This is a genomic window from Nocardiopsis sp. FIRDI 009 (genome assembly GCF_003386285.1).
In the GTDB taxonomy this organism is placed as follows: Bacteria; Actinomycetota; Actinomycetes; order Streptosporangiales; family Streptosporangiaceae; genus Nocardiopsis.
This window is the reverse complement of record NZ_QPNC01000024.1, coordinates 112,424-213,745: the sequence shown is the minus strand read 5'-3', so window position 1 is coordinate 213,745 and position 101,322 is coordinate 112,424. Positions and strand designations below refer to the sequence as shown.

The 101,322-nt window shown below is 71.7% G+C and carries 89 protein-coding genes, 1 tRNA gene and 2 pseudogenes; 41 read left to right on the top strand and 51 right to left on the bottom strand.

The features are described 5' to 3' along the window. The first annotated feature begins 646 nt into the window (after positions 1-646). From DVR05_RS21115 to DVR05_RS21105, 3 genes are all read left to right on the top strand, one after another. Complete coding sequence (locus DVR05_RS21115; RefSeq protein ID WP_116247625.1) at positions 647-1,306, top strand: DUF6230 family protein; 660 nt, start codon at positions 647-649, stop codon at positions 1,304-1,306. Further along, the gene (locus tag DVR05_RS27130; protein WP_198659275.1) at positions 1,303-1,710 is read left to right on the top strand and encodes a DUF6114 domain-containing protein; all 408 of its coding nucleotides are present in this window, start codon (positions 1,303-1,305) and stop codon (positions 1,708-1,710) included. Before DVR05_RS21115 ends, DVR05_RS27130 begins: the two co-directional genes overlap by 4 nt. Before the next feature lie 166 nt (positions 1,711-1,876). Continuing rightward, positions 1,877-2,560: a hypothetical protein gene (locus tag DVR05_RS21105; protein WP_116247624.1), complete on the top strand. Its 684-nt coding sequence runs from the start codon at positions 1,877-1,879 to the stop codon at positions 2,558-2,560. 83 nt (positions 2,561-2,643) lie between these two features. Here DVR05_RS21105 and DVR05_RS26730 read toward each other — a convergent pair whose 3' ends face one another. Together DVR05_RS26730 and DVR05_RS21100 are read right to left on the bottom strand one after the other, a co-directional pair. Further along, a complete protein-coding gene (locus DVR05_RS26730; protein ID WP_157982494.1) occupies positions 2,644-2,922 on the bottom strand; it encodes a hypothetical protein in 279 nt (92 codons plus the stop codon). 98 nt (positions 2,923-3,020) lie between these two features. After that, entirely contained in the window at positions 3,021-4,628 is a 1,608-nt protein-coding gene (locus tag DVR05_RS21100) for a molybdopterin-dependent oxidoreductase (RefSeq protein WP_116247623.1), read from the bottom strand. Positions 4,629-4,755: 127 nt separating this feature from the next. Here DVR05_RS21100 and sigK point away from each other — a divergent pair, with 127 nt between their 5' ends. The 3 genes from sigK (at position 4,756) to DVR05_RS21085 (ending at position 8,037) form a co-directional block, all read left to right on the top strand. Then, complete coding sequence (gene sigK, locus DVR05_RS21095; protein ID WP_116247622.1) at positions 4,756-5,379, top strand: ECF RNA polymerase sigma factor SigK; 624 nt, start codon at positions 4,756-4,758, stop codon at positions 5,377-5,379. Beyond that, a complete protein-coding gene (locus DVR05_RS21090) occupies positions 5,376-6,173 on the top strand; it encodes an anti-sigma factor domain-containing protein (protein ID WP_116247621.1) in 798 nt (265 codons plus the stop codon). The genes sigK and DVR05_RS21090 overlap by 4 nt, the downstream gene beginning before the upstream one ends. A gap of 223 nt (positions 6,174-6,396) precedes the next feature. Beyond that, on the top strand, positions 6,397-8,037 hold the full coding sequence (locus DVR05_RS21085) for an AMP-binding protein (protein WP_116247620.1): 1,641 nt from the start codon (positions 6,397-6,399) through the stop codon (positions 8,035-8,037). Between the two features lie 160 nt (positions 8,038-8,197). Here DVR05_RS21085 and DVR05_RS21080 read toward each other — a convergent pair whose 3' ends face one another. Continuing rightward, positions 8,198-9,046: an SDR family NAD(P)-dependent oxidoreductase gene (locus DVR05_RS21080; RefSeq protein WP_116247619.1), complete on the bottom strand. Its 849-nt coding sequence runs from the start codon at positions 9,044-9,046 to the stop codon at positions 8,198-8,200. Between the two features lie 98 nt (positions 9,047-9,144). On the opposite strand from DVR05_RS21080, the gene DVR05_RS21075 reads away from it, so the two are divergent. The 3 genes from DVR05_RS21075 to DVR05_RS21065 all read left to right on the top strand — a co-directional run bounded on the left by DVR05_RS21075 (position 9,145) and on the right by DVR05_RS21065 (position 10,767). After that, entirely contained in the window at positions 9,145-9,729 is a 585-nt protein-coding gene (locus tag DVR05_RS21075; RefSeq protein WP_116247618.1) for an ABATE domain-containing protein, read from the top strand. Positions 9,730-9,833: 104 nt separating this feature from the next. Continuing rightward, the gene (locus tag DVR05_RS21070; protein ID WP_116247617.1) at positions 9,834-10,331 is read left to right on the top strand and encodes a MarR family winged helix-turn-helix transcriptional regulator; all 498 of its coding nucleotides are present in this window, start codon (positions 9,834-9,836) and stop codon (positions 10,329-10,331) included. Between the two features lie 202 nt (positions 10,332-10,533). Continuing rightward, positions 10,534-10,767 carry a hypothetical protein gene (locus DVR05_RS21065; protein WP_017601590.1) on the top strand — a complete coding sequence of 78 codons (234 nt, stop codon included), beginning with the start codon at positions 10,534-10,536 and terminating at the stop codon, positions 10,765-10,767. 6 nt (positions 10,768-10,773) lie between these two features. Here the strand turns inward: DVR05_RS21065 and DVR05_RS21060 are convergent, their stop codons facing one another. After that, positions 10,774-11,781: a PHB depolymerase family esterase gene (locus tag DVR05_RS21060; RefSeq protein WP_198659268.1), complete on the bottom strand. Its 1,008-nt coding sequence runs from the start codon at positions 11,779-11,781 to the stop codon at positions 10,774-10,776. A gap of 230 nt (positions 11,782-12,011) precedes the next feature. Here DVR05_RS21060 and DVR05_RS21055 point away from each other — a divergent pair, with 230 nt between their 5' ends. Both DVR05_RS21055 and DVR05_RS21050 read left to right on the top strand, forming a co-directional pair. Beyond that, positions 12,012-12,839, top strand: coding sequence for a 3-hydroxybutyrate dehydrogenase (locus DVR05_RS21055; protein ID WP_116247616.1), 828 nt, complete (start codon positions 12,012-12,014; stop codon positions 12,837-12,839). Beyond that, complete coding sequence (locus DVR05_RS21050) at positions 12,824-14,890, top strand: GAF domain-containing protein (RefSeq protein WP_116247615.1); 2,067 nt, start codon at positions 12,824-12,826, stop codon at positions 14,888-14,890. Before DVR05_RS21055 ends, DVR05_RS21050 begins: the two co-directional genes overlap by 16 nt. Here DVR05_RS21050 and DVR05_RS21045 read toward each other — a convergent pair. The 7 genes from DVR05_RS21045 to DVR05_RS21015 all read right to left on the bottom strand — a co-directional run bounded on the left by DVR05_RS21045 (position 14,816) and on the right by DVR05_RS21015 (position 22,434). Continuing rightward, positions 14,816-15,739, bottom strand: a complete 924-nt coding sequence (locus DVR05_RS21045; RefSeq protein ID WP_116247614.1) for an alpha/beta fold hydrolase — start codon at positions 15,737-15,739, stop codon at positions 14,816-14,818. The genes DVR05_RS21050 and DVR05_RS21045 overlap by 75 nt on opposite strands. Next, the gene (locus tag DVR05_RS21040) at positions 15,736-16,884 is read right to left on the bottom strand and encodes a branched-chain amino acid ABC transporter permease (protein ID WP_116247613.1); all 1,149 of its coding nucleotides are present in this window, start codon (positions 16,882-16,884) and stop codon (positions 15,736-15,738) included. The genes DVR05_RS21045 and DVR05_RS21040 overlap by 4 nt, the downstream gene beginning before the upstream one ends. Then, positions 16,884-17,783: a branched-chain amino acid ABC transporter permease gene (locus tag DVR05_RS21035; protein WP_116247612.1), complete on the bottom strand. Its 900-nt coding sequence runs from the start codon at positions 17,781-17,783 to the stop codon at positions 16,884-16,886. The genes DVR05_RS21040 and DVR05_RS21035 overlap by 1 nt, the downstream gene beginning before the upstream one ends. Beyond that, on the bottom strand, positions 17,780-18,523 hold the full coding sequence (locus tag DVR05_RS21030; RefSeq protein WP_116247611.1) for an ABC transporter ATP-binding protein: 744 nt from the start codon (positions 18,521-18,523) through the stop codon (positions 17,780-17,782). The genes DVR05_RS21035 and DVR05_RS21030 overlap by 4 nt, the downstream gene beginning before the upstream one ends. Then, a complete protein-coding gene (locus DVR05_RS21025) occupies positions 18,520-19,353 on the bottom strand; it encodes an ABC transporter ATP-binding protein (protein WP_116247610.1) in 834 nt (277 codons plus the stop codon). The genes DVR05_RS21030 and DVR05_RS21025 overlap by 4 nt, the downstream gene beginning before the upstream one ends. Positions 19,354-19,611: 258 nt before the next feature. Then, positions 19,612-20,784: a substrate-binding domain-containing protein gene (locus DVR05_RS21020; protein ID WP_116247609.1), complete on the bottom strand. Its 1,173-nt coding sequence runs from the start codon at positions 20,782-20,784 to the stop codon at positions 19,612-19,614. Positions 20,785-20,961: 177 nt separating this feature from the next. Next, positions 20,962-22,434, bottom strand: coding sequence for a PASTA domain-containing protein (locus DVR05_RS21015; RefSeq protein WP_116247608.1), 1,473 nt, complete (start codon positions 22,432-22,434; stop codon positions 20,962-20,964). 117 nt (positions 22,435-22,551) lie between these two features. Between DVR05_RS21015 and DVR05_RS21010 the strand changes: the two genes are divergently transcribed. The 3 genes from DVR05_RS21010 to paaZ all read left to right on the top strand — a co-directional run bounded on the left by DVR05_RS21010 (position 22,552) and on the right by paaZ (position 26,354). Beyond that, entirely contained in the window at positions 22,552-23,517 is a 966-nt protein-coding gene (locus DVR05_RS21010; RefSeq protein WP_116247607.1) for an ADP-ribosylglycohydrolase family protein, read from the top strand. 62 nt (positions 23,518-23,579) lie between these two features. Further along, the gene (locus DVR05_RS21005; protein WP_116247606.1) at positions 23,580-24,101 is read left to right on the top strand and encodes a YbaK/EbsC family protein; all 522 of its coding nucleotides are present in this window, start codon (positions 23,580-23,582) and stop codon (positions 24,099-24,101) included. A 219-nt stretch (positions 24,102-24,320) separates the two neighbouring features. Beyond that, positions 24,321-26,354: a phenylacetic acid degradation bifunctional protein PaaZ gene (gene paaZ / locus DVR05_RS21000; protein ID WP_116247605.1), complete on the top strand. Its 2,034-nt coding sequence runs from the start codon at positions 24,321-24,323 to the stop codon at positions 26,352-26,354. A 399-nt stretch (positions 26,355-26,753) separates the two neighbouring features. Here the strand turns inward: paaZ and DVR05_RS20990 are convergent, their stop codons facing one another. Genes DVR05_RS20990 through pdhA form a run of 3 tightly spaced genes read right to left on the bottom strand, consistent with a single transcriptional unit; the run spans position 26,754 to position 30,215 of the window. Beyond that, on the bottom strand, positions 26,754-28,139 hold the full coding sequence (locus tag DVR05_RS20990) for a dihydrolipoamide acetyltransferase family protein (protein WP_116247604.1): 1,386 nt from the start codon (positions 28,137-28,139) through the stop codon (positions 26,754-26,756). Continuing rightward, complete coding sequence (locus DVR05_RS20985; RefSeq protein WP_116247603.1) at positions 28,136-29,128, bottom strand: alpha-ketoacid dehydrogenase subunit beta; 993 nt, start codon at positions 29,126-29,128, stop codon at positions 28,136-28,138. The genes DVR05_RS20990 and DVR05_RS20985 overlap by 4 nt, the downstream gene beginning before the upstream one ends. A gap of 1 nt (position 29,129) precedes the next feature. After that, positions 29,130-30,215 (bottom strand): pyruvate dehydrogenase (acetyl-transferring) E1 component subunit alpha, encoded by a 1,086-nt coding sequence (gene pdhA, locus DVR05_RS20980; protein WP_116247602.1) that lies wholly within the window; start codon positions 30,213-30,215, stop codon positions 29,130-29,132. Between the two features lie 288 nt (positions 30,216-30,503). On the opposite strand from pdhA, the gene DVR05_RS20975 reads away from it, so the two are divergent. Then, positions 30,504-31,001 (top strand): phosphoribosyltransferase, encoded by a 498-nt coding sequence (locus DVR05_RS20975; RefSeq protein WP_116247601.1) that lies wholly within the window; start codon positions 30,504-30,506, stop codon positions 30,999-31,001. Positions 31,002-31,024: 23 nt separating this feature from the next. Here the strand turns inward: DVR05_RS20975 and DVR05_RS20970 are convergent, their stop codons facing one another. The 4 genes and pseudogenes from DVR05_RS20970 to DVR05_RS27545 all read right to left on the bottom strand — a co-directional run bounded on the left by DVR05_RS20970 (position 31,025) and on the right by DVR05_RS27545 (position 37,320). Continuing rightward, positions 31,025-31,927 carry a hypothetical protein gene (locus DVR05_RS20970; RefSeq protein WP_116247600.1) on the bottom strand — a complete coding sequence of 301 codons (903 nt, stop codon included), beginning with the start codon at positions 31,925-31,927 and terminating at the stop codon, positions 31,025-31,027. A 159-nt stretch (positions 31,928-32,086) separates the two neighbouring features. Further along, positions 32,087-33,718 carry a hypothetical protein gene (locus DVR05_RS20965; RefSeq protein WP_116247599.1) on the bottom strand — a complete coding sequence of 544 codons (1,632 nt, stop codon included), beginning with the start codon at positions 33,716-33,718 and terminating at the stop codon, positions 32,087-32,089. A gap of 205 nt (positions 33,719-33,923) precedes the next feature. After that, entirely contained in the window at positions 33,924-35,282 is a 1,359-nt protein-coding gene (locus tag DVR05_RS20960) for an MFS transporter (RefSeq protein ID WP_116247598.1), read from the bottom strand. A gap of 269 nt (positions 35,283-35,551) precedes the next feature. Continuing rightward, positions 35,552-37,320 (bottom strand): annotated as a pseudogene (locus tag DVR05_RS27545) (VTC domain-containing protein). Positions 37,321-37,739: 419 nt separating this feature from the next. On the opposite strand from DVR05_RS27545, the gene DVR05_RS20940 reads away from it, so the two are divergent. From DVR05_RS20940 to DVR05_RS20930, 3 genes are all read left to right on the top strand, one after another. After that, a complete protein-coding gene (locus tag DVR05_RS20940; protein WP_116247597.1) occupies positions 37,740-38,180 on the top strand; it encodes a MarR family winged helix-turn-helix transcriptional regulator in 441 nt (146 codons plus the stop codon). A gap of 111 nt (positions 38,181-38,291) precedes the next feature. Further along, the gene (locus tag DVR05_RS20935; RefSeq protein ID WP_116247596.1) at positions 38,292-38,777 is read left to right on the top strand and encodes a hypothetical protein; all 486 of its coding nucleotides are present in this window, start codon (positions 38,292-38,294) and stop codon (positions 38,775-38,777) included. A gap of 37 nt (positions 38,778-38,814) precedes the next feature. Beyond that, the gene (locus DVR05_RS20930) at positions 38,815-39,510 is read left to right on the top strand and encodes an HD domain-containing protein (protein ID WP_116247643.1); all 696 of its coding nucleotides are present in this window, start codon (positions 38,815-38,817) and stop codon (positions 39,508-39,510) included. 61 nt (positions 39,511-39,571) lie between these two features. Here the strand turns inward: DVR05_RS20930 and DVR05_RS20925 are convergent, their stop codons facing one another. Then, on the bottom strand, positions 39,572-40,288 hold the full coding sequence (locus DVR05_RS20925) for a polysaccharide deacetylase family protein (RefSeq protein WP_232832244.1): 717 nt from the start codon (positions 40,286-40,288) through the stop codon (positions 39,572-39,574). A gap of 627 nt (positions 40,289-40,915) precedes the next feature. Here DVR05_RS20925 and DVR05_RS20915 point away from each other — a divergent pair. Beyond that, positions 40,916-41,734 carry an AfsR/SARP family transcriptional regulator gene (locus tag DVR05_RS20915; RefSeq protein WP_232832248.1) on the top strand — a complete coding sequence of 273 codons (819 nt, stop codon included), beginning with the start codon at positions 40,916-40,918 and terminating at the stop codon, positions 41,732-41,734. Between the two features lie 25 nt (positions 41,735-41,759). On the opposite strand, the gene DVR05_RS20910 is transcribed toward DVR05_RS20915, so the two are convergent. After that, complete coding sequence (locus DVR05_RS20910) at positions 41,760-42,767, bottom strand: LuxR family transcriptional regulator (protein ID WP_116247592.1); 1,008 nt, start codon at positions 42,765-42,767, stop codon at positions 41,760-41,762. A gap of 304 nt (positions 42,768-43,071) precedes the next feature. On the opposite strand from DVR05_RS20910, the gene DVR05_RS20905 reads away from it, so the two are divergent. From DVR05_RS20905 to DVR05_RS20895, 3 genes are all read left to right on the top strand, one after another. Further along, positions 43,072-43,374: a hypothetical protein gene (locus DVR05_RS20905; protein WP_198659267.1), complete on the top strand. Its 303-nt coding sequence runs from the start codon at positions 43,072-43,074 to the stop codon at positions 43,372-43,374. Between the two features lie 189 nt (positions 43,375-43,563). After that, complete coding sequence (locus DVR05_RS20900; protein WP_116247642.1) at positions 43,564-44,001, top strand: DUF2000 domain-containing protein; 438 nt, start codon at positions 43,564-43,566, stop codon at positions 43,999-44,001. After that, the gene (locus DVR05_RS20895) at positions 43,998-44,954 is read left to right on the top strand and encodes a DMT family transporter (RefSeq protein ID WP_116247590.1); all 957 of its coding nucleotides are present in this window, start codon (positions 43,998-44,000) and stop codon (positions 44,952-44,954) included. Before DVR05_RS20900 ends, DVR05_RS20895 begins: the two co-directional genes overlap by 4 nt. On the opposite strand, the gene DVR05_RS20890 is transcribed toward DVR05_RS20895, so the two are convergent. The 8 genes from DVR05_RS20890 to DVR05_RS20855 are packed head-to-tail and all read right to left on the bottom strand — an operon-like array spanning position 44,869 to position 54,776. Continuing rightward, positions 44,869-45,888, bottom strand: a complete 1,020-nt coding sequence (locus DVR05_RS20890; protein WP_116247589.1) for a hypothetical protein — start codon at positions 45,886-45,888, stop codon at positions 44,869-44,871. The genes DVR05_RS20895 and DVR05_RS20890 overlap by 86 nt on opposite strands. Further along, positions 45,885-47,120, bottom strand: coding sequence for an ATP-grasp domain-containing protein (locus tag DVR05_RS20885; protein ID WP_116247588.1), 1,236 nt, complete (start codon positions 47,118-47,120; stop codon positions 45,885-45,887). The genes DVR05_RS20890 and DVR05_RS20885 overlap by 4 nt, the downstream gene beginning before the upstream one ends. Next, positions 47,050-48,576, bottom strand: coding sequence for an FAD/NAD(P)-binding protein (locus tag DVR05_RS20880; RefSeq protein WP_198659266.1), 1,527 nt, complete (start codon positions 48,574-48,576; stop codon positions 47,050-47,052). The genes DVR05_RS20885 and DVR05_RS20880 overlap by 71 nt, the downstream gene beginning before the upstream one ends. 14 nt (positions 48,577-48,590) lie before the next feature. Then, positions 48,591-49,304 (bottom strand): thioesterase II family protein, encoded by a 714-nt coding sequence (locus DVR05_RS20875; RefSeq protein ID WP_157982492.1) that lies wholly within the window; start codon positions 49,302-49,304, stop codon positions 48,591-48,593. A 45-nt stretch (positions 49,305-49,349) separates the two neighbouring features. Continuing rightward, on the bottom strand, positions 49,350-51,125 hold the full coding sequence (gene asnB / locus DVR05_RS20870; protein ID WP_116247641.1) for an asparagine synthase (glutamine-hydrolyzing): 1,776 nt from the start codon (positions 51,123-51,125) through the stop codon (positions 49,350-49,352). Between the two features lie 5 nt (positions 51,126-51,130). Further along, complete coding sequence (locus DVR05_RS20865) at positions 51,131-52,831, bottom strand: non-ribosomal peptide synthetase (protein WP_116247585.1); 1,701 nt, start codon at positions 52,829-52,831, stop codon at positions 51,131-51,133. Between the two features lie 42 nt (positions 52,832-52,873). Next, the gene (locus DVR05_RS20860; protein WP_116247584.1) at positions 52,874-53,710 is read right to left on the bottom strand and encodes a fumarylacetoacetate hydrolase family protein; all 837 of its coding nucleotides are present in this window, start codon (positions 53,708-53,710) and stop codon (positions 52,874-52,876) included. Between the two features lie 25 nt (positions 53,711-53,735). Beyond that, positions 53,736-54,776 (bottom strand): hypothetical protein, encoded by a 1,041-nt coding sequence (locus tag DVR05_RS20855; protein WP_116247583.1) that lies wholly within the window; start codon positions 54,774-54,776, stop codon positions 53,736-53,738. Positions 54,777-55,218: 442 nt separating this feature from the next. Here DVR05_RS20855 and DVR05_RS20850 point away from each other — a divergent pair, with 442 nt between their 5' ends. Further along, positions 55,219-56,700 (top strand): PqqD family protein, encoded by a 1,482-nt coding sequence (locus DVR05_RS20850; RefSeq protein ID WP_157982491.1) that lies wholly within the window; start codon positions 55,219-55,221, stop codon positions 56,698-56,700. A 205-nt stretch (positions 56,701-56,905) separates the two neighbouring features. On the opposite strand, the gene DVR05_RS20845 is transcribed toward DVR05_RS20850, so the two are convergent. Together DVR05_RS20845 and DVR05_RS27990 are read right to left on the bottom strand one after the other, a co-directional pair. Further along, positions 56,906-57,088 carry a hypothetical protein gene (locus DVR05_RS20845; RefSeq protein WP_116247581.1) on the bottom strand — a complete coding sequence of 61 codons (183 nt, stop codon included), beginning with the start codon at positions 57,086-57,088 and terminating at the stop codon, positions 56,906-56,908. A gap of 53 nt (positions 57,089-57,141) precedes the next feature. Then, positions 57,142-57,459: pseudogene (locus DVR05_RS27990) on the bottom strand (ATP-binding cassette domain-containing protein); the annotation flags it as partial. A gap of 204 nt (positions 57,460-57,663) precedes the next feature. Here DVR05_RS27990 and DVR05_RS20840 point away from each other — a divergent pair. Further along, positions 57,664-58,446 carry an SGNH/GDSL hydrolase family protein gene (locus DVR05_RS20840; protein WP_116247580.1) on the top strand — a complete coding sequence of 261 codons (783 nt, stop codon included), beginning with the start codon at positions 57,664-57,666 and terminating at the stop codon, positions 58,444-58,446. A 99-nt stretch (positions 58,447-58,545) separates the two neighbouring features. Here the strand turns inward: DVR05_RS20840 and DVR05_RS26725 are convergent, their stop codons facing one another. The 5 genes from DVR05_RS26725 to DVR05_RS20820 all read right to left on the bottom strand — a co-directional run bounded on the left by DVR05_RS26725 (position 58,546) and on the right by DVR05_RS20820 (position 61,258). Continuing rightward, entirely contained in the window at positions 58,546-58,689 is a 144-nt protein-coding gene (locus DVR05_RS26725; RefSeq protein WP_157982490.1) for a hypothetical protein, read from the bottom strand. Between the two features lie 52 nt (positions 58,690-58,741). Continuing rightward, positions 58,742-59,206, bottom strand: coding sequence for a helix-turn-helix transcriptional regulator (locus DVR05_RS20835; RefSeq protein WP_116247579.1), 465 nt, complete (start codon positions 59,204-59,206; stop codon positions 58,742-58,744). 79 nt (positions 59,207-59,285) lie between these two features. Continuing rightward, entirely contained in the window at positions 59,286-59,696 is a 411-nt protein-coding gene (locus DVR05_RS20830) for a VOC family protein (protein WP_116247578.1), read from the bottom strand. Positions 59,697-59,756: 60 nt separating this feature from the next. After that, positions 59,757-60,314: a dihydrofolate reductase family protein gene (locus DVR05_RS20825; protein WP_116247577.1), complete on the bottom strand. Its 558-nt coding sequence runs from the start codon at positions 60,312-60,314 to the stop codon at positions 59,757-59,759. Further along, the gene (locus DVR05_RS20820) at positions 60,311-61,258 is read right to left on the bottom strand and encodes a helix-turn-helix domain-containing protein (protein ID WP_116247576.1); all 948 of its coding nucleotides are present in this window, start codon (positions 61,256-61,258) and stop codon (positions 60,311-60,313) included. Before DVR05_RS20820 ends, DVR05_RS20825 begins: the two co-directional genes overlap by 4 nt. Positions 61,259-61,702: 444 nt before the next feature. On the opposite strand from DVR05_RS20820, the gene chrA reads away from it, so the two are divergent. Continuing rightward, the gene (chrA, locus tag DVR05_RS20815; protein ID WP_116247575.1) at positions 61,703-62,923 is read left to right on the top strand and encodes a chromate efflux transporter; all 1,221 of its coding nucleotides are present in this window, start codon (positions 61,703-61,705) and stop codon (positions 62,921-62,923) included. Between the two features lie 62 nt (positions 62,924-62,985). On the opposite strand, the gene DVR05_RS20810 is transcribed toward chrA, so the two are convergent. Next, positions 62,986-63,294 (bottom strand): PadR family transcriptional regulator, encoded by a 309-nt coding sequence (locus DVR05_RS20810; RefSeq protein WP_116247574.1) that lies wholly within the window; start codon positions 63,292-63,294, stop codon positions 62,986-62,988. A 124-nt stretch (positions 63,295-63,418) separates the two neighbouring features. Continuing rightward, positions 63,419-63,838: an arsenate reductase ArsC gene (locus DVR05_RS20805; protein ID WP_116247573.1), complete on the bottom strand. Its 420-nt coding sequence runs from the start codon at positions 63,836-63,838 to the stop codon at positions 63,419-63,421. A 93-nt stretch (positions 63,839-63,931) separates the two neighbouring features. On the opposite strand from DVR05_RS20805, the gene DVR05_RS20800 reads away from it, so the two are divergent. The 3 genes from DVR05_RS20800 (at position 63,932) to DVR05_RS20790 (ending at position 66,515) form a co-directional block, all read left to right on the top strand. Beyond that, complete coding sequence (locus DVR05_RS20800) at positions 63,932-64,246, top strand: metalloregulator ArsR/SmtB family transcription factor (RefSeq protein ID WP_116247572.1); 315 nt, start codon at positions 63,932-63,934, stop codon at positions 64,244-64,246. After that, positions 64,243-65,319, top strand: coding sequence for an ACR3 family arsenite efflux transporter (gene arsB, locus DVR05_RS20795; protein WP_116247640.1), 1,077 nt, complete (start codon positions 64,243-64,245; stop codon positions 65,317-65,319). The genes DVR05_RS20800 and arsB overlap by 4 nt, the downstream gene beginning before the upstream one ends. 122 nt (positions 65,320-65,441) lie before the next feature. Then, positions 65,442-66,515, top strand: a complete 1,074-nt coding sequence (locus DVR05_RS20790; protein WP_116247571.1) for an ArsO family NAD(P)H-dependent flavin-containing monooxygenase — start codon at positions 65,442-65,444, stop codon at positions 66,513-66,515. Here DVR05_RS20790 and DVR05_RS20785 read toward each other — a convergent pair. After that, on the bottom strand, positions 66,503-67,735 hold the full coding sequence (locus DVR05_RS20785) for an MFS transporter (RefSeq protein ID WP_116247639.1): 1,233 nt from the start codon (positions 67,733-67,735) through the stop codon (positions 66,503-66,505). The two genes, DVR05_RS20790 and DVR05_RS20785, sit on opposite strands and share 13 nt — an antisense overlap. Before the next feature lie 5 nt (positions 67,736-67,740). Next, entirely contained in the window at positions 67,741-69,102 is a 1,362-nt protein-coding gene (locus DVR05_RS20780) for an NAD(P)-binding domain-containing protein (protein ID WP_116247570.1), read from the bottom strand. Positions 69,103-69,180: 78 nt separating this feature from the next. On the opposite strand from DVR05_RS20780, the gene DVR05_RS20775 reads away from it, so the two are divergent. After that, positions 69,181-70,080 (top strand): metalloregulator ArsR/SmtB family transcription factor, encoded by a 900-nt coding sequence (locus DVR05_RS20775; RefSeq protein ID WP_116247569.1) that lies wholly within the window; start codon positions 69,181-69,183, stop codon positions 70,078-70,080. 79 nt (positions 70,081-70,159) lie between these two features. Here DVR05_RS20775 and DVR05_RS20770 read toward each other — a convergent pair whose 3' ends face one another. Next, on the bottom strand, positions 70,160-70,723 hold the full coding sequence (locus DVR05_RS20770) for a hypothetical protein (RefSeq protein WP_116247638.1): 564 nt from the start codon (positions 70,721-70,723) through the stop codon (positions 70,160-70,162). Between the two features lie 1,322 nt (positions 70,724-72,045). Here DVR05_RS20770 and DVR05_RS20765 point away from each other — a divergent pair. The 10 genes from DVR05_RS20765 to DVR05_RS20725 all read left to right on the top strand — a co-directional run bounded on the left by DVR05_RS20765 (position 72,046) and on the right by DVR05_RS20725 (position 83,106). Continuing rightward, on the top strand, positions 72,046-72,819 hold the full coding sequence (locus DVR05_RS20765; RefSeq protein WP_116247568.1) for an SDR family oxidoreductase: 774 nt from the start codon (positions 72,046-72,048) through the stop codon (positions 72,817-72,819). Between the two features lie 55 nt (positions 72,820-72,874). Continuing rightward, positions 72,875-74,194, top strand: coding sequence for a 3-phosphoshikimate 1-carboxyvinyltransferase (gene aroA, locus DVR05_RS20760; protein ID WP_198659263.1), 1,320 nt, complete (start codon positions 72,875-72,877; stop codon positions 74,192-74,194). Beyond that, positions 74,191-75,792 carry a 2,3-bisphosphoglycerate-independent phosphoglycerate mutase gene (gene gpmI, locus DVR05_RS20755; protein ID WP_116247566.1) on the top strand — a complete coding sequence of 534 codons (1,602 nt, stop codon included), beginning with the start codon at positions 74,191-74,193 and terminating at the stop codon, positions 75,790-75,792. Before aroA ends, gpmI begins: the two co-directional genes overlap by 4 nt. After that, positions 75,789-76,931 (top strand): phosphonopyruvate decarboxylase, encoded by a 1,143-nt coding sequence (gene aepY, locus DVR05_RS20750; protein WP_116247565.1) that lies wholly within the window; start codon positions 75,789-75,791, stop codon positions 76,929-76,931. Before gpmI ends, aepY begins: the two co-directional genes overlap by 4 nt. Positions 76,932-76,987: 56 nt before the next feature. Continuing rightward, positions 76,988-77,896 carry a phosphate/phosphite/phosphonate ABC transporter substrate-binding protein gene (locus tag DVR05_RS20745; protein WP_116247564.1) on the top strand — a complete coding sequence of 303 codons (909 nt, stop codon included), beginning with the start codon at positions 76,988-76,990 and terminating at the stop codon, positions 77,894-77,896. 53 nt (positions 77,897-77,949) lie between these two features. After that, entirely contained in the window at positions 77,950-78,765 is an 816-nt protein-coding gene (gene phnC / locus DVR05_RS20740) for a phosphonate ABC transporter ATP-binding protein (protein ID WP_116247563.1), read from the top strand. After that, positions 78,762-80,492, top strand: a complete 1,731-nt coding sequence (phnE, locus tag DVR05_RS20735; protein ID WP_232832242.1) for a phosphonate ABC transporter, permease protein PhnE — start codon at positions 78,762-78,764, stop codon at positions 80,490-80,492. Before phnC ends, phnE begins: the two co-directional genes overlap by 4 nt. A gap of 273 nt (positions 80,493-80,765) precedes the next feature. Further along, positions 80,766-80,927, top strand: a complete 162-nt coding sequence (locus DVR05_RS26720; protein WP_157982489.1) for a hypothetical protein — start codon at positions 80,766-80,768, stop codon at positions 80,925-80,927. A 522-nt stretch (positions 80,928-81,449) separates the two neighbouring features. Then, positions 81,450-82,325 (top strand): hypothetical protein, encoded by an 876-nt coding sequence (locus DVR05_RS20730; protein WP_157982488.1) that lies wholly within the window; start codon positions 81,450-81,452, stop codon positions 82,323-82,325. Positions 82,326-82,509: 184 nt separating this feature from the next. Beyond that, entirely contained in the window at positions 82,510-83,106 is a 597-nt protein-coding gene (locus DVR05_RS20725; protein ID WP_116247561.1) for a cupin domain-containing protein, read from the top strand. A 125-nt stretch (positions 83,107-83,231) separates the two neighbouring features. On the opposite strand, the gene DVR05_RS20720 is transcribed toward DVR05_RS20725, so the two are convergent. Continuing rightward, the gene (locus DVR05_RS20720; RefSeq protein WP_116247560.1) at positions 83,232-84,122 is read right to left on the bottom strand and encodes a permease; all 891 of its coding nucleotides are present in this window, start codon (positions 84,120-84,122) and stop codon (positions 83,232-83,234) included. Next, positions 84,115-84,522: a helix-turn-helix transcriptional regulator gene (locus DVR05_RS20715; protein ID WP_017602267.1), complete on the bottom strand. Its 408-nt coding sequence runs from the start codon at positions 84,520-84,522 to the stop codon at positions 84,115-84,117. Before DVR05_RS20715 ends, DVR05_RS20720 begins: the two co-directional genes overlap by 8 nt. Positions 84,523-85,249: 727 nt before the next feature. On the opposite strand from DVR05_RS20715, the gene DVR05_RS20710 reads away from it, so the two are divergent. Both DVR05_RS20710 and DVR05_RS20705 read left to right on the top strand, forming a co-directional pair. Beyond that, a complete protein-coding gene (locus DVR05_RS20710) occupies positions 85,250-86,275 on the top strand; it encodes a ParB/RepB/Spo0J family partition protein (protein ID WP_232832241.1) in 1,026 nt (341 codons plus the stop codon). A gap of 677 nt (positions 86,276-86,952) precedes the next feature. Further along, complete coding sequence (locus DVR05_RS20705) at positions 86,953-87,669, top strand: helix-turn-helix domain-containing protein (RefSeq protein ID WP_232832240.1); 717 nt, start codon at positions 86,953-86,955, stop codon at positions 87,667-87,669. Between the two features lie 233 nt (positions 87,670-87,902). Here the strand turns inward: DVR05_RS20705 and DVR05_RS20700 are convergent. From DVR05_RS20700 to dnaA, 9 genes are all read right to left on the bottom strand, one after another. After that, a tRNA-Ile gene (locus DVR05_RS20700) sits at positions 87,903-87,976 on the bottom strand. Between the two features lie 193 nt (positions 87,977-88,169). Continuing rightward, positions 88,170-88,931, bottom strand: a complete 762-nt coding sequence (locus DVR05_RS20695; protein WP_116247558.1) for a DUF3566 domain-containing protein — start codon at positions 88,929-88,931, stop codon at positions 88,170-88,172. Positions 88,932-89,041: 110 nt separating this feature from the next. Continuing rightward, complete coding sequence (gyrA, locus tag DVR05_RS20690; protein WP_232832239.1) at positions 89,042-91,624, bottom strand: DNA gyrase subunit A; 2,583 nt, start codon at positions 91,622-91,624, stop codon at positions 89,042-89,044. A gap of 87 nt (positions 91,625-91,711) precedes the next feature. Continuing rightward, entirely contained in the window at positions 91,712-93,652 is a 1,941-nt protein-coding gene (gyrB, locus tag DVR05_RS20685) for a DNA topoisomerase (ATP-hydrolyzing) subunit B (protein ID WP_116247556.1), read from the bottom strand. Between the two features lie 472 nt (positions 93,653-94,124). Beyond that, the gene (locus DVR05_RS27535) at positions 94,125-94,634 is read right to left on the bottom strand and encodes a DUF721 domain-containing protein (RefSeq protein WP_369974564.1); all 510 of its coding nucleotides are present in this window, start codon (positions 94,632-94,634) and stop codon (positions 94,125-94,127) included. Between the two features lie 16 nt (positions 94,635-94,650). Further along, positions 94,651-95,784 carry a DNA replication/repair protein RecF gene (gene recF / locus DVR05_RS20675; RefSeq protein ID WP_116247555.1) on the bottom strand — a complete coding sequence of 378 codons (1,134 nt, stop codon included), beginning with the start codon at positions 95,782-95,784 and terminating at the stop codon, positions 94,651-94,653. Between the two features lie 116 nt (positions 95,785-95,900). Then, positions 95,901-96,806, bottom strand: coding sequence for a phosphogluconate dehydrogenase (NAD(+)-dependent, decarboxylating) (gene gnd, locus DVR05_RS20670; protein WP_116247554.1), 906 nt, complete (start codon positions 96,804-96,806; stop codon positions 95,901-95,903). 105 nt (positions 96,807-96,911) lie between these two features. Further along, complete coding sequence (gene dnaN / locus DVR05_RS20665) at positions 96,912-98,051, bottom strand: DNA polymerase III subunit beta (RefSeq protein ID WP_116247553.1); 1,140 nt, start codon at positions 98,049-98,051, stop codon at positions 96,912-96,914. A 1,051-nt stretch (positions 98,052-99,102) separates the two neighbouring features. Then, positions 99,103-101,151 (bottom strand): chromosomal replication initiator protein DnaA, encoded by a 2,049-nt coding sequence (gene dnaA / locus DVR05_RS20660; protein ID WP_116247552.1) that lies wholly within the window; start codon positions 101,149-101,151, stop codon positions 99,103-99,105. Between the last annotated feature and the right edge of the window lie 171 nt (positions 101,152-101,322).

Below are 101,322 nucleotides of genomic sequence, written 5' to 3'. Positions count from 1 at the left end.
CTTTATCAGGTGTTCCGTGTCCCGCCAAACCGGCGGTTTCGGATCAACCGAACGGGGTAAAGCGCCCGCTTGCGTCACTTTATCCTACCTCGCACGCCATTCCCGATTCGCAATTGATCGGTCCTGGAGCGCCCACCGATCCTACCCGCTCCGAGCGCACGCTCGAACCAGTCGGTTCGGTGAGAGGAGTTCAGATCGCGGCCCGGTTCCGAGTCGGCCCTGAGGGCCGCTCGCCGTCCCGCGGCGACTCGGAGAACATTACCCCCCGACCAGACCTCAGGCAAACCGAACAGGCTGTGTCAGCGGTCACCCCGAACCGGCCCGGCCGCCCTCCGGAGAGACTCCCCGAACCCCACGCGCGCCACAGCACCACACCGTGCTCCCACCACCCCCTCCAGCCCCACCAACGCCGCCTGAAACCCGCTCCCCGCCACTTCTCCGGAGAGGCCGAACGAGACTCGGAAACTTGCCGGAGCACCCTTGAAATAAGGGGATCCGCGTCCCATGATGTGCAGCATCCGCTGGACGCGACAGCCTCCAGAGGGACACCGCCCCGCTCCACGGGGAGGATCCAGACCAGACCGCGTGCCGGATATTCGGGGGGACGGCAGGCGCAGCGCGGTCCCGTACCCAAGGAACTACGCGCATGGACATCGCATCCTCCGAACCCGTCGACGAGCCCCTGACGCCGCCCGCCGACTCCACCGGCCCCGAGAGCCACACCAGTTGGAGGCGCTTCGGCCTGTTCGCCCTACCCGCCACGGCGGCGGTCGGCGGCATCGTCATAGCCATGGCCGAGGGCGCGCTCGCCGCGTCGTTCACCGTCTCCGGGCAGGACTTCAAGATCTCCGCCGACGAGCTGCACGGTGAGGGCTTCGTGCAGTACGGCTGGCTGAACGAGACCGCGCGCGGAGAGGCCGTGCCCGCCGCGGTGGCCGGAATCCGTGAGGCGGAGATCCACGGCCTCTGTCAGTCGGTGCTCACCGAGTTCCCCATCATCGGCACCATCTCCCTCACCCTCACCGCAGGAGACCAGGGGGCACCGGTCGAGGCCAGCAACCTGATGATCGACATGTCCCAGATGGACGGCAACGCCGAGTTCGAGAACATCGAGATCGGCCGCGACGCCTCCACCCTCGACAAGGGACCGGAGGGCGCGCGGGGCTTCCAGGACACCTTCGGCATGCAGTCGGACACCATCCATGTCGAGGGCCTGGAGCAGACCGCCCGCGCGGCCAGCGCCGGAACCTTCCGGCTCTCCGGCCTGAGTCTGAGTCTGCGGCTCGGGGACGACGAGTGCTTCTGAGGGGAACGCGCCGAGGAGCCCGCCGCACCGGCGAGAGCGCACGCGGCCCGCGTTCCTGGCGTGACTGGCGCAAACGCCGACCCTTCACGGGCGGCCTGCTGATCATCGCCTCCGGCGTCGTGCTGGCCTCGTTCGTCATCATGCCGCTGGAGCTGATGGTCCAGACGGGCGTCGGCGGGGTCTCGTCCCTGCTGTTCGGCGGGATGCTCGTCCTGCTCGGCCTGGTCACCTGGTTCACCCCGAACCAGCACGTCATCACCGGATCGCTGGCGGGGTTCCTCGGCCTGGGCGCACTCATCCTGTCGAACCTCGGCGGCCTGCTGGTCGGCACCCTACTGGCCCTCGTCGGCGGCGGCCTGGCCTTCGCCTGGCGGCCCGTCGCGCGTCCGACCCGTCGACGCTGACCCCCGTTACCCCGACAACCACGCGAGATCCCGGGGGCGCACGGGCCCCGACCCGTGTGTTCCCGGCCCTGTCCGGCAAGTTCCGTCCACCTATATCGGCGCGATTCCCCCAGTACCGCTGGGCGTCGCTCGTGTGTGGCGCCCAGCCACCACACAAGGAGTCATCATGTCGGTTGCCCGACCGAGATCCCGCACCCGCTCCTGCCTCGCCGCCTCCGCGGCGGCCTCCGCCGGAATCCTCTGCCTCTCCTGGGGCGGCACCGCCCTGGCCGCTCAGGCCGCCTCCACCACCGTCGAGCCCGCCGGGGCCGCCTTCGAGGCGTCGCTCTCCGGCAGCGCGGTCTTCACCGCCGGGAACGTCGTGATCACCTGCGACACCTCGTCGACCTCCCCCGGAGGGGGCAACAACCTGGTGCCCGACGCCCCGGACAACCACAACCCGGCAGGTGCGGTCTCCGGGCCGATCAACTCGCCGGACTTCACGGACTGTTCCACCAACATCACCTGGGTCAGCGCCACCGTCGACGTGATCGACCCGGTGTGGCAGATGTCGATGCAGCACGGCTCGCCGTCCGTGGGCACCATGGTGATCCCGGCCGGGGGGATCGTGGTGACCACGAGCGGGCTGGCGTCGTGCACCGCCACGGTGAGCCCCAACGCCGACGTCGGCGTCTCGGGCACGTGGACCAACGGCGACCCGGTCTCGACCCTGGAGTTCGACACCACCGTGCCGACCGTCGTCGAGGGCGGCTTCGGCTGCCCGACGGAGGTGACCGAGTCCGGCTTCACCGCCACCTACGAGGTCACCAACGCCGACGACCCGACGGCACCGATCACCGTGACCGGCTGACCCCGGAGGGTTGACGGGGACACGGGATCGGCCCGTGTCCCCACGGAGCCCGGCCCGTGCGGGCCGGGCTCACCGGGGCGGGGTCAGTTCTCGTCCTCCATGTCGTCCATGGAGTCGGTGGAGTCGTCCATGCCCTCCTCCGTCATGTCGTCCTCCATGGAGCCGTCCTCCATGGAGTCGTCCATGCCCTCCTCATCCATGGAGTCCTCCTCCATGTCCTCCTCGGTCCCCTCCTCCATCTCCTCGCTCTCCACGGTGGGCTCGTCGTTGGCCGTGTCGTTGCACGCGGCCAGGGAGAGGGCGGCGGTGGCGCTGATGGCTCCGGCCACGAGGAGACGGCGCAGGGTGTTGCGTGCGGTCATGGTTGGCTCTTTCCTGTTCTGCTGTCGATCCGTCGTCCGTCCCGGGACCCCGTCCACGGGTTCCCGGGGGGCTTGTGTCCACGCCCGAGGGCGGGCCGTCAGGTGACGGTCACCTCGATCGTGTGGTGTCCGGTCGCTCCGTCGGGGGCCACGGCGGCCCGCTCCGACGTCTGTGTCTCGCCGTCCCTGTCGGTGGCGCGCACGGAGATCCGGTGCTCACCCGGTTCGGCGTCCCACTCGTGCATCCACTGGCGCCAGGTGTCGGCGGTGTCCTCCTCGGCCAAGGTGGCCGTACGCCACTCGCCTCCGTCCACTCGCACCTCCACCCGGTCGATCCCGGTGTGCTGTGCCCAGGCCACACCCGCGAGCATGACCGTTCCGGCGGACACCGTCGCGCGTTCGCGCGGCGTGTCGATCCGCGACTGCGTCTTGATCGGCCCCCGGGCCGACCAGCCCCTCGGGACCCAGTAGGCGTCGAAGGCGTCGAACGTGGTCAGTTCGATGTCGACGATCCACTTGCAGGCCGACACGTATCCGTACAGACCGGGCACCACCATGCGCGCGGGAAACCCGTGGTCGTAGGGGAGGGGCCGCCCGTTCATCCCGACGGCGATGAGGGCGTCGCGCCCGTCCATCACGTCGGCCACGGGGGTGCCGATGGTCATGCCGTCCTCGGAGCGCGACACCAGCTGGTCCGCCGGTCCTCCGTCCGCGGGCGGGCGCACACCCGCCTCCTCCAGGAGGGTGGCGAGCGGCACGCCGATCCAGCGCGCGTTGCCCACGTACTCTCCGCCGATCGGGTTGGAGACGCAGGTCAGGGTGATGTCGCGTTCGGTGAGGTCGTCCCGGGCGAGCAGATCGGCGAAGGTGTACACCCGCTCCCGCGCGCCCAGGCCGTGGATCCGGAGCGACCAGGTGGAGGCGTCCACACGCGGCACGGACAGGGCGGTGTCGATCCGGTAGAAGTCGTCGTTCGGGGTGAGGAAGGGGGCCAGACCGTCGATCTCCAGGTCCGCGCCGTCGGGGACGGGGGAGGCCGGGAAGGCGGGCCGGGGGAGGGTGACGTCCTCCCGCGCGAGCCCGGCGCCCGTGTTCGACGAGACCAGCATCCTGGCGGCCGTCCCCGCGCCCGCCGAGGCGACGGCGGCGGCGCCCGCGAGCAGGGTGAACCTCCTGCGGTCGAACCCCCGGGGTCCCTCCGGCCCGGGCCGGGTCCCGTCCGTGTCCGGCCGGGGCTCGTCCGGTTCGGGCGGCACCGGTCGCGACGCCGCCCCGAGGAGCCAGACGAGGACCCCGCCGCAGGCGAGCGCCCCGGTGAGGGTCGGAAGCGTGTCGAGCGCCCCGCTCCCCGTCCGGGTGAGGGCGGCGGCCAGGCCGACAGCGCCGAACACCGCGATCCCCGCGAAGCCGATCCACCGCCGCCGGGCCGCAGCCGCCCCCAGCAGCGCCGCCGCGGCCGCCAGGATCACGCCCATGCCGACGAACAGGGCGATCTTGTCGGCCGTCCCGAAGGTGTCCACCGCGAACTGCTTCACCGGCTGCGGGGTGAGGTCGACGACGGCGTCGCCCACCGCCAGGAGCGGTGTCGACGCGGGTCTGCCCGTCAGGGCGCCGACGACCTCTGCCGTCGCGAGTGCGGCACCGGTCGCGACCAGGCCGACGATCGCTCCCGGCAGGCGTCCGGTGGTGCGGGTGGTGTCGAACATGCCCTGGGTTCGGAACCGCTCCGGTGAGGGAGACGTGGAATATGATCACGAAAAGGTAAACATGTCCCGGCTGGGGCGTCGCCCCGCCGCGTTCCACACCGAATACCGGGAAACGGCAGGTGGGAGGATGGTGACCGTGGAACGGGTGAGGGATATCAGGGTGGATGGCGCCGGGGGGCCCGGCGGGGGATCGGCGCCCTCGAACGACGAGCTGGCCGACCTGGTCCGTCAGACGGCGGTGGGTGACCTCGCCGCGTTCGAGCGTGTCTACCGGGAACTGTGCGGGCCGGTGTTCGGTGTGGTGCGCCGGGTCCTCCTGGACGAGGCCCAGTCCGAGGAGGTGGCACAGGAGGTGTTCCTGGAGGTGTGGCGGCACTGTTCCCGCTTCGACCCCGTACGCGGGAGCGCCCGTTCCTGGGTGCTCATGATCGCGCACCGCAGGGCGGTCGACCGGGTGCGGTCGGAGGAGGCCGCGACGGAGCGCACGGCCGCGGCGGGCCGCCTGGAGCCGGGGGCGACGCCCGCCGACGGCGTGGAGCAACACGTCGAGACCAGCCTCGAACGGGAGAAGGTGCGGCGCTGTCTGCGCCGGCTCACCGAACTGCAACGCGACGCCGTCCGACTCACCTACTACACGGGCTACACGCAACGGGAGGCGGCCGACCTCCTGAAGGTCCCGTTGACCACGTTGAAGGGACGCCTGCGCGACGGCCTGATCCGACTCCGTGACTGCCTGGGGGTGGCCGCATGAACGACGTGGACATCCACGGCCTGATCGCCGGATACGCGGTGGACGGTCTGGAACCGGAGGAACGCGCCGCCGTGGAGCGGCACCTGCCCGAGTGCGACGACTGCCGACGCGACCTGGCGGAGTTCCGGGAGACGCTGGTCAGACTGGCCTACGCGGAGGCCGTCCAACCATCGGAGGACTTGTGGGCGCGGATCAGCGACCGGGCGCGGCGGACGCGCCAGGCGCCGCTCCCGCCCCGCCCGGCGCCGGAGGGGACGGCGCAGGACGGCGGGGACGCCGACGGTGACGGGGACCGCGGCGGGGACGGGAACACCGCCGCGGTGGTGCGCGGCCCCGCCCGTTGGTGGCGTGATCGGCTCCCGTGGCTCGTGGCGGCCGCGTGCGCGCTGGTCGCGGTCGTCCTCGGGGTCTCGCTGCTGTCCGTGGACCGCAGTATGGAGGAGAGCCAGCGGCACCACGCCGAGGTCGAGGCCCTGCTCGCCGCGCCGGACACGCACATGCACGAGGGGCCGTTGGGGGACGACGCCCGGGCGACGGCCTTCACCTCCTACGAGATGGACGCGCTCATGCTCGTCGTGGAGGGGTTGCCGGACGCGCCGCCGGGGATGGCGTACCAGATGTGGTACGTCGACGAGGACGGCATGCGGTCGGCCGGAATGCTCTCGCGGTCGTCGGACGGGCGCTACTCCGGGATGGCGCACGACATGGGTTCCCCCGTCCAGGTGGGGGTCTCCCTGGAACCGGAGGGCGGCATGCCCGAGCCAAGCGAGCGACCCATGAAGCTCGACCTCTGAGGCGACCTCCGGGGCCCGTGCCCGGACCCGCCGGGGAGGACCCGCCGATCCGCACCGGGATCTGTCCCGGGGTGACAAACCGGCCCGCCCGGACACTCACTCCGGGACAAAGAAAAACCGGCGGTCCGTCACCTACCGTCGCAGTACTCCGGGGAGTCGGGCGGCGAAGGCTCTCCGGTGAGGCGCGGACCGCTTCGCCCGTCCCTGACCCTTCGGAGACATCATGGCGTCCACCGCCGCAAGCCCGTCCGACACCTCACCCCTGAAACGGACCCTGAGCACGGTACGGGTCCTCGTCCGCTCCGGGGTGATCAGCCCCGGGCGCCCCGACCGGATCGTCCGGCAACTCCGTGCCCTGCGCACCTGGGGGGCGACGGTGGCCGGGGCCTACGCCGCCGCCGACGAGCGCGTCCCGGACCACGTGGCCATCGTCGACGAACGGGGTTCGGCCACGTTCCGGGAGATGAACCTGCGCGGGCGGGCCCTCGCCCGCGTGCTGCACCGCCTGGGCGTGGGCGAGGGGACGCGGGTGGGTGTGCTGTGCCGCAACCACAGCGCGTTCGTGCAGGCGATGATCGCCTGCGGCCGGCTGGGCGCCGACTCCGTCCTGCTGAACACGGGGCTGTCCCGGGGGCAGTTGGCCGCCGCCTCGGTGACCAACGCGGTGTCGGTGCTGGTCGTCGACGACGAGTTCGAGGACCAGTGCGCGGAGGTGCCCGCCGACGTTCCGCGCGTGCGGGCCTGGGGGGAGGCCCCGGCCGAGGGCCTCCAGGTTCCGTGGCGGGCGAAGGAGGGCGGCGAGGCCGATCCGTCGCCGCCGAAGCGCCCGGGCAGGCTGATCGTCCTGACCTCCGGGACGACGGGCACGCCGAAGGGCGCGCGCCGCCCGACGCCGAGGGGACCGCGGGACGCGGCGGCCGTGCTGTCCCGGATCCCGCTGAAGTCGTCGGACCGCATCCTGGCCTCGGCTCCGTTCTTCCACACGTGGGGGTTGGCGGGTGTCCAGCTGGGGATGTCCCTGCGGGCGACGCTGGTCACGCGCCGCCGGTTCGATCCGGAGGACGCGTTGCGGGCCGTGGCCGAGGAGCACTGTACGGCGCTGTTCGCGGCCCCGGTGATGCTGCGGAGGATCATGGACCTGCCCGCGGAGGTGCGGGCGAGGTACGACACCTCGTCGCTGCGGGTCGTGGCGTGCAGCGGTTCGGCGTTGAGCCCGCGCCTGATCACGGAGTTCATGGACGAGTTCGGGGACGTCCTCTACAACCTGTACGGGTCGACCGAGGTGTCGTGGGCGACCATCGCGACCCCCGAGGACATGCGGCGTTCGCCGAGCACGGCGGGGCGGCCCCCGCTGGGCACGCGGGTGGCGGTCCTCGACGCGGACGGCGAGGAGGTGCCGCCGGGAACGGAGGGGTCGATCTTCGTCGGCAACGAGATGCTGTTCGACGGGTACACCAACGGGGCGAACAGGCGCAGCGCGCACGGGCTCATGGAGACCGGCGACCGGGGGTACGTCGACGCCGACGGGCTGCTGCACGTCGCCGGGCGGGACGACGACATGATCATCTCGGGTGGCGAGAACGTCTTCCCCCGGCCCGTGGAGGAGGCGATCCTGACGCTGCCCTCGGTGCGTGAGGTCGCGGTGACGGGTGTGCCGGACGATGAGTTCGGGCACCGCTTCGCCGCGTTCGTGGTACCGCGTGAGGGCGCGGAGGTGGACCCGAACGAGGTCCGACTCACGGTGCGGCGGGAGCTCGGCCGGTTCTCCGTGCCGCGTGACGTGGTCCTGCTGGACGAGTTGCCGCGCAACCCCGCGGGCAAGGTGATGAAGCGGTACCTGCCGACGGACCTCTCCCAGCGGTGACGGCGTCCGCCGGTCCCGTCCCGGTCCCGGCGGCACGTGGGTCGCCGGGAGCGGTTCCCCGCCACTGGCGCGCGTCCGGCCGCGGTGGCTGACCGGTCGGGTGACCGTGCTGGTCACAGCCATCGACGGACGACTGTGACCAGGACGGTCGCGACAGACCCTAGGAGTCGACGCCTCGGGTGGTCTCGGCCCACCGGTCCAGGTCCTTCAACCGGTCCGTCAGCGCGGCGCGCAGGTCGATCTCCGCCTGCCTGCCCAGGGCGAGGCGGCGCGGAGGGTTTCCGGAGTCGACCGCGTTCAGGATGGCCTGCGCGGCCCTGACCGGGTCGCAGAACGCCTCGGGGGGAAGCCCGCCCAGCGACTCCTGCACCGTGCGTACGGTCTGGTCGTAGTCCTCGATGGTCTCGGCGAAATCGAGGTTGGACAGGAACGGCGTCGCGGTGAGGGCGGGTTCGACGAGGGTGACGGTGATTCCCAGGGGCGCCAGTTCGGCCGCCAGCGCGTCGGACATGCCTTCGACGGCGTGCTTGGTCGCGGCCAGCAGTCCCACGCCGGGGGGTGCGAGCTGGCCGTAGATGGAGGAGCCCTGCAGGATGTGGCCGGACCTCTGCCCGCGCAGTACCGGCAGGGTGGCGCGCAGCACGTTGAGTACGCCGAAGACGTTCGTGTCGAACACGGCCCGGGCCTGGGCGTCGGTGGACTCCTCGACGGCGCCGAACAGGCCGTAGCCGGCGTTGTTGGCGACGACGTCGATGCGCCCGAACCGATCGGTGGTCTCGTCCACCGCACCGCGGACCGCGTCCTGGTCGCGGACGTCGGCGGCCAGGGCGAGCAGTCTCCCGGGGAAGCGCTCATCGAGGTCGGCGAGGGCGTCCACACGTCGGGCGACGGCTGCGACACGGTCCCCGCGTGTGAGAGCGGCGAGCACCAGTTCGCGCCCGATGCCGGAGGAGCCACCGGTGACGAACCAGCCGCGAGAAGTGCCCGAAGGGGGTGTGTTGTCTGTCATGGTTGGGAGCTTAACCACTTAGCAAGCAACAAACAAGCAGTTTTGAGCATAAGAGTTGTGCACGTAAGTGTTTTGGCTCGTGTCATACGGTGTCTGACATGGGTGCAACCGATGGCAGGAACTCGCGCAGCCCGCTCCAGCCCACGAAGACCGCGGAGCTTCTTCTCGACTTCGTCAACACGCGTCCGATCGACGGACGGCCGGAGCGGCTCGCCGACGCCGGCACGACGGCCGAGTGGTTGGTCACGTGCGGTCTGGCCCCCGAAGGCACGCTGACCACGGAGGCGGACGCCGCGAGTGCGCGTGAACTCAGGGACGCCTTGGCGACCGTGATGCTCGCGCACGCGGGCGGCGTCGACGGCACGGACTCGTCGTTGGCCGAGGCCGAACGGCTGCTCCGGCGCGCTGGAACGCTCTATCCGCTGGCCCCGGTGGTCACCGCCGACGGAAGCAGCCTCGTCTCCCCCCAGACCGGGGTCGCGGGCGCGCTGGGCACCCTCCTCGCCGCCGCCGCCGACCTCGCCCGACAGGACGGCTGGGCCAGGCTCAAAGCGTGCCGGAACCCCCCCTGCCACCTGGGCTTCTACGACCGCACGAGGAACTCCTCCGCCGCCTACTGCGGCTCCGGCTGCGGCTCGCAGGTGTCCATGCGCGCCTATCGCAGCCGCCTCAAGGCGACCTGATCCCCAACCCGGCCGCGCGGGCCTGGAACACACGGGTTCCGTCCCTCGATCACCTCGTGCGCGAGGACATCGAAAACTTTGACATCGCCCCCGTGGTAACTACCATGTGTGCGGTGTCGGACCGAACCCCCGCCCCTGAGGGCGGGTCTTCCCTGCCCCCCGTCGACGAGCAGATGTGCTTCGCGCTGTACACCGCAGCGCGGGCCGTCACCAACCTCTACCGGCCCTTCCTCGACCCGTTGGGGCTGACCTACCCCCAGTACCTGGTGATGATGCTGCTGTGGGAGCGCGGGGACTGCTCCGTCAAGGAGATCGGTTCCGTCCTGCAACTCGACTACGGCACCCTCACCCCGATGCTCAAGCGTCTGGAGGCGCGGGGCCTCCTCCGCCGCGGCCGTGATCCCGAGGACGAGCGGACCGTCCGCGTCACCGCCACCGACAAGGGACTGCGGCTGCGCGACCGGGCCGAGGGCATCCCGGAGGCGATCGGCCGGGCCATCGCGCTCCCCGAGGGCGAGTTCGAGGCCACGCGCCTCTCCTTGGGACGCCTGAGGAGCAACGTGCTCGACCACGGCACGCCCCCCGCCGAGCGACACCCCTGAAATCCCCGTCACCGTGTCCACGATCGGGGGATGACGACGGACACCGGTGACGGCGAGGGCGGGCACCACGGGGGTCGTGCCCGCCTCCTCCGTGTGTGGGCGGGCCGTCGTGCCCGCCCACACACGTGTCCTCACCCCCGTCGGGGCACGGGATCGACCGGAACCCCGTAACGGAACGGGGTGACTGCGTTACCTTGGTGCCATGTCGATCTGGGCGTCGGACAACCGCAGCGGACAGGTCCGCGAGGCCCTGACCATGCTCCTCTCCCAGGGGGTGATCGACGACTTCCGCATCCGCCCCGAGGACGAGTTCCCCTTCCGGGTGCAGATCTCCGCCGGTGTCGTGCCGATGACCGAGCACCAGGCGGCGCACTTCGCGCTGGGCGCCACGGTCGCCCACTTCGGCCGCCTGGCCAGGGGCGAGAGCCCGCTCTGAGGGGGGTCAGTCCACCGGTTCGCCGATTCCCCAGAACGCGACCGTGTGGCCGGTCGAGCAGACGGTGTCGAGGAAGTACGCGCCCGCGCTGCCGCACCCGGTGGAGGGCTCCACGGGAACGCCGTGCCCCATCCCGGACACCGTGTACCGGGCGACGGCCGCCGTCGTCGGTCCGCCTCCGTGGTAGGCCGCCGTGGTGGAACCTCCGATCGTCTCGGTGCTGTCGGGCTGTTCGGGCACACCCGCGACGTTCGTCCACTGCGCGACGCTCGCGTCCGCGTTGGCGGGGACGACCGTGTAGTCGGCGGTGCCGTGCCAGACGGCGACGCGCGGCCACGGCCCCGTCCAGTCGGGGTACTTGGCGCGCACCTGGTCGCCCCACTGCTCGGGGCTCCGGGTCACACCCGGGTTCATGCAGGTGAACGCGGCGATCATGCTGTCGGCGCAGCCCACGGGGACACCGGCGACGACCGATCCTCCGGCGAAGACGTCGGGGTAGGCGGCGAGCAGCTCACCCGCCATCGCGCCGCCCGCGGAGAGGCCGGACACGTACACCCGGCCGGTGTCGAGCCCGTACTCGGCCACGGCGTACCCGATCATGGAACGCACGGAGGCGGCCTCACCGGACCCCCTGGCCACGTCACCGGGGGAGAACCAGTTGAAGCAGCGGCTGAAGTTGTTGAGGTAGCTCTGCTCCGCGTAGACGAGGGCGAAGCCGAAGGCGTCGGCGTGCTCGGCCCAGCCGGAGTGGGCGTGGTAGGCGGCCGCGTCCTGGCCGCAGCCGTGCAGGAGGACGACCAGGGGTGCGTCGTCGGGGAGGCCGTCGGGCACGTACGCGTACATGCCGAGGTTTCCGGGGTCGGAGCCGAAGAAGGGCACCGGGGTCAGCGTGGCGGCCTCGGCGCGCGGCGCGGTGGCGAGGAGGACGGTCGCGGCGGTGGTGAACAGGGTCAGCAGCACCGCGACGGACGTTCGGAGCGTCGGGGCCGTCCGAACGGCCCTGGGGAAGTTCATGGGAGCCTCCGGGTTCGACGGTGGGGGGAGGGTTCGGCCGAACCGTTGCGCGGAGCCTAACCCGAGGTGTGACCCAGTCGACATGTTGACGAGACCCCGATCACATCCACTCGTGGGGTGGGGATCCCACAAGGCCCCTCAGGGACATGTCGGTCCGACACACATCATCGGTGCTGTGTGTGTCGTCAGGCTCCATCCCGTGATCGGCACGCCCGACCTACGTTGCTGACATGACGACGCATGACTCCCCGTCGGGCCCGGTCGGACAGGCGCCCGGCACCCCCGTCCCGACCACCGCCGCCCACACCGTCCGGGTCGACCTGACCGGCAGGACCGCTCTGGTGACCGGCGCCGCCAGCGGCATCGGCCGCGCCTGCGCGCTCCGGCTCTCCGCCGCGGGCGCCACCGTCCGGATGGCGGACCTGGACGGCCGGGCCCTCGCGGAACTGGCCGACCAGGGGGTCGGCGAACCCGTCGAGATCGACCTCACCGACCTGGACGCCGCCGAGGAGGCCGGACGCGGCGCCGACATCGTCGTGAACAACGCCGGGGTCCAGACGGTCGCCCCCGTCCAGGACTTCCCACCGGAGCGTTTCTCGTTCATCCTTCGACTCATGGTCGAGTCGCCGTTCCGCGTCGTACGCGGCGCGCTCCCGCACATGTACGAGCGGGGGTGGGGCCGCGTCGTGAACATCTCCTCGGTGCACGGGCTGCGCGCCTCGGCCTACAAGGCGGCCTACGTGACCGCCAAGCACGGGTTGGAGGGGTTCTCCAAGGTGGTGGCCCTGGAGGGCGCCGCACACGGGGTGACCTCCAACTGCGTGAACCCCGGCTACGTGCGCACCCCCCTGGTGGAGCGGCAGATCGCCGAACAGGCGGCGGCGCACGGCATCCCGGAGGAGCGGGTGGCCGCGGAGGTCCTGTTGGCCCGGAGTCCGGTGAAGCGGCTGATCGAACCGGCCGAGGTCGCCGAACTCGTCGTCTACCTGTGCGGTGACGACGCGTCGTTCGTCAACGGCGCGTCGCTGACCGTCGACGGAGCATGGAGCGCGAGCTGAACACCATCCCCACACCCGAGGACGACGTGCCCCCGGACGGATTCCCGGACGGGCGCCCCGACCACGTGCCCGCCGACGCTCCGGCGGGCACGGTGGACCAGGCGCCCTTCCTCGACCTCCTCCTGCGGGACGCCCCCACCGTCGAGTACGAGCGGCCGGTGCTGCGCGCCCGCGCGGAGGGCGCCGACCCCGCCGTCGTGGCCGCCCTGGAGAGCGCGAAGCTGACGGCGCTGCGGGTGCGGTCGGTCATGCGGGACCGGCAGCGCCGCGAGTCCGAGCTGAGCGCCCTGTTCGAGACGGCCAACGACCTCGCGGGGATGCGCAGCCTGGACCAGGTCCTCCAGGCGATCGTGGAGCGGGCCCGGCACCTGCTCGGTACGGACGTGGCGTACCTGACGCTGAGCGACCCGGAGGCGGGCGGCACGTACATGCGGGTGACGTCGGGGTCGGTGTCGGCCGCCTTCCAGCAGTTGCGGCTCGGCGCGGGCAAGGGGTTGGGCGGCCTGGTGGCCACGACGGCGCTGCCCTACGTCACGGCGAACTACTTCGCCGACCCGCGGTTCACCCACGCGGAGAACATCGACCACGCGGTACGCGAGGAGGGCCTGGTGGCCATCCTGGGCGTGCCGCTGAAGATGAACGGCCGCGACGTGGGGGTGCTGTTCGCGGCCAACCGGCGCGAGCGGCCGTTCGCGCACTCGGAGGTGGCGCTGCTGGCGTCGCTGGCCACGCACGCGGCGATCGCGATCGACAGCGCGAACCTCATCGACGACACCCGCCGCGCCCTCGACGAGCTGCACACCGTGAACGAGCGGCTCCAACGGCACACCGCCTCCGTGGAGCGGTCGGCCGCCGCGCACGACCGGCTGACCGACCTCGTGCTGCGCGGCGGCGGGGTGCGCGAGGTGGCGGCGGCGATCGCGGAGGTGCTGGGCGGTTCGGTGCTCATCCACGACACGACCTCGGACGCGTCGGTGACCGCCACCCCCGAGGGCGTGGTCGGCGAGGCCGAGCCGGGCGGTGACCCGTCGCACGACGCCGACCTCGCCGAGGCGGTGCGTTCGTCGCTGAGCAGCGGTCGCGCGGTGCTCGTGGACGGTCCGGGCGCGGGCGGCGAGGACGGCCGGACGTGGGTGGCCGCGGCCGCGGCCGGGAGCGAGCCGCTGGGCACGCTGGTGCTGCGCGGCGCCGTCCTGGACGACACCGACCAGCGGATCCTGGAGCGGGCGGCCATGGTGACCGCCCTGCTCCTGCTCATCCGCCGGTCGGTGAGCGAGACCGAGCACCGGGTCCGCGGCGACCTGCTCAACGAACTGCTGGAGGTGCCCCCGCGCGAGCCGGGGTCGCTGCGCCAGCGCGCCGCACTGCTCCGCACCGACCTGGACGCGCCGCACGTGCTGGTGGTGGCGGAGGCGCCCGGCGCCGATCCGGGCCGGGTGCGGTCGGCGGCGACCCACGTCGCGGAGACCACCGGAGGGCTGACCGGTCAGCGGTCCGGGCGGATGGTGCTGGCGCTGCCCGGGACCGATGCCGCGGAGGTGGGCCGCCGGGTGGTCGCGGAGCTGTCGGCGGCGGCGAACGGCCCGGTGACGGCGGGGCTGGCCGGGCCGACGGAGGGGCCGGAAACGTTCCGGGGCGCGTTCACCGAGGCGACGCGCTGCCTGCAGACCCTGCGGGCGCTGGGCCGCGAGGGGGACGCGGCCACCGCGGACGACCTGGGGTTCTCCGGTCTGCTGTTGAGCCAGGACCGGGATGTGCCGGGGTTCGTCACCGCGGCGCTCGGCCCCCTGCTGGAGTACGACGCCCGACGCGGCACGCTGCTCGTGGACACGCTGCGCGCCTACTTCGCGGCCGGGGGCAACCTGTCCCGCGCCAAGGACGACCTGCACATCCACGTGAACACCGTGGCGCAGCGCCTGGAGCGGATCGGGCAGCTGATCGGGGCGGACTGGCAGCGCCCCGACCGCGCGCTGGAGCTACAGCTCGCCCTGCACCTGCACGGTCTGCTCGACCAGGGAGTGGATCTCCTGGGCGAGCAGACCGGCGGTTGAGGAGAACATCGGGCTGTAGTGGTTGTCGTCGGGCAGCTCCAGGAGGGCGAGGTCGTCGGGGAGCCCGGCCAGGCGCTCGGGCGTGTACAGGCCGGGGCTCTCGTCGAGCAGGCCGCGTGCCGCCCAGGCCAGACGGGCGGGCCGGGACAGGCGGTGGATCGCGCCCAGCACCTCGGGGTCGGTGAGGACCTGCGCACCGTCGACCCGCGCGGCCTCCTCCGAGCAGGCCGAACGCAGGTCGGGCTCGGTCCCGGTGAGGTCGCGCGTGACGTAGTGGTCCACCCAGGTGTTCCACCGTCCGGAGATGGCGGGGTGGTTCCGCCAGAAGTCCCGGTAGGCGTCGGCGTTCGCGAACGACATGCGCAGTCGCGTCATGGCGGGGCCGAGCACGTCCTCGATGTCGGCCCCGGGCGGCACCGGGAGTCCGTGGCCGCCGTCGACCAGGAGCAGGCCGGTGACCCGGTCGGGGTGGCGGACGGCGGCCAGGCACGCCACGAAGGCGCCCATCGAGTGGCCGACGAGGACGGTGCGGTCCACACCGTGGGCGTCGAGGACCGCGATGACGTCGTCGACGTGGGCGCCCAGCCCGAAGGGGCCGGGCAGGTGCCCGCTGCGGCCGCGGCCGCGCAGGTCGGGGGCGATCAGCGGCGGGCCGCCCAACCGGTCCAGCTCGACGGCCGGGCGGGCGAGGGCGTACCCGTTGGCGGTGATGCCGTGGATGCCCAGGACCGGGGTCCCGGGCCCCGTGCCCCAGCGGGTGACGGCGAGGTCGCCGCCCGGCACGGCGACCGTCGACTCCTCCCCGTCGGTCCAGACGCCCCCCGGCGGGTCGTGTTCCGTCTCGGTCATGGTGACTCCTTCGTGCGGGCGGGACCCCGGCGGCCTCGCCATACCGACCTGATCCTGCCCGGGAGCGCGACGACACCACCGGGGAAGAAGAAGACCATCAGGACGAACAGCGCGCCGAGGACGAACAGGGGCTGCGAGAGCGGGGCGGCGATCCAGGCGGGCAGGGCGGCGAAGGCGTCGGAGCCGCCGAGCTGGAGGAGCCGGTGGTCGGCGTAGGTGTACAAGGCCGCCCCCAGCAGCGGTCCCCAGCGCGTGCCCGCGCCGCCCAGGGCCACCATCACCAGCAGGGTGAGGGTGAACTCGGCGGTGGTGACGACGGGGGTGACGCCCCCGGCGACCAGCAGGTAGACGACACCGCCCAGGGAGGCCAGGCCGCCGCTGACGGTGAACGCCGCCAGCTTGTAGGGGTAGGGGTTGACGCCCAGCACCGCGACGCGCTGCTCGTTGGCCCGGATCCCCCGCCAGACCCGGCCGACCGGGGAGGCGTCCAGCCACCACACCAGGGCGAGGGTGACGGCGACGTAGGCGACGGCGGCCCAGTACAGGTTGACCGTGTCGACCACGCCCACGAACGCGTCGGGAACGTGCGCGGTGTCCAGGGAGAGCCCCTCCTCGCCGCCGGTGACCCGGCCCGGGTCACGGGCGACGAGGATCGATCCGGCCTGGGCGAAGGCGAGCGTCACCATCGCCAGGGCGATCCCGTTGACCCGGAGCGAGACCGCGCCCAGGACGAGGGCCAGGAGGGTGCCGCCGAGCACCGAGAGGACGGCCGCCCACCCCAGCGGCAGGTCCAGCACCGACATGAGCAGCGCGGCGGCGTAGGCGCCGCAGGCGAAGTAGAGGGCGTGCCCGAAGGAGAGCAGTCCCACGCGTCCGTAGAGCAGGTCGTAGCTGGTGGCCAGACCGCCGAAGACCAGGCAGGTGGCGAGCAGGTGCAGGGTCGGGGGTCCGTTCAGCGCGCCCTCGAACACCCCCGGCAGGGTCAGGGTCGAGAACGGCAGGCTCAGCGCCACCGCGAGCACGGCGGCCGGAGCGGCCCAGGCGGGCGGGCGCCGCCGTGCGCGGGCGGCGGGGTTCGGGGACCCGGCGGCGGGGGAGGGGCCGGGGCGGTCCGGGGTCTTCGCCGTCACGTCGGTCTCGGTCATCACGCCACCCTCTCCGCGGACTTCCTGGCGGCCAGTCCGCCCTGCCTGGTGAGCAGCACCAGGGCGAGGACGACGACCACGGCGATGTCGCCCAGACCGGCGACGGTGTAGTAGTTGGCGAACTGCTGGACGAGGCCGACGGCCAGGGAGGCCACCGCGCATCCGGTGAGCGAGGTGGTCCCGCCGATCACGACGACGATGAACGCGAAGATCAGCAGGGACAGGCCCTGGGTCGGGGTGACCACGCCGAAGTAGAGGCCGCCGAGTGCCCCCGCCAGCGCGGCGGCGGCCCCGCCGATCGCGAACACCAGGGTGAACGCCCTGCGCACGTCGATGCCCAGAGCGGTGACCATCGCCCGGTCCTGGACGCCCGCGCGGACGATGAGGCCGTAGCGGGTGCGGGCGTTGAACAGCCAGAGCGCGGTGAACACGGCGACGGCGGCGAGGATCAGCAGGAAGCGGTCCCGGGGGACGTTCACGCCGAGCACGCCGACGGTGCCGGACACCAGGTCGGGGCGCGGGAAGGGGAGCGGGTCGGCGCCCCAGACCGCCTGGAGCAGCGCGGGCACGGCCAGGCTGAGGCCGACCGTGGCGAGGATCTGCTCGCGGTGCCGTCCGTACAGCGGGCGGATGACGCAGAGTTCGACGAGGGTGGCGGCGAGGGTGCCCGCGGCGACCCCGAAGGCCACGGCGAGCAGGAAGCCGACCCCGTCCGCCCCCGCGCCCGGCAGGTACTCGCTCGCCCACCAGGTGCCGTAGGCGCCGACGGCGAGGAACGCGCCGTGCGCGAAGTTGAGCACGTCCATCAGGCCGAAGATCAGGGACAGGCCCGAGGCGATGAGGAAGTACAGGGCGCCCAGGCCCAGACCCGTGAGGGTGAGCAGGACGATGGTGCTCACGTGTGCCTCCCCGCGGTGTCGCCGGCCGGGGCGGAGCGCCCCACCCCGAGCAGCGAACGGACGCGCTCGGGGTCGTCGAGGAGTTCGGCGGCCGGTCCGGTGTGGATGACGCGGCCCGCGTCCAGGACGACCGCCCGGTCGGCGACGCGGCGGACGAGTGCCAGGTTCTGCTCGACGAGCAGGACCGGTACCCGTTCGGCCGCCCGGGCGACCGCGTCGGCGACCTCGGCGACGATCCTGGGCGCCAGGCCCTTGGTGGGCTCGTCCACGACGAGCAGGGCGTTGTCGTTGAGCAGGGCGCGTCCGATGGCGAGCATCTGCTGCTGGCCGCCGGACAGGGTGCCCGCCGGTTGGGCGGCGCGTCGGCGCAGCTCGGGGAAGAGTTCGTGGACGAGGTCGTACCGGGGGCGCGCGGGGCGGCGCTCGGCCAGCCGCAGGTTCTCCGCGACGGTGAGCGCGGAGAAGACGCCGCGGTCCTCGGGGACGTAGCCGATCCCGCGCGCGACGATCGCGTGCGTGGGCAGCGCGGTGGTGTCGGCGCCGTCGAACCGCACCCGCCCGCCGCGCGGGACCAGGCCGAGCAGGGCCTTGACCGTGGTGGTCTTGCCGACGCCGTTGCGGCCGAGGAGCGCGGTGACGCCCCGGCGCGGCACCGTGAAGGACACCCCCTGGAGGATGTGCGATCCCTCGATCCACACGTGCAGGTCGGCCGCCTCCAGGAGCGGCTCGGCGGCGGTCACGCCGCGTCCCCGAGGTAGGCGGCCTGGACGCGGGGGTCGGACATGGCCGAGTCGGGGTCGGTGTGGGCGAGCAGGGCGCCGTGGTGCAGGACGGCCAGTCGGTCGGCCATGTCGAGAAGGACCTCCATGTGGTGTTCGACCATGAGGACCGAGCGGCCCCCTTCGCGGTGCACGTCCCGGATGACGGCGGTGAGCTCGCCGACCTCACCCGCGCTGACCCCGGCCATGGGCTCGTCCAGGAGGATGAGCCGGGGGCCGCGCGCGAGCAGGAGGGCGAGTTCGAGCTTGCGCTTGTCGCCGTGGGAGAGTTCTCCGGCCGGGGCCTCCACCCGGTGGGAGAGGCGGACCAGGTCCAGGACGTCGCGGGTCTCGGGACCGCCCTCGGGTGCGGCGCGCCGCCAGAAGCGGTGGGACCCCCCGTCGCGGGCCTGGACGGCGAGGCCGACGTTGGCGCCGACGGTGAGGTCGGCGAAGACGCTGGAGGTCTGGAAGGTGCGTCCCATGCCCAGGCGGGCGCGCCGGTGCGGCGCGTGGCGGGTGATGTCGGTGCCGGAGAGGCGGATGGTGCCTCCGGTGGGCTTGGTGAGGCCGGAGACCAGGTTGAACAGTGAGGTCTTACCGGCTCCGTTGGGTCCGATCAGCGCGACGAACTCGCCCTCGCGGACGTCCATGGTGACGTGGTCGACGATGACGGCGCCGCCGACCGACCAGCTGACGTCCTCCAGGGAGAGGACGGGGGAGGGGGTGGAGGGGACGGCGGGTGCGTCCGGTGCCGTCCCCGGCTCGGCGGGGTGGGTGGACCCGGTGGGGTCGGTGGGTTCGGAAGTCATGGGTGGGGCACCGTTTCTCGGAGCGGTCGTCCAGGGGGTCTGGCGTTCGGGCACCGCCGGGGGCTTGTGGATGGGGCTGCGCCGCGGGCGTCCGTTGAGGGCGGTGGAGGGCGACGAAGCGGGGGGAACCGCGCCGCAGGCGTCCGTTGAGGGCGGTGGAGGGCGACGAAGCGGGGGGAACCGCGCCGCAGGCGTCCGTTGAGGGTGGTGGAGGGCGACGGGCGGGCCGAGGCGAAGCAGGCCCCGAACGAACACCGCCTATCCCGCCATCGCGGGCTCGACGTCGGCGGCGGGGATCTCCGCGATGAGCTCGGGGCGCGCGTCCTCGCCCTCGCCGACCATCCGGACCTGGTACATGGGCTGGATGAGGGCGTGGTCGTCGGCGCGCACGTGGAGCTCGCCCTTGACTCCGTCGAAGGTCCACCCCTCCAGGGCGTCGATCCGCTCCTGGGTGTCGTCGCCGGAGGAGACGGCGTGCACGACCATCTGCGCCGCGGTGAAGCCGTCCGGGGTGAACAGGTCGACCTCGCCGCCCGCCGCCTCGACGGTGCCGCGCATGATCTCGGCGACCTCGGTCTCCGCGGCCCCGTCGAAGTAGTAGGCGAGGAAGGAGATGCGGTCGCCCGCCTCGCCGAAGACGGGGTAGGACGGCTTGATGTCGAGCCCGGTGACGACCTCGGTGGTGTCGAGGACGCCCTGCTGGTCGAGGGCCTGCCACATGGCGGAGGCGGTCTCGCCCGCCCAGGCGACGAAGACCAGGTCCGGTTCGGCCTGGTTGACCTGCTCGGCGAAGGGGGTCAGGTCGGTGCTGTCCGGTGGCGCGAGGACGCTGTCGACGGTGGCTCCCTCGGCCTCCAGGACCTCGGTGACGGTGGCGACGTTGGCCTGGCCGAAGGCGTTCTGCTGGGCCAGCACGACCACGTTCGCGCCGTCGGGGTCGTCGATGAAGGTGCTCGCGGTGAGGATGTCCTGGTAGGTCTGGCGGCCCGAGCGGAACGTGTGGTCGTTGATCCCGGTGATGGCGTCGGTCGCGGCCGGCCCGGAGACGAAGAGGACGTCGTTCTGTTCGGCGAGCGGGGCGATCTGGACGGCGATGCCGGAGGAGACGGACCCGGCGATGACGTCGTGTCCGGTGCCGATGAGCTCCCGTGCGGCGGAGACGCCCGTGGCGGGGTCCCCGGCGTCGTCCATGAACTCGACCTCCACGGCGCGCCCGCCGATCTCCATCGTGCCGTTGGTGGCGTGGTCGAGGCCGGCCTCGAAGCCCTGCCGGTACTGCTCTCCGTAGCTGGCGAGGGGGCCGGTGGACGAGTAGACGATCCCGATGCGGACGGGACCGTCCTCCCCGGCTCCGGCGGTCTCGCCCGGGGTGCCGCAGGCGGTCGCGGCCAGCAGCACGGCGGTCGCGGCGATCACGGGACTCTTGCGCATGGGACTCCTCCAGTCGGCACCCGCCTGCCCGACGTACCCGCCCGACCTGGGGGGATGGGGTGCCACCCCGAAGGTAGAACCGCGGTGATCCGATTCACATGTGGCGGTGGCACACATTTCCCGCGGAACCGGTGTCGTGGTGCGCCAGGGCTGTGGCCCGGAGGAGACGGAGGCTGGCTAGGGGTTGCCGTTGCCGAGTCCGTTGCCGTTCCCGTTGCCGCGGCCGGGGTTGTCCCGGTCGGGGCCGGGGCCGTCCTCGGTGCCGGCGTCCGGTCCGGGGAGGGGACCGGGGTCGGAGTCGGGGTCAGTACCCGCCGTGTCGTCCGCATCGGCCCCGGCGTCCGGGGACTCGTCCTCGGCGGGACCGCTCGACACGGTGAGCGTCACGACACCGTCCTCGGGGGCGGGTTCACCCGAGGGGACGTCCTGGTCGACGACGGTTCCGGCGGGCGCCGCGTCACTGGGCCGCTCGACGATCCGCGCCTCCAGGCCGAGACTCTCCAGGAGCGCGACGGCCTCCGCCCGGTCCAGGCCGATGGTGTGGGGGGTGAGCACGGCGTCGTCTGCGGACGTGGACGGATCCGGGTCGCTCTCCTCCGAGGGGGACGCCGTTGACCGGGCGGGGGAGGGCCGCGCGGAACCCGCAGTTCCCGGGTCGTCGCCGGTGTCCGGAAGGAGTGCCCAGACCACGGCCCCGACCAGCAGCGCCGCCAGCGCCCCCGCGCCGAGGAGGACGGGGAGGCGGCGTCGGGAGTCCTCCCGGGCGGGTTCCGCGACGACCGGATCCGACTCCCGGGTGTCGGGGCGCGCGGCCTGCGCCCCCGGGGCCCCGGCGTCGAGGACGGCGGTCACGGCGGCGGTGTCCGGGCCGGTGGGGACGGCGGCCGCCGGGGCGGGGGCTGCCGCGCCTCCGGGAAGGGACCGCAGCACCCGTTCGACCAGGGCGAGGTACTGGCCCGCGTCCCTGGGCCGGTAGCGGGGGTTGGGGTCGGTGGCGCCCGCGACCAGCATGTCCACGTCGGGCGGCAGCCCGGGAACGGCCGAGGACGGCCGCAGCGGGCGGTCGTCGCGCGTCGCGGACACGCCGACCAGCAGGGCGTACAGCAACGCGCCGACGGCGTACACGTCCGCGCGGGTCTCCGGGGCGGCGGCTCCCGGGGCGCCGAGCAGCATCGGGAGGCGGGCGACGCGCGCGCGGCCGTCCCCGCCGAGACGGACGCAGTCCGCGCGAAGGCCGCCGTGGACCGTTCCGGCGGAGTGCAGGGCCTGGAGCGCGGAGAGCACGTCGGCGGCGACGGACAGCGCGGTGCGCGGAGTGTGGCGGGCGCTCTGCCCGCCCCCGGCGACCGGCTCCCCCTCGACGTGCTCGGTGACGGCGTAGACGAGTCCTCCGTCGCGTCCCTGGTCGAGGACCCGCGCGAGACCGGGATGGGTGACCGAGGCGAGCAGCCGGGCCCGCCCCAGGAACTCGTGTTCCGCGGCGGGGTCGGCGGCCAGGCCCGGGTGTAGGACGGTGACCGCCACGGACCGGTCCTCGACCAGGTCACGGGCTGGGTGGGTGCTGCCCGTCGCGTCGGTGTCCAGGGGCTCGCCGAGGACGTAGCGTCCGTGCAGCGTGGCTCCGGTGGGGGAGGCGGGGGAAGGGGTCACGGTGGGATTCTATGTGGACGAACCCCCACCGATCGTGTCCCACCAGGCCGGATGTGGACACGGCCGACGCACTAGGCTCAGGTCGGCACACCCCCTGTCACCCCCTGCGAGGCCGCCGTGTCCCTTCCCCTCCCCGGAACCGTCGACGACCGTGCCGTCGGCGTCCTGCTGGGCGCCGCCTGCGGCGACGCCCTGGGCGTCCCCTACGAGTTCGGGCCGCCGCTGCCCGCCGACCGCGTCCCCGAGATGGTCGGGGGCGGGCTCGGCCCCTACGCGCCGGGCGAGTACTCCGACGACACCCAGATGGCGGTGTGCGTGGCCAAGACCCTGCGCGACCACGACGACCCCCTCGCTCCGGAGGCGCTGGCCGCGACCGCGCGGGCGTTCCTGAGGTGGCGGGCCGAGGGCGCCACCGACATCGGCAACCAGACCGAGCGGGTCCTGGGCGCGGCCGAGCACGCGTGGGGGTCCGACGACGTCGCCCGGGTGATGGCGCGGGGCGCGGCGGAGCTGCACGCGTCGGGCGTCCGGAGCGCCGGGAACGGTTCCCTGATGCGCACGGGGCCGCTCGCCCTGGCCTACCTCGACGATCCCCGGGGCCTGGCCGCGGCGGCGCGCCGGTACAGCGACCTGACCCACGGCGACCCGCTGGCGGGTGATGCCTGCGTCCTGTGGTGTGAGGGGGTGCGTCGCGCGGTGGTCCGCGGCGACCTGGACGGCGTCCGCGCGGGCCTCGACCTGCTTCCGGAGGCCCGGCGCGCCGCGTGGTCGGGGTGGCTGGACGAGGCCGAGGCCCGGCCGCCGCACGCGTTCGGCGGCAACGGGTTCGTCGTCCGGGCCCTGCAGGCCGCGTGGTCGGCGATCACGCGCGAACCGGGCGGGTTCACGGCCGCGCTGCGCGCCGCGGTCCGGGCCGGGGACGACACCGACACCGTGGCGGCGATCGCCGGTGCGCTGCTGGGCGCTCGGTGGGGCGCCGGGGCGATCCCCGAGGAGTACGTGTCCGCCGTGCACGGGTGGCCCGGCTACCGGGCCGAGGGGTTGGCCGAACTGGCGCTGGCCGTCACCCGCCGGCACGGCTGACCCCGTCGGACCGGGGTGCGGGATCATGGCGTCGAACCTGACCCCCGCCCCGAGGAGCGACCGTGCTCGGCCGAATCGACTGGATGACGCCCGACGACCACCCGGACCTGCTGGCCGCGCCGGTGCGTGCGGCGACGCGGGATGCGGCCGAGCGGGTCCGGGTGGCCGCCATCGACCCCGATCTGGCGGACACCGCCGCGTTCTGTGAGCGCTACGGGGTGCCCTTGGCGGCGAGCGCCAACTGTGTGGTGTTGGCGGCCGGGCGCGGCGGCGCGGTGACGTACGCGGCGTGCGTGGTGCTCGCGACCCGACGCGCCGACGTCAACGGAACGATCCGCCGTCACCTCGGCGCACGCAAGATCTCCTTCGCCCCGATGGACGAGGCCACCGGGGCGACCGGCATGGAGTACGGCGGCATCACTCCGTTCGGTCTGCCGGAGGGGTGGCCGCTGCTCGTGGACGAGGCCGTGGCCGACACACCGCACGTGGTCGTGGGGAGCGGGCTCCGCCGGTCCAAACTGCTGGTGCCGGGGTCCCTGGTGGGGGAGCTGCCGGGCGCCCGCGTCATGCCGCTGACCAGGTGATCGCCGCTCGCTCGGGGCGGACCCGGGGGAGAAAAGTCGATATGTCGACAAAATGACACGTCGTTTGGGCGCCTTACTCCCGGTTCGGCGCCCTGGCCGAGGTGTCCGAAAACCCTGGGCGAATCGGGTTCGGACACCATCTCACCAGGGACTATTTACTGAACGATCGGTCTGTAATACTGTGCCGAGAGACGCACAGCCCGAGGAGAGGACCGTCAGGTGTCCCACACACTGGAGAGCTACGCACTGGGATCGTGGTTCACCCCCGATGACGAGGGCGCGCCGCTGGCCGACGCGAACACGGGGGAGACCGTCGCCCGGATCTCGGCCGACGGACCCGACGTCGCCGCGATGATCGACCACGCGCGCCGCGTGGGCGGCCCCGCGCTGCGCGCGCTCACCTTCCACCAGCGCGCGATCATCCTCAAGGAGCTCGCCGCGTACCTCACCGGGCACAAGGACGAGTTCTACGCCCTGTCCCACCGCACCGGGGCCACGAAACGCGACACGATGGTCGACGTCGACGGCGGCTTCGGCACACTCTTCAGTTTCTCCAGCAAGGGGCGGCGCGAACTGCCCAACTCGACGGTCATCCTCGACGGGCCCCTGGAACAGCTGGGCCGGAAGGGCGCCTTCGTCGGTCAGCACGTGTACACCTCCCGCCCGGGGGTGGCCGTACAGATCAACGCCTTCAACTTCCCCGTCTGGGGCATGCTGGAGAAGCTCGCGCCCGCCTTCCTCGCCGGGATGCCCAGCATCGTCAAACCGGCGGGCCAGACGGCGTACCTGACCGAGGCGGTCGTGCGGCGCATGGTCGAGTCCGGGCTCCTGCCGGAGGGCTCCCTCCAGCTCCTGGTGGGCACGCACCGGGGGCTGCTCGACAACCTCGGCCCGCAGGACATCGTCGGCTTCACCGGCTCCGCCGCGACCGGCGCCCTGCTGCGCGAGCACCCGAACGTCGTACGCGGCGGGGTCCAGCTCAACGTCGAGGCCGACTCGCTGAACTGCTCGATCCTCGGCCCGGACGTCCGGGTGGAGGACCCCGAGTTCGACCTGTTCGTCAAGCAGGTCGTCACGGAGATGACGGTCAAGGCGGGGCAGAAGTGCACCGCCATCCGCCGGGTGATCGTCCCCGAGCCGATGGCCGACGCCGTCACAGAGGCCATCTCCGACCGCCTGTCCGCGGTGGTGGTCGGCGCCGCCGACCGCGAGGACGTGCGGATGGGTCCGCTGGCCACGCTCGACCAGCGCGCCGAGGTGCGCAAGGCGGTCCGGGCGCTGCTCGCCTCCGCCGACGTCGTCCACGGCGACCCGGACGAGGTGACGGTCGTGGGCGCGGACGCCGAGGCGGGCGCGTTCATGTCGCCGATCCTGCTGCGCGCCCGTCCCGACGCCGACGAGCCGCACGAGGTGGAGGCGTTCGGCCCCGTCAGCACCGTGATCACCTACGACGGGGTGGCCGAGGCGGTGGAGCTGGCCGCGCGCGGCACCGGCAGCCTGGTCGGTTCGGTCGTCACGCACGACCCCGACGTGGCGCGGGAGGTCGTGCTCGGCCTGGCCCCCTGGCACGGACGGATCCTCGTGCTCGACCGCGACGACGCCAAGGAGTCCACCGGACACGGCTCCCCGCTGCCGATGCTGGTGCACGGCGGCCCGGGCCGCGCGGGCGGCGGCGAGGAGATGGGCGGTGTGCGCGGCGTCAAGCACCACATGCAGCGCACCGCGATCCAGGCCTCGCCGGACATGACGACCGCGATCACCGGGCACTGGACCACCGGTTCCCGACGTGAGGTCGGCGAGGTGCACCCGTTCCGCAAGAACCTCGCGGAGCTGCGGATCGGCGACACGATCTCCTCCGCCCCGCGCACGGTCACGCGGGAGGACATCGACCACTTCGCGGAGTTCACCGGGGACACCTTCTACGCGCACACCGACGAGGCGGCGGCCGCGGCCAACCCGCTGTTCGGCGGGATCGTGGCCCACGGGTACCTGGTGGTCTCGCTGGCGGCGGGGCTGTTCGTCGACCCGGCCCCGGGCCCGGTGCTGGCCAACTTCGGCGTGGACAACCTGCGCTTCCTCACCCCGGTCAAGGAGGGGGAGACCATCCGGGTCCAGTTGACCGCCAAGCAGATCACCCCGCGCACGAACGCCGACTACGGCGAGGTCCGCTGGGACGCGCTGGTCACGAACGAGCGCGACGAGCCGGTCGCCACCTACGACGTGCTCACCCTGGTCGCGAAGGGCGACGCGTAGACGAGTGGACGTGTAGCCGGATCGCCATGTCGACGGGGCGCCCCGTCACCGTGTCTCCACCGGTGGCGGGGCGCCTGCGTGCGGCGCCGGTCCCGGGGAGACTCCCACGCGAGGGACGATCGCCGGAGCATGGGCGCGACCGGATGAGCCAGTGCGTCGCGTGCCTGTCCAGGAACAGGGACGCGATCTCCGAGTATCTGGAGGCCGTGCGCGACGGCGACCCGCCGCGGGGGTGAGGGGCCGTCGTGGCGGTCGGGGTCGCGCGGACCGGTCCTGACCGTTTCTCGCCCTGACGACGAGTCGACACGGCGACAAGGCGCCTCGTCGCCGTGTCTCCACCACCGGACACAGGAGCGCCCCGGGGTGCCGACTCCCCGGGGCGCTCGGTCGGTACCCGCCCTACAGCTGGGCGATGGCCTTGGCTGGGTTCTCCATGGCGTCGGCGACCACGCGCATGAAACCCGCCGCCGTGCCGCCGTCGCAGACGCGGTGGTCGAAGGCGAAGGACAGCTGGGTGATCTTGCGGGCGGTCAGCTCACCGTCCACGATCCACGGCCGGTCCATGATCCGGCCCAGCCCGAGGATGGCGACCTGCGGGTGGTTGATGATCGCGGCGCTGCCGTCCACCCGCAGCGAACCGTAGTTGTTCAGGGTGAACGTGCCACCGGTCATCTCCGCCGGGGACGCCTTCCCCTCGCGGGCGGCGGCGGTGAGCCGTCGGATCTCCCGGTCGAGTTCGGCCGTGGTCATCCGGTGCGCGCCCAGGACGGCGGGCGCGACCAGGCCGCGGTCGGTCTGGACGGCCAGGCCCAGGTTCACGCCGTCGTACTGGACCAGTTCGCCGCGTTCGGTGTCGACGAGGCCGTTGAGCTCGGGGTGGGCGCGCAGTCCCGCGACGACGAAGCGCGCCACGTAGGAGAGCAGACCGGGCCCCTCGGGGTCGGACTGACGCAGACGGACCAGTTCGGTGGCGTCGACGTCGACCCAGACGGTGGCCTCGGGGATCTCCCGGCGGCTGCGGGACAGGGACTCGGCCACGGTCCTGCGGAAACCGCTCATCGGGACGCGCCGGGACTCGGTCAGGCCGGTGCGCGGATCGGTCGCTCCCGTCGCGGCGGGAGCGGTCGGAGCCACCGGGATCACCGGGACCGGCTCGGCCGGGGTCTTCGCGGCCTCGATCGCGGCGCGCACGTCGGCCCGGGTGATCAGCCCGCCGGGCCCGCTGCCGCTGACCTCGGAGATCCGCAGCCCCGCCTCGCGCGCCATCTGGCGGACCAGCGGTGAGGTCACCAGCGGCGGCCGGGTGGACTCCGGGGGCGTGGCCGGGGACGGCGCGGTGGGGGAGTCCGGGCGGACGGGCGGTCGGCCGCGCGGCCTGCGGCGGCGCCCGGTCGCCCGGTGCTCGGGGGTCCCGTAGCCGATGAGCACGTTGCCCGAACCGGTTCCGGCGCGCTCCTCCTCCCGGTAGCGCTCACCCTCCGGCGAGGTCCCGGGCGCCCCCGCCGGGGCGGCCCCCGACGACGGGGCGGCGGCCGAGACCGCCGCTCCGTCGTCCACGCTGATCAGCGGGGCGCCCACGGCGAGGACGGCGCCCTCCTCGCCGTGCAGTGCACTGACCGTCCCGGCGAACGGCGACGGAACCTCCACGATCGACTTCGCGGTCTCCACCTCGGCCACGGGCGCGTCCACGGCCACGGTGTCGCCGACGGCGACCAGCCAGCGCACCACCTCGGCCTCGGTGAGGCCCTCGCCCAGGTCGGGAAGGTCGAAGGTCCGGATACTCACTGGTCCTCCCACTGGAGGTCGTCGACGGCGTCCAGGATGCGGTCCACGCTGGGCAGTTGGAAGCGCTCCAGCTTCGGCGGCGGGTAGGGGATGTCGAAACCGGTGACGCGGCGCACCGGCGCGGCCAGCGAGTGGAAGCAGCGTTCGGTCACCCGGGCGGTGATCTCCGAGGCGACGCTGGCGTACCCGCTCGCCTCGGCGACCACGACCGCCCGCCCGGTGGAGCGCACCGCCTCGCACACGGTCGCGTCGTCGAACGGGACGAGCGAGCGCACGTCGACCACCTGGAGGCTGCGGCCCTCCTGCGCGGCGGCCTCGGCGGCCTCCAGCGCGGTGGGCACCGAGGGGCCGTAGGCGATGAGGGTGGCGTCGGTGCCGGGGCGGCGGACGACGGCGGTGCCGATACCCGGTTCGGGCACGGTGAGGTCGACCTCCTCCTTGCCCCAGTACAGCTTCTTCGGTTCGAGGAAGACCACCGGGTCCGGGGAGGCGATGGCCTCGCGGAGGAGGAAGTAGGCGTCGGCGACGGTGGACGGGGCGACCACGGTCAGGCCGGGGGTGTGCGCGTAGTAGGACTCGGAGGAGTCGCAGTGGTGCTCGACGCCGCCGATCCCGCCCGCGTAGGGGACCCGGATGACCATCGGCAGCCCGACCCGGCCCCGGGTGCGGTTGCGGGTCTTGGCGACGTGGCTGGCGATCTGTTCGAAGGCCGGGTAGGCGAAGGCGTCGAACTGCATCTCGACCACCGGGCGCATCCCGTTCATCGCCATGCCCACGGCCATGCCCACGATGCCGGACTCGGCGAGGGGGGTGTCGAAGCAGCGGTGCTCGCCGAACTCGGCGGTCAGTCCGTCGGTGATCCGGAAGACGCCGCCGAGCGGGCCGACGTCCTCACCGAAGACGTACACGGTCTCGTCCTCGGTCATGGCGTCGCGCAGCGCCCGGTTGAGCGCCTGGGCCATGGTGAGCTTGGTGGGGTCCGTCGCCATGTCAGTGGCCCTCTCTGCTCAGTTCGTCGGCCAGGAACGCGGCCTGCTCGGCCAGTTGGGGGGTGGGGGAGGAGAACACGTGGGCGAACAGTTCGGCGGGCTCGGGGTCGGTGTCCTCGGCCAGGCCCTCGCGCATGGCCGCGGCCACGGCCTCGGCGCGCTCGGTGATCTGCGCCTGACGGGCCTTGGTGAGCACCCGCTTGCGCTTCAGGAACGCCTCCATGCGCAGCAGCGGGTCGCGGGCCGCCCACGGGTCGACCTCCTCGGTGCTGCGGTAGCGGGAGTCGTCGTCGGCGTTGGTGTGCGCCTGCATCCGGTAGGTGTGCGCCTCGACCAGTTGGGGGCCCTCGCCGGAGCGGGCGGCGGCGACCGCGCGGTCGAGGACGGAGAGGACGGCGGCGGCGTCGTTGCCGTCCACGCGGCGGCCGGGCACGCCGTAGCCGACGCCCTTGTGGGCGAGGGAGGGGGCGGCGGTCTGCCGCGCCAGGGGGACGGAGATCGCGTACTCGTTGTTCTGCACGAAGAAGACGACGGGGGCCCGGAAGACCGCGGCGAAGTTGAGCGCCTCGTGGAAGTCGCCCTCGCTGGTGGCTCCGTCGCCGCACAGGGCCATGACGACGGTGTCCTCACCGCGCAGGCGGGCCGCGTGGGCGACGCCGACGGCGTGCAGGAGTTGGGTGGCCAGCGGGGTGGCCTGGGGGGCGACCCGGTGGGCGTAGGGGTCGTAGCCCGCGTGCCAGTCGCCCTTGAGGAGGGTGAGGACCTCGACCGGGTCCACGCCGCGCGCGATGACCGCCGCGGTGTCGCGGTAGGTGGGGAAGAGCCAGTCGCCGTCGGCCAGGGCGAGGGCGGCGCCGGTCTGGCACGCCTCCTGACCGTGGGAGGAGGGGTAGACGGCCAGGCGTCCCTGGCGGACGAGGGCCCCGGCCTGGTCGTTGACGCGGCGTCCGATCACCAGGGAGGCGTACGCGTCGAGGAGGCGGTCCGTGTCGGGGAACGGCAGGGTCGCGCCGGGCACGCGCCGCCCGGTCTCGTCGAGCAGCCGCAGCGGCCGCTCGGAGGGAAGAAGGTCCTGGCCACCAGCCATGCTCCAACCTCCAGACTCGGGGTGAGGTGTACAGAGACATGGTGGTCTTTGTTGCCATATGTTCGCCAGAACCCGGAAAAACTCAAGAAGATGTCGCTGATTTGGCGGGTTTTGTTCACATTTCGTCCAGAGATGTGACCTGGAACACCCGGTCTGGTGGACGAGTGGCCAGGGTCACCTCCCGTGAGAGGGGGTGACCCTGGCGGCGTAGGGTGGATCGGTGCCGTGGCGGCCCCACCTGCGCGGACCCCGGCACCATCCACACGACCGGGACGCAGGGGGAGACCCGTGAGCGACGAGCGCGAGAACCTGACCTACGAACTCTTCGGCACCGCGATCCGCGAACTGGCGCGCACCATCGCCGACGACGGATTCGAGCCGGACATCATCCTGTCCATCGCGCGCGGCGGGCTGTTCGTCGCGGGCGGCCTCGGGTACGCGCTCGACGTCAAGAATCTCCACGTGATGAACGTGGAGTTCTATACGGGGGTGGGCACGACGCTGGACATGCCCGTCATGCTGCCGCCGGTGCCCAACGTCGTGGACCTGAGCAGTAAGCGGGTGCTGGTCGCCGACGACGTCGCCGACACCGGCAAGACGCTCAAGCTCGTGCACGACTTCTGCGCCGAGCACGTCGCCGACGTGCGCAGCGCGGTGATCTACGAGAAGCCCCAGTCCCTCGTCAAGTGCGAGTACGTGTGGAAGTACACCGACCAGTGGATCAACTTTCCCTGGTCCGTGCAGCCCCCGGTCGTCACCCGCGAGGGCCAGGTCCGCGACGCCTGAACGCCCGGGCGCACCCGCGGCGGTCAGGCCCCGAGGGCGTCGGTCAGCTCCCCGGCGGCGGGATGCCCGTCCAGGTCCTCCACGAGGCGGAACAGCCGGGAGCGCGTGTTCGCGCGCAGCGACCCCGCCAGGACGGCCTCCAGGACGGACATCCCCAACGCGACCGCGCTCCCGGCATCCCGTGCCGCCGCGTGGGCACGCGCCAGGATCGCGGTGGCCGCCGCCCACCCCGGCGAGCCCACCCGCTTCAACCGGATCGACGTCCCGGCGTGCCGTGCGGCCTCGGCCGGGTCGTGACCGACCAGGGCCTCGGCCAGATGCTGGTGGAACTCGGCCCGGTCGAACCCGAACCGACCCGGCTCCTCACGGTCGGCGGCGTCCATATGCCGTCGAGCCTCGGCGATCGCCTCATCGAGCCGGGGCCGGTCACCGAGGGCCGCCAGCGGACGCAGCCGGCACCAGGCGGTGATCTGGGCGCGCCGGAGCTCGTCGTCGGCGAACTCCGCGGCCTGGTCCGCCAACTCCAGGGCCTCGGTGTGGCGGCCCTGGGACATGGTCACCATCGACTGGGCCCCAAGCGCCCACCCGGCCAGCCGACGCTCACCGAGATCTTCTCCTACCCTGACCGCGGTCCCGAAGTGGATGAGCGAGGCGGGCACGTCACCCGTGTGGTGGGCGAGACTGCCCAGCAGCCCGGACAGCCAACCGACGACGCGGCGCGTGTCCGTGGAGGTGGCGCTGCCGTCGATCAGCAGGGAGCGGCAGCGGGCGACCTCCGCGGCGAGCACCCGCGGCGGGTAGCCGCCGTACCGGGCGGCGTAGAACTCCACCGCCCGCTCGGCGAGGTCGACCGCCCCGGTTCCGGGGCCGTTCAGGGCGACGCCGTCGGCGACCGCGGTGAGGTCGGGGTGGGCGTCGGGCTGCACGGGGCCCTCCTGTCGCGGGTCCGGTGTGAGGTGACCGTACCAACCCCGAGGGCCGCCGAGCAGAAAGATACCCAGGTGCGTCGGGGGAACACCGTGGATCCTCGCCAGCGCGTGCGCGTACCCCGCGCCGGGACGCGTCACCGCGCGGCCCCGACCGGCTCAGCCCCGGGCGGCGCGTAGGCGTTCGCCCAGCCAGGGCGGCGTGTGCACCGGATCCCTGGGGAAGTACCGCGCGTCCAGCGCGTAGCTGAAGGCCGGCGGCGGGAGGGCGAAGTCCGGCTCACCGTCGCGGTCGTAGGTGATCCGCCATCCCGAGGAGCGCTCCAGCACGAGTTCCGCCCGGAACCAGGTGCCCCGCCCCGGCACGTGGGAGGCCGACCGCAGGGCGGCCATCGCCGGACGCAGCCGGGGCGGCGGGCCGGTCCGGTGCTCCCCCTCCGGCCCGGTCACCGTCAGCGTCCCGCCCGCGTAGCCGACCAGGGCCCGGTAGGTGAGGGTGAGGCGTGTCCACTCCTCCTCCACGGCCCCGCGCAGGAGGGTGGCGACGTCGTCGATGAGCGCCGCGCGTTCGCCCGGCCCCACCCGGAGGGGCGGGACGCTGGGCCGCCCGGGCGGGCCGGGCCACGGGAGTGGCAGGAGCGCCCGGCCGTCCAGCAGGTCGGCCCAGTCGGGACGCCAGGCGGGCGAACGCGCCGCCATCTCCGCGCGCAGCCCGCACAGGTCCGCGACCATCCCCGTGGGGTCTCCGACACCCCAGGCGGGCCAGTGGTCGTGGACGCGCTCCAGGCGCGCGCCGTCGCGGGTGACGGTCGCCCGGAGGAACAGCCACCGACCGTGGTCCGGATCGGCCTCCTCCTCCCGAAGCCGCAGCAGCAGCTCCGGGACGCCGGAGAGCGCGGGCACCCCTTTGCCGCCCTCCCGCACCAGGGTCCAGGGGCCGAGGGCGCCGAACACGAGCACGCACGTGTCGTCCCCGTCCAGCACCCGGTCGCGGATCCGGTCGACGAGGGCGGCGGCCGCGGCGGGGTCGGGTGCGGGCCGGGGCCGCTCCCCTCCCGAGCGCATGGCGTCGCCGACGAGCAGCCCCCACTCGTCCGTCCCGATCGGCGCGATCCCGCCCGAGGCGGGGCCGCCCCGACCGGCGGGGAGTTCGGGGGCCTCGTCTCCGGTCAGCCCCAGGAACCGGGCGGCGTCCAGGGCTCGGCCCGGATCGGCGCCGTCCACCGCCGCGAGCACGGCGGCCACGGTCGCGGCGTCCACCGTCCGCGTCGCGGCCCGCCGTACGAGGTCGCGGACCGCGTCACGGTCGGTCCGCCCGTCGGAGAGGTCGTCGACCAGGTCGGTGATCTCCTCGACGGCGGCCTCGTGGTCGGCGAGTCGGCCGACGGCGCCCGCCAGCCCGTCGTCGTCCCAGTCGTCGGGGTAGGCCACCCGCGACCACTCCCCGTCCCACCAGTAGACGAAATCCGCTCCGGTCGGCCGCTCGCGGCCCAACCAGTCCCACGGAAGCCAGTCGGGGGCGCCCTCGAACGGGTCCACGGGGCGTCGGCGCCCGCCCGCGGGAGAGCTCTCGTGGTCGTTTCCGGCCAGCACGGCCCGTCCGCCCTCGACCAGGGCCAGCCGGAACCCGTCGCCCCGGCGGTCGACCACCAGGGCGCCGTCCACCGCCTCGCACCCCCTCGGCTCGTCGGCGCCGCCCGCGCACACCACCGCGAGCGCCCCGACCCTGGCCCAGAGGTCGGCCGGGGGCGGCAGGTCGGACGGCAGTCCGGGCCGGTGGAACCGCATCATCGGTCCTCTCCGTGCGGGAGCTCGGCGGGCTCCGGTTTCACGTGAAACAGCGGGCGTCGAACGCCTGTTCCGACCCCCGGCGGACATGGCGAGGACACGATACGACGACGGAACGACAGGGCGACCTGTCGACATGACGACGGGGCGGCGGCCGTCCGGCGACCACCGCCCCGCACCCCCGCCCGCCGAGGGACGGTGGTCGGCCTCACGCCGACGCGTGGTCACCCACGTGCAGGTCGACGCCCTTCGGCTCCTTGACGAGGGACACCGCGACGAAGGAGACCACCGAGGCCACCACGATGTAGGCGCCGATCGTCCACGAGGCGTGGAACCGCTCCAGCAGCAGCTCCGCGATCATCGGGGCGAACGCCCCGCCGATGATCGCGCCCACCGCGTAGCCGATCGAGACACCCGAGTAGCGGATCGCGGCGGGGAACATCTCCGCGTACAGCGCCGCCTGCGGCCCGTAGCTCAGGCCCATGCCGAGGGTGAAAACGAAGACCGCGACCGCGTAGGCGACGATGCTCCGCGTGTCGATGAGCAGCCACATCGGCACCGACCAGGCCGCCAGCATGGCGTAGCCGATCTGGAAGGTGCGCACGCGGCCGATCCGGTCGCTGAGCCATCCGCCGTACAGCGTGGACACCAGCCAGCCGAACGACGCGACCACGGTCGCCAGCAGCACGGGGCCGCGGTCCATCCCCAGGCCGAGCTCCGACTCGGGGCGGGACGCGTAGGTGGCGATGAAGGCGATGACCAGGTACCCGGCCGCGTTGTTGGCCAGGAAGATCAGGGCGGACAGGACCACCTCGCGGGTGTTGTCCCGGAAGAGCCGGCGCAGCGGGGTGGCCGCGGTGGCGCTGAGCTCCCGCATCGACCGGAAGACGGGGGACTCCTCGACGGACTTGCGGATCAGGTGGCCGACGATGATGAGCAGGAAGGACAGGAGGAAGGGGACGCGCCAGCCCCACTCGACGAAGGCGTCGGCGCCGATCGCCGCGGTGATCACCCAGACGACGAAGGTCGCGAGGATCATGCCGCAGGGGACGCCGATCTGCGGGTAGGCGCCGAAGAGGCCGCGCCTGGTGACCGGTGCGTGCTCGACCGACATCAGCGCGGCGCCGCCCCACTCACCGCCCGCGGAGAACCCCTGGAGCACGCGCAGGGTGATGAGCAGGACGGGGGCGGTCACACCGATCTGCGCGTAGGTGGGCAGTACGCCGATGAGGCAGGTGGACAGGCCCATCATCACCAGGGTGCCGACGAGGACCCGTTTCCGGCCGAGCCGGTCGCCGAGGAACCCCGCGACGACGGCCCCCAGGGGACGGAAGAGGAACGAGATGCCGATGGTGGCGAAGGACAGGACCTGCGCGGTTCCGGGGCTGGCCTCGGACAGCGGCGTGAGGAACAGGGGCGCGAGGACGATCCCTGCCGCCTGCGCGTAGATGAAGAAGTCGTACCACTCGATGGTGGTGCCGACCATCGTCCCGGCGAGGACGCGGCGTCTCTCCCGCTGTTCTGTGGCGAAGCCCGCTGGGGCGACCTGGGGGTCGGAAGATGCCATTGGGGGTACTCCGTTCGCTCTCAACCGGCCCGCGCGGAGCCGGGTCTGGCTGCCGGACCCGCGACCGGGGGCCGAACGAGTCCGAGGACACCCTCCCATGTGACTCAATCCACTTTTTGACCGGGGTGCGCTTTTTCGCAGTTCACAGGACATGAGCTGACCGAACGGTCGGTGAGGTTTCGGGTCCGCAGCGCCACCACGCGGGAGAACGCCCTGTTCAGAGCGTCGGGTGACGGTCAGCGGTGCACCGGTTCCGGCGGACGGGAGCGTCAGCCCCCGGTCTCCGGGACGGCGGCGATCGACTCCACCAGCCGCTCGCCCTCCTCGACCGCGCCCTCGTCGCCCGCGGCCTCGGCCCTGGCCACGATGTCCTCCAACAGCGCGTCGGCGGTGCCGTTCGCGATCAGGTCCTCGTACAGCTCCGCGTAGGCCCGCTGGTAGAGCGCCTCGAAGTCGGCGTCGGCCAGGAACCGCTCCTTGAGTTCACCGCTTCCACGGCCGCCCGTGCCACCGGGCGTCTCCGTTCCCCCGGGCAGCTCCATCCCCCCGGGCGGCCCCGCCCCCTCGGGGGTCTCCATCCCCTCGGGCGTCTGCCCGCCGCCGGGCGGCCGCGCTCCCCCGGCCGTCGCCGTGTCCGCCTCCGCCCCGTCCCGGCCATCGTCCCGACGCAGGCTCATGAGGGTCGAGTTGCCCTTGAGCCGGAGTCCGATGTCGGTGACCGTGGTCCCGTCGATGACGACGTCCGCCCGGATGCACTCCTTCTCCCCCTCCTCCCGGAAGGTCTCCGTCATCTCCTCGTACTCGGTCTCGTCGAAGGTCACCTCGATGCTGTGCTCCCCGCCGTCGAACAGGTCCCCGGTGCCCTCGATGTCGTCGGTGACGGTGTCCGCCGAGACCAGCTCGGACGTGACGTAGGGACGGACCCTCGCCCCGCCGAAGGCCAGGACGAGGACGGCCAGGGCCACGAGCACGGCCGTGACGGCCCTCCAGTGCTGGCGGACGCGTACAACGCCCCGACCAGAGCGAACGCGCGGGCGATGTTGGAGCCGACCACCAGCATGATCAGGGCGATGATCATGCCCAGGATGACCAGGGTGTGGACGTAGCCCTGGCTGTAGGAGATGGTGCGGTGCGTGGAGCGGTAGGTCCAGGCCACCACGAGGCTGGTCACGAAGGCCAGCGAGAGTGCGAGGACCACGTCCGTGACGCTGAACGTACCGGACAGGTCGGTGATGCCGAAGTCGAGGTTCATGGTGTGTGCTCCCGGGGTCGGTGCGGTCAGGAGTGGGGGTGTGGAGGGCGCGCTCGCCGTCGTGGACGGACCCGTGCCGGGCGGCGACGGGACCGTGCTCGGCCCCGTCGCCCTCCGGGACGTGGAAGATCGAGCGCGGAGCCATCCCGAACGCCTCCACGCTCTGGCAGTACTTGGAGATCCGTTCGACCTGGAGGCCGAGCCGCGCGGCCATGTCGGTCACCCAGTAGGGCGCGCGCTCGTCGGCCTTGACCTCCATCACCACGAGGTGGGGGTCGACGATGTAGCGGCTCTCCGCCTCCGCGCGCAGGTCGAAGTCGCGGTCGCGGCCGCGGACGCGGTGGTCCAGGGTCACGCGCAGGCCGAGGTCGGCGCCGGTGCCGACGTAGGGCTCGCGGCGGTATCCGGTCATCGCGGTGGGGCGCAGGTCGAGCCGGTGGACCAGGTCGAGGACCTCGTCGACGAAGGGCTGGTCGGCGCCGGTGTGCTCGACCCGGACGCGCCGGTCGCACAGGTCCCTCGCCAGGTCGTAGGGGAGGAGCACCCGGCGTTTCTGGGTGACCCGGTTGCCCTCTGTTTGATCTCCACCGACACGGGCGTGTCCTCCGGGGCCGCGCCGACCTCGCCGTAGCGGCGGACACGCAGCTTGCGGCGGAACCGGAGTCCCTCGATCTTCTCGTGGTAGAAGCGCAGCGGCCGGGTGTCGTGGTAGACGCTCCAGACGCCGTACCCCGAGCCGCCGCCGTGGCGGTCGGGGCGCATGCGGGCGGTGAGCTCGGCGCGCACGTCGGCCACCCGGGACACGGGGACCAGGTACTTGGGTTCGTACCGGTTGAACGCGTGCAGGGTGCTCGGCGTCCGCAGCCGGTGACCGGTGTCGGGGTCGGGCCCCTCGGGGCTCGTGGTGGTCGCACGTCGGATGCCCTCCTCTCGTGGTGACGTCGAGAGGGACACAAGTCGACATGTGTGTGACAGGGGGAGAACTTCCTGGGATTTTCCTGGGAGCGCCGGACGGGGCCCAGGTGGGAGGCGGGATCCGAGCCAAGGTTGGAGTCGGGTGAGAACGGGGGCGTCGGGTTCGCGGACCGTGTCGACATGATGATTGGTCGGGGAGTCGACGGATCGACCGGCCGACACCTCCGGACCGGGGTCCCGTACCGGTCGCGGTGGGGGGAGGGGTGTCCGCCGTGGGGGAGACTGGGACGGTGAGCACCGACAACACCCGCCCCGAACCGCCGGTGACGAGCCCCTCCATCATCGTGCTGACGCTGGCGCGCCGCGTCGAGGCCGAACTCAACACCGCGCTCGCGCCGCTGGACCTGACCGTCGCGCGGCTCGCGCTGCTGGGTCACGTCGCCAGCCTGCCGGGGGCGTCGTTCAGCGAGCTCGCCCGGATGGGCGGGGTCACGGTGCAGAGCGTGCACACCGGGATCAGGGCGCTCCAGTCCGCCGGGCTGGTGCGCGACCTCACCGCCCGCGCCGGGTCCGCGTCGGAGATCGAGTTGACGTCGGAGGGGGCGGCTCTGCTCGGCCGGGCGCACGAGGTGATCGTCGGCGTGGACGAGCGGATGTTCGGACCGGAGGCGGACCCGGTCCACCAGGAGATCGCGCGCACCATCCGGAGGGCGTTCGCCGGGGGCGACTGACCCGGTCACCGCTGGCACGGCATGGTCCGGGGCCCTTTCCCACCCCTACCTTCAGCCTAATTGAAGCTCGGGGTAGGCTTCAGGCACTCTGAAGGTTGAAGGGAGAAGCCGATGGAGAACGTCCTGCTGTCGCTCCACGTCCTGGCGAGCATCGTGTTCGTCGGGGGAGCCGCCGTCGCCACGAGCCTGTTCCCGCGGTACGCGCCCGTGGCCGAACCGGTGTCCGCGCCCGCCACCTCGGGAACCTCCGGCGCCACCACCGCCTCCGAGGACGGGCGGAGCCGCCGGGTGGCCCTGTCCCTGCACCGGATCACCCGGGTCTACTCGATGCTCGGCCTCATCGTTCCCGCGGCCGGGGTCGCCCTGGCCGTCGCCCAGGGGCGGATGGGCGAGATCTGGGTCAACGTCTCCATGGCCCTCACCGCCGCCGCGGGCCTCCTGCTGGCCTGGCAGATCTACCCGCGCCAGCGGCGGGCCCTGGCGGAGCCGGGCGACACGAGGGCGCTGAGCGCGCTCTCGATGATCACCGGCTGCTTCAACCTCCTGTGGGCGGTCGTCGTCGTGCTCATGATCATCCGCCCCGGTGACCACGGCTGACCCCCGCCCCGTCCGCGAACCCACGGAGGCCGACCCCATGAGAGAGACCGACCCCATGCCCGAGTACGACGACCTGGGCCTTCCCGACACCGACCTGGCGCTGAGCGCGACGCGCTTCGCCCGCGACGCCGAACACCCGGCGGTCTTCAACCACAGCGTGCGCACCTACCTGTACGGGCGCTTCCTCGGCGAACACCGGGGTCTGCGGCCCGGGCACGACTACGACGACGAACTCCTCTACCTCGGGTGCGTGCTGCACGACGCCGGTCTCAGCCACGCGGGCGACCGGGAGCAGCCCTTCCACGTCGACGGGGCCGACCTGGCCGCCGAGTTCCTGTCCGGCCAGGGCCTGTCCGACGACCGGGTGGAGGTCGTCTGGGACGCGGTCGCCCTGCACCTGAACCCGGAGGTGGCGTGCCGCAAACGCCCGGAGATCGCCCTGGTCAGCGCGGGTGCGGGGATCGACCTGGGACCCCTGGGTCCGGGCGGTCCCGCGCTCCCCGAGGAGTACGTCGCACGGGTGCACGCCGCGCTGCCCCGCCTGCACACGGCCGCGGTGCTCTACGACGAGATCGTCGGGCAGGCCCTCGCCAAGCCGCACAAGGCGCCGCCGTTCAGTTTCCCGGGGGAGCTCCTCCGCCAGCACACGGGGAAGCCGTGGCCCACCTGGCGCGAGCTGATGACCGCCGAACCCACCTGGAACGACTACGAGGGGTACCCGCCCGCCGGTTGATCCCCCCACCGCCGTCCGGGATCGCCGGGCGGCGGTGCGGCCCCGAACGGCGCGACGGGACCTACCAGCCCCAGGCGGGTCGGGTGAAGCGCCAGCCCGCCGACTCCATCTCCGGGACGAGCCGGTCCACGGCGGCGACGGTCTGGCTCCGGTCGCCGCCGCCGTCGTGCAGGAGGACCACCGAAGTCGGTGTGATGGCCGCCCGGAGCCGGTCCACCAGCACGTCGGTTCCGGGGGTGGACCAGTCGGCGACGTCCACCCGCCAGCCGAGGGGCCGCATGCCCAGCTCGGCCGCCACCTCCGGCGAGCGACCCCAGGCGCCGTAGGGCGCTCGGAAGTAGCGGACGCGGGCGTCGGGCGCCGCCGCGTGGATCGCGGCGTTGGTGGCCAGCAGTTCCTCACGGATCCGCTCGGGGGACCAGCCGCTCACGTCGGCGTGGCTCATCGTGTGGTTGCAGAGCGTGTGCCCCCGGTCCACGATCTCGCGGACGAGTTCGGGGTGTCGCAGCGCGTGGTCGCCCATCACGCAGAACACGGCCCTGACACCGTGCCCGTCCAGCACGTCGAGCAGTCGGGGGGTGTGGTCCGGATGGGGCCCGTCGTCGAAGGTGAGGGCGACGGCCGCGCCGCCCCGCTGGGTCGAGTCGACGATCTCGGGGCTGACCGCCCCGGTGGAACGCGCGTGCGCCGGGACCCCGGCGCACAGGACGAGTCCGACGGAGAGCAGGACCGCCATGAGGCGGCCCGCTGCCGGGGGGTGTCCGGTCCTCTTCGTCACAGGTCTCCTCAGCCGTGCTGCGCGAGAAAATATCAGGAAACTTTATTAAAAATTCCGCCGGGAAGTATAGGCAGCACCGCGCCCCGGCGCCAGGGGGGTGAAGCAGGGGTCTTCGCGCCCGAGGAGGACCCGGACCGCCCCTGGCAACTTGGTGCCATTACAGGAGTAGGCCACTCTCCGGTGCTGACATCCACCCCGGAATCGCCGATTATTGGATCCAGGCGGGCCAACGGAGAACGCGAGGCGTTCCGCCCCCGCCCATCACGATGTCATTGCCCACCGGGCAGAGAAAGCACTGTCGGCGCCCCGAATACCAGCGGGGTCACGGAAGGGAATGGGTTCTCATGAACATGATCACGCGACTCGCCTGCGGAGCCGGCATCGCGACCGCAGTTGCCCTCGGCGCTGGAAGCGTGACATTTTCGCAGGTCATGGAAGGATCCACGACGCTCGCGTCGGCCCTTGACACCGACGGCGCCGGATGGCAGTCCCCCGTCGCAGAGCCGCTCTCCGACGGCGCCGGATGGCAGTGATTTCACAGATACCAGCCCGCTGAGGACAACGGTGGCCAGCGCCGAGAATTCGAACTGCATTACCAGCATTTTCATGACGAGGAGGGGCGCCTTGGTGAAGTTTACGATTCTCGGAACACTTGAGGTACTGGAGGGCGACCGGGTGTGCACGCCCAGCGCGCCGAAGGTGCTTCAGGTCCTGGCCCTCCTGCTGCTGCGGGCGAACCGTCCGCTGCCGCTGGAGGTGGTGGTGGAGGAACTGTGGGGGGACTCCCCGCCCAAGAGCGCGGTGACGACCGCGCAGACCTACATCTGCCATCTCCGGAAGGTCCTCGACCAGGAGGGGCTCACCACGCGGGAGCACGAACTCCTGGTCACCCGGCCCTACGGGTACATGTTCCGGATCGGCCCCGAGCAGTTGGACGCGCTGGTGTTCCAGCGGAAGCTGACCGAGGGGCGCCGACTCCTGGAGGAGGACAGACCCGACGCCGCCTCGACCCGTCTGGCCGAGGCACTGGACCTGTGGACCGGCCCGATCCTCGCCCACGTCGCCCGCGGGCCGGTCCTGGGCGCCCACGCCATACGCCTGGAGGAGCAGCGCCTGCGGGCGCTGGAACTGCGGATCCAGGCCGAAGTCCTGCTGGGACGCGACAGGGAGCTGATCGGCGAACTGCGGTCGCTGGTGATGCAGTACCCGCTGAACGAGTGGTTCCACGGCCAGCTCATCCGCGCGTTGGGCCGCGCCGGTCGCCGCAACGAGGCGCTGGAAGCCTACCGGCGGGTCCGTACGACCCTCACCGACGAACTGGGCCTGGAGCCCTCGGACGAACTACAGGCCCTGCACCAGGAGGTACTCGGTGCGACCCCCACGGCCCTCGCGCACTGGCCGCCGCGCCCCCGGAGGAACGAGCCCGTCCACCTGGCGGCCGAATGACCCCGGCGACCGGACGGACCGCCGTTCAGTCCGCGCCGGAGGACGGCGCGCCGATCCACCCCAACTCGCTCGCGCGGGCACCGGCCTGGAACCTGCTCCGCGCCCCCAGGCGTCGGCTGAGGTCAGCGGTGATGCGGCGCGCCGTGCGCACCGACACGCCGAGTTTGCGGGCGATGGCCTCGTCGGTGTTCCCCTCGGCCAGGAGGTTGATCACCGCCTGCTCCTGCCCGGTGAGGCCGTGACGGTCACGGGAGGCTCCGCCCCCCACGGGTCTGGCCTCGTTCCACACGTACTCGTACAGGGAGAGCAGGGCCGCGATGACGCCCTGTCCCCGCAGGACCAGGGCGCTGGCGGAGGTGTCGGTGGGGTCCGCCGGAAGCAGCGCTGTGGAGCGGTCGAAGATGAGCAGCCTCGTGGGCAGGGTGGGCGCCGTGCGGATCTGGGCGCCGAGGTCGGACAGCTGCGAGATGTAGTCGACCGTCTGCGGATCCTTCATGACGCTGTCGAGGTAGACGTCGCGCAGTTCGACCCCACGTTCCAGCAGCATCCGGTCGAGCGGGAGGCTCGCCTCCAGGTTCGCGGGCGTCTGGGCCCCGCCGTCGGCGAACGTCATCAGCGAGTGGCGGCAGTCGTGCGCGAACTCCTCGATCCGCAACCGGATCGCGTCGATCCCGTGGAGTTGCTCGACGTCCGCGGCGGCGCGGATACGGGTGCTCTCCTCGTAGTCGGAGATCAGCTGGGTGATGGCCGAACGCGCGTCGGCGATCTGGCGCTGCCGTTCGAGCAGCTCGGCCTCCTGCCGCCACAGCAGGGCGTTCAACCCCACCACGGGGCGCACCAGGACCAACTCCCCCGGTTTCTCCCACGAGCGCCGGACCAGGGACAGCCGGGCCAGGTCGTCGAGAGCCGACCGCACCCGCTCCACCGGCCACTCCAGGAGCCGGGCGAGGTCGCTCACCCCCGCCCGAGGCTCGGCGAGCATCGCACGGTAGACCTCCGCCGCGTCCTGGTCGAGGCCGAGCGAACCGAACACGAACGTCCTCCTGATCCTTCGTCTCTGCGAGTGCCGGCGCCGCTCGGGACCGCCTGCGCGTCGGAGCGTCGCCACGGGAGGTCGGGCACTGCGGCGGTTCGGCACCGCTGGGCGAGGATCGAGATCAGGGCGCGGGACGACGCTCGGGTGAAGCGCGCCCGCCCCGGTATCTCCAGACCATCCTCGGCAATTGTGGGGTCCTGGAGGGCGTGCTGGCAAGAGAAATCATGGCCGGTTCAGGACAAAACACAAAGCCCCCTATGCATACGGCGATCCACGCCATCACGAACAGACTGCGAGCGTTATGAGAATGGTGTACCTGCGGCTGGCGACCGGGGACTCGGCACCCCATGCCCCCACGCTTCGGGCGGCACTGGACGCATATACCGCTCCCGACGACATGGTGGAGCACATCTACGTCGAAGCACGTGGCGACCGAACCGAACTGGTGTTCTTCCTCCACGAGGATGTCGGCGACCGCGCACCGCAGACCGTCGGGCGGCTGTGGCGGCGTGCCGCGTCCGACCTGACGCGGTTGGGGGAGTGGACCGTTCTGGAGACCACCGCGCTGCTGCCCGCCGACCCTGACGCCCCCGATGAGGACTGACTGGTACTCGTTAAATTACGTGTCCGAAATCCGGTCCAGTCCCCGAGGGAGCCCACGGCGCGTCCGACGGGGGCCGCCCGGGGTCCCGCCGCGGCGGACGCGGCCACCCGGCCCGAGCGTGCGGCGAACGGTTCCGAGGAATCCAAGACCGCATACCCACGACCAGGAGACGGAGTAGAGTCCGTGAGCATGAAAAATGAACAGGGCACAGCCCCGGAACGACCTCGGACAAAAATTGCCGTGGTATTAAGAGACGACCTCGAAAAGTGGCAGGCCGCAAACGTCACCGCTTTCTTGGTGAGCGGCCTTTCGAGCGGGGATCCCGACGTCATCGGACAGGAGTACCGGGACGCCGACGGGGTCGCCTACCTCCCCATGTTCCGCCAGCCCGTCCTCGTCCTCAGCGCGACCGCGGACGTACTCTCCGCCGCGCACCGGAGGGCGGTCACGCGCGGCATGCCGCTCTCGGTCTTCACCGCCGACCTCTTCGCGACGGACAACGACGCCGACAACCGCGCCGCCGTGCGGGCGGTGGGGACGGACCGGCTCGACCTCGTCGGCATCGCCCTCCACGGCGGTCGGAACCAGGTTGACAAGGTCGTGAAGGGAACCGTGATGTACCGATGACGGACGACGCGTCCCGGACGACGGAGTCCCCCTCCGTCGTCCCCTACCTGAACCTCCTCGTCACGATGGTCATGTTCGGCAGCGCCTTCGCCAGTTCGAAGGTGGTCGTGGGCGAGATGCCGCACGAGGTGGCGGCGGCGCTGCGTTTCGGGGGCGGGGGACTCCTGCTGGTGGTCCTCGCCGTGCTCCTGCGCGGACGGTCGCACCGCATCGACCGCGCCGTGGCCCTGCGCGCCGGACTGGTCGGCCTCGTCGGGGTCCTGGCCTACAACGCCTTCTTCTTCTGGGGCCTGTCCCTGGCCCCCTCGCTCGACGGCAGCATCATCGTGCCCGTGCTCAGCCCGATCCTGACCACCGCGGCGCTGATCCTCATGGGTCGGGAGAGGGCGTCCTGGGAGAGGGTCACCGGACTCACCGTCGGCGTGGCCGGAGCCCTCGTCTTCTTCCTGGGCATCGCCGGGGAGGGGGCCGGGTCCACCCGGCTCGTCGGCGACCTGGTCTTCGTGGCGGGAGCCGGGTGTTGGGCGGCCTACAGCATCCTGTCCAAGTCCTTCCTCACGGGCGCGGACCCCTTGCAGGCGACGGCGTGGGGGACCGGTGCCGGAGCCCTGGGGCTCCTGGTGCTCGCCGTGCCCGCGGCCGGTGAGGTGTCCTGGGCGTCGGTGTCGGGGCTGGCGTGGGCGAACGTCCTCTTCCTCGCCGTCGGGCCGACCGCGATCGCCTACCTGTTCTACTACCGCGGGCTGCGCAGCGTGAGTCCGTCCACCGCGACGATCATGATGTTCACCGTTCCGGTCTTCGGCTCGGTCTTCTCGACCGTGTTCCTCGGCGAGAGCTTCACCGGTGTCCAGCTCCTGGGCACGGTGGTCATGTTGGGCGGCGCGCTCTTCGCCGTCGTCGGCCGCAGGCCGTTCCGACGGCGCTCCGCCCCGGAGCCCGCTCCCGTGGAGTAGCCCGCGCGGCCCGGGTTCGGGGACCTCGGCGCAGGCTCCGCGACGGGAGGCGGGCCGCCGCCTCCCGTCTGCGCGTGTGGACGTCCGTGCCCAGGACCAGGGCCGCCAGCACGGCGATCACGCCCAGGGTCACGGGATCGAAGCCGCCGCCGAACGACACCTGCGACAGGTAGGTGACGGCCGGCGCGGTCGCCAGGACGGCCATTGCCTGGGCGGGCTCCACCCTCTGGAGACCGATCTGGAGGAGGTACAGCGGGAGCGCCACGGCCACGACGGACAGGACCAGCACCCCCGGGAACTGGTCCAGCCACCGGTCGAAGCCGACACCGCGCACCGCCAGGGCGGCGAACGCCACCGTGTACGTGAGGTGGAACCGATGGGCCATGACGGTTGTGCTGTGAACACCAGCGGTAGCCAGGCGGCGCGACACCAGCGCCAGGCCGGAGGCCGAGGCCCCCGCCGCGGTCGTGAACGGTAGCGCCCACACCACCGCGTCGGTCCCGGCGTCCCCGAACCCGCCCAGGCGCAGGGCCAGGAGCAGCACCGTCGCCAACAGCCCCAGGGCCAGCAGCCAGGTGCCGACCGTGGGGCGAGCGCCCAGTCCGCACAGCCCCGCCACCGCGACGGCCAGTGGTCCCACCGCCGCGACCCACCCGCTGACCAGGGTGGACGGCACCCAGGCCAGCGACACGTAGACGCCGAGGAAGCACACGGCGGTCAGGACGTTCATGGCCGCCAGAAGCCCCACCGTGCGTGCCTGCGGCCCCGTGACGGGCCGGACCGGACCGCGGGCCAACCGCACCGCCGTGAAGAGCACCGTCGTCAGAGCGAACGCGGTCGCCGAGAACAGGAGGCTGTCGTCCGTGGTGAACCGGCCGTTCAGGAAACCCTTGCCGCCCTCCTGCAACAGGAGTGAGGCCACGACCCAGATCACGCCTCCCCCTCCGCCACGGAGAACAGCGCTCCCGCGTCCTCCAGGGAGTGCACGACGTCGAGCGAGTGGCGCAGCAGCTCCTCGTCCTCGGCCACGAAGTAGGCGATCCCGGCCGTTCCGGTGGTGAGCGCGTGGCGCTCGACCCGCTCACCCGGCCGGGGCAGCTTGCTGAAACTGTGGAACCCCGCCAGGCGGCGCACGGTCCGCAGCCCGTCCAGGGAGACCAGGCGCCCGGAGGCGTGCGGCCTCAGGAACACGCGGGCGAGCACCCGAGCGGGGGCGTAGGGGCGGTCGAACCGCGTCGCGAACTCCGAGGGGCGCAGGAAGCGCTCCACGACCAGGTGCTGCTGGGCGTACCCGAAGGCGGCGAAGAAGGGGTCCGGCGACAGGCACGGTCCCATGATCCGCGCGTTGACCTCGACCAGCCGCGGACCGTCGGCGGTGAGCATCACCTCCGAGTGCGCCGCGCCCTCCCGCACCCCGAGGGCGTCCAGGCAGTCCTTCGTGTAACCGACCAGGTCCCGCTCATCGGCTCCGATGGCGGTCCGGGCGATCACGTGACGCAGCAGTGGGGATCCGTCCACCCAGGGAACGTGCTTCTCGTACAGCTCGGACAGGACGTGCCGCCCGCCCATGCTCACGGTGTTGACGACGTGGAGCCGTCCCTCGATCCGCTCCTGCACCAGCAGGCTCTCATTGCGACCGCCCAGCAGGTTGTGCTCCCCCAGGGTGGCGCGGAACGCGTCCTCGACCTCCTCCTCGGTGCGGCACGTCCGGCAACCGTCGCTGCCCGCGCTGGCCCGAGGCTTGACGACCACCGGGTGGCGCCCCCACTCCGCGAAGACCTTGCGCGCCTCGGTCGCGTCCCGGACCTCGGCGGTGCGGGGAACGGTCAGCCCGGCACCGCCGACCCGCTCCAGCATGGCGAGCTTGTCCCGTCGAGCGGTGGCCGCCTCCGTGGCGTGGTGGTCCGCGCCGAGGCTCCGCGCGAGGTCGTGGGCGAGGGTGACGCCGTACTCGCTCGCGGCGATGACGGCGGTCGCACCCGCCGACCGCAACCGCGCCTCGGCGGACTCCCCTCCGTCGTACAGCAGCGTGGGGACGCCGGAGGCGTCGGCCCGGAAGGCGTGCGCGAGGTCGGCGCCGTACAGGTGGAGGCAGTCAGCCCCCTCCTCCCGGAACGCCGACGAGAGGTCCTGTCCGGACGAGACGGGGTTGACGAGAACGATCATCGGGCTCCTCCTGGGTCAGTGGTGGGGGTGTGGCGGCCCACTGGTCGGCCACCGCACGGGCGTGCGCGGCGGCCTCCCTCAGGTAGTTGGGGATCGCCGTGCGCGGACGGCTGGTCGAGCCGAGGAGCCAGATCCGCTCCTCGGGGCGGTCGGCCGCCAGCCGCACCCGGAGGCGCTCCGTGACCAGCGGGCGCTCCTCGTCGGTGGGCTCGGCCCCGCCGCTCTCCAGACGGAGGGTGTCGGGCGGGTCCACCCGGAGCCGGGGTTCCCGGAGTCCGGTCGCGCACACGACGTGGTCGAAGTCCTCCGCCCCGGAGCGCCAGCGCACGCGCCAGCGATCGCCCGCCCTGTCGAGACGGGTGGGGGAACCGTCCGCCACGGACAGCAGACCGTCGTCGCAGTGGCCGACGAGGGCGCGGGCGTTCGCGAGGGGGATGGCGGACACGTACCGGAAGACGGCCTCCCGGTACCTGGCCAGGAGGGCGCTCCGCTCGTGCGGGGGCCAGTCGACGGTGTGCTCGTTGACCTGGTCGATGACCTCGGAGACCAGGTCCTGCCACGCCGTCAGCCCCCGTTCGGCCAGCTCGGTCTCCTCGCGCAGGCGGGCCACCGGATCTCCGCCCGCGGCGACCTGGTGGCGCAGGGGAAGGCCGGGAGCGACCTTTGCGAGCGCGCTGACCAGCGACCGGAGGACCGCCGGGTCGCGGTCGGTCGGGGCGACCCCCGGGGTGCCCAGACAGGACAGGTCCAGCCTCGACCGCTCCGGGCGGGTGAGCCGGGTGCGCACGGCCGGCAGGCGCCCGCTGGGGGAGGCCATCGTCACCCTCCTCCCGCCCGAGCACAGGACGAGCGCGGCGTCGATGGCGGAGAGCCCCGTCCCGAGCACCAGGACGCGGGCGTCGGCGGGCAGCCCCCTGAGTCGGGCGACGGGGTAGGGGCTCTCCGACAGCGCCTCGTGCCCCAGATGGGGGCGGACCAGGTCCGGCGGCCGGGGGGTGGACAGCCCGGCGCAGACCAGCACGTCGCTCGCGACCAGGGACGCCCCGGAGGCGAGTTCCACGCGGTAGCCCCCGCCGGTGGACCGCACCGCCTCGGCTCGGTCGCGCACGTGGGCGACGGTCGCCCCGCGCTCGGCCGCGCGGTCACGGGCCCACAGGTAGCGCTCCCGGCAGTACTGGCCCACGAGGAAGCGCGGGACGAACGTTCCGTTCGCCACCGGCCAGCCCCGCACCCCCAGGTAGGTGAGGAGGTCCGACGGGCCGTCGGGGCGGAGCGAGGTCACGTCGAGGGAGGTGTTGCACAGCAGGGCGGGGTCGGGGTCGCCGAAGGCCGGCCCCAGCCCGGGTGGCCGGGGGTCGACCACGTCCACCCGGGCGACCTGGGGCAGGGGGGCGATGTGCAGGAGGGCGCTGACCCCGGTGGCGCCCCCACCGATGACGACGACCGTCCGGCGCACGCGCGTTCCTCCCCTCACCGCGCCGGAGCGTCGGCCGGGGCGGCGGCGCGGACCTCGTCCACCAGCGACGCGAACCCGGGCGAACCCAGCAGGTCCGAGTGGCCTCCCGCCAGGACCCGTCGGCGGAAGCCGCCGCGGGTGGTGGCCGCCCACCGGTCGAGCCCCGCGTCCGACGTCAGCGGATCCGCCTCCCCGCGCACCGCGAGGACCGGGCAGCGCACCTTCGCCTCCCGCGGCGGGGCGAAGTCCCGCAGCAGCCGGAGGTCGTGCAGGGCCGTGTCGAGCACGACCTCGCGCCATTCGGCGGAGGACTCCCCCGACACGAGGCCGGGATCGACGGCGTCGAGGTAGGCGGCGGTGCCGGACCGGTCCCGCGTGGCGGACTCCGGCACCTCGACCAACTCCGGCGCGTCGGCGCCCACGACCACCAGGGTGGAGACCTCCGTCCCCGCCGCCTCCAGCGCCACCGCCACGGAGTGGGCGACGTAGGCGCCGAAACTGTGCCCGACGAGCACGGGCCGCTCCGGTCTCCGACGGTGCACCTGGGCGACGCACGCCCGGACGACCTCCTCGAACGATCCGGCGCCGCGACCGAAATCCCGGCCGAGGCGGCCCGGGTACCGGGCGAGCCACGCCGACGGCCCCAGGCCGCGCAGCAGGGGTTGGAACTCGCCGCCGAACGACCCGGCACCGGGCAGGACGACGACACCACGACTCTCGGAACTCACTGGATCCCCGATTCTCCGACTCACGAACCTCCGCTCCCTCCGGTGTCAGAACCGCAGCGACAACTCGTCCATCACCATGCCGATGCTGATGGCGCTGAGCCGGAAGTCCCACTTGTCCGCTCCGCCCTGGCGGGCGGCCGACTCCAGGCAGTCCCCGGCGAGGACGCCGCTCTGCGCGACGAGGTCGCGCCAGTCGGCCCACGTCCGCTCGTCAGTCACCGACCGCAGGTCGTAGGCGGTGAACCCGTGTTTGCCCCGGCGCAGGACGGACTCGGGAACGATGCCCTCGTAGGCCGACTTGAGGCAGGCCTTCCCCTCGAAGTCGACCACCTTCGCGTCGTCGCCGACCCGCTGGGCCAGGGAGACGACCTGGTTCGCGAGGAACGGGTACCGGCCCTCGACCGAGTTGGCCATCAGCATCGTGTCGCCGTGGTCCCCGAGGAGGTGTCCGGACAGCTGCACGTACACGTCGGCGATGGAACGCAGCCGCATCGGCGAGAGCGAGGCCGCCTCCTCGTCGGAGAACGGGATCAGCCTGGTCCGCCAGAACTCGTCGCCGACGAGCGCCTCCCGCGCCTCCGGGGAGAGGTAGGTCTCCCGGCGCCGACCGACCTTGCGCCAGTCCACCTCCCAGGCGAAGTCCGCCCGGCCCCACGCCCTCTCGTTCTCCTCGCGCGCCTCGCGACTCCGCCGGACCGCGCTGTCGAAGGCGTAGGAGTCGTAGCCGAAGAACAGTTCGTCCGCGCCCTCCCCGGAGACGACGCCCTTGACCCCGGCGGACCGCACGGCGTCCGCCAGCATCATGGCGGCCACGTTGTAGGTCTCCCGTTGCGGGTAGCAGCAGTGCCGGACCATCCGCTCGAACCCGGAGGCGATGTCGGCCGGACCGCACCGGATCTGCTCGTGCTTGCTCCCCACGGCGGCCGACACCTCCCGCTGGAAGCGGCCCTCGTCCAGCGAGGGGTCGTCGAACACCACCGAGAACGTCCGGACGGGGCGGTCGAGGAGGGCGGACGACTCCATCAGGATGGCGGTGGAGTCGAACCCGCCGCTCAGGTAGGCGCCGATCTCGACGTCCGCGCGCAGCCGGTCCCGCACCGACCGTCCGAGGCCGTCCCGGAGCGCCTCGCCGGAGACGGGCTCCGCCGCCTCCTCGAACTCGCCGTAGCGCCAGTAGCGCAGGGTCTCCCGGCCGTCCGCGCCGAACCGGACGGCGCAGCCCGGGGGAACCGCGCGCACCCCCTCCACGAGGGTGCGCGGCGCGACGATGTTCCCCAGACAGAAGTACTGGTCGACCGCGCCGACGTCCACCCTCCAGGGCTGTCGGACGCACCGCACGAGGGGCTTGATCTCCGAGCAGAAGTGGACCTCGTCGCCGACCTGCGTGTAGTACATCGGGCAGATGCCGAAGCGGTCCCTGGCCAGGTAGAGGGCGTTCTCGGCCCGGTCGAGGACGACGGTGGCGAACTGCCCGTCCACGTGGCGCAGACCCCGGACCCCGTAGCGGGCCACCAGCTCGGGGACGACGGCGACGTCGACGCCGTTGCCCCGCCGGTCGATCCCGAGCTCCTCGCACAGGGCCTCGGCGTTGTACACCTCGCCGTTGGTCATGGCCACGTAGCGGCCGCTGGCGTCCTCCGCGGGCTGCCAGCCGGCCACCAGGCCGGTCATGCCGAGCCGGCCGAGCTTCGCGGAGACCGTCGGCGTGTTCAGTGAGTAGGTCTCGTCGGGCCCGCGGTGCACCTGCCGCGCGTGCATCGCGGCCGCGACGCCGCGGTCGATCCGTCCGTTCGGGTTGAAGGTCCCGCACACTCCGCACATCGCGTTCACCCGCTCCGTTCGGGGAGCCGGTCGGTCAGCTCCCTGAGGTTCTCCGCCCGGAGCACGTCACGCACCCCGGCGTCCATCCAGCCGAGCTCCTTGAGCTTGTTGACCAGGAGCACCGTGGAGGCCGAATCGCCGCCGATGTCGAAGAAGTTGTCCTCCAGGCCGGCGTCGCCCACCCCCGTCAGGTGCCGGACCAGGCCGAGGACCCGCTGCTGCGGGGTGGCGGCGTCGTCCCCGGCCGGTTCGGGGCGGCGGCTCTCCCTGAGGGCGTCGCGGTCGACCTTGCCGTTGGGGGTGTAGGGCATCGACTCGACCCGCCGGAGCACCGAGGGGACCTTGTAGGAGTCGAGGACCGCCTCCAGGTGGCCGCGCATCTCCCGGGGGTCGGCGTCGCCCTGGTAGTAGCAGACCAGGGCGTCGGCCCCGGCCCCCTCCACGTCCGTGTGCGCCTCGGCGGTCACCACCGCCTCCTTGACGGAGTCGAGGCGGCACGCCGCGCTCTCGACCTCACCGGGGTCGATCCGGTAGCCGCGGACCTTCAGCTGCCGGTCCAGCCGTTCGACGAAGTAGAGCCGTCCGTCCCGGAGCTCGACGATGTCACCCGTCCGGTAGGCCCGGTTCCCGTCGTCGTCGACGAACGGACGCACGCCCTCCGCGGTCAGGTATCCGACCGCGACGCTGTCCCCGGTGATGACGAGTTCGCCGCGGGTCGCGCCGCCGCCCGTGTCGCCGTCGGACTCCCCCGGGAGGGGGGCGATGTCGTATCCGCAGTCGCCCACGATCTCGCCGAGGGGTACGGCGTCACCGCAGTCCTCCGGCGCCAGCGCGTCGGTGAGGAGGTTGCAGACGGTGGTCTCGGTGGTGCCGTAGGCGTTGTGGAAGTTCGCCGCCCGCGACCACGTGCGGACCACGGCGTGCCGGCACGCCCCGCCGCCGTTGATCACGTGCTCCAGGCTCATCGCGCCCGTCGGCTCGGTCGCCGTCAGCGCGAACGGCGTCGTCTTCAGGTGGGTGATCCGGAACTTCTCCAGGGTGCTCCGCAGCACCGGGCCCGGCGCCAGCAGGGTCTCGTCGACCACCACCAGACACGCGCCCGAGGTCAGCGTCCACAGGATCTCGGTGACGCACCCGTCGAAGGTCAGCCGGGCGAACTGCAGCGTGCGGCTCTCGGGGCCCAGCTCCAGTCGCCGCACATGGTCGCCGACCATGCGCGCCAGCGGACGCGCGCGCACCAGCACGCACTTGGGTTCGCCGGTGGAACCCGAGGTGTGGATGGCGTAACCGATCCCCTCCCGCGGCGGCACGGGCCCGGAGGACGGCCGCGTCCCCGCTTCGTCCCGCCACTCCGCCGGGGTCCGGACGAGTTCGGCCGCGGCCGACGGGCCGGTGCTCCTGGAGACCACGCCGACCCCGAGCGAGGCGACCTTGGCCCGGTTGGACGAGGCGCTGTCGCGCGGGTCGATGACGACGAACGGCCGCCGCGTCCGCAGAGCCGCGACCATCGCGACGATGGCGGCGGGGGTCCGTCCCGCCTCGATGCCCACGAACTCACCGGGGGCGGTGCGCGACTCGATCCGGGCGGCGAGGTCACGGACCCGTTCGCCGAAGTCCCGGTAGGTGATCACTCCCTCGGGGGTCTCGACCGCGCCCCGGTCGGGGTGCTCCCGGACGGCGCGCTCGATCGCGTCCACGACCGACATCTCTTCCACTCTCACTTCCTCAACCTCTCCGCGCTGGTCCGGCTAACGCACCGTGTGGGCGAGGGTGCCCACGCCCTCGACGACGGCCCTGACCGAGTCACCCGGGCTGATCACGGCCGCTCCCGGGGTCCCCGTGCACAGCACGGTCCCCGGGGTGAGGGTGCGCCCCGCCGTGAAGTACTCGACCAGGTAGCCCGGGTCGTACTTCATGTCGGACACGAGCGCCGAGGCGACGGTCTCGCCGTTGCGCACGGTCGACACCCGGATCGACCGGAGGGCGTCGTCGTCGAACTCGTCCAGGGTCACCAGCTGCGGCCCCACGCTGCAGAACGTGTCGAAGCCCTTGGCCCAGGGGATGTACCGGGGGTTCTCCCGGATCACGTCCTCCGCGGTCATGTCGAGGACGGCGGTGACGCCCGCGACGACCGACCGCCAGTCCTCACGCGGCACGTTCTTGCACTCCTCGCCGATGACCAGGCCCAGCTCCGCCTCGGCGGTCACCCGCTCGCTCTGGGACGGGAGTTCGATGTCCCGCCCGTTGTCGATGAGGCAGCCGCCCGGTCTCAGGTACGACCCTGGTCCCGAGGCGGGCTGTTCCGTCTCCAGGTCCTCGGAGTGGCGCCGGTAGTTGAGCCCGGCCCCCCAGATGTCACCGTCGCCCGCGACCGTGGCCGCGTCCTCCAGCCGGACCTCGGCCGACCGGGGCGCCGTGAGGGATGCGAGCAGCGTCGCGAGTTCGCCCAACCGCCGCGCGTCCACCAGGTCGGCGACACGGGTGCGGTCCTCGTACCCCGCGATGTCGGAGAGGGGCACCCAGCCCCCGCCGCGACTCGCGAGGACCCGGTACCCGTCTCCCGTGCCGAACCGTGCCAGTCTCACCGTGTTCCTCCTCGTTTCCCGTTGTTCAGACGGCCACGCCGACGGCGTGCCGGTGCTCGGCGACCCGCCGTGCGGCGGCCCGGATGTCGGTCTTGCGCGGGCCCCGGGGAGCCAGGTCGACGGCGGTCCGCATCACCGGGGCCGCGTCCACGCCGAATTCGGCGCACACCTCCTCGATCAGGGGGAAGAACCCGGAGTGGACGCCGATCACGCCGCCGAGGAGCTGCATGTTCCGGTCCTCGGGAATGGTGTCCAGGGCGACCCGGCAGAACTCCGCGAGCCTGGCCAGCTCCTCGTAGTCGTGGCGGTCGTCCCCGAGGATGCTGAGGATGCCGGCCAGCGACTCCAGTTCCGCGTTCCCGGCTCCGCGGCCGACGCCGTTGAGGGTTCCGTCCACGATCGCGGCGCCGGCGTCGAGCGCGGCGACGCTGTTGGCGTTGGCCATGCCGAGGTTGTCGTGGCCGTGGAAGCCGACGACGGGGGAGAGATCCCGGGCGACGGCCACGTACCGGCGGACGTCGTCGGGGAGCATCGAACCGTAGGAGTCCACGACGTAGAGCCCGGCGATGGCGGGGGTGACGCCGCCAAGCAGTTCGGGCCACTCCTCGGCCGGGGTGGCGCTCGACTTCATGACGTTGAGGTAGACCTGTCCGCAGATCTCGGTGGCGCGCTCGATGTAGTCGAGGTTCTCGGGGACCCGCTCGGCCTCCATACCGACGCGGACGAACGACATCCCCCGGTCGCAGAGCTCCTCCAGCGTCGTCAGGCGGCTGAAGCCGGGCTGCGCGAACATCCCCCACTCCGAGTCCGTCAGCTCCGCGCCCGCGATCTCGCACCACCGGCGGAGGTCGATGTTGCAGGCGCGGATACCGGACCGTTCGGCGTCGAAGCCCAGGCCGTGGCCGATCTCGACCCTGCGCACGGGGGTCTCGTTCAGGCGGCCGAGGAGCTCGACGACGAACTTCTCCTCGAACTGGAAATCGACCGCGTAGGAGCCGTCGCGCAGCGTCGCGTCGAACAGCTCCTTCTCCGTCGGGTCAAACTTCTTCTCGCGATCCACGGACATGCTCCATCCTCGGAATATCAGTGCTTTCTGAGGTCGACCGGATCAGATCTCACGGGAATCGGCCGAATGCCGCCTCCGCCGCCACGACCGCACACCCACAAAGACTTTCCACCACAGCCATCGCTCTGCCGAAAATCAACCGCGCCAAGAAATCGCAACGGCCAACGACACAGGAACTTACATGAGGCGCAATGGACTGTCCAGCACCCGAAAACCCGCACCAGACAGCCGTTAACGCAGCTCAGAGCTGTTTTCAAAAAGGCGCCGGGGACAATCACCGCCAGGGGTCGAGCCCCCCTAATCCGGAATTCAAACAGCCCTCAAGCACCCGTGGACCGCCTTTCCACGCATCCGTCCTACAAAAGAATCGCACGAATCAGTGACCGAGGCTCCGGGAAACCGGGGCCCGCTGTGTCCGCCAACGGATGGACGGCCAGGAGGTATGCCAGTGCACACGACGGTGTTGGACGATCTGCGGAGGGCTCTGCCCGAGCAGGACGTGCCGGCGGTCGAGGAATGCGCCACGAAGCTGTACGACGCCCTGCCCCGGAAGGACGATCTCGGCAGCAACACGGTGATGGTCGCCTACGGGGGCGGCAAGGACAGCGCGTACGCGGTCGCGTTCATGCGCGCGGTCCACCTGACCCTCGCCGAACGGCACGGCCGGACCTTCCGGCTGCGCGTGTCGACGCTGCGGCACTCCGGGATGCCCTACCCGGTGATGGCGAACATCGACCGCACCTACCGCGCGCTCGGGCTCTACGACGACCCGGACGCCGAACTGCTGCTGTTGGAGGGCGACCAGGTCCGGCCCTTCGCGCGGGACCTCCCCCTGCCCCACAGGCTCGTCGAGTTCAACCGGGTGGACATGCTCATGTCCGGCCACCGGACCTACGGTGACGGCCGCTCCACCTTCTGCAACGCCTGCAACCTGAACGTGGCGAACTCCTTCGGCGTCGGCGCCCGCCACGACGGCGGCGTGGATCTGATCGTCACCGGCGACTCACCGAAGGAGCAGCGCGACTACGCCCTGTGGATCCGGCGGCTGGCGCGGGAGGCCGGACTGAAGCCCGCGGACGCCCGGAAGGGGTTCAAGGGCACGCTGGAGACGCTCGACGGCCTGGCGCAGACCTACTTCCGGGAGATCCACGGACCGGAGAACGCGGACCGGATCGAGGAGCGCGGCGTCGCCTCGGACATCCCGCAGAAGCTGGCCTTCTTCTCGATCTACGACTACACGAGCTACGCGTCGGGGGCCCACTGGAAGCTCCTCACGGACTTCCTCGGCTTCGTCTTCGACGAGATCGCCTTCAACTTCACCGAGTCCGACTGCGCCAACCCCGCGCTCATGGCCCACCTGCGGGGGCTGCGGACCGAGTACGTGTACGGACGGACGTACGGGGAGGGCATCGACCAGTACGTCGACTTCGCGCTCGACCTGATGCGCCGGAAGGACTTCCCGGAGCACCTCGTCGAGGAGATCCGCGCGCGCTACGCCACCGAGGACGGGGTCGAGGCGATGCGCAAGGCGGCTACCCGGTACGGGGAGGAGACGTTCGGGCTGGAGACCGGGCACCTGGTCTGCATGGTCTACTCGCCCTTCGCGGGGCGCGCGGTGAACCTGCACGGCTACCTTGCCGCCGAGCACCCCGAACTCCTGGCCGACGAGGAGCGGATCCGCGCCGTGCTGGCGGGCCGGGCGGAGGACCAGGCGCTCGCCGCGCGCCTGGAGCGGATCAGCGGACTGAGCGTGACCGACCTGCGCGCGCTCCACGACGGTCCGGTGTGGTCGCCGTCGATGGACATGTCGACCCAGAGCGGCCTCCTCGCCCAGGTCACGGTCAGCGATCCCCACCAGGTGAGGATCAGGGCCAAGACCAGCCCCGAGGGCGACGAGGTGCTGGACCGGGTCTCGGGGCGCTGAACCGCCGCCAGGAGGCCGAGGCACGGGTCGGGGCGGCCACGTGAGGACACCGCGGCCGCCGGACCCGTGCCGTGGCCGCGGCGCCTTGTCGACTCGTCGTCCTGTCGACCTGTCGTCCCGGTTCTCGGCCGGACCGGGCCCCGACGGACCGGGACGCTCGTCGGGAAGGGGCGCCCCCGCCCGCGCCGGGCGGAGGGCGCGCCCGTCACGCGGGACCGATGTCCGCCCGCATCTCCGTGAACGACACCGCCCCGCCCGTACCCCGGTGCGCGGCGGTGCGGACGTCGAGGGACAGGTCGACGCGCGGGCGCGGCCACCGCTCGTGGGAGAGGCCGTGGACGCTGGTCTGGATCGTGCTGTCGACGAGTTCACGGGCCAGTCGCAGCATCTGCCCCGGCTCACCGGGGCGGGCGTTCGGGGACGAGATGCGTGGACGACCGACGACCGCGTGGCCGAGTTCTCCACCACGTTCATGTGGGGGAGCAGGTCGAACCGCTGGAAGACCGCGCCGACCTCCCGGCACTGGGCGGCGATCCCGCGTTCGCGCCTCTCGTGGAGCCTCTCGCCCCGCTGGCGGTAGCCCACCGGGCGCCCGTTCATCCGCGGCCGCCCGCCGTTGGTCTTCTCCCGGTGGTTGACGCACCTCGGGAAGGTCGACTCGTCCGAACCCGACGGTCCGAGGACGCAGCAGACCTCTCCCGCACGGACCCGGAGATCGATGCCCCTGAGGGCCTCCGTCCTGCCGAAGCGCTGGCGCACGCATCGGCGGCGCTAGGGCGGATCACGACCGGAAGCCGTTTTACTGACCAGTAAGTAACTTCTATCCCGCCAGGCATGGTGACGCGGAGCACATGGGCCTATCTTCTCTGGCGTGATGGTCCCCCCATCGCACCCATCCCCACCACCCCCCCACCCCCTTCACACCCCCACGCACGCCCGCCGTGCGGTGAAAGGCCCCCGCTGATGATCCGTCGCTCCTGTTACACGCTGCTCTGCGCCCTCCTGCTGCTCGTCGCCTCCCCCCTCACCGCGAACGCCGAGTCGGGCGTCCACTACGTCGCCCTCGGGGACTCCTACTCGTCCGGCACGGGCGCGGGGTACTACGACCTCTCGTACTCCTGCCAGCGGTCCTCCCGGGCCTACCCCGCGCTCTGGGCCGAGCGGAACGCCGTCCGGTCCTTCAGCTTCGACGCCTGCAGCGGAGCGACGTCCGCGACCGTGCGCAGCGACCAGCTCGGCGCCCTGTCCGCCCAGACCACCCTGGTCAGCGTCACCAGCGGAGGCAACGACGCCGGGTTCGTCGACGTCGTCCTGGCCTGCCGGACCGGAACGGACCAGGACTGCTTCTCCGCCCTGGACGACGCCGAGCTCTACATCGCCGAGAGCCTGCCCGGTGAGCTGGACCTGCTCTACACGGACATCCGCGCGGGAGCCCCGTCGGCCCACGTCGTCGTGCTGGGCTACCCCCGCCTGTACGAGACGACGAGCTGCTTCGGCGCCATCAGCGTCGAGCGCCGTGAACGCCTCAACGCCACTGCCGACACCCTCAACGCGGCGATCCGCGACAGGGCGAGCGCCCACGGGTTCGCCTTCGCTGACGTGAGCCCCGCATTCGAGGGCAGGCGCATCTGCTCCTCCTCGCCCTGGATCCACGGTCCCACCTGGCCGCTGTCGAGCTCCTACCACCCGAACAGCGGCGGCCACGACTCCGGATACCTCCCCGTGCTGGCCGGAGCCGTCGGCTAGAAAGACCGGAGGACACGTGTGGGCCGCGGTTTCCCGACGCCGGGAGGCCGCGGCCCACCCGTACTCGCGCCCCGGCGGCGCGACCGGGCGGCGCGGCCGTCAGGCCCGGGCGCGCTCCTCGGACACCGCGCGCAGCCGGTCGGGGTCGTGCGCGGCCACCCGGTGGTGCGGGTCGGCGTCCGTCGCCAGCAGGCACAGGAGTTCGGCGCCGATGTTGCCGGTGGGACCGGTCAGAACGACCACACGGCCACACCGCTCCGGCCCCGGCGGATTCCCCCGGTGGAGGCCACGGCCGTCACACCGGTTGCGGCCTGCGGACCCGCCCCTCCCGCCTCCTGACCGGTCTGGTCACCTGTTTGGCCACACACGGCGGCATCCCCGGAACGGCCTCCGCCGCACGGCGCCGGTAGACGCCGGGCGAGACGCCGAGCAGCTCGGTGAAGCGGGTGCTGAAGGTGCCCAGCGACGAGCAGCCGACCGCGAAACAGACCTCGGTGACGCTGAGGTCGCCGCGCCGCAGCAGCGCCGCCGCACGCTCGACGCGGCGGGTCATCAGGTACGCGTACGGGGATTCGCCGTAGGCCAGCCTGAACTGGCGGCTCAGGTGGCCGGCGGACATGTGCGCGCCGCGGGCGAGCGCCTCCACGTTCAGCGGCCGGGCGTACTCCCGGTCGATCCGGTCGCGGACGCCGCGCAGTCGCGCGAGGTCGTCCAGGCTCCGCGCCTGCGCGCGGGCACGCCCCCACGAGGGGTGACACATGGGAGAACTCCCTCTCATCGGGGGTGGGGGCGCGCCCGGGCGACGCGGCCCGGGTGCGCCACGGCGAGGACCGGGCGGCTCAGCGCACCTCCTGGATGCGGACCAGGTTGCCCGCCGGGTCGCGGAAGGCGCAGTCGCGGACGCCGTACGGCTGCTCGGTCGGCTCCTGAACCACCTCGGCGTTCCTGGCCTGCACCTTCTCGAAGGTGCCGTCGAGGTCCGGGGTGGCCAGCAGGATCCAGCCGTAGGTGCCCTTGGCCATCATCTCGGCGATGGTGCGGCGCTCGTCCTCGGTGATCCCGGGGTCGGCGGCCGGCGGCGCCAGGAGGATGGACGTGCCGGGCTGACCCGCGGGGCCGACCGTGATCCAGCGCATCCTTCCCTGTCCGACGTCGGTGCGGACCTCGAAGCCGAGGACGTCGCGGTAGAAGGCCAGGGACGCGTCCGGGTCGTCGTGCGGAAGGACGGTCGTGTGAATGGTGATGTCCATGTCGATCAGCCTAGGGACCGCCCCGTGACCCGCGCTTCTCGATTCCTGACCGGCCCGGGATCAGTCGCGGACGACCTCGTACCGCAGGCAGGCGAAGGGTCCCTTGAGTCCGGCCTCCAACGCGCGCAGCCGCACCCGCCCGTCCAACAGGGGAGCGCCCCCGCCCAGGCTGACCGGGGCAACGGACACGACGACCTCGTCGAGCAGACCCAGCCGGGCCAGATCGGCGGCCAGACGGCCGCCGCCGACCACCCACACGTCGCGCCCGCCCGCGGCTCCGGCCATGTCCGCGTGCAGGTCCCGCAGCTCCTGGTCGGTGTCGGCGCTGGCGAAGCGCAGGTCACCCTCGACCCGGGGAAGCTCGCGGTGGGTGAGGATCCAGGTGGGCGCCTGGTAGGGCCAGGGCTCGCCGCCCGTGTGCTCCCTGACCCACTCGTAGGTGGTCGCGCCCATCACGATCGCGCCCGCGTTCTCGATGAACTCCTCGGTCTCCCGGAGGGCCTCGCCGCCCTCGGGTCCCGGTTCGGCCCCCTCCACCGCGAACAGCCACTCCAGGGAGCCGTCCCGGTCGGCGATGAACCCGTCGAGGCTGGTGGCGGTGTTGTAGACGGTCCTCACTGTGTGTCCCCTCGTCGTTCGTTGCGGTCGTGCAGCCACTCCAGCGGGTCACCGTGGTCGACCTCGGCCCCGGCCGAGCGCAGCATGTGCCGGACGGCCTGCCTGCGGTGCGCCGAGTACGTCAGCACGTGCGCCACGACCCCGCCGAGCAGGAAACTCTCCGGCGGATCGCACAGGGCGTCGATGAGCCGGTCGCCCCAGGCGCCCCGGCGGCCGATGTCGTCCACGGCCGCGATCCAGCGCGCCCCCGCCTCCTCGTGGCGGGACCGCAGCGACTCCGGATCGTCGGCCCCCCGTTCGGGGAAGTCCGCTCCCTCGATCGAGGCGAGCCAGACCTCCTTGGTCCGCACCAGGCGCTCCAGGACGGCGGCTACGGACCCCTCCGGGCCGTCCCAGGACAGGACGGTGCGGCCGGGGTCCCACACCCTCCGGTAGTCCTCCTCGGGCAGGTCCGCGGCCAGACGGATGAGGAAGGCCGTGTCTTCCACGTCGTGGTGGACCTGCAACGCGATCGGGTCCATGCCGGGGCGGCTCCTCGGGTTCCCCTCCACCCACAGGTGGAGCGGCGGGTGGAAGTGGACGCCGTTGGGGGAGGGCAGCCACCGCCCGCCTCCCGCGGTGGTGGCGCTGGGCGGGTGTCCGAAGGCTCGGCTGAAGGCGCGGGTGAACCCCTCCACCGACGCGTATCCGGCGGCGAAGGCCGCGTCGGTGACGCTCGTGCCCTGACCGATCTGCCAGGCGGCCCGCTCCAACAGGACCCGGCGGCGCAGCGCCACCGGCGACTCCCCGGTGTCCCGGGAGAGCCTTCGGCTGAAGTGGAACGGTGAGGAGTGGGCGCGGCCGGCCATGTCCGACAGGCACGTGCTGTCCTCGTCCAGGACCGCGTCCAGGAGTTCGCGCAGACGGTCGCGCCCCAAGGGCGGTTCGTCGGTGGGAACGCTCATACGGCCAGTATGTTCGCGTGGCGGTCGGCGTCGCTTGACCGTTCTTGCCCCGTGCCGGCGGCCCGCCGTGGACACGTCGACATGGCGATTCGGGTCTTCGTCGACTCCGTGTCCGGCCGTGTCGCCCGACACCGGCAACCGGGCGCCGACACCGGCGCTCCGTCGGCGTCGGCGAACCGCGGCGGCGACGCCCTTCCGCGTCGGCGGGGAACCCGGACCGTCGTCCACAAGCTGTGGAAAACCGTCGGCCGCGTGTTCGCGCGCTCCCGGCCGGACGGACCCGCGGCGACGCCGCGCTCCTGGCCCGTCCCACCCCGGCAGGCCGGCGCCCGCCTTCGATATCGTGTTTCGATATCGGAACACGATGCCCGGTCACGACCTCCCGCCATGAAGGAGCCCGACCATGCCCCTGCCGACGACGGGAACCCTCCGGGCGGTGCGCGGATGAGCGGCCAGGCCGCCACCGCGCCCGCCGCGACCGCGCGCGGGACGGTCGGTGAGGTCTTCCGGACCTTCCTGCTACTGGGGCTGACCTCGTTCGGCGGCCCGGTGGCGCACCTGGGCTACTTCCGCGACGCGTTCGTCGCCCGGCGGAGCTGGCTCACCGAGGCCGCCTACGCCGACCTGGTGGCACTGTGCCAGTTCCTGCCCGGCCCCGCCTCCAGCCAGGTCGGCATGGCCATCGGGCTGCGCCGCGCCGGATACGCCGGAATGGCCGCCGCCTGGGTCGCCTTCACCCTTCCTTCGGCCGCGCTGCTGGCCGCCGTCGCCCTGGGGGTGCGGGCCATCGGCGCCGAACCCGGAGCCGGGTGGCTGCTGGGCCTGAAGGCGGCGGCGGTGGCCGTGGTCGCCCACGCCGTGGTCGGCATGGCCAAGAACCTGGCCTCGGGGCGGCGCCAGGCCGCGATCGCGGTCGCCGCACTGGTCCTGGTCCTGCTGCTGCCCTCGGCCCTGAGCCAGGTCGCGGCCATCACCCTGGGCGCCCTGGCGGGCGTGTTCTGGCTCACCGCGACGACGCCCCCCGACGACGGGGCGGCCGGGGCGGGCGTCCCCGTGCGGCGCCGGACCGCCGTGGTCTGCCTGGCGGTGTTCGCGGCCCTGCTGGCGGGGCTGCCCGTACTGGCCGCCCTGACCGGCGCCACGGCCGCGGGGACGGTGGACGGCTTCTACCGCGCCGGATCGCTCGTCTTCGGCGGCGGGCACGTGGTCCTACCGCTGTTGGAGGCCGAGGTGGTGGGCGCCGGAGCGGTGGACCACGAGTCGTTCCTGGCCGGGTACGGCGCCGCGCAGGCCGTTCCCGGCCCCCTGTTCACCTTCGCCGCCTACCTGGGCGCCCTCATGCCCGTGGCAGGCAGCCCGCTGCTGGGGGCGGCGATCGCCCTGGGTGCGGTTTTCCTGCCCTCGACCCTGCTGGTGGTGGGCGCGCTGCCGTTCTGGGAGCGGCTGCGCACCGCGCCGCGCGCCCGGCGGGCGGTGGCCGGGGCGGGTGCGGCGGTGGTGGGAATCCTCGCCGCGGCCCTGTACGACCCGGTCTTCACCCAGGGCGTCGTCTCGCCCGCGACGATGGCCCTGGCCGCGGTCGCGTTCGTGGCCCTGGCGGTGTGGCGTGTCCCGGCCTGGGCGGTCGTCCTGGGGGCCGGCGCGGTCGGCTTCCTCGCCCTGTGACCCGCGACGCTCCCCGTCCGGCGGAACGGGCGGTTCGGTGAGCCGCTGGGTTGGCGGCGCGCTCAGTCGGTTCCCTGGTCGCCGAGCACCTCGCGCGCCAGTTCCCTGAGCGCGGCACGGTCCTGTTCCAGAACCCGTCTGCCCGCCTCCGTGGCCCGGTAGAGACGTCGGGTGCGCCCCTGGACCACGTCCTGCCGGGAGACCAGCAGTCCGTCGGACTCCAGGCGGTGCAGGGTGGGATAGAGGGTGCCGGGGCTGATGTCGTATCCGTGGGAGGCCAGCTCCCGGGTCATCCACGCGCCGTGGATCTCCTCCTCGGCGGCGTGATGGAGGATGTGCAGCCGTATCGCTCCCCGGATGAAGTCCCGCACGCCCGGCCTCCTCACTCTCTCCCCGGGGCGCCCCGGTGTCCCCGAACCGATATCGGATCACGATATCCACACTCGGGGCGCCCACCCCGTCAGAGGAGGGGGCGGGTCCGCTCACGCCGTGCCGTCAGCCCTCCCGCCGGGCGCTGATCTCGGTGATCAACCGCTCGACGCGCGTCCTGATCTCGTCGCGGATGGGGCGGACGGCCTCGACGCCCTGTCCGGCGGGGTCGGGCAGGGACCAGTCGAGGTAGCGCTTGCCGGGGAAGATCGGGCAGGTGTCCCCACAGCCCATCGTGACGCACACGTCGGAGGCTTCGACGGCCTCGGCGGTGAGGATCTTCGGGCGCTGGTCGGTGATGTCGATGCCGACCTCGGCCATCGCCTCCACCACGGCGGGGTTGAGTTCGTCGACCGGAGCCGATCCGGCCGAGCGGACCTCGATCCGGTCTCCGGCCAGGTGGCTGAGCCAGGCGGCGGCCATCTGGGAGCGGCCCGCGTTGTGCACGCACACGAACAGGACGGACGGTGTGTCGAGGTGGGTCATGACGTGGGCCTTCTCGTCGGGGCGGGAACAGGGTGGACCGGTACGGGGTCCCGTTCAACGCATCAGCGTTCGATGATGGGATAATATCAGCCCATGCTGATGTCAGTTGAAGGTGATCTGATGAAGGCGCTGGCGGATCCGCTGCGGATGCGGATCGTGGCCCTTCTCGCCCGCGAGACCCTGTGCACCACCCACCTGGTCGCCGAGACCGGCGCCAGGCAGACCAACCTGTCCAACCACCTGCGGATCCTGCGCGAGGCCGGGGTGGTCGGGACCGAGCCGTGCGGACGCTACACCTACTACCGGCTCCGCCCCGAGGCCCTGGAGGGGCTGGCCGGAGCCCTGGGCGAACTCGCCGCCGCCGCCCGCGCCACGGCCGCCGCCGACCGGAAGCGGGCGTGCACGTGACCCGCACCGCCCCCCGACCCCCCGACGCGCCGGTCGTCGCCCGCCTGTCCACCCTCGACCGGTTCCTCGCGGTCTGGATCCTGCTCGCCGTGGCCGTCGGCCTGGGCCTGGGCCGCCTGGTGCCCGGCCTGGACACCGCGCTGGCCGCCCTGGAGGTGGGCGGGATCTCCCTGCCCATCGCCCTGGGGCTGCTCGTGATGATGTACCCGGTGCTGGCCAAGGTCCGCTACGACCGCCTGGACACCGTCACCGGCGACCGCCGCCTGCTCGTCTCCTCGCTGGTGGTCAACTGGGCGCTCGGTCCCGCGGTGATGTTCGCGCTGGCCTGGATCTTCCTGGCCGACCTGCCCGAGTACCGCACCGGCCTGATCATCGTCGGCCTGGCCCGCTGCATCGCCATGGTCGTCATCTGGAACGACCTGGCCTGCGGCGACCGCGAGGCCGCCGCCGTGCTGGTGGCCCTCAACTCCCTCTTCCAGGTGCTCGCCTTCGGCGCCCTGGGCTGGTTCTACCTCGACCTGCTCCCCGGCTGGCTGGGCCTGGACACCTCGGGTCTGGACGTCCCGGCCTGGCTGATCGCCCTCAACGTGGTGATCTTCCTCGGGGTGCCGCTGGCCGCGGGCTTCCTCACCCGGCGGCTGGGGGAGCGGCGGATGGGCCGGGAACGGTACGAGAGCGTGTTCCTGCCCCGGATCGGTCCCTGGGCGCTGTACGGGCTGCTGTTCACGATCGTGCTGCTGTTCGCCCTGCAGGGCGGCGCCATCACCGGCCGACCGCTGGACGTGGCCCGCATCGCGATCCCGTTGCTGGCCTACTTCGTCCTCATGTGGTTCGGCGCCTTCGCCCTGGGCAAGGCGCTCGGGATGGGCTACGACCGCACCGCCACGCTCGCCTTCACCGCGGCGGGCAACAACTTCGAACTGGCGATCGCCGTGGCCATCGCCACCTTCGGCGTCACCTCGGGCCAGGCGCTGGCCGGGGTCGTGGGACCGCTGATCGAGGTGCCGGTCCTGGTGGCCCTGGTGTACGTGTCACTGGCCTGGCGCGGAGGGTTCACCGCCCGACGCGGGTAGCGCCCCGCCGGGCGGGACCCACCGCGGAGCGGGTACACACGGGTCCTGCCCCTGGCCACGTCCCATCACCGTCAACGAGGTGTCGGGCCGCGGAGCACCCGACACGCACGGAGAGGCCGAGGATGCGCACGGAGGAACACACGGTCGACGTCGCGGTCGTGGGCGGCGGACAGGCCGGACTCGCGGCGGGGTACTTCCTGCGCCGGGCGAAGATCGACCACGTCATCCTGGACGGCGGTGCCGCGCCGGGCGGGTCGTGGACCGGGTACTGGCGCTCGCTGCGGCTGTTCTCACCCGCCGGGCACAGCATGCTTCCGGGCTGGTGGATGCCGGCCGAGGACGGCCACGAGTACCCGAGCGCGGCACACGTGGCCTGGTACCTGGCCGAGTACGAGCGCCGCTACGCGCTTCCGGTGCGCCGTCCCGTCCACGTGAGAGGCGTGGAGCGGACGGACCGGGCCCTGCGCGTGGTCACCGAGCGGGGCGTGTGGCGGGCCCGGTACGTCATCAGCGCCACCGGCACCTGGGGCAGCCCCCACATCCCGAGCGTCCCGGGACGCTCGGAGTTCCGGCACAGACAACTGCACACCGTCGACTACCGGGCCCCGGAGGAGTTCACCGGGCAGCGGGTCGTCGTGGTCGGCGGCGGCAACTCCGCCGCACAGATCCTCGCCGAACTCTCCCGGGTCGCCGAGACCACCTGGACCACAGCGCGCCCGCCCCGTTTCCTCCCCGACGACGTGGACGGACGCGCCCTGTTCGACATCGCCACCAGGCGCCAGCGGGCCGAACGGAACGGCGACCGGACCGTGCGGGGACTCGGCGACCTGGGTGACATCGTGATGGTGCCGTCCGTCAGGGAGGCCCGCGACCGCGGGGCGCTCAAGGCCGAGCCGATGTTCGACCGGCTCAGCCGCACCGGCGTGGTGTGGGCGGACGGCACCGAACTGGCGTGCGACGCCGTCGTGTGGTGCACGGGTTTCCGGCCGGTTCTGGGGCACCTGGCGCCGCTGGAGCCGTTCGACGCCGACGGCCGGATTCCCGTGGACGGAAATCGCAGTCTCCGGGAGCCGCGGCTGTTCCTGCTGGGCTACGGCGACTGGACCGGGGCGGCCTCGGCCACGCTCGTCGGAGCCGGGCGCACGGCCAAGGCGACGGTCGCCGGGATCGCCGAGGCCCTGGCTCACGAACGGTAGCTCTCCCGGGCGCGTGCGGACCCGGGTCGGCTGAACAGCGCCGCCACGGCACCTGTCGCCGCCAGGGCGCTCATCGCCCCGAACGCCGCCGGGTACCCGCCCAGTGATCCGGCCAGGGCCACACCGATCCAGGGGGCCAGGGCGGAAGCCAACATCAGCGGGACGTGCATCACCCCGCTGACCGAGGCGTAGACCGCCGTGCCCCACCGGTCGGCCACCGCCGTGGCCTGGAGCAGGGTGAGCACACCGCGTGCCGTTCCCGCCAGGACCGCGACCGCCACGACCAGGCCCCAGGGGCCGGGCACCAGCGCCAGGAGCAGGGACGCGGTCGCGCACGCGCCCAGGACGAGCGCCGTTCGGGGGACGGGGGAGGTCCTCCGTTCCAGGTGCGGGTAGACCAGTCGCCCCGCCACCTGGCCGAGTCCGCCCAGGCCCAGCGCCCAGGCCGCGGTCGTGGTGTCGAAACCACGGGACTCCAGGAGGGGGACGAGGTTGACCACACCGGCGTGCACGGTCAGCGCCCCCGCCGTCAGGGCCGTGGCCAGCGTCCAGAAGGCGCGGCTGCGGACCACCGCCCCCGTCGTCGGCCCCGGTCCGCCGGGGCTCTCGTCCGTGTCGATCCCCGCCCAGTCGCGGGGGAGGGCGAAGGCGTGGAGCGGCACGACCACCACGGCGACGACTCCGGTCAGCGCCAGGTAGGCGCCCCGCCACCCCCACGCCTGCTCCAAGGCCGCGGTCACGGGCGCGAAGACGGTGCTCGCCAATCCGGCGACGAGTGTCAACGCGGTCAGCGCCCGTACGCGTGCGCCGCCGTACCAACGGGTGAGAGCGGCGAAGGCGGGCGGGTAGTACAGTCCGGACATGGCGGTTCCGGCCACGATCCAGGCCAGGGCGAAGAGGCCCGTGCTCGGGGCCAGGGCGATGCCCGCCAGGGCCGGGACGGCGACCACGGACGCCGCGGTCATCACCGGTCGGGGGCCGTGTGCCTGCAACAGCCTTCCCACGAGGACTCCGGTCAGCCCCGCCGTGACCTGGGCCGCGGAGAACAGGGCGGTGACCTGGCCGGAGGGCCAGCCGGTGTCGGCGGTGATCGCCGTGACCAGGACCGGGAAGGCGTAGAACAGCACCCCGTAGCTCGTGGTGACGGTGACGCACAGGACCGCCAGCCCCCGGCGCGCTCCGACCACGGGTACGGAGGCGCCGGAGGCACCGACGCGCACGGGTCTCACGGGGTCCGGGCCGGTGCGGTGAGCTCGACCTCCTGGGGGGCGCCCACCGAGCAGCAGCCGTTGCCGGCCTCGGCCGCCGCCTCGGCCTCGGAGGCGTCGGACAGGCCGGAGCCGCTGCAGACCCCGGTCTCGGGCAGGACCAGCTCCACCCGTTCGGCCGCCGCGTGGTCCCCGGCGACGCGCGCGGCGATACTGCGCACCTGCTCGTATCCGGTCAGGGCCAGGAACGTGGGAGCGCGACCGTAGGACTTCATCCCCGCCAGGTAGAAGTCCTTCTCGGGGTGGGACAGCTCCTTGGCTCCGTGGGGGTAGACCGTGCCGCAGGAGTGCACGTTGGGGTCGATGAGCGGGGCCAGTTCCACCGGGGCCTGGAGCGTCGGGTCCACCTCCAGCCGGATCTCGGAGAGGATCGACAGGTCCGGGCGGAACCCGGTCAGCGCCACCACCGCGTCCACCGGCTCCAGCGACCGGTCGTCCTCGTCCACCAGCACCGGACGCCCGCGCTCCACACGGACCTCGGCGGTCCGGAAGCCGGTGACGACCCGGATGTGCCCGGCCTCGACCGCCGCCCTGGCCCGGAGCCCCAGGGCCCCGCGCTCGGCGAGCTGGTCGGCCTCCCCTCCTCCGAAGGCGTCACCGACCTCGCCCCGACGCAGCACCCACACCGCCCTGGTCCCGGGCGCCTCCTCGGCGAGCGCGGCGAGGGCGACCAGGGTGGTCAGGGCTGAGTGGCCCCGTCCCACCACCGCCGTGGTACGGCCGGCGTGCCGGTCCCGCACCCGCGGATCCGCCAGATCGGGGATCCGGTAGGAGATGAGGTCCTCGGCGGTCTCCTCGCCCAGGGCGGGCAGCCCGTCGGCGCCCAGCGGGTTCGGCGACCCCCACGTCCCGGAGGCGTCCACCACCGCACGCGCCAGGACGCGCTCCTCGCCTCGTCCGGTGCGCACCCGTACCGTGAAGGGCTGCCGTTCCCGCTCCGCGTCGACCACGCGATCCCTGCCCAGGCGGCTAACCCCCGTCACCTCGGCGCCGAACCGCACCCGGTCGCCCAGGACATCGGCCAGCGGAGCCAGGTAGGTCTCGACCCACTCTCGCCCCGTCGGGTAGACGTCGTCGGCCGGACGCCGCCAACCGGCGTCGGTGAGCAGCTTCTCCGCCGCCGGGGCCACCAGGTCGCGCCAGGAGGAGAACAGGCGCACGTGCCCCCACTCCGAGACCGCGGCCCCGGCCCGTCCTCCCCTCTCCAACACCAGCACCGGGAGGTCCCGCTCGACCAGCTCGGCCGCCGCCGCCAGCCCGGAGGGCCCCGCGCCGATCACCACCACCGGAAGCTCTACGGTCATGACACACCCTTCCATCGATGAGCATCTATGCAATGCGACTCTATCGATGCGTGTCGATGGACGCAAGCATCGATATGCGTCGATAATGGAGGTATGAGTATGTTGCCCGCGCAACGCGATGATCACGTGCTGTCACCCGCCGACGCCGAGACCTACGCCGCCTGGTTCGCCTGCCTGGCCGAACCCATGCGCGTCCGCCTGCTGCACGCCATCGCCACCGCCTCGGGGCCGATCAGCGTCGGAGAACTCGCCGAGTCGGTGGACATCCGCCAGCCCACGGTCTCCCACCACCTGCGCAAGCTCGCCGACGTGGGCTTCGTGACCCTGACCAAGGCGGGCACCACGACCCGGGTGGCGGTCAACCCGACCTGCTGCACGGGCCTGCCCCACGCCGCCGACGCCGTCATGGGCGTGCTCAACACCCGCCCCTGCTGCCCCACCGACCTGCCCCCGGGCGTCACCACGCGCGCCATGACCGACGCGGACCTGGACACGGTGCGGGAGATCTACGCCCAGGGCGTCGCCACCGACCACGCCACCTTCGAAACCGAGGTCCCGGGGGCCGAGGGGTTGGAGAACACGTGGCTCTCCGGGCATCGTTGGGTCGCCGAGGCCGACGGGCGCGTGGTCGGTTGGGCCGCCGCCGCGCCCGTCTCCTCGCGCGAGGTCTACGCCGGGGTGGCCGAGACCTCGGTCTACGTGGCCGAGGACGCCCGCGGCCGGGGGGTGGGCAAGGCACTGCTGCACCGCCAGGTCACCGAGGCCGACGCCGCCGGGCTCTGGACCCTGCAGACGTCGATCTTCCCCGAGAACCGCGCGGGCCTCGCCCTGCACCACCAGGCGGGTTTCCGCACCGTCGGCGTACGGGAGCGCATCGCCCGCCACCGCGGCGCATGGCGCGACACCGTTCTGCTCGAACGCCGCCGCCGGGCCGACGGCGGGGTGGCCGGCGACGCGCCCCGCACCGACGGCCCCGGCTGTTCGGACTGCTGAACGCCGCCGACGCGTGCTCTCGGTCCGGGCCAGCGGCGACGTCGGCTCCCGGCCCGGCGGGAACTCCGTTCGGGACGCTCTAGGTGAGCGCCGCGATCACCGCCCGCTCGTCACCCCACCGGGCGCGGAGTCGGCGCCGCCCCTCGGGCTCGTGATCCAGGACGTACGGGAGCAGCACCCGTCCGCCCTGGGCCGTTCCGGCGCCATCCCCGCCGGTCCCGGGCTCGGTGGAGACCAGGACCTGCTGCGCCCTCCGCTCCACCAGACGGCCGTCCTCCCAGACCTCCAGCTCCGCCTGCTCCTGCTCACCGGCCAGGGCCCGCCGGTAACACGCGACGGCCACCTCGTCCTTGGTCCCGTCGTAGACCCAGCGCGTTCCCAGAGTGGAATGCTCCATGGTGCCGACGAGATGGTCGTCGTGACCGGGCAGTGGCGCGCCCCGGTAGGTCAACGGCAGGTGGATGAGGCGGTCCCCGCGCCGAAGCAGGAACGACTCCACCCCGACCTCCCCTTCCGGATCGTCGAATCTGTACTTCCCGAGCACCTGGTCAGGGCCTCGCCCCGCCCACGGACGCCCGTCCAGCCAGGCTCCGATCAGGATCTCTTTACTCGGCGTGATAGTGGCCTTGTGAATGATCGCCATGTGACCAGTGTCCAACACCGGACTTCGGGAAGGGATATCGACCCCTACCCGATTCCGGGCATCCCACGCGGGACGTGGTCGCGCCGCGGACCCCGGCACCCGGAAATCCCGTGGTGGGCTCGTGTGTGATTGCCATGCAGCCGCTGTCCGCGCACGAAACCAACGCGCCACCCCTCGGACCACCGACAAACCGGAGCCGGCACGGCAATCCAGAGAAAGCGCACGCATTGTCGCACAACCGGGGATCGTGAATCCAGGTGTGCGCCCCGTCGTGGAACGCGATTCTCGCACCCGAGCCGCCCACCCTCCCCGGGGTGCACCCGGGCCCCGGGCGAACGGCGCCGAAGCCCTCCGATCCGCGCGGGACGTTCGTTCACGGCAGCGACGCGTAAGAGATCGGATGAACCGATCAAACACAGCGATCCACATGTACTACCCAGAGTGATAAATACAGCTCCTTGGCCTCCTCATGAACCTGGAAGACCGACCGCCGAGAAGATGACTCAGCAGTGACTGAGGAATTTCCTCAGTCGGACAGCGGCCGACCCACTGGTTCGCGACTTCGCGGACCCGACGACCGCGGCTCCGCGCTCAACGATGACCGCATAACTCCACAAACAACCACCAAAGCGGCATTTCACATCCCCGCCACTTCTTCATCACCGCCCCCGGGCACAGGCCAACCGGAACCCTGACCCCAGCCCGAACGATCGGCTCATTGACAGCCACCCCCGCGATTCATACCTTCTTCGTCGCACCTCCTCCGCAGCCAGAATTCACGGTCCGGAGATCCGTTGACAGCCACCCCCGCGACCGGGTCAAATAACGGCGAAGAAAAGCAGCGAAGGAATAAAGGAATAAATGACGATCACTCCCGGGAAATCAGGTTCCCGACGCCGAGAAACAGACCATGACCCACTCGACCCCGAGAATCTGACGGTCTGCGCGGAGAATGCCCTGGATCTGTCCCACGTCCTCTCACCGGCGGCCTCCGCGTCGGCGCCGACCCTGGGGAACGGTCTGCGAGGCTCCCTCCACACGGCACCGCACGACCTCGCACGCACGCCGCACACGCCGACCCGCCTGCTCGGCGTACACAATCCCACTGAGACCCCCGCGAGTTTCACCGTCGCCGACTGTTTTCCCGACGTGTCCACGGGCACGGCCCATCTGGTATTCATCGCCGGATCAGTCGAGACCTCGGGGCGAGGCCGAACGGACCTCCGTCTCCTTCTGCGGCCGGGGGCCCACGTCTGGCTGGCCCAGACCGAGGCGCCGCTTCCCTCCCGCACGCCGTCCGGTCCGGAAGGGGCCGCGGAGCGATGACCCCCTCCTCGAAGGACACTCAGCGGACCGCGCTCATCACCGGCGCCGGAAGCGGGATCGGCGCGGCCACCGCCCACCGATTGGCCGTCGAGGGCTACCACGTCGTCCTGACCGGCCGGCGGGTGAGCGCCCTGGAGCAGGTCGCCAAGCGCATCACGTCGGGCGGGATGACGGCCGACGTCCGGCCCATGGACGTCACCGATCCGTCGGCCGTCGCGACCGTCGTCGACGACCTGGCCCGCTGCGACGTCCTCGTCAACAACGCCGGCGGCGCCATCGGGACCGAGACGGTCGCCGACGCCGACCCCGCCGACTGGCGCACCATGTTCGAGACGAACGTCATGGGAGCGCTCACCACCACGCGGGCCCTGCTCCCCCTGCTCACCGCGAGCGGCGACGGAACCGTGGTCATCATCTCCTCCACCGCCGCCTTCACCGTCTACGAGGGCGGCGGAGGGTACAGCGCCGCCAAGCACGCCGAACACGCCCTGGCCGGAACCCTGCGCCTGGAGCTGTGCGGCCAGCCCGTGCGCGTCGTCGAGATCGCCCCGGGCATGGTGCGCACCGAGGAGTTCTCCCTCAACCGCTACCGCGGAGACGCCGACCGCGCCGCGGCCGTCTACGCGGGGGTCGACCAGCCCCTCGTGGCCGAGGACATCGCCGACACCGTCGCCTGGACGGTCACCCGACCCTCCCACGTGAACGTCGACTTCCTCGTCGTACGCCCCCGCGCCCAGGCCGCCCAGCACAAGGTCCACCGGCGGGGCTGACCGCCTCCCGCCGGTCCCACCCCCACGTCCCCTCTGCACAAGGATGGACACAGCTGTGACACGACCGACCCGCAATCCGATCATGGACCTCCCCGAGGTCGGCATCACCCCCGTCAGGAAGGACGTCGACGCCACGGTCGCCGTCGTCGGCTCGAAGAGCTACACCAACCGGTTCCTGGCGATCGCGGGACTGGCCTCCGAGCCGACCGTCCTGCGCCACGCGCTGCACTCGCAGGACACCCTGCTCCTGGCCGAGGCCCTACGTGCCTTCGGACACGTGGACGTCGAGGCCGACGCCGGCGACGAGACCTTCGCCGTGATCCCCAACGGGCGCCCCATGCGCGCACCCGACACCGACATCGACATGGGGAACGCGGGTACACCGATCCGCTTCCTGATCACCCTGGCGGCCCTCGCGGAGGGGCGAACGGTCCTGACCGGCAACAAACGCATGCGCGAGCGTCCCATGGGACACCTCCTGGACACGCTCCGCGCGCTCGGCGTCGAGGCCCGGAGCGTCGAGGGCAACGGTTCACCGCCGATCGAGGTCGTCGGCGGCGCCCTGCGCGGCGGCTCCGCCCGTGTCGACGGGACCGTGAGCAGCCAGTTCACGAGCAGCCTGCTCATCGGCTCCGCCGGAACGGAGCTGGGTCTCGAACTCGCCGTGGACGGGGACCCCGTGTCCAAGCCCTATGTCGATATGACGATCGCCGCGATGACCACCGCCGGGGTCCCCCTCCGGCGGTCGGGATACGAGCGCTACACCGTACCGGGTGCCGCGCGCTACTGCGGAGGCGACATCACGGTGGAGCCCGACGCCTCCGGCATGTCCTACTTCCTCGCGGCGGCCGCGATCACCGGCGGGAGGGTCACCATCCCCGGAATCGACGCGGACTCCGCCCAGGGGGACGTCGGCCTGGTCACCGCCTTCGCCGACATGGGGTGCTCCACCGACTTCGGACCCACCGGCACCACGCTCACGGGCGGACCGCTCAACGGAATCGACATCGACATGTCGAACATGCCCGACGTCGCCCCCACCCTGGCCGTCGTCGCCGCCTACGCCCGTGGCGCGACCCGCATCACCGGAATCGGCAACCTGCGCGTCAAGGAGTGCGACCGGATCGACGCGGTCAGCACCGAACTCCGGAAGATGGGCGTCTCCGTCGACACCACCGAGGACACGATGACGGTCCACGGCGGAAGGGAGCCCCGAGGGGCGGTGATCGACACCTACGACGACCACCGGATCGCCATGGCCTTCGCCGTGGCCGGCCTGCGCACCCCCGGTGTCGTCATCCGCGATCCCGCGTGCGTCACCAAGTCCTTCCCCGACTTCTGGGATCGCTTCGAGTCCCTGCGAGGTGACCGGTGACCGCCCTCGCCCCGGGCGTACTGCTCATCCTCGACGGGTGGGGCCACGCGAGCCCCGGCCCGGCGAACGCCCTCACCGCCGCGCACACCCCCGTTCTCGACGACCTCACCCGAGGACACGGCGGGCGACTGCTCGACGCCTCCGGAGCCGCCGTCGGCCTGCCGGAGGGAACCGTGGGCAACTCGGAGACCGGCCACCTCGTCATGGGGGCGGGCCGAGCAGTGGAGTACGACAGTCTGCGCGTCGGACGGGAGGCGCGCACGGGAGGTCTGCGCTCCCATCCCCTGCTGTGCGACGTGTGCGGAGAACTCGCGTCGAACGGGGGCACCCTCCACCTGGTGGGGCTGTGCTCGGACGGACGGATCCACTCCGACATCGACCATCTTCCCGAGATCCTTCAGGCCGCCTGGAACAGCGGGCTCCACCGGGTACGGATCTGGGCGATCACCGACGGCCGGGACGTGGCCGACGGCACGGCCGCGCACTACCTGTCGCGGTTGGAGGCCATGACCGGTGACCGGGGGGTCGGCGCGATCTCCGGGGTGATCGGCCGCGACTACGCGATGGACAAGAGCGGACGGGACCACCTGACCGCCGCGACCGTGCGCCTCCTCCTGGACGGGGAAGCGACGCACACCGCCGCCACCGCCGAGACCGCCGTCCCCCTGAGGAGCGGTGACGGCGCGATCCCACCCACGGCCGTGACCGGCGTCTCGGGGCGTCCGGCACGCGTCGAGGACGGCGACTGCGTCCTGTTCACCAACTTCCGTAGCGACCGGACGGCCCCGCTCGCGGACATGGTCGCGGACACGCTCGCCGAGAGCGGTCGCGAACGGGTTCGTCTGCTCAGCCTCGCCCAGTACGACACGCGTGCCGCGATTCCCGCGCTGGTCCCCCGGGCGGACGCCTCGGGCGGCCTCGGTGACGTGCTGGAAGACGCCGGCGCGCGGTCGTTGCGCGTCGCCGAGCCGGAGAAGTTCGAGCACGTCACCTTCTTCCTCAACGGCCGCGACGCCCGTCCCCGGACGGGGGAGGAGCATCACAGGGTCACCGGAGCCCCCGACGAGCCGGTCCACGAGCACCCGGAGATGAACGCCGCGGGTGTGGCCGGCACCGTCGCCGAGGCGTGTGCCCGCGAGGACGTCGACCTCGTCGTGGCCAACCTCGCCAACATCGACGTGGTCGGACACACCGGGCACTTCGACGCGACACGGCGTGCGGCCGAGGCCGTCGACACGGCGGTGGCACACATCCGTGCCGCCGCGCGGACCGCGGGCCGGTGGCTGCTGATCGTCGGCGACCACGGCAACGCCGAGCAGATGCTGCGACCCGCCGGGGACACGGAGGGGAAGGCCGTCCCCTACGGGGGGCACACGTGCAACCCCGTCCACTGCGTCCTGGTCCCGGCGGGCCCACGTCGGGACGCCGTCCTGTCGACCACGGCCCCCGCCGCGATCACCTCCGTCGCCCCGACCGTCCTGCGCCTGCTCGGGCTTCCCGTCCCCTCGCCGATGACCGCTCCCTCGCTACTGCGAGAGTCCGGCCCCGCCCAGACGGTCCCGGGCCTGACCGGAGCCGCCCAGGAAGGACACCGATGATCTCCGCCGAATTCTTCTGCGCCGAACTGGAGCGACGCGGCTTCGGTTTCGCCAGCGGAGTCCCCTGCTCCTACTTCGGAGGACCGATCTCCCTGCTGAGCCGGGCCCCGGGACGTTATGTCGCCGCGGCCAACGAGGGGGGAGCGCTCGCCACGGCCGCCGGAGCCGCGCTGGCCGGTGAACGCGCCTACGTCATGTTGCAGAACTCCGGGCTCGGCAACCTCGTCAACCCCCTGACGTCGCTGGTCATGACCTACAGGATCCCGGTGCTCACCTTCGTGAGCCTGCGTGGCTGGCCCGACCCGGCCGGCGACGAACCCCAGCACGCCGTCATGGGACCGACCACCGCTCCCTACCTGGATCTCCTCGGTCTGCCGCACTGGACGCTGCGCGCGGACGCCGACGAGACGCGTTTCCGGGAGGTCCTGGACGGCGCGACGACCGCGCTCGACGAGGGGCACGCGCCGTTCGTCCTCGTGGAGAAGCACACGGTCGGCGCCGCGGAACCGGCCCCCGAGGCGGCGCGCGGGGACGCGGACACCGGCCGGATGGACAGCGCCGACGCCATCCGCCTGATCACCAAGCTCATCGGGGCCGCGCCGGTGATCGCGACCACCGGCTACACCGGACGCGAACTGTTCGGGGCCGAGGACCGGCCGGCCAACTTCTACATGCAGGGCTCCATGGGGCACGCGTCCTCGATCGCCCTGGGTGTCGCACTCAGGCGACCCGACCGCCCGGTCATCGCCCTCGACGGCGACGGCGCGGCGCTCATGCACCTGGGCGCGCTGTCGGCGATCGGCGCCCAGGCCCCGACCAACCTCGTCCATGTCGTGCTGGACAACGGCATCCACGAGTCGACCGGCGGCCAGGGCACGACATCGGACACGACCCGCCTGGAACAGGTGGCCTCGGCGGCCGGATACCCCGACGCCAGACGGTGCGCCACCCCTGAGCAGCTCCAGGCGGGTGTCGCGTCCGCGCTGTCCTCACCGGGACCGCACATGCTCGTCGTACCGACCCGTCCGCGCCGCGGCCCCATGCCTCCGCGCGCGACCGGCGCCCACCCCCCCGAGGCCATGCGGGACCGCTTCGCCGCGGCGGTGCGCGGGCCCTTCTCGGGGGCCGCGGACGACTGACACGACCCGCCCGGCGGACCAGCCACTCCACTCCCTCCACTCGAAAGGACCACAGCATGCCCGGAAAGTCCCCCCGTCGGACGGTCGCGCTCTGCGCGGTGTCCGCCGCCCTCACCCTGACGGCCGCCTGCGGCGGCGCCTCGAACGCCGACAGCGCCTCCGACCCCGACACGCTCGTCATGGGCCTGATCCCGAACGAGAACGCCGCCTCCCTGAACGCCTCCTACCAGCCGCTCAAGGACCTGATCGCCGAGGCCTCCGGCAAGGAGGTGGAACTGGAGGTCATGACGAACTACGCCGCGCTCATCGAGGCCCAGCGCGCGGGCACCGTGCACATCGCCATGTACGGCCCGTTCAGCTACGTCCTGGCGAAGGACTCGGGGGTCGACATCTCCCCGATCGCGGCCGAACTCTACGAGAAGGGCGGCGACCCCAGCTACCACTCCTACATGGTCGCCCGAGCCGACAGCGGGTTGACCGAACTCTCCGACCTGCGCGGCAGGACGGTCTGCTTCGTCGACCCCAACTCCACCTCCGGCCGTCTCTACCCGCTGTCCGGACTGATGCAGGCGGGACTGAACGAGGGCGACTACACCGAGCGGTTCGCCGGCGGGCACGACGCCTCACTCCTGGCGGTCCGGGACGGGGACTGCGACGCGGGGGCCGTCCGCGATCTGCTGTACGAGGAGGTCCTCCCGGAGCAGGAGGGCATCGACCACGACGACTACACCGTGCTCTGGAAGTCCGACCCGGTGGTCAACTCCCCGCTCGCCATCCTCAACTCCCTGGATCCCGAGCTGCGGGAGTCGATCAGCGAAGCGGTTCTGGAGCGGGGGAACGCCGACGCCCTCGGGGTCGACGACATCGCCGGCTACTGGGGGTTCACGGAGGCCGACGACGCGTTCTACGACCCCATCCGTGAGCTCTGCGAGATCACCGAGGCCGAGGCCTGCGAGGCGGGTTAGCGCGCACGCGCACCGGCGACTCCCCATCCCCCGACGAACGATGCGAGGTTTCCATGGCAGACCACGCGGTGCACGACGGTGTCGATCGTGAACCGGCCGTCTCACTGACACAGGTGACGAAGGAGTTCGACGGCGGAGTGACCGCGCTGCGCGGGGTCGGGTTCGACGTCCCGAAGGGGCAGATCCTGGCGCTGTTGGGCCGCTCCGGCTCCGGAAAGTCCACCCTGCTCAGGCACATCTGCTGCCTGCACAGGCCGACCAGCGGAAGTCTGCGGGTGCTGGGCACCGACGTGGCGCGGGCGCGCGGCCACCAGCTGCGCCGGCTCCGCCGCAGGACCGGTTTCGTCTTCCAGCAGTTCAACCTCGTCGGGCAGTTGAGCGTGTTGGAGAACGTCTGCAGCGGCGCGCTCGGTCGGCTCGTGGGGCCCCGGCTCGGTCTGTTCTCCTACGCGCGTTCCCTCCGCCTGGAGGCGTTGGACCATCTCGACCGGGTCGGCATGGCCGACCTCGCGTTCCAGCGCACGAGCACGCTCTCCGGCGGTCAGCAGCAGAGGGTGGCCATCGCCCGGGCGCTGATGCAGCACCCGGCCATCCTCCTCGCCGACGAGCCCGTCGCCTCGCTGGACCCGGACAGCGCCGACACGGTCATGCGGCTGCTGCGCGAGATCGCGCGCGAGCGCTCCCTGACGGTCATCGGCAGTCTGCACCAGGTCGACCTGGCCCTGGGGTGGGCGGACCGGGTCATCGGACTCCGCGACGGCGAGGTCACGTTGGACGCTCCCGCGGCCGCGCTGGACACCACGACCGCGATGGGGGTCTACGGCACGGAACCGAGGACCGAGCCGATGGCATTGGACGCCACCGGATGATCGCGCCGCCACCGGTACGGCCCTCCGCGCCCCGCGCCCTGCCGACGGGCCCGCGGCGTCCCCCGAAGAGCACGGGGGCGGTCCTCGGATTCCTCTGCCTGTTCGTCGGCGCCGGTCTGTGGTCCCTGCACGCCCTCGGGATGGACTTCGCCGCCCTGGCTCAGGGGGCCGCCAACGCCGAGGTGTTCATCCGGCAGACCTGGCCCCTGTCCCCGCCCAGCGGAGAGGAGATCCTCCGGCAGACCGGCATCACCCTGGGGACCGTCTTCCTGGCGACCCTGCTGTCCATCGTGCTCAGCCTCCCGCTGTCGGTGTGGGCGTCGTCGGTGACGACCCCCGGTACACCGCACCGGCTCACATCGCGGGGACTGATCGTGGCCGCCCGTGCCGTACCGGACGTCGTCCTGGCCATCCTCTTCGTCCGGTTGTTCGGGCTGGGGGCGCTCCCCGGCATCCTCGCGATGGGGCTGCACTCGATCGGCATGGTGGGCAAGCTCTACGCCGACGCGATCGAGCAGACCTCATCCGGTCCGCGGGAGGCGCTGACCACCATCGGCGCCACCCGCGGCCAGCGACTCCTCACCGCGGTCGTTCCCCAGGCCCTACCGGCGTTCATCGCGATCGGGCTCCACCGCTTCGACATCAACCTGCGGGTGTCGGCCGTCCTCGGAATCGTGGGCGTGGCGGGGATCGGGTTCGAGATGGCCCACGCGTTCGCCCGCCTGGACTTCGGCCTCGGGATCGCCTGGGCCCTGATCCTGTTGGTGCTGTGTCTGCTGACCGAGATGGTGTCCACCTCGATCCGCCGGGTCCTCCTGCGCGGATCGGGCGACGGCGAACTCGGCGCCCCCGGTCCGCTCACCCGCTGGTTCCGGGGGCGCCGCGCCTCGGACGCGGTCGCGCCGGCCACGGCCCCCCGGGACACCGCCCCGGTGGAGACGCCGCGGCGTGTCTCACCTCCGTTCACGTTCGCCCGGGCGCGGCGCTGGACGTACACCGCGGTCGTCGTCGCGGCCGTGGTGGCGGCACTGTTCGGCACCAGGGCGCTGGAGGCGAACGCCGCGGCCGGGTGGGCGGGATTCTCCACGACACTGGGCCTGTTCTGGCCGCCCGGGGACGCGGGCATGCTCGACGGGCTGCTGCTCGCGCTGCTGGAGACCGTCCATATCGGTCTCGCCGCCACCTTCCTGGGCGCACTCCTGGCGTTGCCCGTCGGGACGCTCGCCGCCCGGAACATCGCGGGGAACAGGGCGGTGCACGGGATGTTCCGCGGGTTCGTCCTCGCGGTCCGCGGGCTGCCGGAACTGGTCCTGGCGATCGTGTTCGTCGTGGTGATCGGTCTGGGGCCGGTCGCCGGGGTACTCGCGTTGGCGCTCGGGTCCGTCGGGCTCCTCGGCAAGCTCGTCGCCGATTCGCTCGAGGAGATCGACGGCGGACCGTTGGAGGCGATGTCGGCTCTGGGCTCGTCCAGGACCCAGCGCTACTTCACCGCGGTCCTGCCCCAGGCGGCCCCCGCGCTCATCGGCGGGCTCCTGTACCAACTCGATGTGAACATCAGGTCCGCGACGCTGCTCGGCCTCGTCGGCGCCGGCGGGGTGGGTTTCTACCTCCTCCAGGCCACGCAGACCCGCGAATACGACGTCATCACCCTGATCACGCTGATGACGTTCGCGGTGGTCTTCGCTTTGGAACTGGTCAGCATGCTACTGAGGCGCCTGGTGCGGTGAGCGCCCCACAATCGACCAATATCTATGGTTGACATCAGTCAAAGCTGTTGTTATTACTGGATACAGGAAAGACGTTCTCCCATCCCGGAGGTTCACCACGACGCTCCGCGACCGAACGGACCCCGGCCCGGAACCACGCCAACGCGGCTTTCCGCGCGCGGAGGCCCCTGCCCCGGCCTCCGCGCACCGACGGCCACGCGGCACGCGGAGCGTCGATTTCCATCCGGCGAACACCAGCGGTTCGGCGGGAAGAAAACAGATTGGAGGCCAGACATGGCCGGAGGACTCTTCAAGAAGCTCATCGGCGGTGACTCCAAGCAAGAGCTGGACAGCTGCTGCGGCGCCGTGAACGTCACCGAAGAGGAAGACGAGACGCCCCAGGCGGAGACCCAGGCGAAGGCTGACGCGAAGGCCGAGGAAACCCCTTCCCGCTGAGCCGGAAATCGAAAGAGAGAGCTCCAGTGAAAACGGCCGAGAGGCCGTGGATCGCATTCTGCCCACAGCGCGAAAACCCGCACCGATCATTCGGTGCGGGTTTCTCTTTTGCCAACCGGAACACGAAAAAATTCGCTCCGTCCACACTGTCGCACGGACCCGATCGAACCCACATCTACCTGCACAGACGCCGAAACACCCGATACGTCGGGAGCCGATCCGAACACGTCTCCGGAAAAATATGGACTATCCCCTCTGGACATGTCCGACATGTCCCACCTAAGGTTCATCTCAGCCAAGCGAACAGCATTCAGTAATCGAAGAGTCGCTCCCGGAAAGCGGCTCTGAGAGCCGGTACCCCCACACCGTCCTCCCCACCGGCTGAGAGCAGACAGCAGACAGCAGACATTTCGACGACCACGCATACGAAATGCGTGGCAGCACCCCGACGCACCGGACGTCGGACCACACCACCGTGGACGCGAACCTGTCTAACCTGCATGAAAGCGGAGAACGATCACCGTGAGCGGCATCCCCACGATCGACCGGCAGCCCGAAAGAGAACACCCTGCCCCCACCGGGGAATCTCGGCCGGTAAACGTCCTCGCCATCAAGATCGGCGGAAGCCTCTTCTCCGACAAGAGCGTCGAGAACAGCCTTGACATACCCACGATCGCGGACTACGCCCGCGTCATCGCCAAGATCTTCCGCGAGCATCGCGGCCGCCTCGTGTTCATCACCGGCGGAGGGGCTGTGGGGCACGGAGCGCTCCGCGGGAACGACGACGCCGACCCGTTCGGCTGCATCCCCCTCACCAAGGCGCTCGCGGACGTCCGCTGGGCGTGGACTCAGGCGCTGCGCCACGAGGGCGTCCGGGTGCTTCCCCTCCAACTCGGCGCCATGTCGGTCCTGAACGAGGACGGATCGTTCTCGGTACACGGTGACGTCCTGACCAGGGTGCTCGACTCCGGAGCCCTTCCGGTCCTGTCCGGCGACAGTGTGCTCGGCGCGGACGGCCGGCTCCACGGCCTCTCCAGCGACCGGGTGCCGGAGTTCCTCGTCCGTGCCCTGGAGCCCGGCCTGCGCGTGGTCAGCCTGACGGACGTCCCCGGAATCCTGCTGGACGGCCCGGGCGGCAAGGACGTCCTGCCCCACGTCGACCCGGCCTCGCCCGAGCGCGCCTACTCGGCGCTGTGGGCCAAGAGCCCGTGGGACACGACCGGAGCGCTCAAGACCAAGCTCGACGCCCTCCTGGCCAGCGCCTCGGCCGGGGCCGAGTGCTTCATCATGCGCGGATCCGTGCGCAGCGCCGACTACGACCACCTGTTCAGCCCCTTCGGCGACTGGCCGGAGGGCGTCGCGTGCACGCGCATCTCATCCCGCCCGTCCACGGCCTGAGCCACCGCACGGCGCGCGACCGCCACGACCTCACGGTGCGATCTCGCACCGTGATCCGTGAAGAGGCCGAGGAGGTGCCGGTGCCACCCGGTTCCCCCCGTCGGCCCGCCCCCACGCGGGCCGACCGGACCACCCCCGTCTCCTCAGCCGCTTCGCCACCACCCGATCACCGAAGGAGAGAGACATGGCGACCACTCCCGCCCTGGAAGAGACCTACGGACAGAAGATCAAGGACCGCCGCGAGCACATCAAGATGGACCGGGAGTCCTTCGCGAAAGCGCTGGGTCTGAACGTCGACGACGTCGTCGCCCTGGAGGAGAAGGGCGGCGGCGACCTGACCCTCGAGAAGCTGACCCAGATCGCCGGCGTCCTGGGAACCTCGACCTCGGAGCTCACCCCCGGGTTCGTCACCGACCTCGACGAGGGTGTCCGCGTGCAGGCTCCGGGCGACAACCCGGTGATCGAGGGCATGCGGGGCGGCACCGAGTACTACACCTACAACTGCCTGGTGCGTACCCGGACCCTGCCCAAGCTCGTCCCGCTGATGCTCGAGGTCAACGTCGACGACCCGGACAAGGCGGCGTTCAACAGCGGCCACGACGCCCACGAGGTCATCTACTGCATGGAGGGCGACATCCACCTCAAGTGGGGTGACCCGGCCGCACCCAGAGAGGCGACGATTCCGCAGGGCGGCAGCTTCTACATCGCCCCGAACGTCCCGCACACCCTGACCGCGACCAAGGGCTCCGGCCCGGCCAAGGTCGTCTCGGTCAACTTCTGATCCCCGTCGGATCGGACCTTCGGCCCGGTGGCCCCGTCCTCCGGCGGGGCCACCGGCTCTTCGCGTGCTCCGACACACCGCTTCCACGATGGGCTCCGTTTCGCGCGGTCGCAGGACGGTGGGGGTCAGACCAGCAGGGGGATGAGCAGGCCACCGGCGACGGCGACCGCCAGGATGCTGGCGACGTAGGCCCCGACCAGACGCGGCTTGAAGATCGCGGCCAGCATGGACAGTTCGGGAAGGCTGGCTCCGGCGCCTCCGATGATGAGGGCGAACACCGGGCCCAGTCCCATCCCGGCCGAGTTCAGGGCGAGGCCGATGGGGAGGGCGGACTCGGTGCGGATGTAGAGGGGGATGCCGATGAGGGCGGCGACCGGAACGGCGAACAGGTTGTCGGGGCCGGCGACGGAGGTCAGGAAGGTCTCGGGGACCGCACCGTAGATGAAGGCGCCGATCGACACCCCGATGAGCATCGGGATCGCCAGCGGCTTGAAGAACGACACGGCCTGGTCCCAGGCGGGACGCGCCTCGGCCTTGATTCCCTGCCACGGGGCGTCACTGTGCCCCTCCGCGCTGACCTTGACCCGGCGGACGTACTTCTCCATCCCGAGCGCCTCCAGGGCGAGGGAGAGGACGATCGTGCCGGCGAAGACCACCAGGGCGTAGCCGACCATGACCTTCCAGTCGAAGAGGATCCAGGTGATACCGAGGATGATCGGGTTCATGAGGGGTGAGGCGATCAGGAACGCCGCAGCCGCCCGGAACGGCGCCCCGACCTTCAGCATGCCCATGAGCATCGGGAGCGTGGAGCACGAGCAGAAAGGGGTGAGCGCACCGAGAACGGCCCCCTTCAGGGGGGCCGCCATCTTTCCTCCGGCCAGCCAGAGCTGGATCCTCTTCTCGCCCAACCGGCGCTGCAACAGGGCGACGATGAAAGCGACCGCGAAGAAGAGCAGGACCAGCTCAACCGCGATCGTTCCGAATGTCTTGATCGTCTCGATCCAGGTTTCAGACATCTGTTGGTTCCTCTGGGGGAGTAGTCGCTTCGTCGTCTTCCTCGCTGAGGCAGCACGCCTTGGCGCCTTCGGGGGTCAGTGCCGCGAGCGAGGCGAGCCAGCGGACCGGCATCCCCAGCTCCTCACAGCAGAGGGCGTACACGTTGGAGCGACCGCGAGGCACGACCTTGACCAGTTCCTGCTCGCGCAGGGGGCGCAGGTGGTGGCTGATGAGGGTCTGGCTGAGACCGGTGGCTTCCTGGAGCTCCTTCACGGTGTGCGGGCGCTCGGCGAGAAGAAGGCACAGGATCGTACGGTTCTCGTCGGCGAGCGCCTTCAGCTTGGGAACGAGCAGCCGCGCCCGCTCCCAGTTCGACAGCTCTTCGCCTTCGAGCAGCCGGATGTCCAGTTCCTTCGACATGATCCTACTCCTATCAACAGTGATTATTCATGTCAACAGCTTTCGCTGTTACATAGATCGATGGCGCCCCGGCGAGCCGCGCGAAGTCCGCCGACACCCCTGATCAGAGCGCCACCGTCGCACCCCCCATGATTCCATCAGCGAGGGCTGTTGCCATCAGCGAACCCGGTCCGACCGGTGGACACTGGGGGCTTCGCCGCACGCCCGAGCGGGGAGGGGAGCCGGCGCCTCGTGTGCGCGATTGCGCGCGGAAGCGCCGCCGACCGGAAAGCGGAACGCCGGCGCTCCTCGGTCACGCGCCCAGCCGCCGATCCGGTTCAGCGTTGTACCAGTGCACGGGGGACAAAAGAACGACACGTCCGCCCCGCCATACCCGACCGGAGCTCCTAACCGCCGGAAGTTCAATTCCACCGTTTAGCACATAAGGCACCAAATGCCCCAGACGAACAGAGCAAGGGATCGGATTTTGATTGAAATCAGAGAGAATGATCTTTATTCTTGGTGCCCGTGAGTACTCGCGCCAACATGAGGCCGACACGCCGTGTATGTCGGCACACCCCCGCACTTCTTCTCCCCCTCCGGACCGACCACGGCCGCCCCGACCACACGCTCCGCGCCGCGTCCGGTCCGGATCCGACCCATGGCGACAGAATTCGGTGTGTCGCCGTCGCTCGAACCGAATCCGTCACGCCGACCACGGATGGCGTTCTTCCCCAAAGGAGCTGAGATGGCGACCACTTCGGAGCGAGTCCCGGTCGACCTCCTGTTGGACGCCGATTCCCCCCGCGTGAAAGGGGTCGACCCCGAGCACGTGGAACGCCTGACCGAGCGGATCGACGAGCTACCCCCGATCCTCGTCCACCGGCCGACGATGCGGGTCATCGACGGCATGCACCGCCTCCAGGCGGCCCGGTCGAGCGACCGCAGCACCATCGAGGTGATCTACTTCGACGGCCCGGACCCCGACTGCTTCATCGCCGCGGTCGAGGCCAACATCCGCCACGGGTTGCCCCTGACACTGACCGACCGCAAGGAGTCCGCCAAGAAGATCCTGGCCACCCACCCCGAATGGTCGGATCGGGCGATCGCCGCCAAGGTCGGCCTGTCCGGCAAGACGGTCGGCGCCCTGAGGCGTTCCTCGGTGGACCCCGCGGTCCGGTCGGCGGTCCGGGTCGGACTCGACGGCCGCGTCCGGTCCGTCAACCCCGACGAGGGTCGGCAACGGGTCGCCGACCTCCTGGCTCGGAGCCCGGACGCGTCGCTTCGGGAGATCGCCAGGCTGGCCCGTGTCTCGGTGGAGACCGTGCGGGACGTCCGCGACCAGCTGAACAGCGCGGACGCTCCCCCGTCCCGCGAGGAGACCCCTTCGCTCGGCGAAGACGGCGACGCGGTCGGCGAGGCGCGGGTCACCACGGATCATCCGGCCTCGACCGGCCTGGACGAACAGGTGGAAGCGCGAAGCCGGGGGACGAAACAGCGCTCCACCGAGGCCCGGCCCATCGACCTCGGGGTCGTCCTCGACTCGCTCAGGAAGGACCCCACTCTCAGGTACAACGACGAGGGCCGCACCATGATCCGTTGGCTCGAAGCCCGCGTCATACGCCATGACGAAGCCGACCTCATCGAGCACATCCCCCCGCACCAGGCCGCGAGAATCGCGGCCGTGGCGCGCGCCTGTGCCGTGAACTGGAACGTCATCGCGACCCTGTTGGAACGCCGTGGGGAGCAACCGTCCCCCGCGGGCGGCACCTGACAACCGGAGGCCACGAATACGATCCCGGCCAGGAGAACTTGGTCGGGCTTTTCCTGTTTCCACTGAGTTCGGGTTCAGAACAGGATGTCATCCCTTTCCCTGGTCAGGAACACCGGAGTACTCTTTTCCCGCTTCCGCCGAACCGTCGGGAACCGCATATTCCTCAACCATGGGGCGAGGCCGGCCCTACGACCTCCCGGGCAGGATCACCCCCCCATCCCCGGGTACACAGGATCACCGATCTGTCTTCGCGACAATCCCGGCGTCGACCTTTCCGTGACATGGATTCAAGATACCGAGGTCAGGGGACGGGCTGTGCGGTGACGCTCTCATGGGTCCCACGTTCCGCGCCCCGAAGGCGTGCACATCTCTTCGCGGTGTGCTTCGATCTCCTCCCAGAGGGCGGGACGCCGTTCGGCCACTCCGTGATCCGCACCAGCCCGCACCTCCGACGTCGGACGGATCGGCCACCGGACCGAACCCTCCCAGGGAACGCTCTCCACACAGCTGATCACCCAGGAAGACGGAAGCCACGACCCCTCAGCGGCAGCAAGGCACTCGGAATCGGGCCCGGGGAGGGTCACCGGAAACGTCGCGGCCACCGCGACAGACATGGCCTGCCCCGGAACAGGCCCCGAAGTCCTGACGGATTTCGAGCGACTGGAAGGAGCAAGTCCTTGTCCACGCACCCTCACCCGGTGAACATCGAACCGATGAACGCTGACGTCTCCTTGGAGCAGCGGTCCAGACTGCACGCGGTCCTAGCGGACAGCGCCCGCCTGGCCATCACCGACGCCCTGCGGACCGGCGACGCCTCCCCCAGCGAACTGGGCGACCTGGTGGGGATGCGCTCCAACCTCGTCGCCTACCACCTGCGCGTCCTGGAGGAGGCCGGTGTCATCGTCCGCGTCCGTTCCGAGGCCGACCACCGCCGGGTCTACATCCGCCTCCGTCCTGAGGCCCTCTCAGCCCTGGCGCCGGCCACCCTCCTGCGCACACCCCGCGTGGTGTTCGTGTGCACCCACAACACGGCTCGCTCCCAACTGGCCGCCGCGCTGTGGGAGAACCACAGTCACGTCCCCGCCGCGTCGGCCGGAACACACCCCGGGCCCCGTGTCCACGAGGGGGCACTGGTCACCGCCAGACGTCACGGGCTGTCGCTGAGCTCCCGAACCACCGCCCACGTGGACGAGGTGCTGCGCGAGGGGGACCTGATCGTCGCGGTCTGCGACAGCGCGCACGAGGAACTCCCTCCCAGCCGCCAACGCCTGCACTGGTCGGTCCCCGACCCCCTACGGGTGAACACCGGCACCGCCTTCGAGGAAGCCTTCACCCATATCAGCGACCGCGTCAAACGACTCGCGCACGCCGTCCGGCGCCAGGAGAGACCGTGACCTTCCACCCCGCCAGGTCACCGCGAACGGCGCCGGCGACCGGCCACAGCCGGGTCGACATAGCGACTCGACCGGTTGTCGACTCCGCGTCCGGTCGATACCGCGCGGCGCCGGGGGAGTGTGGGGCGCTCCGCCAGGGGATGCCGTGGGATCCCACGGTCAAATGACGGTCAAACGAGAAAGAGCCCTGCTCTCCTACCGGAGAAGCAAGGCTCTGACCAGGTGAAACTGGGTGGGCGTACCAGGACTTGAACCTGGGGCCTCATCCTTATCAGGGATGCGCTCTAACCGACTGAGCTATACGCCCTCGTTCCTCGAGGAACTCTACCGCATCCCGGCGCGCGGAGCGAACCGGATCGTGACGCGGAAGCCGGAGGGATACGGGCGACCGCGTCCCTCTTCACCTCCCATTTTACCGGGTTTCCGGAGTGCTCGGGCCACCGTCGCCCCGGACGCGGAACGGCCCCGGACGTCACGTCCGGGGCCGTTCCGTCGAGGCCCTACTCGGCCTCGGTCAGCGTGACGTCCACGCCGCCGACCAGGTCGGCGACCAGGTTGTACACCATCGCGCCCACCGTGGACAGGGCGGTGATCAGCACGATGTTCAGCGCCCCGATCACACCCGTGTAGCCCAGGACGCGCCCCGGGGAGAACCACGCGGCCGGGTTCAGGCCGAGTTCGCCCTCACCCGTGTTCGCCTCGCCCTCCAGGAGTGCCTCCATCATGCTGGTGACCTCGTCGAAGACACCGAGCATGGACAGGGTCGCATAGATCACCGCGACCGCGACGAACAGGACGATGAAGCACACCAGGGACACGACGAAGCTGAACTTCATCACCGACCACGGCTCCACACGGGAGACCGTCAGGTGTGCCTTGCGGCTCGACATCGTCGCCTTCACGGCGCCCGGCCCCTGGGGGGCCGATGCCTCGGAATCGGTCACTGCCGTCTCTCCCGCCTCCGCGCGGTCCGCCACGGAACCCTCGTCGGACTCCGGCTCGGCGGCCGCGAAGATCGGGGTCGAACGCTCGGGCGCCTCCGACCCGGCCTCGGAGGTCCGCTCCTGGTCGGAGTCCTCGTCCTCCTCGGCGTCCTTCCCCTCCGTGGACCCCTCGTCCTCGGTGGTGGTCGCCTCGGCGGTCTCGGCGCCCGTCGGCTCGGACTCCTCGACCGTGTCCCTCTCCGCCGCCTCGTCTCCGGCGGTCACCGCCGTGTCCGCTTCGGATTCGTTCGTGGGGGTGTTCCGCTGGTTGTCAGACATAGAAACGTTACCGCTGGACTTTCGTTGAGACGGGTGAATGCCGCGAAGAGCGGTGTCCCGCGGGGTTCACGAACGGAACCCCACGGGACCAAAAGGACCTAACGCGCAGTCTAGGACTCGGGGTTTCCTTCCCCGGTCACCGCGCCCTCGGCCGTGTCGTCGGACCCGGCCTCGTCGGCGTCCTCGGCGGCCTCGGCGTTGCGCGCCACGGCCACGATCTTGTTGCCCTTGTCGAGGTTCATCAGGCGCACACCCATGGTGGTGCGGCCGGACTGCTTGACCTCGGCGGCCCCGGTGCGGATCACCCCGCCCGCGGACGTGATCGCGAAGATCTCGTCCACCTCGGGGTCGACCATCATCGCGCCGACCAGCTTGCCGCGGGCCTCCACGACCTTGGCCGTCAGAACGCCCTTGCCGCCCCGGTTCTGCACCGGGTACTGGTCGGCCGGGGTGCGCTTGGCGTAGCCGTTCTCCGTGGCCACCAGGACGTCGGAGGACCCGTCCCCGAGGCGGATGACGTCCATGCTCAGCAGGTAGTCACCCTCCATGAAGCGCATGCCGATCACACCGCTGGTCGCCCGTCCCATCGGCCGCAGCGACTCGTCGGAGGCCGAGAACCGGATCGCCTGGGCGTCGCTGGAGATCAGCAGCAGGTCGTCGTCGGGGAAGACCAGCCGCGCGGCGATCAGCTCGTCGCCCTCGCGCAGGTTGATCGCGATGATCCCCGCCGAGCGCGCCGAGTCGAAGTCCGCCAGACGCGACTTCTTCACCAGGCCCTCACGGGTGGCGAGCACCAGGTACGGCGCGGCTTCGTAGTCGCGCAGCGCCATGATCTGCGCGATCTCCTCGCCCGGCTGGAACGGCAGCAGGTTGGCCACGTGCTGGCCGCGCGCGTCCCTGGCGGCCTCCGGCAGCTCGTAGGCCTTCGTCCGGTACACCCGGCCCTGGTTGGTGAAGCACAGGATCCAGTGGTGGGTGGTGGTGACGAAGAAGTGCTGGACGATGTCGTCCTGCTTGAGCTGCGCCCCGCGCACACCCTTGCCGCCGCGCTTCTGCGCCCGGTAGTTGTCGATCCGCGTGCGCTTGGCGTACCCGCCGCGGGAGATCGTGACGACCACGTCCTCCTCGGCGATGAAGTCCTCCATGCGCATGTCACCCTCGAACGGGATGATGTGCGTGCGCCGCTCGTCGCCGTACTTCTCGACGATCTCGGCCAGCTCCTCGCGGACGATGGACCGCTGACGCGGGTCCGAGGTGAGGATGTCGTTGTAGTCCGCGATCTGGGCCATCAGCTCGTCGTACTCCGAGGTGAGCTGGTTGCGCTCCAGCGCGGCCAGCTTGCGCAGCTGCATGTCGAGGATGGCGCGGGCCTGGATGTCGTCGATCTCCAGCAGACCCATGAGGCCGGTGCGCGCCTCGTCCGCGGAGGCGCTGGCGCGGATGAGGTTGATGACCTCGTCGATGCGGTCCATCGCCCGCAGCAGCGCACGCAGGATGTGCGCCCGCTCCTCGGCCTTGCGCAGCAGGTAGCGCGTCCGGCGGACGATGACCTCGATCTGGTGCTTGACCCAGTGCCGGATCATCTGGTCCAGGCGCAGGGTCCGCGGCACCCCGTCGACCAGCGCGAGCATGTTCGCGCCGAAGGTCTCCTGGAGCTGGGTGTGCTTGTAGAGGTTGTTGAGCACCACCTTGGCGACGGCGTCGCGCTTGAGCACGATGACCAGGCGCTGACCGGTCCGGCCGCTGCTCTCGTCGCGCACGTCGGCGATACCGCTGACCTTGCCGTCCTTGACCAGGTCGGCGATCTTCAGCGCCAGGTTGTCCGGGTTGACCTGGTAGGGCAGCTCGGTGACCACCAGCGTCTGGCGCCCGCGGCTGTCCTCCTCCACCTCCACGACCGCGCGCATGGTGATGGAGCCGCGCCCGGTCCGGTAGGCCTCCTCGATCCCCCGCTTGCCCACGATGAGGCCGCGCGTGGGGAAGTCCGGGCCCTTGATCCGCTCGATGAGCGCGTCCAGCAGCGCCTCGTCGTCGGCGTCCGGGTTCTCCAGGTACCAGTTGACGCCGGCCGCGACCTCGCGCAGGTTGTGCGGCGGGATGTTGGTCGCCATGCCGACCGCGATCCCGGACGAGCCGTTGACCAGCAGGTTCGGGAACCGGGCGGGGAGGACGACGGGTTCGGAGGAGCGGCCGTCGTAGTTGGGCCGGAAGTCGACGGTCTCCTTGTCGATGTCCCGGAGCATCTCCATGGCCAGCGGCGCGAGCTTGCACTCGGTGTAGCGCATGGCGGCGGCCGGGTCGTTGCCCGGCGAGCCGAAGTTGCCGTTCGGGTCGACCAGCGGCATGCGCATCGACCACCACTGGGCCAGGCGCACCAGGGTGTCGTAGATCGCGCTGTCGCCGTGCGGGTGGTAGTTACCCATCACGTCGCCGACGACGCGGGCGCACTTGAAGAACCCGCGGTCGGGCCGGTAGCCGCCGTCGTACATCGCGTAGAGCACGCGCTGGTGGACCGGCTTGAGGCCGTCGCGCACGTCGGGCAGGGCACGGCCGACGATGACGGACATGGCGTAGTCGAGGTAGCTGCGCTGCATCTCGACCTGGATGTCGACCGGCTCGATCCGGTCCCTCACCGGGGCCTCAACGGCGGAGTCCGCACCCTCGGGAGAGTCCGGGTTGTTCGCATCCGTCACGGATGTCGATCCCTTCTACGAAGCTTCGTTGAGCGTGGTTCTCCCGCCCGGCCGCCGCCCGCGGGGGCGCGACCAGGGCGGCACGGACTAGATGTCCAGGAAGCGGACGTCCTTGGCGTTGCGCTGGATGAAGGAGCGCCGCGACTCGACGTCCTCGCCCATGAGCACGCTGAACATCTCGTCGGCCTGGGCCGCGTCCTCCAGACTGACCTGGAGCAGCACCCGGCGTTCGGGGTCCATGGTGGTGTCCCACAGCTCGTTGGCGTTCATCTCGCCCAGACCCTTGAACCGCTGCACCATGTCGCGCGGGCGCGGGTCCTTCTTCCCGGCGGCGATCCCGGCCTCGATGATCCGGTCGCGCTCGGCGTCGGAGAAGGCGTACCCCGCGTCGCTGCCGCGCTGGTCCCACTTGATCTTGTACAGCGGCGGCTGGGCCAGATAGACGTTCCCGGCCTCGACCAGCGGCTTCATGAAACGGAACAGCAGGGTGAGCAGCAGGGTGCGGATGTGCTGGCCGTCGACGTCGGCGTCGGCCATGAGGATGATCTTGTGGTACCGCAGCTTGCTGGCGTCGAAGTCCTCGTGGATACCGGTGCCCAGGGCGGTGATGATCGCCTGGACCTCGTTGTTCTTGAGGATGCGGTCGATCCGCGACTTCTCCACGTTGAGGATCTTGCCGCGGATCGGCAGGATCGCCTGGTGCTGCGGGTCACGGCCGCCCTTGGCGGAACCGCCCGCGGAGTCGCCCTCGACGATGTAGAGCTCGCACTCCTCCGGGTTGGTCGACTGGCAGTCGGACAGCTTGCCCGGGAGGGAGGTGGACTCCAGCAGGGTCTTGCGGCGGGTCAGGTCGCGGGCCTGGCGGGCGGCGATGCGGGCGCGGGCGGCCTGGCTGGCCTTGGACACGATGTCCTTGGCCTCGCCCGGGTTGCGCTCGAACCAGTCGCGCAGGTGCTCGTTGGTGACCTTCTGGACGAAGGACTTGGCCTCGGTGTTGCCGAGCTTGGTCTTGGTCTGGCCCTCGAACTGCGGGTCGGCCAGCTTGACCGAGATGATCGCGGTCAGACCCTCCCGGATGTCGTCGCCGGTGAGGTTGTCGTCCTTGTCCCGCAGCAGCCTCTGGTCCCGCGCGTACCGGTTGACCAGCGTGGTCAGCGCGGACCGGAAGCCCTCCTCGTGGGTGCCGCCCTCCGCCGTGTTGATCGTGTTGGCGAAGGTGTGCACGGACGAGGTGTAGGACTGGTTCCACTGCATGGCGATCTCGACCGAGATGCCGTCGCCGTCCTCCTCGAAGGAGATGATCGACGCGTGCGCCGGCTCCTTCTTGGCGTTGATGTGCCGGACGTAGTCGGACAGGCCCTCGTCGTAGTGGAAGGTGTTGACCGTCGGGCCGCCGTCGGCGGTGTGCTCGGGCCGCTCGTCGCGGATGGTGATGGACAGCCCCTTGTTGAGGAAGGCCATCTCCTGCATCCGGCGGGCGAGGGTCTCGAAGCTGAAGACCGTGGTCTCGAAGATGTCGCCGTCCGGCCAGAAGGTGATCTGGGTGCCGGTCTGGTCGGTCTCCTCGCCCTTGACCAGGTCGCCCACCGGACGGGTCATCTCGTAGTGCTGCCGCCAGACGTGTCCGTCGCGGCGGATCTCCACGTCCAGCGCCGTGGACAGCGCGTTGACGACGGAGACGCCCACACCGTGCAGACCGCCGGAGACCGCGTACGACTTGCCGTCGAACTTGCCGCCCGCGTGCAGCGTGGTCAGTACGACCTCGACGGCCGGGCGCTTCTCCACGGGGTGGAGGTCGGTGGGGATGCCACGGCCGTTGTCGGCCACACGCACGCCGCCGTCGGCCAGCAGGGTCACCTCGATGGCGCTGGCGTGACCCGCCAGCGCCTCGTCGACGGAGTTGTCGACCACCTCGTAGACCAGATGGTGCAGGCCCCGCTCACCGGTGGAACCGATGTACATCCCTGGGCGCTTGCGTACCGCCTCAAGCCCCTCAAGGACCGTGATTGATCGAGCGTCGTAGGCCAAGTGGGAACACCCTCCTGCTGAGGACGCCTGCCGGCCGTGGCCGAGCGGACGACGGTCAGCCCACGGGGTGGTGACCGAAGGGGTCGGCGTATCGCGACACCAGGGGGATCACCACAGCACCGTACGGGCCGTCCGCCCACCCTTTCCTGGGGGCGTGGTACCGGCTACAGGCATCTGAAGAACCGCCTCCATGATACCCCGCGCCGTGCGACAAAGGAGCATTCGCGGCGCTGTGCCGCTCGACAACGAACGTTCGGGGAGGGAGCCGAGTCCCTACACGCGGGTGACCCCTCGCGCAAGTTCCGGAGCGGTTCAGTGGCCCCTGGGCGGACGGCCCCGATCGCCGGTCCGGCTTCCGTTCCGCGGAGCCTCGCATCCCGCCCGCCGGAAGCCCTCCCCCTGGCGCGACTCCGACCTGCGAAAACATCCCCCACGTCCCCGTCGGCGGCGGAACCGGCCCCGGACGGGGGCCTCAGCGGCGACGGAACCCGGGTCCCCGCACCTTGATGGAGACGACCGTCCCCTCACCGAGTTCCTGGTTCAGACGGCGCATGAGGTCACGCACCATCGATCGTGCCTGAGCCGCCATCGTCGGTGAATCGGCCACCACGACGAGTTCTCCGTCCGAATAACTCTCCGGACGGAGCCGCTGTGCATTGAACTCGCCGACGATGTCCGACCACCGGCCGAACACCCCGCCGATCGCCACCTGCTCCTGCCACCCGTGCTCGATCAGCCACGTCCGCACGGCGTCGCCGAAGAGCTGCGGCTCGTTGCGTGACCGGATCCGGCCACGTTTGCGGGCGCGCGGCGCCCCGCGGGGGGTCGCCCCGCGCTCCCGGGCCTCCGCACGGGCTCGGGCGAGCGCCTGCCGGGCGAGGTCGGCTCCGGAGACGGCCGGGGCCGCGGGACCGGCCGGGGCCGGTTCGGTCCCGCCCCCGAGCGCGGTGTCCGCGCCCCCGGGGCGCGCACGGGGATCCACAGGCTGTGGACGGGCGTCACTCACGTCCGACCACCCCCGCGCCCACCGCGAACCGGACGCCGTCCAGTTCCTCGGGAATGTCGTCGGGCACCGCCGCGGTCACCAGGACCTGTTCGGCATCGCGCACGCGCTCGGCCAACCGCCGGCGGCGTTCGCTGTCCAGCTCGGCGAACACGTCGTCGAGGATGAGGACGGGATCGTCCCCGTCCGCCCTGAGCAGGTCGAACGCGGCGAGCTTGAGGGACAGGGCGTAGGACCAGGACTCCCCCTGGCTCGCGTACCCCTTCGCCGGCAGTCCGCCGAGCTGGAGGTGGAGTTCGTCGCGGTGCGGACCGACGAGGCTGACCCCCCGTCGGAGCTCGCGGTCCCGCGCCTCGGCCATCGCGGACCGGAGGATGTCCACAAGCTGTGGACGGTCGACGTCCGGTTCACCCCCGTCGGGTTCGGCCGAGCAGCGGTAGGAGGGCACGGCCGGGCCCCCGGAGTCGGTCAGTCCCGCGTAGGCCCGCGCCACCAGCGGCCGCAGCCTCGCCACGAGCGCCAACCGCGCCGCCAGCAGTTCGGCCCCGGTCTCCGCCAGGTGGGCGTCCCAGACCTCCAGGGTGCTCAGGTCGGGTGCCGAGCGCTGCTGGAACATCCGTCCGGACGCCGACTTCAGCAGGGCGTTGCGCTGTTTGAGCACCCGGTCGTAGTCGGCGCGCACCCCGGCCATCCGTGGCGCGCGCGCCACGAGCAGGTCGTCGAGGAAGCGCCGCCGCTCACCGGGGTCGCCCTTGACCAGGGCCAGGTCCTCGGGGGCGAACAGCACGGTGCGGAGGATCCCCAGGACGTCGCGGGGCCGACCGGCGGCGGCCTGGTTGATCCGGGCCCGGTTGGCGCGGCCGGGGTTGAGTTCCAGGTCCACCACCATGGACCGCTCGTCGCGCACGACCTTGGTCCGGATGACCGCGCGGGGCGCGTCCCGCCGGATGAGCGGGGTGTCCGAGGAGACCCGGTGGCTGCCGAGGGTGGCCACGTAGCCGACCGCCTCGACGAGGTTGGTCTTGCCCTGGCCGTTGGCCCCGACGAACGCGCTCACGCCGGGGCCCAGTTCCAGCAGCACGTCCTCGTAGGACCGGAAGTCGACCAGTTGCAGATGGGAAACGTACATCCGGCCCTCCTCCGGGACGGTGGCGCGGGATCACGGGCGCGGGTGCCCCGGGTCCGGTCCGGCCGTGCCGGGCCCGGCGGGCGGCGGCGCGTTCCCGGGGCGGTGCGGGTCGGTTCTCAGTCCCGGGAGGGGGTGCGGGGGTCGGGGCCGGACTTGGTCACGGCGTGGCCGCCGAACTGGTTGCGCAGCGCGGCCACGACCTTCATCGCCGGGCTGTCGTCCTGCCGGGAGGCGAAGCGGGCGTAGAGCGCGGCGGTGATCGCGGGCGCGGGGACGGCGTGGTCGACCGCGGCCTGGACCGTCCAGCGGCCCTCACCGGAGTCCTGGGCGTAACCGCGCAGCTCGGAGAGGTCGGGGTCCTCCTCCAGGGCGCGGCTGAGCAGGTCGAGCAGCCAGGAGCGGACGACCGTGCCCTCGCGCCAGCTCTCGAAGGTGCCGGGGACGTCGTCGACGATCCCTGAGGCGGCCATGAGCTCGTATCCCTCGGCGAAGGACTGCATCATGCCGTACTCGATGCCGTTGTGGACCATCTTGACGAAGTGCCCGGCGCCGACGGCCCCCGCGTGCACGAAGCCGCCGCCCGAGTCGGGGGTGAGCGACTCGAAGAGCGGACGGGCGCGCTCGACGTCCACCGCCGAACCGCCGACCATGATGCCGTAGCCGTTCTGACGGCCCCAGACGCCGCCGCTGACGCCGACGTCGAGGTAGCCGACGCCCTTGGCGCCGAGCTGCTCGGCGCGGGCCCGGTCGTCGACGTAGTGGGAGTTGCCGCCCTCGATGACCAGGTCGCCCTCCTGCAGGAGGCCGCCGAGCTCGTTGATGGTCGCGGCGGTCGGGTCGCCGGAGGGGACCATCACCCACACGACGCGCGGCGCGTCGAGCCGGTCGACCAGCTCGGCCAGGCTCGCCACGTCCCGCTCGTCGGAGGACACGTCGTAGCCGACGACCTCGTGGCCCTTCTCCCGGAGCCGGGCGGCCATGTTGCCGCCCATCTTGCCGAGACCGATCATTCCGAGCTGCATGGCAGTGCTCCCCTTCGCCGCCTGTGGACACGTTGGCGCCGTCCGGTCCGGGCAGTGGCCGCGGACACGGTACGGCAGACGCAAGTCAATCGAACCGGTACCGGATCAGCCGGACAGGCGCACCGGCATGATCAGGTAGCGGTACTCGGGGTCCGCCCCCTCCTCGGCGGGCTTGCCGGTGAGGATCGCCGGTTTGGTCGAGGTCGTGAAGTTCAGGCGCGCGGTGTCGGTGCCGATGGCGCCGAGCCCGTCGAGCAGGAAGCCCGAGTTGAACGCGATCTGGATGTCCTCGCCCTCCAGGTCGGCCTCCAGGACCTCGACGGCCTGGGCGTCCTCGCCGGTCCCGGCCTCCAGGACCAGGCGGCCGGGGCTGAAGGCCAGGCGGAGCGGGGTGTTGCGCTCGGCGACCAGCGACACCCGCTTGACGGCCTCGACGAACTCGGTGCGGCTGACCTCGGCGACGGTGTTGAAGCTGTCCGGCAGGAGCGCGCGGTACTTGGGGAACTCGCCGTCCAGGAGCCGGGTCGTGGTGCGGCGGCCGCCGCCCTCGAAGCCGATCATGCCGTCGCCGGTCTCGCCGCTGGAGAGCGCGACCGAGACCTCGGCGCCCGAGGTGAGCGACTTGGCGGTGTCGTGCAGCGTCTTGGCGGGAACGAGGGCGACGGCGGACAGCTCGGGGTTCTCCGGCTTCCAGGTCAGCTCGCGCACGGCCAGGCGGTAGCGGTCGGTGGAGGCGAGGGTGATGGTCTCGCCCTCGATCTCGACCCGCACGCCGGTGAGCATCGGCAGGGTGTCGTCGCGGCCCGCGGCGACGGCGACCTGGCTGACGGCGGCGGCGAAGGCGTCACTGCCGACGGTGCCGCTCACACCGGGCATCTCGGGCAGGGTCGGGTAGTCCTCGACCGGCATGGTGGTCAGCGTGAACTTGGCGCTGCCGCAGGTCACGACGGCCTTGGCTCCGTCGGTGGAGATCTCCACAGGCTGTGGAGGAAGGTTGCGCGTGATCTCGGCCAGGAGCTTGCCGGGGACCAGGACCGTACCGGGTTCGTCGACCTCGACGTCGACCGCGGCCTGGGTGGAGACCTCGTAGTCGAAGCCGGACAGCCGGACCTGCTGGCGACCGTCGAACTCGCCTGCGTCGAGCAGGACGCCGACGAGCACCGGGACCGAGGGGCGCGTCGGGAGTGTGCGCGCGGTCCAGGCGACTGCGTCGGCCAGTACGTCGCGTTCGACCCGGAACTTCACTTTCCGACTCACTTTCCGCACGACCGGCGGAACCGGTCGAAGCCTCAACGTTGCAGCTCGTGGGTGGGTCGACCGAGGCTCCGGGGCGGGTGGGCGACCATCGCGGCGAGCGGGTGCGCCGGCACCACCGGGGCGGCCTCGGCTCCCGTGGGACCACCGCTCGGATCGGGCGGCGGTGGACAGGGGCGAGACCACACGTTACCCGGATTCCACCGCTGTCGCTGACGACTCGGGGATGGCGCTCCGTCGCTCGCCGATCGGCGAGTTGTCCACAGATTTTCCGCGGAGCTGTTGTGAAGCCACATCTGGGTTAATGAAGGTGCGCAGTAGTAGTAGGGCCTGTGGATAGTGTGGATAACCCTTGTTCTCGCAGGTCAGTGCAGCATTTTTTGTCCACAGGGCCTGTGGGTGACGCTGTGGGTAACTCGGGCCGCCTGTGGACGAACGAAGCCGCCCACAGGTTGTCCACACTCTGTCCACAGCGGCGTCCACAGTTTTCCCCTGGGTTGTCCACAGCAGCCGGTGGTTCGGTGGTCCGATCGTCGGGCAACGCGTCCACAGGAGCACCCCCGGTTACCCACAACTCAGAGCCACTTGTCCACAGGTTGTCCACATGGTTGTCCACAGATTCGGCCTCCATCCTGTGGATAACTTGGCCAAGAAAGTCGAGAAGTTTTTTTCCGTGCCCCCACACAGACCTCGCGAACCAGGACGAACGGGTTGTGCACAGGTTTGTCCACAGCCCCGTGCGCGCACCCGTGTGGATGAGGACGAAACGCGCTGGTGAGGGTGCCCGCGCCCGGTGTGTGGCCAGTGCAACAGGGGCGACAAGCCCGACGGGGACGGGGAAACCGTGCGACAGCGGGCGCGGAGGCGCCTTCGGGCGGATCACGCGCCGAACCCGTCCCGAGTCGGCGGTTGTCCCCAGAACCTGTGGATAACCCCGCACGGGGCGGTGGAGGGGCGAGGAGAGGGAGGGAACGCGGCGGGGGCGGCCCGCCGCCGCGGGCCGCCCCCGGAAGGCGCCGTCTCCCCCTGTCGTCTCCCCGGCTCAGGCGAGCGGGGGCTGGTCCTTGATCCGGCTCGTGAGCTCGTGCACCTGGTTGTAGATGGACCGGCGTTCGGCCATCAGCGCGCGGACCTTGCGGTCGGCGTGCATGACCGTGGTGTGGTCCCGGCCGCCGAACTGCTGCCCGATCTTGGGCAGGGACAGGTCGGTGAGCTCCCTGCACAGGTACATGGCGATCTGCCGGGCGGTCACCAGGACGCGGGAGCGGGAGGTCCCGCACAGGTCGTCGACGCTCAGCCCGAAGTAGGCGGCCGTCTGGGACATGATCGCCCCCGCCGTGATCTCGGGGACCTCGGTGCTGGGGACGAGGTCGCGCAGGACCTGACCGGTCAGGTCGAGGTCGACCGACTGCCGGTTGAGGCTGGCGAAGGCGGTGACGCGGATCAGCGCCCCCTCCAGCTCCCGGATGTTGGTGGAGATCTTGCTGGCGATGAACTCCAGCACCTCCGGCGGGGCGGCGAGCCCCTCCTGGGCCGCCTTCTTCCGCAGGATGGCGATGCGGGTCTCCAACTCCGGAGGTTGGACGTCGGTGAGCAGCCCCCACTCGAACCGACTGCGCATCCGGTCCTCCAGCGTGGTCAGCTGTTTGGGCGGCCGGTCGCTGGAGATGACGATCTGCTTGTCGGAGTTGTGCAGCGTGTTGAAGGTGTGGAAGAACTCCTCCTGTGTCTGCTCCTTGTTCTCCAGGAACTGGATGTCGTCCACCAGGAGGACGTCGATGTCCCGGTACCGGCGGCGGAACCCGTCCGCCTTGCCGTCCCGAATCGAGTTGATGAACTCGTTGGTGAACTCCTCGGAGCTGACGTAGCGCACCCGCGAGCCCTCGTAGAGCCGGTGCGTGTAGTGCCCGATGGCGTGCAGGAGGTGGGTCTTGCCCAGCCCGGAACCGCCGTGGATGAACAGCGGGTTGTAGGCCTTCGCCGGGGCCTCCGCCGCGGCGACCGACGCCGCGTGGGCGAAGCGGTTGCTGGAGCCGATGACGAACGTGTCGAAGGTGTACTTCGGGTTCAGCCGGGCGTGCTCACCCGTGGGCACCTCGGGGGAGCGGCCGGGGGGAGCGCCCGGCGCGTCCCTGGGCGCCTCGTCCGATTCCTCCTGTCCACCGGAGGGATCCGGGAGCGCCTCGGCGTCGGACGCGTCCGCCCGCTCGGCGGACACCGGGGACGTCGTCGGTGTGGCGGGGGGCCCGGGCGGGTCCGACGCGGCGGGCGCCTGCGGGGACGCCTCAGGCTGGGGGGTCTCCCAGCGGTTCGGCTGGTCCCACGCGGCCTCGTCCCAGGTCGTCTGCTGCCACGAGGACTGCTGCGCGGGCTGTTCCCACGAGGTGGACCGCCACGCCCGGTGGGGCTCCGGTCCGGTGGCGCCGGGCACGGGGGCGGCCCCGTCCGGGGCGGGACCCGGCTGCGCGGACGTTCCGTTCCCGGGGGTCCCGGGGAAGGGGGGAGCGGCCTCCGTCGCGGGCGTGGAACCGAGCACGTCACCCCGGTTCGGGCCGTCGTTCGCCGTCGGCGCCGCCTCGGGGGAGCGGTGGGGCGGGGCGGCCGCACCCGGGTCGGGGCGCGGCCGCACGGGCGCCGGTGACGGCGCCGGTTCCGGACGCGAGTGCCGTCCGGTCGGCTCGGGGGGCGTGGCCGCGGGAGAGGGCGGCGGGGTCGGCACGGCCGTGGGATCGACCGTGACCGCGACCCGGATGTCCCGGCCGAGGTGGGCGGAGAGCGCCCGGCTGATCGCCGGGTAGAGCCGCGTCTCCAACACCTTCTTGGTGAACTCGTTGGGGGCGGCGATGAGCGCGGTGTCCTCGATCAGACCCAGCGGACGGGTCTGGGGCAGCCAGGCGCGCTGGTGCGCGGGGAGGGAGTCGTTGTCGATCCCGTCCAGCACGCTGGACCAGACCACTGCGAGGTTGACCTGTGCGTCAGCCACGGTGACCTGCCATGGTTGCTGTCCCTTCGGTGCGGATCTGTTCGGTGCGGATTGGAACAGGAGGGGACGGGGAGACCCTGCGGGTCGTCGCGGTGTGTCGTCGGTCATGGCTCCGCGCGGACCCCTCCCGGGCACGCGGAACGAACTTCCATTGTCCTCCCACTCCGGGGGTGCCGGGGCGGGAGGAGGTGTGGACGGCGGGTGGGCCGGTCGCTCACCGGCCTGTGGACAACCGGACCCCGACCACGGCGGACGTGGGCGTTCGTGCCTCGGTATCCA

What these genes read in the sequence shown, in the direction of transcription:
- DVR05_RS21115 (WP_116247625.1), top strand. Translation starts at nt 647, where the DNA reads ATGGACATCGCATCCTCCGAACCCGTCGACGAGCCCCTGACGCCGCCC.
- DVR05_RS21105 (WP_116247624.1), top strand. Translation starts at nt 1,877, where the DNA reads ATGTCGGTTGCCCGACCGAGATCCCGCACCCGCTCCTGCCTCGCCGCC.
- DVR05_RS26730 (WP_157982494.1), bottom strand. Translation starts at nt 2,922, where the DNA reads ATGACCGCACGCAACACCCTGCGCCGTCTCCTCGTGGCCGGAGCCATC.
- DVR05_RS21100 (WP_116247623.1), bottom strand. Translation starts at nt 4,628, where the DNA reads ATGTTCGACACCACCCGCACCACCGGACGCCTGCCGGGAGCGATCGTC.
- sigK (WP_116247622.1), top strand. Translation starts at nt 4,756, where the DNA reads ATGGTGACCGTGGAACGGGTGAGGGATATCAGGGTGGATGGCGCCGGG.
- DVR05_RS21090 (WP_116247621.1), top strand. Translation starts at nt 5,376, where the DNA reads ATGAACGACGTGGACATCCACGGCCTGATCGCCGGATACGCGGTGGAC.
- DVR05_RS21085 (WP_116247620.1), top strand. Translation starts at nt 6,397, where the DNA reads ATGGCGTCCACCGCCGCAAGCCCGTCCGACACCTCACCCCTGAAACGG.
- DVR05_RS21080 (WP_116247619.1), bottom strand. Translation starts at nt 9,046, where the DNA reads ATGACAGACAACACACCCCCTTCGGGCACTTCTCGCGGCTGGTTCGTC.
- DVR05_RS21075 (WP_116247618.1), top strand. Translation starts at nt 9,145, where the DNA reads ATGGGTGCAACCGATGGCAGGAACTCGCGCAGCCCGCTCCAGCCCACG.
- DVR05_RS21070 (WP_116247617.1), top strand. Translation starts at nt 9,834, where the DNA reads ATGTGTGCGGTGTCGGACCGAACCCCCGCCCCTGAGGGCGGGTCTTCC.
- DVR05_RS21065 (WP_017601590.1), top strand. Translation starts at nt 10,534, where the DNA reads ATGTCGATCTGGGCGTCGGACAACCGCAGCGGACAGGTCCGCGAGGCC.
- DVR05_RS21060 (WP_198659268.1), bottom strand. Translation starts at nt 11,781, where the DNA reads ATGAACTTCCCCAGGGCCGTTCGGACGGCCCCGACGCTCCGAACGTCC.
- DVR05_RS21055 (WP_116247616.1), top strand. Translation starts at nt 12,012, where the DNA reads ATGACGACGCATGACTCCCCGTCGGGCCCGGTCGGACAGGCGCCCGGC.
- DVR05_RS21050 (WP_116247615.1), top strand. Translation starts at nt 12,824, where the DNA reads ATGGAGCGCGAGCTGAACACCATCCCCACACCCGAGGACGACGTGCCC.
- DVR05_RS21045 (WP_116247614.1), bottom strand. Translation starts at nt 15,739, where the DNA reads ATGACCGAGACGGAACACGACCCGCCGGGGGGCGTCTGGACCGACGGG.
- DVR05_RS21040 (WP_116247613.1), bottom strand. Translation starts at nt 16,884, where the DNA reads ATGACCGAGACCGACGTGACGGCGAAGACCCCGGACCGCCCCGGCCCC.
- DVR05_RS21025 (WP_116247610.1), bottom strand. Translation starts at nt 19,353, where the DNA reads ATGACTTCCGAACCCACCGACCCCACCGGGTCCACCCACCCCGCCGAG.
- DVR05_RS21020 (WP_116247609.1), bottom strand. Translation starts at nt 20,784, where the DNA reads ATGCGCAAGAGTCCCGTGATCGCCGCGACCGCCGTGCTGCTGGCCGCG.
- DVR05_RS20985 (WP_116247603.1), bottom strand. Translation starts at nt 29,128, where the DNA reads ATGGCGACGGACCCCACCAAGCTCACCATGGCCCAGGCGCTCAACCGG.
- pdhA (WP_116247602.1), bottom strand. Translation starts at nt 30,215, where the DNA reads ATGGCTGGTGGCCAGGACCTTCTTCCCTCCGAGCGGCCGCTGCGGCTG.
- DVR05_RS20965 (WP_116247599.1), bottom strand. Translation starts at nt 33,718, where the DNA reads ATGATGCGGTTCCACCGGCCCGGACTGCCGTCCGACCTGCCGCCCCCG.
- DVR05_RS20960 (WP_116247598.1), bottom strand. Translation starts at nt 35,282, where the DNA reads ATGGCATCTTCCGACCCCCAGGTCGCCCCAGCGGGCTTCGCCACAGAA.
- DVR05_RS20935 (WP_116247596.1), top strand. Translation starts at nt 38,292, where the DNA reads ATGGAGAACGTCCTGCTGTCGCTCCACGTCCTGGCGAGCATCGTGTTC.
- DVR05_RS20930 (WP_116247643.1), top strand. Translation starts at nt 38,815, where the DNA reads ATGAGAGAGACCGACCCCATGCCCGAGTACGACGACCTGGGCCTTCCC.
- DVR05_RS20905 (WP_198659267.1), top strand. Translation starts at nt 43,072, where the DNA reads ATGAGAATGGTGTACCTGCGGCTGGCGACCGGGGACTCGGCACCCCAT.
- DVR05_RS20900 (WP_116247642.1), top strand. Translation starts at nt 43,564, where the DNA reads ATGAAAAATGAACAGGGCACAGCCCCGGAACGACCTCGGACAAAAATT.
- DVR05_RS20895 (WP_116247590.1), top strand. Translation starts at nt 43,998, where the DNA reads ATGACGGACGACGCGTCCCGGACGACGGAGTCCCCCTCCGTCGTCCCC.
- DVR05_RS20885 (WP_116247588.1), bottom strand. Translation starts at nt 47,120, where the DNA reads ATGATCGTTCTCGTCAACCCCGTCTCGTCCGGACAGGACCTCTCGTCG.
- asnB (WP_116247641.1), bottom strand. Translation starts at nt 51,125, where the DNA reads ATGTGCGGAGTGTGCGGGACCTTCAACCCGAACGGACGGATCGACCGC.
- DVR05_RS20865 (WP_116247585.1), bottom strand. Translation starts at nt 52,831, where the DNA reads ATGTCGGTCGTGGACGCGATCGAGCGCGCCGTCCGGGAGCACCCCGAC.
- DVR05_RS20855 (WP_116247583.1), bottom strand. Translation starts at nt 54,776, where the DNA reads ATGTCCGTGGATCGCGAGAAGAAGTTTGACCCGACGGAGAAGGAGCTG.
- DVR05_RS20850 (WP_157982491.1), top strand. Translation starts at nt 55,219, where the DNA reads ATGCCAGTGCACACGACGGTGTTGGACGATCTGCGGAGGGCTCTGCCC.
- DVR05_RS20845 (WP_116247581.1), bottom strand. Translation starts at nt 57,088, where the DNA reads ATGCTGCGACTGGCCCGTGAACTCGTCGACAGCACGATCCAGACCAGC.
- DVR05_RS20840 (WP_116247580.1), top strand. Translation starts at nt 57,664, where the DNA reads ATGATCCGTCGCTCCTGTTACACGCTGCTCTGCGCCCTCCTGCTGCTC.
- DVR05_RS20835 (WP_116247579.1), bottom strand. Translation starts at nt 59,206, where the DNA reads ATGTGTCACCCCTCGTGGGGGCGTGCCCGCGCGCAGGCGCGGAGCCTG.
- DVR05_RS20830 (WP_116247578.1), bottom strand. Translation starts at nt 59,696, where the DNA reads ATGGACATCACCATTCACACGACCGTCCTTCCGCACGACGACCCGGAC.
- DVR05_RS20820 (WP_116247576.1), bottom strand. Translation starts at nt 61,258, where the DNA reads ATGAGCGTTCCCACCGACGAACCGCCCTTGGGGCGCGACCGTCTGCGC.
- chrA (WP_116247575.1), top strand. Translation starts at nt 61,703, where the DNA reads ATGAGCGGCCAGGCCGCCACCGCGCCCGCCGCGACCGCGCGCGGGACG.
- DVR05_RS20805 (WP_116247573.1), bottom strand. Translation starts at nt 63,838, where the DNA reads ATGACCCACCTCGACACACCGTCCGTCCTGTTCGTGTGCGTGCACAAC.
- DVR05_RS20800 (WP_116247572.1), top strand. Translation starts at nt 63,932, where the DNA reads ATGCTGATGTCAGTTGAAGGTGATCTGATGAAGGCGCTGGCGGATCCG.
- DVR05_RS20790 (WP_116247571.1), top strand. Translation starts at nt 65,442, where the DNA reads ATGCGCACGGAGGAACACACGGTCGACGTCGCGGTCGTGGGCGGCGGA.
- DVR05_RS20780 (WP_116247570.1), bottom strand. Translation starts at nt 69,102, where the DNA reads ATGGAAGGGTGTGTCATGACCGTAGAGCTTCCGGTGGTGGTGATCGGC.
- DVR05_RS20775 (WP_116247569.1), top strand. Translation starts at nt 69,181, where the DNA reads ATGAGTATGTTGCCCGCGCAACGCGATGATCACGTGCTGTCACCCGCC.
- DVR05_RS20770 (WP_116247638.1), bottom strand. Translation starts at nt 70,723, where the DNA reads ATGGCGATCATTCACAAGGCCACTATCACGCCGAGTAAAGAGATCCTG.
- DVR05_RS20765 (WP_116247568.1), top strand. Translation starts at nt 72,046, where the DNA reads ATGACCCCCTCCTCGAAGGACACTCAGCGGACCGCGCTCATCACCGGC.
- aepY (WP_116247565.1), top strand. Translation starts at nt 75,789, where the DNA reads ATGATCTCCGCCGAATTCTTCTGCGCCGAACTGGAGCGACGCGGCTTC.
- DVR05_RS20745 (WP_116247564.1), top strand. Translation starts at nt 76,988, where the DNA reads ATGCCCGGAAAGTCCCCCCGTCGGACGGTCGCGCTCTGCGCGGTGTCC.
- phnC (WP_116247563.1), top strand. Translation starts at nt 77,950, where the DNA reads ATGGCAGACCACGCGGTGCACGACGGTGTCGATCGTGAACCGGCCGTC.
- phnE (WP_232832242.1), top strand. Translation starts at nt 78,762, where the DNA reads ATGATCGCGCCGCCACCGGTACGGCCCTCCGCGCCCCGCGCCCTGCCG.
- DVR05_RS26720 (WP_157982489.1), top strand. Translation starts at nt 80,766, where the DNA reads ATGGCCGGAGGACTCTTCAAGAAGCTCATCGGCGGTGACTCCAAGCAA.
- DVR05_RS20725 (WP_116247561.1), top strand. Translation starts at nt 82,510, where the DNA reads ATGGCGACCACTCCCGCCCTGGAAGAGACCTACGGACAGAAGATCAAG.
- DVR05_RS20720 (WP_116247560.1), bottom strand. Translation starts at nt 84,122, where the DNA reads ATGTCTGAAACCTGGATCGAGACGATCAAGACATTCGGAACGATCGCG.
- DVR05_RS20715 (WP_017602267.1), bottom strand. Translation starts at nt 84,522, where the DNA reads ATGTCGAAGGAACTGGACATCCGGCTGCTCGAAGGCGAAGAGCTGTCG.
- DVR05_RS20710 (WP_232832241.1), top strand. Translation starts at nt 85,250, where the DNA reads ATGGCGACCACTTCGGAGCGAGTCCCGGTCGACCTCCTGTTGGACGCC.
- DVR05_RS20695 (WP_116247558.1), bottom strand. Translation starts at nt 88,931, where the DNA reads ATGTCTGACAACCAGCGGAACACCCCCACGAACGAATCCGAAGCGGAC.
- recF (WP_116247555.1), bottom strand. Translation starts at nt 95,784, where the DNA reads ATGTACGTTTCCCATCTGCAACTGGTCGACTTCCGGTCCTACGAGGAC.
- gnd (WP_116247554.1), bottom strand. Translation starts at nt 96,806, where the DNA reads ATGCAGCTCGGAATGATCGGTCTCGGCAAGATGGGCGGCAACATGGCC.
- dnaA (WP_116247552.1), bottom strand. Translation starts at nt 101,151, where the DNA reads ATGACCGACGACACACCGCGACGACCCGCAGGGTCTCCCCGTCCCCTC.